The organism is Pedococcus bigeumensis (assembly GCF_039531795.1).
In the GTDB taxonomy this organism is placed as follows: Bacteria; Actinomycetota; Actinomycetes; order Actinomycetales; family Dermatophilaceae; genus Pedococcus; species Pedococcus bigeumensis.
Genome location: NZ_BAAAQS010000001.1, coordinates 1,302,417 through 1,414,315, shown reverse-complemented (window position 1 = coordinate 1,414,315; position 111,899 = coordinate 1,302,417). Strand labels below are relative to the sequence as shown.

The 111,899-nt window shown below is 71.4% G+C and carries 113 protein-coding genes, 1 tRNA gene, 1 pseudogene and 1 riboswitch (1 of these 116 only partly in view); of the genes and pseudogenes, 42 read left to right on the top strand and 73 right to left on the bottom strand.

Annotated features, from left to right (window positions below):
* From pta to ABD262_RS06780, 9 genes are all read left to right on the top strand, one after another.
* Nucleotides 1-27, top strand: partial view of a phosphate acetyltransferase gene (pta, locus tag ABD262_RS06820; RefSeq protein ID WP_344133065.1) — the end only. It extends 2,031 nt beyond the left edge of the window; the window shows 27 of its 2,058 coding nt (coding positions 2,032-2,058); its start codon lies beyond the left edge, outside the window; it ends in the stop codon at nt 25-27.
* Nucleotides 27-1,232 (top strand): acetate/propionate family kinase, encoded by a 1,206-nt coding sequence (locus ABD262_RS06815; RefSeq protein ID WP_344133062.1) that lies wholly within the window; start codon nt 27-29, stop codon nt 1,230-1,232. Before pta ends, ABD262_RS06815 begins: the two co-directional genes overlap by 1 nt.
* A gap of 10 nt (nt 1,233-1,242) precedes the next feature.
* A complete protein-coding gene (locus ABD262_RS06810; protein ID WP_344133058.1) occupies nt 1,243-2,886 on the top strand; it encodes an amidohydrolase in 1,644 nt (547 codons plus the stop codon).
* Nucleotides 2,887-2,963: 77 nt separating this feature from the next.
* Nucleotides 2,964-4,553 carry a lysine 5,6-aminomutase subunit alpha gene (gene kamD, locus ABD262_RS06805; RefSeq protein ID WP_344133055.1) on the top strand — a complete coding sequence of 530 codons (1,590 nt, stop codon included), beginning with the start codon at nt 2,964-2,966 and terminating at the stop codon, nt 4,551-4,553.
* Entirely contained in the window at nt 4,550-5,308 is a 759-nt protein-coding gene (gene kamE, locus ABD262_RS06800) for a lysine 5,6-aminomutase subunit beta (protein WP_344133052.1), read from the top strand. The genes kamD and kamE overlap by 4 nt, the downstream gene beginning before the upstream one ends.
* Entirely contained in the window at nt 5,305-5,715 is a 411-nt protein-coding gene (gene kal, locus ABD262_RS06795) for a 3-aminobutyryl-CoA ammonia lyase (protein WP_344133049.1), read from the top strand. The genes kamE and kal overlap by 4 nt, the downstream gene beginning before the upstream one ends.
* A gap of 414 nt (nt 5,716-6,129) precedes the next feature.
* Nucleotides 6,130-7,785 (top strand): apolipoprotein N-acyltransferase, encoded by a 1,656-nt coding sequence (gene lnt, locus ABD262_RS06790; RefSeq protein ID WP_344133046.1) that lies wholly within the window; start codon nt 6,130-6,132, stop codon nt 7,783-7,785.
* Complete coding sequence (locus ABD262_RS06785; protein ID WP_344133043.1) at nt 7,778-8,563, top strand: polyprenol monophosphomannose synthase; 786 nt, start codon at nt 7,778-7,780, stop codon at nt 8,561-8,563. Before lnt ends, ABD262_RS06785 begins: the two co-directional genes overlap by 8 nt.
* Complete coding sequence (locus tag ABD262_RS06780; protein WP_344133040.1) at nt 8,548-9,045, top strand: FxsA family protein; 498 nt, start codon at nt 8,548-8,550, stop codon at nt 9,043-9,045. The genes ABD262_RS06785 and ABD262_RS06780 overlap by 16 nt, the downstream gene beginning before the upstream one ends.
* 91 nt (nt 9,046-9,136) lie before the next feature.
* Here ABD262_RS06780 and ABD262_RS06775 read toward each other — a convergent pair whose 3' ends face one another.
* The 4 genes from ABD262_RS06775 to ABD262_RS06760 all read right to left on the bottom strand — a co-directional run bounded on the left by ABD262_RS06775 (nt 9,137) and on the right by ABD262_RS06760 (nt 13,257).
* Complete coding sequence (locus tag ABD262_RS06775) at nt 9,137-9,496, bottom strand: RNA polymerase-binding protein RbpA (RefSeq protein WP_056885115.1); 360 nt, start codon at nt 9,494-9,496, stop codon at nt 9,137-9,139.
* Nucleotides 9,497-9,665: 169 nt separating this feature from the next.
* A complete protein-coding gene (locus ABD262_RS06770; RefSeq protein WP_344133033.1) occupies nt 9,666-11,228 on the bottom strand; it encodes an MFS transporter in 1,563 nt (520 codons plus the stop codon).
* A gap of 81 nt (nt 11,229-11,309) precedes the next feature.
* Nucleotides 11,310-12,497, bottom strand: a complete 1,188-nt coding sequence (locus tag ABD262_RS06765) for a M15 family metallopeptidase (RefSeq protein WP_344133030.1) — start codon at nt 12,495-12,497, stop codon at nt 11,310-11,312.
* A gap of 247 nt (nt 12,498-12,744) precedes the next feature.
* Entirely contained in the window at nt 12,745-13,257 is a 513-nt protein-coding gene (locus ABD262_RS06760) for a GNAT family N-acetyltransferase (RefSeq protein WP_344133027.1), read from the bottom strand.
* Between the two features lie 153 nt (nt 13,258-13,410).
* Between ABD262_RS06760 and ABD262_RS06755 the strand changes: the two genes are divergently transcribed.
* The 3 genes from ABD262_RS06755 to ABD262_RS06745 all read left to right on the top strand — a co-directional run bounded on the left by ABD262_RS06755 (nt 13,411) and on the right by ABD262_RS06745 (nt 16,817).
* On the top strand, nt 13,411-15,063 hold the full coding sequence (locus tag ABD262_RS06755) for an HAD family acid phosphatase (protein WP_344133024.1): 1,653 nt from the start codon (nt 13,411-13,413) through the stop codon (nt 15,061-15,063).
* A 168-nt stretch (nt 15,064-15,231) separates the two neighbouring features.
* Nucleotides 15,232-16,332, top strand: a complete 1,101-nt coding sequence (gene cax, locus ABD262_RS06750; protein WP_344133022.1) for a calcium/proton exchanger — start codon at nt 15,232-15,234, stop codon at nt 16,330-16,332.
* 125 nt (nt 16,333-16,457) lie between these two features.
* On the top strand, nt 16,458-16,817 hold the full coding sequence (locus ABD262_RS06745) for a single-stranded DNA-binding protein (protein ID WP_344133019.1): 360 nt from the start codon (nt 16,458-16,460) through the stop codon (nt 16,815-16,817).
* On the opposite strand, the gene ABD262_RS06740 is transcribed toward ABD262_RS06745, so the two are convergent.
* Nucleotides 16,735-17,244 (bottom strand): hypothetical protein, encoded by a 510-nt coding sequence (locus tag ABD262_RS06740; protein WP_344133016.1) that lies wholly within the window; start codon nt 17,242-17,244, stop codon nt 16,735-16,737. The two genes, ABD262_RS06745 and ABD262_RS06740, sit on opposite strands and share 83 nt — an antisense overlap.
* Nucleotides 17,245-17,369: 125 nt before the next feature.
* On the opposite strand from ABD262_RS06740, the gene ABD262_RS06735 reads away from it, so the two are divergent.
* Nucleotides 17,370-17,831, top strand: a complete 462-nt coding sequence (locus ABD262_RS06735; protein WP_344133013.1) for a helix-turn-helix transcriptional regulator — start codon at nt 17,370-17,372, stop codon at nt 17,829-17,831.
* Between the two features lie 5 nt (nt 17,832-17,836).
* Entirely contained in the window at nt 17,837-18,247 is a 411-nt protein-coding gene (locus tag ABD262_RS06730; RefSeq protein WP_344133011.1) for a VOC family protein, read from the top strand.
* A gap of 178 nt (nt 18,248-18,425) precedes the next feature.
* Here ABD262_RS06730 and ABD262_RS06725 read toward each other — a convergent pair whose 3' ends face one another.
* Nucleotides 18,426-19,835, bottom strand: a complete 1,410-nt coding sequence (locus ABD262_RS06725) for an MFS transporter (RefSeq protein ID WP_344133008.1) — start codon at nt 19,833-19,835, stop codon at nt 18,426-18,428.
* Between the two features lie 204 nt (nt 19,836-20,039).
* Here ABD262_RS06725 and ABD262_RS06720 point away from each other — a divergent pair, with 204 nt between their 5' ends.
* Nucleotides 20,040-20,639, top strand: coding sequence for a TetR/AcrR family transcriptional regulator (locus ABD262_RS06720; RefSeq protein WP_344133005.1), 600 nt, complete (start codon nt 20,040-20,042; stop codon nt 20,637-20,639).
* A gap of 72 nt (nt 20,640-20,711) precedes the next feature.
* Here the strand turns inward: ABD262_RS06720 and ABD262_RS06715 are convergent, their stop codons facing one another.
* Nucleotides 20,712-21,119, bottom strand: coding sequence for a DUF3224 domain-containing protein (locus tag ABD262_RS06715; protein WP_344133002.1), 408 nt, complete (start codon nt 21,117-21,119; stop codon nt 20,712-20,714).
* Nucleotides 21,120-21,183: 64 nt separating this feature from the next.
* On the opposite strand from ABD262_RS06715, the gene ABD262_RS06710 reads away from it, so the two are divergent.
* On the top strand, nt 21,184-22,083 hold the full coding sequence (locus tag ABD262_RS06710; RefSeq protein ID WP_344132999.1) for an aldo/keto reductase: 900 nt from the start codon (nt 21,184-21,186) through the stop codon (nt 22,081-22,083).
* A gap of 3 nt (nt 22,084-22,086) precedes the next feature.
* Here ABD262_RS06710 and ABD262_RS06705 read toward each other — a convergent pair whose 3' ends face one another.
* Nucleotides 22,087-22,707: an L-threonylcarbamoyladenylate synthase gene (locus ABD262_RS06705; protein ID WP_344132996.1), complete on the bottom strand. Its 621-nt coding sequence runs from the start codon at nt 22,705-22,707 to the stop codon at nt 22,087-22,089.
* Between the two features lie 131 nt (nt 22,708-22,838).
* Here ABD262_RS06705 and tdh point away from each other — a divergent pair, with 131 nt between their 5' ends.
* The 3 genes from tdh to ABD262_RS06690 are packed head-to-tail and all read left to right on the top strand — an operon-like array spanning nt 22,839 to nt 25,661.
* Entirely contained in the window at nt 22,839-23,876 is a 1,038-nt protein-coding gene (gene tdh, locus ABD262_RS06700; RefSeq protein WP_344132993.1) for an L-threonine 3-dehydrogenase, read from the top strand.
* A gap of 3 nt (nt 23,877-23,879) precedes the next feature.
* Nucleotides 23,880-25,088 carry a glycine C-acetyltransferase gene (locus ABD262_RS06695; protein ID WP_344132990.1) on the top strand — a complete coding sequence of 403 codons (1,209 nt, stop codon included), beginning with the start codon at nt 23,880-23,882 and terminating at the stop codon, nt 25,086-25,088.
* A gap of 9 nt (nt 25,089-25,097) precedes the next feature.
* A complete protein-coding gene (locus tag ABD262_RS06690) occupies nt 25,098-25,661 on the top strand; it encodes a dihydrofolate reductase family protein (RefSeq protein ID WP_344132987.1) in 564 nt (187 codons plus the stop codon).
* Here ABD262_RS06690 and ABD262_RS06685 read toward each other — a convergent pair.
* Genes ABD262_RS06685 through ABD262_RS06675 form a run of 3 tightly spaced genes read right to left on the bottom strand, consistent with a single transcriptional unit; the run spans nt 25,658 to nt 27,491 of the window.
* Complete coding sequence (locus tag ABD262_RS06685; protein ID WP_344132984.1) at nt 25,658-26,107, bottom strand: OsmC family protein; 450 nt, start codon at nt 26,105-26,107, stop codon at nt 25,658-25,660. The two genes, ABD262_RS06690 and ABD262_RS06685, sit on opposite strands and share 4 nt — an antisense overlap.
* A complete protein-coding gene (locus tag ABD262_RS06680; RefSeq protein ID WP_344132982.1) occupies nt 26,107-26,646 on the bottom strand; it encodes a DUF1697 domain-containing protein in 540 nt (179 codons plus the stop codon). Before ABD262_RS06680 ends, ABD262_RS06685 begins: the two co-directional genes overlap by 1 nt.
* A complete protein-coding gene (locus ABD262_RS06675; protein ID WP_344132979.1) occupies nt 26,646-27,491 on the bottom strand; it encodes a PhzF family phenazine biosynthesis protein in 846 nt (281 codons plus the stop codon). The genes ABD262_RS06680 and ABD262_RS06675 overlap by 1 nt, the downstream gene beginning before the upstream one ends.
* 25 nt (nt 27,492-27,516) lie before the next feature.
* On the opposite strand from ABD262_RS06675, the gene ABD262_RS06670 reads away from it, so the two are divergent.
* Entirely contained in the window at nt 27,517-28,137 is a 621-nt protein-coding gene (locus tag ABD262_RS06670; protein WP_344132977.1) for a histidine phosphatase family protein, read from the top strand.
* A 27-nt stretch (nt 28,138-28,164) separates the two neighbouring features.
* On the opposite strand, the gene ABD262_RS06665 is transcribed toward ABD262_RS06670, so the two are convergent.
* The 3 genes from ABD262_RS06665 to ABD262_RS06655 all read right to left on the bottom strand — a co-directional run bounded on the left by ABD262_RS06665 (nt 28,165) and on the right by ABD262_RS06655 (nt 30,937).
* Nucleotides 28,165-28,800: an RES family NAD+ phosphorylase gene (locus tag ABD262_RS06665; protein WP_344132974.1), complete on the bottom strand. Its 636-nt coding sequence runs from the start codon at nt 28,798-28,800 to the stop codon at nt 28,165-28,167.
* The gene (locus tag ABD262_RS06660) at nt 28,797-29,342 is read right to left on the bottom strand and encodes a hypothetical protein (protein ID WP_344132971.1); all 546 of its coding nucleotides are present in this window, start codon (nt 29,340-29,342) and stop codon (nt 28,797-28,799) included. Before ABD262_RS06660 ends, ABD262_RS06665 begins: the two co-directional genes overlap by 4 nt.
* 113 nt (nt 29,343-29,455) lie before the next feature.
* Nucleotides 29,456-30,937 (bottom strand): glutamate-cysteine ligase family protein, encoded by a 1,482-nt coding sequence (locus ABD262_RS06655; RefSeq protein WP_344132969.1) that lies wholly within the window; start codon nt 30,935-30,937, stop codon nt 29,456-29,458.
* 135 nt (nt 30,938-31,072) lie between these two features.
* Between ABD262_RS06655 and ABD262_RS06650 the strand changes: the two genes are divergently transcribed.
* Nucleotides 31,073-32,257 carry an exonuclease SbcCD subunit D gene (locus ABD262_RS06650; RefSeq protein WP_344132966.1) on the top strand — a complete coding sequence of 395 codons (1,185 nt, stop codon included), beginning with the start codon at nt 31,073-31,075 and terminating at the stop codon, nt 32,255-32,257.
* The gene (locus ABD262_RS06645; RefSeq protein WP_344132963.1) at nt 32,254-35,370 is read left to right on the top strand and encodes an AAA family ATPase; all 3,117 of its coding nucleotides are present in this window, start codon (nt 32,254-32,256) and stop codon (nt 35,368-35,370) included. The genes ABD262_RS06650 and ABD262_RS06645 overlap by 4 nt, the downstream gene beginning before the upstream one ends.
* Nucleotides 35,371-35,372: 2 nt before the next feature.
* Here the strand turns inward: ABD262_RS06645 and gcvP are convergent, their stop codons facing one another.
* From gcvP to clsA, 10 genes are all read right to left on the bottom strand, one after another.
* Entirely contained in the window at nt 35,373-38,255 is a 2,883-nt protein-coding gene (gene gcvP, locus ABD262_RS06640) for an aminomethyl-transferring glycine dehydrogenase (RefSeq protein ID WP_344132961.1), read from the bottom strand.
* 72 nt (nt 38,256-38,327) lie between these two features.
* Nucleotides 38,328-38,435: riboswitch (glycine riboswitch) on the bottom strand.
* Nucleotides 38,436-38,513: 78 nt separating this feature from the next.
* Nucleotides 38,514-39,104 carry a MerR family transcriptional regulator gene (locus ABD262_RS06635; protein ID WP_344132959.1) on the bottom strand — a complete coding sequence of 197 codons (591 nt, stop codon included), beginning with the start codon at nt 39,102-39,104 and terminating at the stop codon, nt 38,514-38,516.
* Nucleotides 39,105-39,320: 216 nt separating this feature from the next.
* The gene (locus tag ABD262_RS06630; RefSeq protein WP_344132956.1) at nt 39,321-39,818 is read right to left on the bottom strand and encodes a bifunctional nuclease family protein; all 498 of its coding nucleotides are present in this window, start codon (nt 39,816-39,818) and stop codon (nt 39,321-39,323) included.
* 19 nt (nt 39,819-39,837) lie between these two features.
* The gene (gene ftsR, locus ABD262_RS06625; RefSeq protein ID WP_344132953.1) at nt 39,838-40,539 is read right to left on the bottom strand and encodes a transcriptional regulator FtsR; all 702 of its coding nucleotides are present in this window, start codon (nt 40,537-40,539) and stop codon (nt 39,838-39,840) included.
* Nucleotides 40,540-40,591: 52 nt separating this feature from the next.
* Nucleotides 40,592-41,047 (bottom strand): FHA domain-containing protein, encoded by a 456-nt coding sequence (locus tag ABD262_RS06620; protein ID WP_344132950.1) that lies wholly within the window; start codon nt 41,045-41,047, stop codon nt 40,592-40,594.
* 107 nt (nt 41,048-41,154) lie between these two features.
* Complete coding sequence (gene gcvH, locus ABD262_RS06615) at nt 41,155-41,544, bottom strand: glycine cleavage system protein GcvH (protein ID WP_344132947.1); 390 nt, start codon at nt 41,542-41,544, stop codon at nt 41,155-41,157.
* Between the two features lie 73 nt (nt 41,545-41,617).
* A complete protein-coding gene (locus ABD262_RS06610) occupies nt 41,618-42,313 on the bottom strand; it encodes a DUF881 domain-containing protein (RefSeq protein WP_344132944.1) in 696 nt (231 codons plus the stop codon).
* An 88-nt stretch (nt 42,314-42,401) separates the two neighbouring features.
* A complete protein-coding gene (locus ABD262_RS06605) occupies nt 42,402-42,734 on the bottom strand; it encodes a small basic family protein (RefSeq protein WP_056920954.1) in 333 nt (110 codons plus the stop codon).
* Nucleotides 42,731-43,723: a DUF881 domain-containing protein gene (locus ABD262_RS06600; protein WP_344132936.1), complete on the bottom strand. Its 993-nt coding sequence runs from the start codon at nt 43,721-43,723 to the stop codon at nt 42,731-42,733. The genes ABD262_RS06605 and ABD262_RS06600 overlap by 4 nt, the downstream gene beginning before the upstream one ends.
* The gene (gene clsA / locus ABD262_RS06595; RefSeq protein WP_344132933.1) at nt 43,720-44,334 is read right to left on the bottom strand and encodes a cardiolipin synthase ClsA; all 615 of its coding nucleotides are present in this window, start codon (nt 44,332-44,334) and stop codon (nt 43,720-43,722) included. The genes ABD262_RS06600 and clsA overlap by 4 nt, the downstream gene beginning before the upstream one ends.
* 41 nt (nt 44,335-44,375) lie before the next feature.
* On the opposite strand from clsA, the gene ABD262_RS06590 reads away from it, so the two are divergent.
* Nucleotides 44,376-45,518 (top strand): MalY/PatB family protein, encoded by a 1,143-nt coding sequence (locus ABD262_RS06590; RefSeq protein WP_344132930.1) that lies wholly within the window; start codon nt 44,376-44,378, stop codon nt 45,516-45,518.
* A gap of 54 nt (nt 45,519-45,572) precedes the next feature.
* Here ABD262_RS06590 and ABD262_RS06585 read toward each other — a convergent pair whose 3' ends face one another.
* A complete protein-coding gene (locus tag ABD262_RS06585) occupies nt 45,573-46,022 on the bottom strand; it encodes a YdeI/OmpD-associated family protein (RefSeq protein WP_344132927.1) in 450 nt (149 codons plus the stop codon).
* Between the two features lie 33 nt (nt 46,023-46,055).
* Here ABD262_RS06585 and ABD262_RS06580 point away from each other — a divergent pair, with 33 nt between their 5' ends.
* The 3 genes from ABD262_RS06580 (at nt 46,056) to ABD262_RS06570 (ending at nt 48,577) form a co-directional block, all read left to right on the top strand.
* Entirely contained in the window at nt 46,056-46,700 is a 645-nt protein-coding gene (locus ABD262_RS06580; protein ID WP_344132924.1) for a DUF2461 domain-containing protein, read from the top strand.
* 9 nt (nt 46,701-46,709) lie between these two features.
* The gene (locus ABD262_RS06575; protein ID WP_344132921.1) at nt 46,710-47,471 is read left to right on the top strand and encodes a class I SAM-dependent methyltransferase; all 762 of its coding nucleotides are present in this window, start codon (nt 46,710-46,712) and stop codon (nt 47,469-47,471) included.
* A 209-nt stretch (nt 47,472-47,680) separates the two neighbouring features.
* Nucleotides 47,681-48,577 carry a slipin family protein gene (locus ABD262_RS06570; protein WP_344132918.1) on the top strand — a complete coding sequence of 299 codons (897 nt, stop codon included), beginning with the start codon at nt 47,681-47,683 and terminating at the stop codon, nt 48,575-48,577.
* 57 nt (nt 48,578-48,634) lie between these two features.
* Here ABD262_RS06570 and ABD262_RS06565 read toward each other — a convergent pair.
* From ABD262_RS06565 to xerD, 10 genes are all read right to left on the bottom strand, one after another.
* Nucleotides 48,635-48,708, bottom strand: a tRNA-Pro gene (locus ABD262_RS06565).
* A 102-nt stretch (nt 48,709-48,810) separates the two neighbouring features.
* A complete protein-coding gene (gene der, locus ABD262_RS06560) occupies nt 48,811-50,268 on the bottom strand; it encodes a ribosome biogenesis GTPase Der (RefSeq protein ID WP_344132915.1) in 1,458 nt (485 codons plus the stop codon).
* 101 nt (nt 50,269-50,369) lie between these two features.
* The gene (locus ABD262_RS06555) at nt 50,370-51,080 is read right to left on the bottom strand and encodes a lysophospholipid acyltransferase family protein (RefSeq protein ID WP_344132912.1); all 711 of its coding nucleotides are present in this window, start codon (nt 51,078-51,080) and stop codon (nt 50,370-50,372) included.
* The gene (gene cmk, locus ABD262_RS06550) at nt 51,077-51,781 is read right to left on the bottom strand and encodes a (d)CMP kinase (RefSeq protein ID WP_344132909.1); all 705 of its coding nucleotides are present in this window, start codon (nt 51,779-51,781) and stop codon (nt 51,077-51,079) included. The genes ABD262_RS06555 and cmk overlap by 4 nt, the downstream gene beginning before the upstream one ends.
* A 28-nt stretch (nt 51,782-51,809) precedes the next feature.
* On the bottom strand, nt 51,810-52,892 hold the full coding sequence (locus ABD262_RS06545; protein WP_344132906.1) for a prephenate dehydrogenase: 1,083 nt from the start codon (nt 52,890-52,892) through the stop codon (nt 51,810-51,812).
* Nucleotides 52,893-52,929: 37 nt separating this feature from the next.
* Nucleotides 52,930-53,934: a pseudouridine synthase gene (locus tag ABD262_RS06540; RefSeq protein ID WP_344132903.1), complete on the bottom strand. Its 1,005-nt coding sequence runs from the start codon at nt 53,932-53,934 to the stop codon at nt 52,930-52,932.
* Nucleotides 53,931-54,587, bottom strand: coding sequence for an SMC-Scp complex subunit ScpB (scpB, locus tag ABD262_RS06535; RefSeq protein ID WP_344132901.1), 657 nt, complete (start codon nt 54,585-54,587; stop codon nt 53,931-53,933). Before scpB ends, ABD262_RS06540 begins: the two co-directional genes overlap by 4 nt.
* Entirely contained in the window at nt 54,580-55,593 is a 1,014-nt protein-coding gene (locus ABD262_RS06530; protein WP_425564832.1) for a segregation and condensation protein A, read from the bottom strand. Before ABD262_RS06530 ends, scpB begins: the two co-directional genes overlap by 8 nt.
* A 19-nt stretch (nt 55,594-55,612) precedes the next feature.
* Nucleotides 55,613-56,428, bottom strand: coding sequence for a ParA family protein (locus ABD262_RS06525; RefSeq protein WP_425564831.1), 816 nt, complete (start codon nt 56,426-56,428; stop codon nt 55,613-55,615).
* A 217-nt stretch (nt 56,429-56,645) separates the two neighbouring features.
* Complete coding sequence (gene xerD / locus ABD262_RS06520; RefSeq protein WP_344132898.1) at nt 56,646-57,596, bottom strand: site-specific tyrosine recombinase XerD; 951 nt, start codon at nt 57,594-57,596, stop codon at nt 56,646-56,648.
* Here xerD and ABD262_RS06515 point away from each other — a divergent pair.
* Entirely contained in the window at nt 57,595-58,221 is a 627-nt protein-coding gene (locus tag ABD262_RS06515; RefSeq protein WP_344132895.1) for a hypothetical protein, read from the top strand. The genes xerD and ABD262_RS06515 overlap by 2 nt on opposite strands.
* Before the next feature lie 3 nt (nt 58,222-58,224).
* Here the strand turns inward: ABD262_RS06515 and ABD262_RS06510 are convergent, their stop codons facing one another.
* From ABD262_RS06510 to ABD262_RS06500, 3 genes are read right to left on the bottom strand one after another with little or no spacing between them, the layout of a single operon-like run.
* Complete coding sequence (locus ABD262_RS06510) at nt 58,225-59,469, bottom strand: 4-alpha-glucanotransferase (RefSeq protein WP_344132892.1); 1,245 nt, start codon at nt 59,467-59,469, stop codon at nt 58,225-58,227.
* A 6-nt stretch (nt 59,470-59,475) separates the two neighbouring features.
* Nucleotides 59,476-60,891, bottom strand: a complete 1,416-nt coding sequence (hisS, locus tag ABD262_RS06505; protein ID WP_344132889.1) for a histidine--tRNA ligase — start codon at nt 60,889-60,891, stop codon at nt 59,476-59,478.
* A complete protein-coding gene (locus tag ABD262_RS06500; RefSeq protein ID WP_344132887.1) occupies nt 60,888-61,589 on the bottom strand; it encodes an MBL fold metallo-hydrolase in 702 nt (233 codons plus the stop codon). Before ABD262_RS06500 ends, hisS begins: the two co-directional genes overlap by 4 nt.
* A 63-nt stretch (nt 61,590-61,652) precedes the next feature.
* Between ABD262_RS06500 and ABD262_RS06495 the strand changes: the two genes are divergently transcribed.
* Genes ABD262_RS06495 through ABD262_RS06485 form a run of 3 tightly spaced genes read left to right on the top strand, consistent with a single transcriptional unit; the run spans nt 61,653 to nt 66,189 of the window.
* Complete coding sequence (locus tag ABD262_RS06495; protein ID WP_344132884.1) at nt 61,653-63,764, top strand: penicillin acylase family protein; 2,112 nt, start codon at nt 61,653-61,655, stop codon at nt 63,762-63,764.
* Entirely contained in the window at nt 63,761-64,573 is an 813-nt protein-coding gene (locus ABD262_RS06490) for a peptidylprolyl isomerase (protein WP_344132881.1), read from the top strand. The genes ABD262_RS06495 and ABD262_RS06490 overlap by 4 nt, the downstream gene beginning before the upstream one ends.
* Nucleotides 64,574-64,575: 2 nt before the next feature.
* A complete protein-coding gene (locus tag ABD262_RS06485) occupies nt 64,576-66,189 on the top strand; it encodes a DUF349 domain-containing protein (RefSeq protein WP_344132879.1) in 1,614 nt (537 codons plus the stop codon).
* Between the two features lie 76 nt (nt 66,190-66,265).
* On the opposite strand, the gene ABD262_RS06480 is transcribed toward ABD262_RS06485, so the two are convergent.
* The 10 genes from ABD262_RS06480 to pdxT all read right to left on the bottom strand — a co-directional run bounded on the left by ABD262_RS06480 (nt 66,266) and on the right by pdxT (nt 76,414).
* Nucleotides 66,266-68,575, bottom strand: a complete 2,310-nt coding sequence (locus ABD262_RS06480) for a RelA/SpoT family protein (protein WP_344132875.1) — start codon at nt 68,573-68,575, stop codon at nt 66,266-66,268.
* A gap of 44 nt (nt 68,576-68,619) precedes the next feature.
* Nucleotides 68,620-69,165 carry an adenine phosphoribosyltransferase gene (locus tag ABD262_RS06475; RefSeq protein ID WP_344134563.1) on the bottom strand — a complete coding sequence of 182 codons (546 nt, stop codon included), beginning with the start codon at nt 69,163-69,165 and terminating at the stop codon, nt 68,620-68,622.
* A 47-nt stretch (nt 69,166-69,212) separates the two neighbouring features.
* The gene (gene secF / locus ABD262_RS06470; RefSeq protein WP_344132872.1) at nt 69,213-70,379 is read right to left on the bottom strand and encodes a protein translocase subunit SecF; all 1,167 of its coding nucleotides are present in this window, start codon (nt 70,377-70,379) and stop codon (nt 69,213-69,215) included.
* Nucleotides 70,376-72,169 (bottom strand): protein translocase subunit SecD, encoded by a 1,794-nt coding sequence (gene secD / locus ABD262_RS06465; protein WP_344132869.1) that lies wholly within the window; start codon nt 72,167-72,169, stop codon nt 70,376-70,378. The genes secF and secD overlap by 4 nt, the downstream gene beginning before the upstream one ends.
* A gap of 12 nt (nt 72,170-72,181) precedes the next feature.
* The gene (gene yajC, locus ABD262_RS06460) at nt 72,182-72,520 is read right to left on the bottom strand and encodes a preprotein translocase subunit YajC (protein WP_344132866.1); all 339 of its coding nucleotides are present in this window, start codon (nt 72,518-72,520) and stop codon (nt 72,182-72,184) included.
* A gap of 165 nt (nt 72,521-72,685) precedes the next feature.
* Nucleotides 72,686-73,789 carry a Holliday junction branch migration DNA helicase RuvB gene (gene ruvB / locus ABD262_RS06455; RefSeq protein ID WP_344132863.1) on the bottom strand — a complete coding sequence of 368 codons (1,104 nt, stop codon included), beginning with the start codon at nt 73,787-73,789 and terminating at the stop codon, nt 72,686-72,688.
* A gap of 3 nt (nt 73,790-73,792) precedes the next feature.
* The gene (ruvA, locus tag ABD262_RS06450; RefSeq protein ID WP_344132860.1) at nt 73,793-74,395 is read right to left on the bottom strand and encodes a Holliday junction branch migration protein RuvA; all 603 of its coding nucleotides are present in this window, start codon (nt 74,393-74,395) and stop codon (nt 73,793-73,795) included.
* Nucleotides 74,392-74,931, bottom strand: a complete 540-nt coding sequence (gene ruvC, locus ABD262_RS06445; RefSeq protein ID WP_344132857.1) for a crossover junction endodeoxyribonuclease RuvC — start codon at nt 74,929-74,931, stop codon at nt 74,392-74,394. The genes ruvA and ruvC overlap by 4 nt, the downstream gene beginning before the upstream one ends.
* Nucleotides 74,932-75,047: 116 nt before the next feature.
* Nucleotides 75,048-75,809 (bottom strand): YebC/PmpR family DNA-binding transcriptional regulator, encoded by a 762-nt coding sequence (locus ABD262_RS06440; RefSeq protein WP_344132854.1) that lies wholly within the window; start codon nt 75,807-75,809, stop codon nt 75,048-75,050.
* Nucleotides 75,806-76,414, bottom strand: coding sequence for a pyridoxal 5'-phosphate synthase glutaminase subunit PdxT (pdxT, locus tag ABD262_RS06435; RefSeq protein WP_344132851.1), 609 nt, complete (start codon nt 76,412-76,414; stop codon nt 75,806-75,808). The genes ABD262_RS06440 and pdxT overlap by 4 nt, the downstream gene beginning before the upstream one ends.
* Nucleotides 76,415-76,481: 67 nt before the next feature.
* On the opposite strand from pdxT, the gene ABD262_RS06430 reads away from it, so the two are divergent.
* A complete protein-coding gene (locus ABD262_RS06430) occupies nt 76,482-77,027 on the top strand; it encodes a GNAT family N-acetyltransferase (protein WP_344132848.1) in 546 nt (181 codons plus the stop codon).
* Here ABD262_RS06430 and ABD262_RS06425 read toward each other — a convergent pair.
* Both ABD262_RS06425 and ABD262_RS06420 read right to left on the bottom strand, forming a co-directional pair.
* Complete coding sequence (locus tag ABD262_RS06425; RefSeq protein ID WP_344132845.1) at nt 77,014-78,120, bottom strand: class I SAM-dependent methyltransferase; 1,107 nt, start codon at nt 78,118-78,120, stop codon at nt 77,014-77,016. The genes ABD262_RS06430 and ABD262_RS06425 overlap by 14 nt on opposite strands.
* Nucleotides 78,121-78,272: 152 nt before the next feature.
* Entirely contained in the window at nt 78,273-79,811 is a 1,539-nt protein-coding gene (locus ABD262_RS06420) for a LuxR C-terminal-related transcriptional regulator (RefSeq protein ID WP_344132842.1), read from the bottom strand.
* Between the two features lie 96 nt (nt 79,812-79,907).
* On the opposite strand from ABD262_RS06420, the gene kynU reads away from it, so the two are divergent.
* On the top strand, nt 79,908-81,143 hold the full coding sequence (gene kynU / locus ABD262_RS06415; RefSeq protein ID WP_344132839.1) for a kynureninase: 1,236 nt from the start codon (nt 79,908-79,910) through the stop codon (nt 81,141-81,143).
* Nucleotides 81,144-81,214: 71 nt separating this feature from the next.
* Here kynU and pdxS read toward each other — a convergent pair whose 3' ends face one another.
* The 6 genes from pdxS to ABD262_RS06385 form a co-directional block, all read right to left on the bottom strand.
* Nucleotides 81,215-82,126, bottom strand: coding sequence for a pyridoxal 5'-phosphate synthase lyase subunit PdxS (pdxS, locus tag ABD262_RS06410; RefSeq protein WP_344132837.1), 912 nt, complete (start codon nt 82,124-82,126; stop codon nt 81,215-81,217).
* Between the two features lie 279 nt (nt 82,127-82,405).
* Nucleotides 82,406-82,993 carry a hypothetical protein gene (locus ABD262_RS06405; protein ID WP_344132834.1) on the bottom strand — a complete coding sequence of 196 codons (588 nt, stop codon included), beginning with the start codon at nt 82,991-82,993 and terminating at the stop codon, nt 82,406-82,408.
* The gene (locus ABD262_RS06400) at nt 82,993-84,180 is read right to left on the bottom strand and encodes a glycosyltransferase family 4 protein (protein ID WP_344132831.1); all 1,188 of its coding nucleotides are present in this window, start codon (nt 84,178-84,180) and stop codon (nt 82,993-82,995) included. Before ABD262_RS06400 ends, ABD262_RS06405 begins: the two co-directional genes overlap by 1 nt.
* A complete protein-coding gene (locus ABD262_RS06395; protein ID WP_344132828.1) occupies nt 84,177-85,139 on the bottom strand; it encodes a phosphatidylinositol mannoside acyltransferase in 963 nt (320 codons plus the stop codon). The genes ABD262_RS06400 and ABD262_RS06395 overlap by 4 nt, the downstream gene beginning before the upstream one ends.
* 14 nt (nt 85,140-85,153) lie before the next feature.
* Nucleotides 85,154-85,768 (bottom strand): phosphatidylinositol phosphate synthase, encoded by a 615-nt coding sequence (pgsA, locus tag ABD262_RS06390; RefSeq protein ID WP_344132825.1) that lies wholly within the window; start codon nt 85,766-85,768, stop codon nt 85,154-85,156.
* Nucleotides 85,769-85,775: 7 nt separating this feature from the next.
* Nucleotides 85,776-86,204 (bottom strand): thiol-disulfide oxidoreductase DCC family protein, encoded by a 429-nt coding sequence (locus ABD262_RS06385; RefSeq protein WP_344132821.1) that lies wholly within the window; start codon nt 86,202-86,204, stop codon nt 85,776-85,778.
* A 36-nt stretch (nt 86,205-86,240) separates the two neighbouring features.
* On the opposite strand from ABD262_RS06385, the gene ABD262_RS06380 reads away from it, so the two are divergent.
* Both ABD262_RS06380 and ABD262_RS06375 read left to right on the top strand, forming a co-directional pair.
* Entirely contained in the window at nt 86,241-86,729 is a 489-nt protein-coding gene (locus tag ABD262_RS06380) for a hypothetical protein (protein ID WP_344132818.1), read from the top strand.
* Complete coding sequence (locus ABD262_RS06375; protein WP_344132815.1) at nt 86,726-87,613, top strand: hypothetical protein; 888 nt, start codon at nt 86,726-86,728, stop codon at nt 87,611-87,613. Before ABD262_RS06380 ends, ABD262_RS06375 begins: the two co-directional genes overlap by 4 nt.
* Here ABD262_RS06375 and ABD262_RS06370 read toward each other — a convergent pair.
* The gene (locus ABD262_RS06370; protein WP_344132812.1) at nt 87,510-88,079 is read right to left on the bottom strand and encodes an HIT family protein; all 570 of its coding nucleotides are present in this window, start codon (nt 88,077-88,079) and stop codon (nt 87,510-87,512) included. The genes ABD262_RS06375 and ABD262_RS06370 overlap by 104 nt on opposite strands.
* 18 nt (nt 88,080-88,097) lie before the next feature.
* On the opposite strand from ABD262_RS06370, the gene ABD262_RS06365 reads away from it, so the two are divergent.
* Together ABD262_RS06365 and ABD262_RS06360 are read left to right on the top strand one after the other, a co-directional pair.
* The gene (locus tag ABD262_RS06365; RefSeq protein ID WP_344132810.1) at nt 88,098-90,488 is read left to right on the top strand and encodes a GNAT family N-acetyltransferase; all 2,391 of its coding nucleotides are present in this window, start codon (nt 88,098-88,100) and stop codon (nt 90,486-90,488) included.
* Complete coding sequence (locus ABD262_RS06360; protein WP_344132807.1) at nt 90,485-90,775, top strand: hypothetical protein; 291 nt, start codon at nt 90,485-90,487, stop codon at nt 90,773-90,775. Before ABD262_RS06365 ends, ABD262_RS06360 begins: the two co-directional genes overlap by 4 nt.
* Here ABD262_RS06360 and thrS read toward each other — a convergent pair.
* Nucleotides 90,766-92,751 (bottom strand): threonine--tRNA ligase, encoded by a 1,986-nt coding sequence (gene thrS / locus ABD262_RS06355; protein ID WP_344132804.1) that lies wholly within the window; start codon nt 92,749-92,751, stop codon nt 90,766-90,768. The two genes, ABD262_RS06360 and thrS, sit on opposite strands and share 10 nt — an antisense overlap.
* Nucleotides 92,752-92,959: 208 nt before the next feature.
* Between thrS and ABD262_RS06350 the strand changes: the two genes are divergently transcribed.
* Both ABD262_RS06350 and ABD262_RS06345 read left to right on the top strand, forming a co-directional pair.
* Nucleotides 92,960-93,616, top strand: a complete 657-nt coding sequence (locus ABD262_RS06350; protein WP_344132801.1) for an NAD(P)H-binding protein — start codon at nt 92,960-92,962, stop codon at nt 93,614-93,616.
* Nucleotides 93,613-94,125 (top strand): GNAT family N-acetyltransferase, encoded by a 513-nt coding sequence (locus tag ABD262_RS06345; protein ID WP_344132798.1) that lies wholly within the window; start codon nt 93,613-93,615, stop codon nt 94,123-94,125. The genes ABD262_RS06350 and ABD262_RS06345 overlap by 4 nt, the downstream gene beginning before the upstream one ends.
* Before the next feature lie 13 nt (nt 94,126-94,138).
* Here ABD262_RS06345 and ABD262_RS06340 read toward each other — a convergent pair whose 3' ends face one another.
* The 4 genes from ABD262_RS06340 to ABD262_RS06325 form a co-directional block, all read right to left on the bottom strand.
* On the bottom strand, nt 94,139-95,359 hold the full coding sequence (locus tag ABD262_RS06340; protein ID WP_344132795.1) for an FUSC family protein: 1,221 nt from the start codon (nt 95,357-95,359) through the stop codon (nt 94,139-94,141).
* Between the two features lie 89 nt (nt 95,360-95,448).
* Nucleotides 95,449-96,312 (bottom strand): MaoC/PaaZ C-terminal domain-containing protein, encoded by an 864-nt coding sequence (locus tag ABD262_RS06335; protein WP_344132792.1) that lies wholly within the window; start codon nt 96,310-96,312, stop codon nt 95,449-95,451.
* 1 nt (nt 96,313) lies between these two features.
* On the bottom strand, nt 96,314-97,657 hold the full coding sequence (locus ABD262_RS06330) for a 3-oxoacyl-ACP reductase (RefSeq protein WP_344132788.1): 1,344 nt from the start codon (nt 97,655-97,657) through the stop codon (nt 96,314-96,316).
* Complete coding sequence (locus tag ABD262_RS06325; protein ID WP_344132785.1) at nt 97,657-98,985, bottom strand: acetyl-CoA C-acetyltransferase; 1,329 nt, start codon at nt 98,983-98,985, stop codon at nt 97,657-97,659. Before ABD262_RS06325 ends, ABD262_RS06330 begins: the two co-directional genes overlap by 1 nt.
* 85 nt (nt 98,986-99,070) lie before the next feature.
* Between ABD262_RS06325 and ABD262_RS06320 the strand changes: the two genes are divergently transcribed.
* Together ABD262_RS06320 and ABD262_RS06315 are read left to right on the top strand one after the other, a co-directional pair.
* Nucleotides 99,071-99,745 (top strand): TetR family transcriptional regulator, encoded by a 675-nt coding sequence (locus ABD262_RS06320; RefSeq protein WP_344132782.1) that lies wholly within the window; start codon nt 99,071-99,073, stop codon nt 99,743-99,745.
* 14 nt (nt 99,746-99,759) lie between these two features.
* Nucleotides 99,760-101,676 (top strand): acyl-CoA dehydrogenase family protein, encoded by a 1,917-nt coding sequence (locus ABD262_RS06315; RefSeq protein WP_344132779.1) that lies wholly within the window; start codon nt 99,760-99,762, stop codon nt 101,674-101,676.
* A gap of 21 nt (nt 101,677-101,697) precedes the next feature.
* Here ABD262_RS06315 and ABD262_RS06310 read toward each other — a convergent pair whose 3' ends face one another.
* From ABD262_RS06310 to ABD262_RS06270, 9 genes are all read right to left on the bottom strand, one after another.
* Nucleotides 101,698-103,038 carry an HNH endonuclease signature motif containing protein gene (locus tag ABD262_RS06310; protein WP_344132776.1) on the bottom strand — a complete coding sequence of 447 codons (1,341 nt, stop codon included), beginning with the start codon at nt 103,036-103,038 and terminating at the stop codon, nt 101,698-101,700.
* Between the two features lie 205 nt (nt 103,039-103,243).
* A complete protein-coding gene (locus ABD262_RS06305; protein ID WP_344132773.1) occupies nt 103,244-104,563 on the bottom strand; it encodes a class I SAM-dependent methyltransferase in 1,320 nt (439 codons plus the stop codon).
* On the bottom strand, nt 104,560-105,942 hold the full coding sequence (locus tag ABD262_RS06300) for an FAD-binding oxidoreductase (protein ID WP_344132770.1): 1,383 nt from the start codon (nt 105,940-105,942) through the stop codon (nt 104,560-104,562). The genes ABD262_RS06305 and ABD262_RS06300 overlap by 4 nt, the downstream gene beginning before the upstream one ends.
* Nucleotides 105,943-106,045: 103 nt before the next feature.
* Nucleotides 106,046-106,408: a hypothetical protein gene (locus ABD262_RS06295; RefSeq protein ID WP_344132767.1), complete on the bottom strand. Its 363-nt coding sequence runs from the start codon at nt 106,406-106,408 to the stop codon at nt 106,046-106,048.
* Nucleotides 106,409-106,410: 2 nt separating this feature from the next.
* The gene (locus ABD262_RS06290; RefSeq protein ID WP_344132764.1) at nt 106,411-106,671 is read right to left on the bottom strand and encodes a DUF6295 family protein; all 261 of its coding nucleotides are present in this window, start codon (nt 106,669-106,671) and stop codon (nt 106,411-106,413) included.
* A 1-nt stretch (nt 106,672) separates the two neighbouring features.
* The gene (locus ABD262_RS06285) at nt 106,673-107,425 is read right to left on the bottom strand and encodes a dienelactone hydrolase family protein (protein WP_344132761.1); all 753 of its coding nucleotides are present in this window, start codon (nt 107,423-107,425) and stop codon (nt 106,673-106,675) included.
* A gap of 103 nt (nt 107,426-107,528) precedes the next feature.
* The gene (locus ABD262_RS06280; RefSeq protein WP_344132757.1) at nt 107,529-108,299 is read right to left on the bottom strand and encodes a class I SAM-dependent methyltransferase; all 771 of its coding nucleotides are present in this window, start codon (nt 108,297-108,299) and stop codon (nt 107,529-107,531) included.
* Nucleotides 108,300-108,333: 34 nt separating this feature from the next.
* Nucleotides 108,334-108,828, bottom strand: coding sequence for a hypothetical protein (locus ABD262_RS06275; RefSeq protein WP_344132754.1), 495 nt, complete (start codon nt 108,826-108,828; stop codon nt 108,334-108,336).
* 290 nt (nt 108,829-109,118) lie between these two features.
* Nucleotides 109,119-109,880 (bottom strand): beta/alpha barrel domain-containing protein, encoded by a 762-nt coding sequence (locus ABD262_RS06270; RefSeq protein WP_344132751.1) that lies wholly within the window; start codon nt 109,878-109,880, stop codon nt 109,119-109,121.
* A gap of 206 nt (nt 109,881-110,086) precedes the next feature.
* Between ABD262_RS06270 and ABD262_RS19610 the strand changes: the two are divergent.
* A pseudogene (locus tag ABD262_RS19610) lies at nt 110,087-110,287 on the top strand (GNAT family N-acetyltransferase); the annotation flags it as partial.
* A 228-nt stretch (nt 110,288-110,515) separates the two neighbouring features.
* Here ABD262_RS19610 and ABD262_RS06265 read toward each other — a convergent pair.
* Complete coding sequence (locus ABD262_RS06265; protein ID WP_344132749.1) at nt 110,516-110,914, bottom strand: hypothetical protein; 399 nt, start codon at nt 110,912-110,914, stop codon at nt 110,516-110,518.
* Nucleotides 110,915-111,056: 142 nt separating this feature from the next.
* Between ABD262_RS06265 and ABD262_RS06260 the strand changes: the two genes are divergently transcribed.
* The gene (locus ABD262_RS06260; RefSeq protein ID WP_344132746.1) at nt 111,057-111,521 is read left to right on the top strand and encodes a cupin domain-containing protein; all 465 of its coding nucleotides are present in this window, start codon (nt 111,057-111,059) and stop codon (nt 111,519-111,521) included.
* Between the two features lie 46 nt (nt 111,522-111,567).
* Here the strand turns inward: ABD262_RS06260 and ABD262_RS06255 are convergent, their stop codons facing one another.
* The gene (locus ABD262_RS06255) at nt 111,568-111,693 is read right to left on the bottom strand and encodes a hypothetical protein (RefSeq protein ID WP_344132744.1); all 126 of its coding nucleotides are present in this window, start codon (nt 111,691-111,693) and stop codon (nt 111,568-111,570) included.
* Between the last annotated feature and the right edge of the window lie 206 nt (nt 111,694-111,899).

Sequence of the window (111,899 nt, the reverse complement as noted above, 5' to 3'; positions counted from 1 at the left end):
ATCACCGCCGTGCAGGCCGGCACCTGATGGCGCAGGTCCGCACCGTCCTGGTCGTGAACTCGGGCTCGTCGTCCCTGAAGTACCAGGTCCTCGACGCGGCGACCGGGGAGACCCTGGCGTCCGGGCTGGTCGACCGGATCGGTGGCCCGGGGCACCTGCGGCACACCAGCAGGGGTCGCACCCACGAGGCGGACGTGACGTGTGCCGACCACCGCGCGGCTCTCGAGGCGGCCCGCCAAGCCCTGCGCGAGCACGGCCCCGACCTGGTGTCGGCCCCACCGATCGCGGTCGGCCACCGCGTGGTGCACGGAGGTCCCCGGTTCACCGAGCCGGTGGTCGTCGACGACGGCGTGGTCGCCGCGATCCGGGAGCTGGTCCCGTTGGCGCCCCTGCACAACCCCGCCAACCTCGAGGGCATCCTCAGCGCCCGCGAGTCGTTCCCGGACGTGCCGCAGGTGGCGGTCTTCGACACGGCCTTCCACCAGAGCCTGCCCGCCCACGCCCACACCTACGCCGTGCCGGCCGAATGGCGGGAGCGCCACCAGGTCCGGCGCTACGGCTTCCACGGCACGTCGCACCGCTTCGTCTCCCGGCGCACCGCCGAGCTCCTCGGCCGCAGCCCCGACGACTGCAACGTCATCGTGCTGCACCTCGGGAACGGCGCCAGCGCCTGTGCCGTGGAGCGCGGCCGCAGCATCGACACCTCGATGGGGCTGTCACCCCTCGAGGGACTGGTGATGGGCACCCGGTCCGGCGACGTCGACCCGGCGCTGGGCGCCTACCTGGCCCGGGTCGCAGACGTCGACACCACGTCCTACGACGAGGCGCTGAACAAGGCCAGCGGACTCCTGGGGCTCGCCGGCGTCTCCGACCTGCGCGAGCTGGAGAGCCGTCGCTCCGACCGTGACCCGCGTGCGACCCTCGCGTTCGACGTGATGGTCTACCGGCTGCGCAAGTACATCGGTGCGTATGCCGTCGCGCTGGGACGGGTCGACGCCATCGCCTTCACCGGCGGCATCGGCGAGAACAGCGCAGCCGTCCGCGGTGCGGTGCTGTCCGGCCTTGCCGTCCTGGGCGTCGTCGCGGACCAGGACGCCAACGCGCAGGGCCCCCCGGAACGGCTGGTCACCGCGCCCGACAGCCGGGTACCCGCCTTCGTCGTGCCGACGAACGAGGAGCTGGAGATCGCCCGGGCCTGCCTCGCCGTCCTCGGGGAGGACGGCCCCGTCTAGGGTGCTGGGCGTGAGCACCCTCTACCGCGGCGGCTTCGTCTACACCCCGATCGACCCGTTCGCCAACGCCATGGTGGTCGACGAGGCGACCGGCACGATCGCCTGGATCGGAGGCGATGACGCAGCGGCGGTGCACGTCGACGCCGTCGACGAGGTGGTCGAGCTCGACGGCGCCCTGGTCGCCCCGGCCTTCGTCGACGCGCACGCGCACGTGTCGCAGACCGGTGCCGGGCTGCGTGGGGTCGACCTCGGCGCCACCCGCTCCGTCGTCGAGGCGCTGAGCCGCATCGAGGACGCGGCGCGGCGCAGCCAGGGCCGACCGGTCTACGCCCCGAACTGGGACCAGGACCACTGGGCCGAACACCGGCCCCACACCGGCGCCGAGCTGGACCGGGCCACCTACGGAGGGGTCGTCTACTCGCCCCGCGTCGACGGCCACTCCGCCGTCATCTCCTCGGCCCTCGCCGCCGCTTCCGGGGCGCGTGGGCTGCCGGGCTGGGAGGGCGACGGCCTGGTGACCCGCGACGCGCACCACGCCGCGAGGGAGGCCTTCAACGGCGCGGTCACCCCGGCCCAGCGACAGGCCGACATCGACCTCGCCCTCCGAGCTGCTGCTGCCGCGGGCATCGGGCTGGTGCAGGAGAACGGCGGCCGCACCCTCTCGGGCACCGACGACTTCGCGGAGGTGCTGGCCGCGGGGGAGCGGGGCGACGGTCCGCAGACGCTCGGCTACTGGGCCCAGCTGGTCTCCGACGAGGCCGAGGCGCGTGACGTCGCCACGCTGCGTGGTGCACGGGGCCTCGCGGGAGACCTCAACATCGACGGCTCCGTGGGCTCACGCACGGCGCACCTGCGCGAGCCGTACACCGACGCCGCGGGCCACACCGGCAACGCCTACCTGACCGTCGAGCAGGTCCGTGACCACGTCGCCGCCTGCTCCCTGGCCGGGCTGCAGGCCGGGTTCCACGTCATCGGGGACGCCGGCGTCGACACCGCGGTGGCCGGCTTCGAGGCCGCTGCCGAGCTGGTGGGCGCCCCCGTCGTCACCCGGGCCCGCCACCGGCTGGAGCACCTCGAGATGGTCTCGCGCGACGGGATCGAGAGGCTCGTCCGCCTCGGGGTCGGCGCGAGCGTGCAGCCGGCCTTCGACGCGTTCTGGGGCGGCGACCGGGGCATGTATGCCGCGCGGCTGGGTGCCGACCGCGTGCACGGACGCACGGGCGGGGACACCGCGCCGATGAACGCCTTCGCGTCGATGATGGCGGCGGGGATGACCGTCGCCTTCGGGTCCGACTCGCCGGTGACCCCGTTCGCCCCCTGGGAGGCGGTCCGCGCCGCCGCGTTCCACCACGACGAGAGCCAGCGGGTGTCCGCCCGGTCGGCCTTCCTGGCCCACACCCGGGGTGGCTGGCGCGCGGCTGGCTTCGAAGACCGTGGCTACCTCGACCTCGGGCTGCCCGCCACGTTCGCCGTCTGGGAGGTGGGCGACCTCGTCGTCCAGGCGCCGGACGACCGAATCCAGACCTGGTCGACGGACCCCCGCTCGGGGACACCCGGACTGCCCGACCTCTCGCCCGGGATGCCCGCCCCGACCTGCCAGCGCACGGTCGTCCGCGGCCGCACCGTCTTCGACTCCGGCACCCTCGGGGCCTAGACGACCGCCGGGTGGATGATTTGCGGCCTTGGCGCAGCATGACCGGAAATCCTCTCTCTCACTGCTAGATTTGCCGCGTGTCTTCGCGTGTGAAACCTCTCCTCGACCTCGACCCGGCCGATGTCCGCCGGGCCCGCACCCTGGCCCGCAAGGCCGGCCGACCGGTGGTGAAGCTGGCCCAGAGCCACACCACCGTGAGTGTCGAGCGGGCCACCCTGCGCCTGGCCGGCCTCGGCGGCGCCGACCACGAGCGGGTGCCGTGGGTGAACCACCTCGTCGACGCCGTCCGCGCGGAGGTCGGGCTCGAGCACGGCATCACCAGCCCGGTGTTCGACGCCCTGCGCAGGGGAGAGGCCCCCGACCTGCTGACCCTGGCCCAGAAGGCGGCCAGCGGCTCCGTGCAGTTCCGGCTCCCCGAGGGCAGCGACGCCACGGCCGCGGCCAAGGACGCTCGCCGCGAGGTGAGCCGCGGCATCCGCACCATCGACAAGCAGCGCGCCACCCGCGACCGCCTCATCAGGCGCCACGGCGACCCCGAGCAGCGCCCGTGGATCTACCTGATCGTCGCCACCGGCGACATCTACGAGGACATCCCGCAGGCCCAGAACGCCGCGCGCGAGGGCGCCGACATCATCGCCGTGATCCGCTCCACCGGGCAGTCGCTGCTCGACTACGTGCCGGAGGGCGCCACCCGCGAGGGGTATGCCGGCACCTATGCCACCCAGGAGAACTTCCGCCTCATGCGGGCGGCCCTGGACGAGACGTCGAAGGAGCTCGGCCGCTACATCCGGCTGACCAACTACGCGTCGGGCCTGTGCATGCCGGAGATCGCGACGCTGGCCGGGCTCGAGCGGCTCGACATGATGCTCAACGACTCGATGTACGGGATCCTCTTCCGCGACATCAACCCGATCCGGACCTTCGTCGACCAGCGGTTCAGCCGCCAGATCCACGCCCGCGCCGGCATCATCATCAACACCGGCGAGGACAACTACCTCACCACCGCCGACGCCGTCGAAGCCGCCCACACGGTCACGGTGAGCCAGCTCCTCAACGAGTACTTCGCGAAGGAGGCCGGCCTCGAGGACTGGCAGCTGGGCCTGGGCCACGCCTTCGAGATCAACCCCGAGATCCCCGACTCGTTCCGGATGGAGCTGGCCCACGCCCTGTTGGCCCGCCAGCTGTTCCCCGACGCGCCGTTGAAGTGGATGCCGCCGACCAAGCACATGACCGGCGACGTCTTCCGCGGCTACCTCCTCGACGGGTTCTTCAACCTGGTCGGGGCGATGACCGGCCAGGGCATCCTCCTCGTCGGCATGATGACCGAGGCCGTGGTGACCCCCTTCCTGTCGGACCGCGACCTGGCCCTGCAGAACGTGCGCTACGTCCTGAACGCCGCGGGCGGGCTCACCGAGGACTTCCACCCGCCTCGCGAAGGGTTCATCCAGGCACGGGCGAGGGGAGTCCTGTCGGAGGCGATCGACCTGCTCACCACCATCACCGAGGAGCCCGGCAGGGCCCCGCTGCTCGAGGCCATCGCCGATGGCACCTTCGGCCTGATGAAGCGTCCGGCCGACGCAGGCAAGGGCCTCGACGGTGTCGTGGTGCGGGCCGAGGGATACGACAACCCGGCGACGACCCTCCTCGAGACGGGGGCGACCCGATGAGCCGCGACATCGTCCGCCCCTACGGCGACACCACGGGCGACGGCATGGTGCAGGTGTCGTTCACCCTGCCCGTCCCGCACGACAAGCGGGCCGAGGGGGCCGCCCTGCAGCTCGCCGCCAAGATGGGCTTGGAGCCGGCGCTGCTCGTGCACGCCAAGCCGATGGGTCCCGACTTCACCTTCTTCGTGGTCTACGGCAGCGCCACCCACCTGGTCGACCTGCGTGAGGTCACCGTCGTGGAGCGCGAGTTCCCGCTGCTCAGCCCCACCGAGGTCAACAAGGCGATCAAGGCGCGGCTGCGTCGCAAGCTCGTCGTGGTGGGCGCCTGCATCGGCACCGACGCCCACACGGTGGGGATCGACGCGATCCTCAACATCAAGGGGTTCGCGGGTGAGAAGGGCCTGGAGTACTACCGCGAGATCAAGGTCGTCAACCTCGGCGCCCAGGTGCTGGTGCCCGAGCTGGTCGCTCGGGCCCGGGCCGAGCGGGCCGACGCCGTGATGGTCAGCCAGGTCGTCACCCAGCGCGACGCGCACATCCACAACACGACCACGATGAGTGCCGCCTTCCGCGAGGCCTACCCTGCGGGCCAGGTGCCGCTGCTCGTCGTGGGCGGACCGCGGTTCGAGGAGGGCTCGGCCCCCAAGCTGGGCGTCGACCGGATCTTCGGCCGCGGCACCACTCCCGGCGAGGTGGCCAGCTACCTCGTGCACGCCCTCGCCCCCACGGCGCCCCGCTCGAAGGAGAAGGAATGACCGTCCCCACCGGTGCAGCTGTCGGACGCACCGTCACGCACCGCCGCTACGTGCCCTACAGCCACGCCCACTACGCCGGCAACCTCGTCGACGGCGCCTACTCGCTTGCCGCGTTCGGCGACGTGGCGACCGAGATGTGCATCCGGACCGACGGCGACGAAGGCCTGTTCGCGTCCTACTCCGACGTCCAGTTCAGGGCGCCGGTGCGCGCGGGCGACGTCATCGAGGTCGAGGCGCGGCTGGTCAGGGTGGGGACCCGCAGCCGTGAGATGGAGTTCGAGGTCCGGGTGGTGGGACGGGGCGCTCCGGATCGTGGCGAGTCCGCGGCCGACATCCTGGACCCGCCGGTCGTGGCCACGACAGCCCGCGGCGTTGTCGTGGTTCCGCCACCCGCAGCGACTTCCTGAGGCGCCGTCACGGCGTGTCGCACGCGACACGCCGACCGTTCGTCGATTGCTCGCAGATTCCTTGCAGCACAAGGGTTTTGGCTGGCCCACCTGACCTGCGCATATTCGCGTGCCCTGAGGTGAACACCGGGTTGACACCCGCCGTCGCCGGGGTAAGTTGGCCCACGGTTGTTCACCGATGGACCGTCGACCAGGGGGAGCCAGACCGGAGGACCACGCATTGCCCGGTGGCTAGCGCGCGCAGCCACCGCCTGCCAGCAGTGCTGTGTGACCCGAACTGGTGCCCCGCTCGTGGCGGTGGTGGACGCGGTACGGCCCGCGCGCTTAGTAGACAACAGCAGGATGTCGGCACCCAGTCGGCCCCTTGCTGGTCCCAACGGCAGCGCGGGCCGTTCCGTGTCCTACCGTGGTCCCGTGCCCCCGTCGACCCAACCCCCGTCGACCCTGGCCCTGCGCGCGGGGACCCGCCTGGTCGTCGCCACGGCGTCCGGCTTCCTGACCGCGCAGGCCTTCCCCGAGCACGACGTCTGGTGGCTCGCCCCCGTCGGCGTGGGCCTGTTGTCCGCCGCGGTGCTCGGCACCCGGTGGCGGTTGGCGCTCCTCCTCGGTCTGGCCCACGGGCTCGGCTTCTTCCTGCCGACGTTGTCGTGGTCCGGGGTCTATGTCGGCAACCTTCCGTGGATCGCCCTCTCCACGCTCGAAGCGCTCTACCTCGCGGTCATGTGCGCGGTCACGGCCGCCGTCCAGCGTCCCCTCCTCGCGACGCGGCTGCGCCCCCTGGCCCATGCCGCGGTGCCGCTCGCATGGGTGCTGCAGGAGTGGGCTCGGAGCACGACCCCCTTCGGGGGCTTCCCGTGGGCACGGCTCGCGTTCAGCCAGGCGGACAGCCCCCTCGCCCCGCTGGCCCGGTTCGCCGGCGCCCCCGGGCTCACCTTCGCGGTGGCCGCCCTCGGGGTGCTCCTGCACCTCGCCGGCCGGGAGCTGACGCACCGGGTGGGCCGCCCACGCCGAGCCGACCCGGCCGCATACCGACCACTGGGTGCTGCGCTGGTCGTCCTGGCCCTGGCCCCGCTCGGGCTCGCCGTGGCGACGACGCCGCCCACCGACGGACGGGCGGTGTCGGTGCTGTTCGTGCAGGGCAACGTGCCCAAGCCCGGGCTCGACTTCAACGCCGAACGCCGCAAGGTGCTCGACAACCACGTGCAGGGGACCCTCGGGGCAGTGTCCACAGGACACCCCGCGCCCACGCTGGTCGTCTGGCCGGAGAACTCGTCCGACATCGACCCCCTGCTCAACGCGGACGCTGCCGCCGACATCCAGCTGGCGCTGGAGACGGTCAAGGCGCCCATCCTGCTCGGTGCCGTGCTCAACGGCCCGGCTCCCTACATCTCCAACGCCAGCCTGTTCTACGTCCCGGGGGGCGCAGAGCCGCAGCGCTACGTCAAGCAGCACCCGGTGCCGTTCGCGGAGTACATCCCCTACCGCAGCTTCTTCCGGAACTTCAGCGACAAGGTCGACCTCGTCACCAGGGACTTCACCCACGGTGACCAGCCGGGCGGGTTCGAGGTGCCGGTGGCGGGGGAGCGGCCCTACTGGATCATCCCCACCATCTGCTTCGAGGTCGCCTACGACGGGCTGATGCGCGACTCGACCCTCCAGCACGGTCGGGGTGACAGCATCCTCGCGGTGCAGACCAACAACGCGACGTTCGGCTACACCGCCGAGTCGGAGCAGCAGTTCGCGATCAGCCGGCTGCGCGCGATCGAGCACGGCCGGTCGGTCGTGCACGTCTCCACGGTCGGCGTCAGCGGCTTCATCAACCCCGACGGAACGTACGTCGCCAAGACGTCGTTGTTCACCCCGGCAGCCCGGTACGGGTCGCCGGTGGTCCGCACCGAGGTCACCCCGTCAGACCGGCTGGGCCCCCTGCCGGAGTATGCCGCGGGCGTCGCCTTCGTGGGACTCCTGGCACTCGGTCTGTGGCTGCGGCGCAGGACCGCTAGGGTCGAGCGCGCCGCTGACGGACGGACCGCACCGGCTCACGAACGAAGGGATCGCGTCGTTGTCTGACCAGATCGTGCTGTCTGACCAGATCGACCGGGTGCTGGTGTGCATCCCGACCTACAACGAGCGCGAGAACCTGCCCCGCATCGTCGAGCGGGTGCGCGCTGCGGTGCCCTCCGCAGACGTCCTCGTCCTCGACGACAACTCGCCCGACGGCACCGGCGCGGTGGCCGACGGGCTGGTCGCGGCGGACCCGCAGGTCCACGTCCTGCACCGCCCGGGCAAGCAGGGCCTGGGCAACGCCTACCTCGCGGGCTTCGCGTGGGGCCTGGACCAGGGCTATGGCGCCATCGTGGAGATGGACGCCGACGGCTCCCACCAGCCCGAGCAGCTCCCCAGCCTCCTCGCCGCCCTGCCCGACGCCGACCTGGTCATCGGCGCCCGCTGGGTGCGGGGTGGCAGCGTCGTCAACTGGCCGCTGCACCGCAAGGCGCTCAGCGTGGGCGCCAACATCTACACCCGGGCCCTCCTGGGCATGCCGGTCCACGACGCGACGGCCGGCTACCGCGTCTACCGCGCGAGTGCCCTCGAGACCATCGGGCTCGACCACGTGGCGTCGCAGGGCTACTGCTTCCAGGTCGACCTCACCCAACGCGCCGTGCGCCTGGGGCTGCGGGTCGTCGAGGTGCCGATCACCTTCGTCGAGCGCGAGGTCGGTGACTCCAAGATGAGCGGCGACATCATGCGCGAGTCACTCCAGCGGATCACCGCGTGGGGCCTATCGCACCGCGCCGACCAGGTGCGCCGGCTGGGCCGTCGGGAGCCCACGTGGCACCGACTGTAGGCCGCACGCCCTTCGCCAGCCGGCGCCGACCGCGCTGGCTGGCCGTCATGTTCCTCCTGTTGCTCGTCATCCCGGTCCTGGAGATCGCGGCCATCATCGCGGTCGGCAAGGTGATCGGTGGCTGGCAGACGCTGGTGCTGCTGCTCGTCGAGTCCGCGCTCGGTGCGTGGCTGGTGCGGCGCGAGGGAGCCCGGGCCTGGAAGGCGCTGACGACCGCGCTCAACACGGGCCAGATGCCCAGCCGCCAGCTCGCCGACGCGGCCCTGGTGCTCGTGGGCGGCACGCTCCTGCTCACCCCCGGGTTCCTGACCGACATCGTCGGCTTCTTCTTCATCCTCCCGCTCACGCGCCCGATCGCCCGCGCCGCCCTCGAGGCCGTCGTCGCCAAACGGCTCCTCGGGGGGATCTTCGGCGGCGGGCGCGGCGGCCCGCCGCGCGGTGGGCCCAGCGGTCCCGACGTCATCGAGGGCGAGATCCTCTAGGGGGTGACCGCCCCTCCAGGCATCCCGATCACGGTCCAGGCATGACGAAGGCCGCGCCCCGGATCGGGACGCGGCCTTCGTGGTGGCTGGTTCAGGCGGTGCGCTTGCGGCGCGGCTTCTCGCCCCGCGACTCGCGCAGGAGGGTCAGCCGCTCCTCGAGCAGCTCCTCCAGCTCGGGGATGGAGCGACGCTCGAGCAGCATGTCCCAGTGGGTGCGGACGTGCTTGACCTGCTTGGCCTCGGGCTCGGGGCCGTCGACGAGCCGGGCCTCTTCGCCGCAGCGGCATTCCCACGTGGGCGGGATCTCGGCCTCGATCGAGAAGGGCAGCTCGGTGCGGTGGCCCAACGGGCACACGTACGCGGTGATCTGGCGCTCGCTCGGAACGACGTGGTCGTCGGTCTCCAGGCTGTGCGAAACCATTCGGCTGCCCCGGAGGGTGCGTTCTGCCATGACGGGGTTCTCCCAACGTGCTTGGTACCCTGCCCGCTCGGGTGGGGGCGAAAGGGATTCGTTACTGCCAACGCCGCGGATGGGTTCAATGTTCCGAATCCACGAGGTCTGTACCCCTGATGACGAAGCAGCACGCCCCAGCGTTGTCCGATGTGATGCAAGTCACACCTCAGACGACGGCGGGCACCTCGTTGCCGGCGTCCACGATGCCCTGGCGCACGTCGACCTTCCGGAGCAGGACGAAGCCCAGCACGAAGAAGATGATGAGCGCCACGATGGCTGGCCGGTAGGAGTCGGTCAGCTGGTGGACCAGGCCGAACAGGAGGGTGCCGAACCACGACGTCCCCCGCTCCATGGCCTGGTAGAACGCGAAGAACTCGGCCTCGCGGCTCTTGGGGACCAGCTGGCTGAACAGCGACCGGCTCAGGGCCTGGCTGCCACCCAGGACGATGCCGATGAGCACGCCGAGGGCCACGAAGGGGATGAAGGCCTTCTCGGGGACGAAGAACGCGGCGATGACGATGCCCGACCAGGCCACCAGGGAGCCGAGGATCGTGCGCCACGCGCCGAAGCGCCGGGCGAACCGACCGAACAGCAGCGCCCCGCCGAACGCGACGAACTGCACCAGCAGGATCAGCGCGATGAGCTGCTCCTGGGCGAACTTGAGCTCCTCCGCGCCGTAGAGGCTGCTGGAGGAGATGACCGTCTGGATGCCGTCGTTGAAGAAGAGGTAGGCCAGCAGGAACATCAGCGTGTGCGGGTAGGTCCGCAGGTCACGGAAGGTGTGGCCGAGCTGGGCGTAGCTGCCGCGCACGACCCCGGCCGACGGCTCCTCGACCCGGGCGATCTCGCCGCCTCGCAGGTTCCACAGCCCGCGGACCGGGATGACCGTGAACAGGCCCCACCAGAGTCCGGCCGACAGCATGCTGATCCGCACGGCCATGCCCTTGTCGACCCCGACCAGGTCCGGCTTGGAGACGATGACGAGGTTGATCGCGAGGAGCAGGCCGCCCCCCAGGTAGCCGAGCGCCCAGCCCCGCGACGAGACGTCGTCGCGCTCGTCGGGGGAGGCGATCCGGCAGAGGATGGCGTCGTAGACGACCAGCGAGGAGCCGAGCGCGATCGTGGCCAGGATCATCATCACCGAGCCGAAGCGCCAGTTCTCACCCCGGAGGAAGAACAGGAGCGAGGCGGCCACGGCCCCGGCCCAGGCGAAGCCGCCGAGCAGCCGTGCGGGGCGCGGGGTGCGGTCGGCGATGGCCCCCACGAACACCAGCAGGACCGCACTGATGATCGTGGACAGCGTGACGGTGTAGGAGGCCACCGAGCCCGGGTCGAGCGGGGCGGTGAGGACGAGCAGCAGGCCACCGGCGCCGGCGACCGCCAGCGGGACGGCGGTCGGCAGCACCGTCGGCCGGTTGCGGATCATCTGGACGACGGTGAGGACCAGGGCGGCCAGACCCAGCAGCGTCAGCGCCAGCCCGACCTGCCAGACCGCACTGGGCAGGTCGGCCGCCGCAGGGATGACATGCAGGTCGACGTGGCAGGCGGCGTCGCTGTCCTGTCCCGGGCAGGCGGCTTCCTTGGCCACCGTGGTCAGGTAGGGCGCGAAGAGGACGGTGCCCACCGTCGTGACGAAGGCAGAGTTGGCCCAGTCGTACCAGTACCAGGACCTGCGGTGCTGCTCGTGCTCCGACCTCGTCGACCGTGACGCTGCCGTCTCTGTTCTCATGCGTGAAGGGTGGCACAGGCACCGGTCGGGCAGATGGGTATTCGTACCCAGTCGCGACGGCGAGTCGAAGCGCTGCGGCGACTAGCCGGCATACTCCCAGTGCCACGGCTCGGGCAGCGACCCGGAGGGCTCGGCCCAGTCGGGGTGGAACCACCCGTAGAGCGGCGCATTCTGCTTCATCCAGAGGTGGGCGGGGGTGCCGAAGCTGTTGATGCCGCCGCACAGGTCGACGGCGCGACCCATGCCGTGCTCGCTGCGGCCAGGGGTCGCGGCCCACTTGCCCTTGACGGCCTTGACCGACACCTGCTCGGCGTAGGAGCGGTAGGAGTCGGTGACGCAGATGGGGGAGCCGGTGTCCTTCTGGTAGGCGATGCTCATGGCGTTGAACGCCGCCGCAGCGCCCGGGCGAAGGCTCTGTCCGGGGGCTCCGAAGAGCGGGCAGAGCGCGGCGACAGGGATCTTGCCGTTCGGGTACTCGCCGTCGTTGGTGCTGCACGCCTTGACCGAGCCGTCGGCGAGGACGCCGGGGACGACCAGGGCGGCGCGCAGTCGCTTCGTTGCCTCGATCGCAGCCGGATCGCCGCTGCCCAGCAGCAGCCCGGCGACCGGTCCGGCCCTGGCCACCTGCTGGGCGTGCAGCTGTCGGGTGGCGTCGAGCTGGGCCTTCTGCTCCTTGACCACCACGTCGAGCTTCTGCTTTGCGTCAGCAGCCTGGGCCGCGGCCTCCGTGGCGCGGGTGCTGGCCTCGACCGCCTTGAGCGCGACGGTGCGCTGCAGCTGGGTCTGGTTCTGGACGCGCTCGAGCTGCCAGCTGCGCTGGTCGCTGAGGTAGGACATCTGCGCGGCCGTGTCGCTCGCCTCGGCGGCGGGCTTGGCCAGGGTGTCGAGCAGGGTGCCCATGTCGCTGATGCTGCCGCCGGTGCCGGCGTAGGCGAGGTAGGCCCACTGGCCCAGGGCGCGGCGGTCCTGGCCCAGCCGGGTGCTCAGCTGCTGGTAGAGCAGGACGTTGCGGTTGGCCTCCTCGCGGGCGGCGCGCTCGGCGTCCCGCGCGGCTGCGTACTTCTGCAGGAGGGTGTTGGCCTCGAGGGCGAGTCGGTCGAGCTTCGTGGCGGCGGCGGCGATGCCGGCGTTGGAGGCCGTCAGGTCCTCGGTCAGGGCGTCCGCGGCGGCGATCTGGGCCGCCAGCTCCGCGGGGCCGAGGGTGCTCTCGCCGCCGGCGCCGGGGGTGGCCGTCGCACCGGAGGTGGTCGTGCCGCTGCCCGTGGTCACGACGGCTGTCGTGCTCGTCGCGACCGTCGACTGCGGGGTCGGGGTGGATGTGGTCGTTGAGGACGATGTGACGGGTGGGGTCGCGCCCGAGGCATGTGCCGGGGAGAAACCTGCCAGCGTCACAACCGCCACAGCGCCTGCGACCACGCTGGCTCGCATACCGAGCCCGACCACGATCTGCCACTCCCTCGATCCGCCACCCCCCTCGGGCGGCTCTGCTACGTCAACGCAGGGTAACCCGGTGAGGTCACGCTCCGTCTCCTGCTTTCGGCGGAGAACTCCTGGCCATCAGGCTGACCCGGTGGCCCGCCGGACCGAGCTGGCCGACCTCCTCGAACCCCCTGCGACGGTGGAACGCGAGCGACGGCTCGTTCGGCGGGTCGAGGTTCACCTCGAGCACCAGCCGACCCCTGGCGGCGGCCGCCGCCTCGACCGCGTCGTAGACCGCCGAGGCAAGCCCCCGACGCCGGAACCGGGCGTCGATGACGATCCGGTCGAGGTAGTCGAACCGGTCACCGAACCGCTCGGTGAACCAGAGGTAGTTCTCGGAGTCGTAGTCCGTCCCGGGGCCGAACACCAGGACGAAGCCAGCCGTCTCGCCGTCGCACTGGATGACGTCGGCCCGGGCGGCCCACCCGCGCAGCCTGGCCAGGTGCCCGTCGTCCATGGGGGAGAGGAGCTGCACGTGGTCGGCGTTGAGCTGCAGCACCCTGGGCACGTCGGCATCGGTCATCGGGCGCAGGACGTCGTGAGCCTCCATGAGGCGAGTCTGCCACCCATGACGTTTGTCACTTCCGCGCAGGTCAGGCCCTGCATAGCCTCCGGGCGTCACCGCGGCGACTGTCCGGTCATCCCCGGCCCCGCGGTGCTTCTCCACCCCCACGCCACCCACAAAGTTCAGGAGCGTCCGCACATGGCCATTTCCTCCCACAGCAGGCGGACGGGGGTGCTGGCCGGCTCCGCCGCCATCGCGCTCGCGGCCGCCGCCGTCGCCGGCGCCGGCGCCGCGAGTGCGCACGGACCCCAGGGCCCTGACCACCGGCTGGCTCCCCGCACCCACTTCACCATGGCAGCCGACGGTTCGAGCGGCGCGCGCGTCGGGGGAGAAGGCATCCCCAACATCGACTCCGTCAAGAAGACGATCTACACCTACTACGGCGACCCCACCGGCAAGGGCCTGGCCAACCCGACCGACTCGCCCTACATCCGGGAGATGAGCGCGATCCTGGCTCGCGAGCGCCGCGAGCTGCCCCGGCTCCTCGCCGACGCGCGCCGCCACCACGAGCAGCCCGCGATCGTGTTCGACGCCGACGACACCACCCTCTGGACCTACCAGATGGAGGTGGGCGACATGAAGTTCGTCTTCACCCCGGCCGCACAGGCGCCCTGGGTCGATGGCGAGCGTTTCCCCGCCACGCCGGGCATGGTCGACTTCGTCAACGACGCCCAGGCGATGGGCTTCACCATCTTCGGGCTGACCGGGCGCAGCAACAGCCAGAAGACGCACACGGTCAACAACCTCGCCAAGGTCGGCTACACCGCCTTCACCCCCGACCACTACTTCACGAAGTACGACTCCGGCACGACTCCGCCTGCCTACCTCAGCTGCGTCGCCGCGCCCACCTGCACGACCGTGGAGTACAAGGCCGGCACCCGCAGGCACATCGAGCAGGACCTCGGGTACGACGTCGTCCTCAACGTGGGCGACCAGTTCTCCGACCTCCAGGGCGGGTATGCCGACCACAGCCTGAAGCTGCCCAACCCCACCTACTACCTGCCGTCGCCGAACCTGCCCGGGGTCAACGAGCCCTGGCTCGCCCCGCGGACCCACTTCACGATGGCGCCCGACGGGTCCAGTGGACTGACCGCCGGGGGAGAGGGCATCCCCAACATCGACTCGGTCAAGAAGACGATCTACACCTACTACGGCGACCCCACCGGCAAGGGCGTGGCCAACACCACGTCGTCGCCCTACATCTCCGAGATGACCAAGATCACCGGACAGCAGCGCACGCGGTTGCTGCAGACCTGTGCCACCGAGGCGCGTCGCGGCCAGCACCCGGCGGTCGTGCTCGACGCCGACGACACGACGTTGTGGGGCTACGAGATGGAGGTCGGGGCGATGAAGTTCGTCTTCGACCCGGTGGTCCAGGACACCCAGTGGGTGCAGCCGCAGAAGTTCCTCGCCACGCCGGGGATGGTCTCGCTCGCCAACGACGCGTCGGCCGCCGGCTGCACCCTCGTCGGGCTGACCGGCCGCAACGACAACCAGAAGGCGGCGACCCTGGGCAACCTCGCCAAGGTCGGCTACACCGGCTTCACCTCGGCCAACTACTTCACCAAGTGGGTCACCGGCACGACGCCCCCGGCCTACGTGACCGCGGCCGACTGCGTGAAGTACCCGTCGTGCACCACCATCGAGTACAAGTCCACGGTGCGTCACCACGTGGAGCGCGACCTCGGGTACGACGTCGTGGCCAACTTCGGTGACCAGTACAGCGACCTGGTCGGGGGCAGCGCCGACCGCGTGGTCAAGCTGCCCAACCCGATGTACTACCTGCCCTGAGCCGTACCGCCTGAGTCGCACCCCCTGAGCGCCCTGCTCGGGCCGTACTCCCAGGGCCGTACTTCCCCTGAGTGACGTGGGGGCGGCGTGGAGACTGCTCCGCGCCGCCCCCGCGTGCTCTGATGAACCACCGGCAGCCCGCACGCTCGCCCGACGGAGGAGAACCGCATGCCCGCGACGACCACTCGAACCGCCGCCGAACAGCCCACCTTCATCCGCTCCGACTACGTCGTCCTCGGTGCGGGCACGCTGGCCGTCCTCGCCGCCGCGGTGACGCGCTTCGCCGGTGGGGGAGCGGTGCTCCCCTTCGTGTGCTCGGCCGTCGCGGTGACCCTCCTGGCCTCGCTCGTGGGACGATCGGTGGAGCAGCTCGGTGACCGGTTCGGCCCCGGGGCGACCGGGGTCCTGCAGTCGGCCCTGGGCAACCTGCCCGAGCTGTTCATCGCGTTGTTCGCGCTCAAGGCCGGCCTGGTCGGGGTGGTGCAGGCGGCCCTGATCGGCTCGATCCTGGCCAACCTGCTCCTCGTGCTCGGACTGGCCTTCGTGGTCGGCGGGCTCAAGCACGGGACCCAGCAGCTCGACTCCGAGCGCGCACGCAGCATCATCGTCCTGATGGTGCTCTCCGTGGCAGCGATGGTGGTGCCGTCGCTGGCCCACTACGTCCACACCCCGGCCGCGGCGCACGAGAAGACGCTCTCGCTGATCGTGTCGGTCGTGCTGCTGGTCCTCTTCGCGCTCACGCTCCCGTCCTCGCTGCGCAAGCAGCCGAGTGGGGCCGAGCAGGACCCCGACCACACCGAGGCGCCGCGCTGGCCGATCTGGCTGGCCGTCGGGCTGCTCGCTGCCGCCGCAGCCGCCGCAGCCTTCGTCTCCGACTGGTTCGTCGTGGCGCTCGAGCCCGCCATGGGCGCGCTCAACATCTCCGACGCCTTCGCCGGACTGGTCATCGTCGCCATCGCCGGCAACGCGATCGAGAACGTCGTCGGGGTGCAGCTGGCCGCGCAGAACCGGTCCGAGTACGCGTTCGCCATCGTCATCAACTCGCCGATCCAGATCGCCCTCGTCCTCGCGCCGCTGCTGGTCGTGCTCTCGGCCGTCTTCGGGTTCGCGTCGCTGACCCTGGTGTTCGCGCCGATGCTGGTGGTGTCGGTCGTGATCGCCGTGATCCTCACGGCGTTCATCACCTTCGACGGCGAGTCCACCTGGATCGAGGGTGCCGCCCTGATCGCGGTGTATGCCGTGATCGCCACCTCGTTCTGGTGGGGCTGAGCTCGCGGCGGCCCCAGCCCGCGGAACGGCACGTCTCGTCCACAGGTTGCGTCGCGACGGCCGCTCCGTGCACAGGCGATGGCTCCGCACTGGAGGAGACCGGGGGAGTGGCCCACGGTTGACCCATGGACGAGACCGGGGAGTGGACGAACGAGGTGCGGCTGGTCGGTCGGATCAGCGTGGACGCGCAGGAGCGGGAGCTGCCCAGCGGTGACCGCGTGGCTCAGCTGCGGGTGGTGGTCCCGCGGTCGAGCGACGGAGGCGCTGCCCGCGTAGACACGATCGACGTGGCCTGCTGGTCGGCTCGCACCCGTCGCAGCGCACGCGGCCTGAAGGCGCAGGAGACCGTCGAGGTGGTCGGGGCCCTGCGACGCCGGTTCTTCCGCACCGGCACGGTCACGGTCAGTCGTTACGAGGTGGAGGCGTTGTCGCTGAAGCGGATTCGCCCTGGGTCAGGAACTCCCAGGTCAGCCCGTGCGCGATGACGATCAGGCAGATCAGGGCGATCGCCGCGACCTGGATCGGCTCCAGACCCAGCCCGCCTGCGACCGACGGGGCCAGCCCGAGCACGAGGATGGCCGCGTAGAGGACGACGACGACCCAGCGGAAGCGGCGGAACGGCCCGGGATGGGGGACCTGGCCGTCGAGCTGGATCATCCGCCAGGTCGAGACGATCCCGACGACCGCCACCAGGCCGAAGGTCGTGCGCCACATGAAGGGTCGGTCAGGGGCCACCTGCGCGAACAGCCCCATCAGCGCCGGCAGGAGGAAGGACAGGTAGATGCCCCCGGCGAGCTTGCGCACCTCAGGTGTCGACAACAGCTGCGGCCGTCGCTCGAGCACGTTCCACCACAACCCCACCAGCGTGAAGCAGGTGGCGGACAGGAAGGCGTAGAAGCTGGACAGGTCCATGACGTCCTCCTCGCCAGACGGTCTGCCCATGGTCGCACCGCGCGCGGAGGGTTGCGATCAGGAGGCGACCTGCAAGCCGGCCGAGAGAGGTGCGTCGGGTCGCTGCCTCGTGGCACGATCGCGGGGTGACCAGCAGCTCGCCAGCACCCACCGCGCGCACCCAGCAGCTGCGCGACCTGGCCGTCCTGCGGCGGGTCCGCGACCGGATCGACCGCGAGTACGCGCAGCCCCTCGACGTCGAGGCCTTAGCCAGGGGTGCGCACATGTCGGCCGGACACCTGAGTCGTGAGTTCCGCAAGGCGTACGGCGAGTCTCCCTACGGATACGTCATGACCCGACGGATCGAGCGCGCGATGGCCTTGCTGCGCCGCGGCGACCTGAGCGTCACCGAGGTCTGTTACGCCGTGGGCTGCCAGTCGCTCGGCACCTTCAGCACCCGTTTCACCGAGCTCGTCGGGATGCCGCCGAGCACCTACCGGCGCGAGGCCGCGGAGTCGGTCGCCGGGATCCCGTCCTGTGTGGCCAAGCAGGTCACCAGACCGGTCAGGAATCGAGAAGCGGCGACCGTCGAGCCGCAGCTAGCGTGACCGCCATGGACATCACGATTCACTCGAGCTTCCTCCCGCACGACGACCCGGAGGCCGCGCTCGGTTTCTACCGCGACGTCCTCGGCTTCGAGGTCCGGGGCGATGTCGGCTACCAGGGCATGCGGTGGATCACGGTCGGGCCCACCGGTCAGCCCGGGACCTCGATCGTGCTGCACCCACCGGCCGTCGACCCGGGCATCACCGAGGAGGAACGGCGGACCATCGTCGAGATGATGGCCAAGGGCACCTACGGCGGGATCCTGCTGGCGACGGCCGACCTCGACGACACGTTCGAGCGCGTCCAGGCCAGCGGCACCGAGGTCGTCCAGGAACCCACCGAGCAGCCCTACGGTGTGCGCGACTGCGCGATCCGGGACCCCGCAGGCAACCTGATCCGCATCCAGGAGCGGCGCTGACCCGGACGCGGGTCGCGGTCGTCTTGTGCTCACCCTAGAACGCCGATAATCGACATTATGTCAACTCGCCGTTTGGAGACCCCTCCCCACGTGCACCACCCGACGATGCCCCGGCCCTCGTCGTGAGGACACCGGGCCATCGTCGGGTGGTGCACGTGGCGGACTGGGTCGCAGCGGGCTAGGTCGCAGCGGGCTCGAGAGCCAGCGTCTCGACCGCCGCCGGCGCCGGTGTCGGCCTGGGACGCGCGACGGCCAGCACCAGGACGACGGCGACGACGATCAGCGCCGCGGCCACCCCGAACCCACGATCTGCGCCCAGGACGAACAGCCCCCTGGCGTGGGTGCTCGCCGACGGACCCGAAGCGGCTCCGGGACCGGCGGTGGCGAACACCGTGACCAGGATCGCCAGCCCCACGGCTCCCCCGACCTGCTGGGTCACGTTGACCAGGCCAGAGGCGACTCCAGCCTCCTGCGGAGCCACCCGAGCCATGCCCGCAGCGGTCAGTGGCACGAAGGCCGTGCCGTTGCCGAAGGCGAAGACCACCATCGAGCCGATCAGGTGGGAGTACGTGGTGTCGACCTCCAACCTGGTGAGCATCAGCAGGCCGACAGCAGACAGGACCATGCCGACGAGCATCACGACTCGCCCCCCGAACCTCGGCACGAACAGCCGGGTGGCGAGCTGGGAGCTCACGAACACCGTGACCGGGAAGGGCACGAACGCCAGCCCGGTGCGCACCGGCGACCACCCGAGCACGAGCTGGAAGTACTGGCTCAGGAAGAAGAACGCGCCCATGCTTCCTGCCACGAGCAACATCCGGGCCACGTAGGCGCTCGCTCGCTCGCGGTCGGCGAACAGGTGCAGTGGCGTGATGGGGTGCTCCACGGCGCGCTCGACGGCGACGAAGGCGGTGAGCAGCGCGAGGGCCACGGCGAACGAGCCCACGGCAGTGGCACTCCCCCAGCCGTCGGCCGCCGCTCGGATGAAGCCGTAGACCAGCGCGGTCATGCCAGCGGTGGAGAGGAGGCTGCCGGCGTAGTCGATCCGACCGTGCTGCGCGCGGGTGCTGGGCAGTGCGATCCGCGACAGGGCCAGCACCACGAGGCCGATCGGGACGTTGACGAACATGACCCACCGCCACGAGGCGTAGTTGGTCAGCAGTCCCCCGGCGATCAGACCGATGGCCGCGCCACTGGCCGACACGATCGTGTAGTAGCCGATGGCCCGGGTGCGGTCCTCGGCCCGCGGGTACAGGCCCATCAGGATGGCCAGGGCGGAGGGCGCCACGAGCGCCGCACCCACACCCTGCGCGGCGCGGGCCAGGAACAGGTGGGCGCCCGCGTCGGCGAAACCGCCGAGCAGCGAGGCCGTGGTGAACAGGAGCATGCCGACCGCGAACACCGCCCGACGCCCGAAGAGGTCGCCGGCCCGGGCGCCGAGCAGCAGCAGTCCCCCGAACGCGAGGGTGTAGGCGTTCACGACCCAGGAGAGGTTGGCCGGTGCGATCTGCAGCGCCTGCTGCATGTCCGGCAGGGCGATGTTCACGATGGCCGCGTCGAGCACGATCATCAGCTGCGTCGTAAGCACGACGGCGAGGGTGAGCCAGGTCCGGGTGGACGGGGCTGGGGCAACACTGGAGCTCATGGATGGAGGTCCTTCCCGGCAGCGCGAGCTATGATGGCGATGAAGCGGAGGATCCCTCCGCGTCGTTGCGAAGGATGGAAACGGAGATTTCCTCCGCTTCTGGAACTATACGGAGGATGCCTCCGGTTATGCAAGGTGGTGGCCAGGATGTCCCCTGACGAGGGCAAGACGCTGCGGGCGGACGCCGCCCGCAACCGCTCGCGACTGCTCGACGCCGCCACGCTCGCCTTCGCCGAGCGCGGTGCGGACGTCTCGCTCGACGACATCGCCAAGGCCGCCGGGCTCGGCATCGGCACCCTCTACCGCCACTTCCCCACCCGCGAGGACCTCGTGCTCGCCGTCTACGGGGCGCAGATCGACGCCCTGGACCAGCGCTCTCGCGAGCTGGCCGCCAGCGACGACCCCGGCGAGGCGCTCCGGGAGTGGATGCGCGGCTTCGTGGACTTCTATGCCGTCAAGCAGGGCATGGTCACGCTGCTGCGCACCATGATGAACGGCAGCCGTGCGGGTCAGTTCGAGCAGACCCGCGCCACGATGCGTGCGGCGGCCGAGCGCGTGCTGGCTCCCGCCGCCGGGGCCGGTGTCATCCGCCAGGACGTCGCGGCTCCGGAGCTGATCCGCGCGCTGGGCGGCATCTGCCTGACCAGTGACCCGAAGAGCACCCCGCCGTCGTCGACGCTGGCCCTGGTCGACCTCGTCTACGACGGGCTGCGCTTCGGCGCTCCGGTCACTGCCAGCTCAGGCTGAGGCGCGCGAGCCGCAACCGACCTCGTCGGGCGCAGTGCCAGCGGGCCGCCGACCTCCGGTCGCTGGAGCAGGTCAGAGCGCGTAGTCGAACCAGATGCGGTGGGTCCCGTCCTCCTCGACGGCCAGGCCCCCTGCACCGGCGATGCCGGTCAGGTCACCGGTGCCGCTCCCCGGCACGACGACGAAGTGCTCGGCCACCCGGTCGGCGCCCGTCGTGGTGGCCCCGTGGGTGAAGTTGAACGCTCCCTCGGCTCCGGCGAGCGAACCCTGGAACGACTCCATGGCGACGTAGGTGCCGACCCCGGAGGCCTGGTCGAAGGCGGCCGTGAAGATGGTCGACGAGCGCCCCTCGACTCCCCCGCTGAACTGCTTCACCAGCACCGCGACCCCGACGGGCAGAGACGTCGACACCTCGGCCGGCGCTGGGTCGAGCGTGGCCGGGACGAACGACTCGACGGTGAACGTGCCTTCAGCTCGCATGCCCAGGAACCTAGCGACCACCACTGACACCCCCACTCCGGTGGGCCGCGGTTACGGTGGGGACATGGCCAGCCACGACAGCAGGGGCATCACGGACCGCACGGACACCGCCGACCCCGCGGGGTCCCCCGACACGACGGCATACCGGCTGAACGACGGCACCACGCTGCCGGCGATCGGCTTCGGCACCTACCCGCTCACCGGCGAGGAAGGCATCGCGGCCATGGTCTCCGCCCTGGAGGCCGGCTACCGGCTGCTCGACTCGGCCGTCAACTACGACAACGAGACCGAGGTCGGCGAAGCCCTGCGCCGCTCGGGCCTGGCCCGGGAGGAGGTCGCCGTCACCACCAAGATCCCTGGGCGGTTCCATGCCAGAGACCTTGCGCTGCGGTCACTTCGAGACTCGGCGAGCCGTCTGGGGGTGGACCAGGTCGACGTGGCCCTCATTCACTGGCCCAACCCCAGCCAGGACCTCTACCCGCAGGCCTGGCAGGCCCTGGTCGAGGCTCAGCGCGACGGTCTGGTGCGCACCATCGGAGTCAGCAACTTCACCGAGCAGCACCTGCAGCGGATCATCGACGAGTCGGGCGTGACTCCGGCCGTCAACCAGATCGAGCTGCACCCCTACTTCCCCCAGGCTGGGATGCGGGCCGTGCACGAGTCGCTGGGGGTCCGCACCGAGGCCTGGAGTCCGATGGGGAAGCGACAGGCGCCTTTCGACGCGCCGGCAGTGGCGGACGCTGCCGCGGCCCACGGGGTCACCCCCGGACAGGTCATCCTCCGCTGGCACGTGCAGCTCGGCTCCCTGGCGCTGCCCAAGTCGGCCACGCCCGAGCGGCAGCGGCAGAACCTCGACGTCTTCGGGTTCGCGTTGACCCGGGCGGAGATGGACGCGATCACCGCGCTCGGACGACCTGACGGACGGCTCTTCGGGGGCGACCCCGACACCCACGAGGAGATGTAGCCCTCACTCGAACGGCGTCGGGTCTCCCGCGCCCACCCGCATGACCTGCGGTGTGCCGTCGGAGTAGTCCACCACCGTCGTGGGGTCGGTGCCGCACTCCCCCGCGTCGATGACCGCGTCGACCTGGTGGTCGAGCTCCTCCTTGACCAGCCAGCCCTCGGTCATCGGCGCGGTCTCGTCGGGCAGGATCAGCGTGCTCGACAACATCGGCTCGCCGAGCTCGGCCAGCAGCGCCTGGACCACCCGGTTGTCGGGGATCCGGACGCCCACGGTCTTCTTCTTCGGGTGCAGCAGTCGGCGAGGCACTTCCTTGGTCGCCGGCAGGATGAACGTGTACGGCCCCGGGGTGGCCGCCTTGATCGCGCGGAACACCCGGTTGTCGATGTGCACGAGCTGCCCGAGCTGGGCGAAGTCGGCGCAGACGAGGGTGAAGTGGTGCCTGTCGTCGAGGTGCCGGATCCGCGCGATCCGTTCCTTGCCCTCCTGGTTGCCCAGGGCGCAGCCCAGCGCGTAGCCGGAGTCGGTCGGGTAGGCGACCAGCCCCCCGTCACGGATCAGCTGGACCGCCTGGCTGATCGCCCGCGGCTGCGGGTCCACGGGGTGCACGTCGAGGTAGCGGGCCATGCACCGACTGTATGCCGCGACGTCGCGGCGCGGGCGCACGCCCGCGCCGCGGTGGGAACCGCGCGGCACACGTCGCGGTGGGAACCACGCGGCATACCCCGGGTCCGAAGGGGGCGGCTATGTTGTTCGGCGTGCGAGCACTCGTGAAGACCCACGCCGGCCCCGGACTCGAGATGGTGGACGTCCCCGAACCACAACCCGGCCCCAACGACGTCAAGATCCGCGTGCTGCGCGCCGGGCTCTGCGGGACCGACCTCCACCTCGAGCAGTGGGACGAGTGGGCGGCCTCGACCGTCAAGGCCCCCATGACCATCGGCCACGAGTTCTACGGCGAGGTCGTCGAGGTGGGTGCGGACGTCGACTCGGTGAAGGTCGGCCAGCGCGCCTCCGGGGAGGGGCACATCGTCTGTGGCACGTGTCGCAACTGCCGCGCCGGGCGGCGTCACATGTGCATACACACCAAGGGAATCGGCGTGAACCGGGACGGTGCCTTCGCTGACTTCGTCGTGATCCCCGCGTCGAACGTGTGGGTGCAGCCCGACGACCTCGATCCCGACCTCGGCGCCGTCTTCGACCCGTTGGGCAACGCGACCCACACGGCGTTGTCCTTCCCCATGGCGGGTGAGGACGTGGTCATCACCGGCGCGGGGCCGATCGGGGTGATGGCCGCGGCGCTGGCCCGGCACGTGGGGGCGCGGCACGTCGTCGTCACCGACCTGAGCGACTACCGCCTGGCACTGGCCAAGGAGGCGGGGGCCGACCTGGTCGTCAACGCCCGCACGTCCGACCTCGGGGAGGCGATGCAGACCCTCGGGATGAAGGAGGGCTTCGACGTGGGGCTGGAGATGTCAGGGGTGCCCAGCGCGGTGGAGGACATGCTCGCCCACATGAACCACGGCGGCCGGGTCGCCATGCTCGGCCTGCCGAAGGACCCCTTCCCCATCGACTGGGGGCGCGTCATCACGCACATGATCACCATCAAGGGCATCTACGGCCGGGAGATGTACGACACCTGGTACGCGATGAGCTCGATGCTGGGCAACTCCCCCGTCCTGCGCGACCGGATCGCGTCGGTCATCACCCACCGCCTGCCTGCCGAGCAGTGGCAGGATGCCTTCGCCGCCGCCCGGTCCGGGCAGTGCGGCAAGGTCATCATGGATTGGAGCTGAGCGATGTACGGCACCGTCAAGGACGAGCTGGCCGCGACCCTGCGGGAGATCGAGGAGGCCGGTCTCTACAAGCGGGAGCGGGAGCTGTCCTCACCCCAGTCGGCCCACATCCGGACCGCGCGCGCTGACGGCGCCACCGCGGAGGCACTGAACTTCTGCGCCAACAACTACCTGGGTCTGGCCGACCACCCCGAGGTCGAGGCCGCCGCCGCCAAGGCGTTGCAGGACTGGGGGTTCGGCATGGCCAGCGTGCGGTTCATCTGTGGCACGCAGGTGCTCCACAAGCAGCTGGAGGGGGCGTTGTCCGAGTTCCTCCAGATGGAGGACACGATCCTCTACTCGTCCTGCTTCGACGCCAACGGCGGCGTGTTCGAGGTGCTCTTCGGGGCAGAGGACGCGATCATCTCCGACGAGCTCAACCACGCCTCGATCATCGACGGCATCCGGCTCTCGAAGGCCAAGCGGTTCCGGTACAAGAACGCCGACATGGCGGACCTGCGCACCCAGCTCGAGGCCGCTGTGGCGGCCGGCGCCCACCGCACGGTGGTCGTCACCGACGGGGTCTTCTCGATGGACGGGTTCCTCGCGCCGCTCGACCGGATCTGTGACCTCGCCGACGAGTTCGGCGCGATGGTGCTCGTCGACGACAGCCACGCCGTGGGGTTCGTCGGCGAGGGAGGTCGCGGCACCCCGGAGCGGTTCGGGGTCATGGACCGCGTCGACATCATCACCGGCACGCTGGGCAAGGCCCTCGGCGGCGCCTCCGGAGGCTACGTCAGCTCGCACCGCGAGATCGTCGACCTGCTGCGGCAGCGGTCCCGGCCGTACCTGTTCTCCAACGCCGTGGCGCCCAGCGTCGCCGCCGGCTCACTCAAGGCCCTGGAGATCGCCGCCGGCTCCCAAGACGCGCGGGCCCGGCTGCAGGCCAACACGGCGCTGTTCCGGCAGCTGATGACCGACGCCGGCTTCACCCTGCTGCCCGGCGAGCACCCCATCACCCCCGTCATGTTCCCCGGCGACGACGGCGCGCGGCTCGCCGCCCAAGTGGCCGACGCGATGCTCGAGCAGGGCGTCTACGTCATCGCCTTCTCCTACCCCGTTGTCCCCCAAGGCAAGGCGCGCATCCGCGTGCAGCTGTCCGCCGGCCACTCCGAGGACGACGTGCGGGCCTGCGTCGCCGCGTTCGTGGCCGCGCGCGACCGGGTCGCCTGAGGGGTCATCGTGGCGAGACTGCTCTACTCCGCGATCGCCTCGCTCGACGGCTACACCGTGGATGCGTCCGGGAGCTTCGCCTGGGCGGCCCCGAGCGAGGAGGTGCACGCGTTCGTCAACGACCGTGAGCGCACCGTGGGCACCTACGTCTACGGCCGGCGCATGTGGGAGGTGATGCGCTACTGGGCGAGCGACGACCCTGCGTCGGACCGCTCCTCGGTGTCCGCCGAGTACCGGCGGATCTGGCAGTCTGCCGACAAGGTCGTGGTGTCCGGCTCGCTGGCCGCGGTCGACACCCCACGCACCCAGCTCGTGCGCGACCTCGACGCCGCAGACCTGCTGCAGCGCAAGGCGAAAGCGTCGGCCGACCTGGGGATCGGTGGCCCGACCCTGGCAGCGCAGGCCTTCCGCGCCGGCCTGGTCGACGAGGTCTCGCTGTACCTCCACCCCGTCTCGGTGGGCGGCGGGACGCCGGCGCTCCCCCGCGACACGACCGTCGACCTGCGGCTCGCAGAGCAGCACACCTTCGGCGACGGGGTCGTGTTCCTGCGCTACGAGGTCGCGCCGACCTAGTCCTCGGCCAGCCCGCTGTCGATCGGGGTCCCGATCACCACGGTCCGGCTCACGGTGCAGAGTCGGTCGTGGGACATCGCGATCGCCTTGGGGAGCATCTCGCGGGCCGCGTCACCCGCCTCGCCCGCCGGGAACTCCACCGCGAAGCGCACCGTGATGTTGTCCAGGTGGTTGCCGTTGTCGTCCCTGACCTTGTCGCCCTCGGCCGTCACCGTGTACGTCTCCGGCTCAGCGCGCTTGGCGGTGATGAAGTCGACGTCGGTGGCGCTGCAGCCGGCGATCGCCGCCAGCAACAGCTCGACCGGGGTGAAGTGGGTGGAGTCCCCTCCTCCGCCCAGCAGCATCGTGCCGCCCCGCGCGTTGGTCACCTCGTACAACCCCTTCTCGACCCGCGTCATGCTGATCGAACGGTGACCGAGTCCCGTGCCGCCGGTCTCTTCTGCCATCAGACACTCCACTTCTGCGCCAGCGCGCGGACGACCTTGATGTTCCGGGCGGTGCCCGGGACACCCAGGATCTTCTCGATGCGTGCGCCGGTGAGCTTGGCCTCGTGGAACGGCACCGCGAACTCCATGAGCACATCCTTGCCGATCACCGTGGCGCGTTCGCGCGCGACCTCCTGCGCGTGCAGCTCCGCGGTCGCTGCCGCGGACGGCGCGGTGGTGCAGAAGCTGACGTAGCGACTCGTCTCCCCCTTCACCTGCTCCGGTATGCCGTCCAGCTCCGCCAGGAGGGCCGGCAGCTCGGCGGGCTTGCGGGCGATGGCCACGATGTCGAAGCCGGCGTGCGCGCCGAGGACCCGACCGACCTCGGCCTCGACCTTGGCGACGCTGCGCAGCGCAGACGTGACGAAGAAGTTGCCGGTCTGGATGTGCGACTCCACGTCACCGAAGCCCTCGTCGGACAGCACGGCTCGGGCATCTGCCATCTTGAGCTGGCGCTTCCCGACGTTGACCGCCCGCAGGAACACGATGTAGCCGGCCATCAGAGCACCACCTCTCCCGACCCCACGACCCGGACGAGGCCGCCGACCGTGACTGTCCCCTCCGCGGACACCTCCAGCTCGAGTGACGAGGGTCGCGACACCTGCTCGCCCTGGCTCACCGTCCAGCGGCCGGACCGGCCCCGGGCCACGAGCCAGGCGCCGAGGTTGGAGCAGGCCGAGCCGGTGGCCGCGTCCTCCGACACCGCCTGGCCGTCGCTGATCAGGGCCCGGGCCTCGATCCGCCCCTCACCCGCCGGTGACCACACGTAGATGAGCGTCTCTCCGCCGCGGGCGCCCATGCCGGCATACCCACCCACGAGGTCGGGCTTCGCGCGGGCGCGGCGCACCGCGTCGACGGAAGCCGCCTGGGCGATGACCTGGGAGGTGCCCACACTGACCTGCTGCACCGGCTCGACGAGGTCGTCGGCGTCGAGCCCGAGGGCGACTGCGACGTCGACGACGGCCAGGTCCGCTTCCACGCGACCGGCGTTGGCCGTGAGGGTCCAGCGGTCGCCCTGCGCCGCCACGGGGATGACCCCGGCCGGCATCGACAGGCCGAGCCGGTCGCCGAGCCCGTGCAGCTCGCGGGCGACGTGGGCGGTGCCCAGCGTCGGGTGACCTGCGAACGGCATCTCGAAGGACGTCGTGAAGATCCGCACCCCCGCGTCGGCCCCGTCGGCCGGTGGCACCAGGAAGGTCGTCTCGGACAGGTTGAACTGCCGCGCCAGCCCGAGCATCTGGTCGTCGGAGAGCGCGGAGCCGTCCTCGAAGACACACAACGGGTTGCCCGAGAACGGGTCGTCCTCGTGCGCGAAGACGTTGAGCAGGCGGTACCTCAAGCGCATGTTGCCACTCTGTCAGACTGGCGCCGTGACCTCAGCGCCAGCGGTACCAGATGGCCGACTCGTGTTGCTGCGCCATGGCGAGACGGAGTGGTCGAGGTCGGGGAAGCACACCGGTCGCACCGACGTGCCGCTGACCGAGCACGGCGAGGAGCTCGCGCGCCAGGCCGGGCGGCTCGTCGCCGACTACCACTTCGTCCTCACCCTGAGCTCCTCGTTGCAGCGCGCCCGACGGACCGCAGAGCTCGCGGGGCTGACGCCCGAGGTCGACGACGACCTCCTCGAGTGGGACTACGGCGGCTACGAAGGCCTCACGACCCCGCAGATCCGGGAGCGGCTCGGCTCCGACTGGACCGTCTTCCGCGACGGGGTGCCACCCGGCGACACCCCCGGTGAGACGGTCGAGGAGGTCGCCGCCCGCGCCTCGCGCGTGGTCCAGCGCGCCGTCGCGGCGATGGCCGGAGGCGACGTCGCCCTGGTCGGTCACGGCCACTGCCTCCGGGTCCTCACCAGTGTCTTCCTGCGCCAGGAGCCGCGGCTCGGGGCCCAGCTGCTGCTCGACGCGGGGTCGGTCAGCGTGCTCCAGTTCGAGCGCGAGCAGCCGGCCGTCCGGGTCTGGAACCACGGGCCGGCGATCGGCGGACACTGAACGGGTCCGGCTGCGGACGGCAGCCGGTCAGTCGCGAGTCGCCCTCGTGCGCGGTGGGCGCACGACGGTCAGGTCGCTGCGTCGCGGGTTGGGCAGCGCCACCGGGGCGCCCGGAACCTGTTGTGCCGGAACCGGATCGGGGTCGACGGGCCAGTCACGGACGCCCTCGTCGTCGAACAGGGCCAGCGCACTCGAGTCCCCCGGGGTGAACCGCGGTCCGTACCTGACTCCCCCGAACCCCGCCTGGTCGAAAGCACGGGCCCACGCCTGCGGCACGGCATACGGCACGGTCGACTCGAGCTCTCGGGTTACCCCGAACTCGGCTGCGCGGCGGTCCTGGGTGTCGGCGACGTCGCGGGCGACCGGCACGCGGAGCCGGGAGACCACCGACTCCTCGAGCAGGCTCTCCGGGACCGACTGAGAGCCACCGAGGACCGGCCCCAGCCGCTCGCGCAGCGCGCTCAGCGGGTCGAGGGCGAGGTAGCAGGTGCCGCGCGGCGCGCGGAGGTCGAACCGGCCGCCGCCGTCGTTACCGAACCACCACGGACCGAGGTCACGACCGTGGGCGCGGAACAGGTCGGCCTCCTCGACGACGGGGTAGGCCGGGAAGTCGGCCACGGAGTCGGGAGGCGGACCGAGGGCGGTCCGCTCGCGAGCCGTCATGCGGCCCACTGGCTGGCGTCGGCGACGGCCGCCGCCGTCACCCGCGCCACCGAGCTCGGGGAGGACCGGTGCACGACGAGGTAGTCGACCGCACTGTGGCCGTCGAACACGGCCGACGGGGTCGTGAGCCACGCCCCGATCGACCAGCCGTCGGCACCTTTGCGGACGAAGGCGCCCACGGCGTCCTGGACTCCCGGGCGGACGGCCCCGTTGCGGCCGAACTGCAGCGACGGGTAGACGAGGTGCCCGTCGGTGGTGCGGCAGGCGAGGACCGTGCCTCTGCGCACCCGGTCGAAGAGCGCCTGGCGGGAGATGCCCAGCCAGGCCACCAGGCCCGCGGTGTCGTAGAACGGTCCCAGCGGCTGGTCGAGCGGGTGCACGGACGGCAGGGCGGCGAGCATCCGGTCGGCGAGGGCCTCGACGTCACCGAGCTCCAGCCGGCGTCCCTGCGCCTCGAGCTCGGCAGCGCGCTGCTCCACCCGGGACCGCACCGCCTCGGCGAGGGCGTCGGCGTCTGTCGTGGTCCGGGTCCTCGAGGTCATCAGTGCCTCCGTTGCGTCAAGGGCGTCAAGGTCTGAAGACACCATAGCGTCCCGAACCGACACCGCCGAGCTCGGCGGCACGCCTCACCGCCGTGCTGGGCTCGCTGCCGTGGTCAGGGCAGTGGCCAGGTGTGCACCGGCTCGTTGCTGTGCATGTGCGTCGCGTAGAGCCGCAGCATCTCGGCCAGCGCCTTCTGCCGGTCCAGCCCCGCGGCCTCGAGCCGTTCGACCGTGTCGGTCTGCCAGGTCGCCCCGTTGGTGCTGGTCTTGCAGCGGCCCTCGATGACGGACAGGTAGCGGTCGCGGACGGCCTGGGAGACACCCCAGTCCGACAGCCCTTCGTGGGCCATCGGCAGGAGGTGCCGGAGCACCAGCTCCTCGGCCCGCACCTCGCCGAAACCCGGCCAGTAGAGCCGCGACTCGATGCCGTCACGGGCGGCGTTGTGGAAGTTCTGCTCCGCGGCGGCGAAGCTCATCTTGGTCCAGAGGGGGCGGTCGTCCGAGGCCAGCTTGCGGATGACCCCGTAGTAGAAGGCCGCGTTGGCCAGCACGTCGACCAGGGTCGGGCCGGCCGGCAGGACACGGTTCTCGACGCGCAGGTGGGGCGTGCCGTCGACGATGTCGTAGATCGGCCGGTTCCAGCGGTAGACGGTGCCGTTGTGCAGCCGCAGCTCGGGCAGCGAAGGTGCCTCGCCGGCCGCGAGCATGGCCACCGGGTCCTCGTCGCTGACCTCGGCCAGCAAGGCCGGGAAGTAGCGGACGTTCTCCTCGAACAGGTCGAAGATCGAGGTGATCCAGCGCTCGCCGAAGAACACCCGCGGCCGGACGCCCTGGTTCTTCAGCTCGATGCTGCGGGTGTCGGTGGCCTGGCTGAACAGCTCGATCCGGGTCTCGGCGTGCAGACGCTTGCCGAAGAAGTAGGGCGAGTTGGCGGCCAGCGCGATCTGGGGTGCGACCAGGGCCTGCGCGGAGTTCCAGTGCGCGGCGAAGTCCTGCGGCGCGACCTGGAGGTGGAGCTGGACGCTGGTGCACGCGGACTCGGGGGCGATCGAGTCGCAGTAGGTCGCCACCCGCTCCCCCGTCGGGCCCTCGATATCGAGGTAGATGTCCTCGCCGCGCGCGTAGAAGATCGAGTCGTTGAGCGCCGTGTAGCGGTTGTTCGCGCTGATCCAGTCACCCTCGAAGTGCTCGGGCATGATCGTGGGGAGGATGCCGACGGCGACGATGTGGGCGCCGCGCTTCTCCGCGGCCGTGCTGGCGGCGTTGAGCGAGGCACGCATCTCGTCCTCGAGCTCGATCGCCGAGTCGCCCGGGAGCGGGCGGGGCGGCACGTTGAGCTCGATGTTGTACTGGGCGAGCTCGGTCTGGTAGCCGGGGTCGGCGATCTCCTCGAGCACCTCGGCGTTGGCGAACTTGGGCTGGTAGGCGTCGTCGACGAGGTTGAGCTCGATCTCCATCCCGGTCATCGGGCGGTCGAACTCGAACTGGCTCTGGGCCAGCATCCGCTCGAAGACATCGAGGTTCTGGCGGACCTTCTCGCGGTACCGCTGGCGCTGCTCGCGCGTGTAGCTCTGCGCGTTGACCTCTTCGCCCACGGAACCTCCTCCGGTGTAGCCCTGGTCGTGACACCGGGGTGGCGCCTTGCCTCAGGATGTGACGTGTGTGATGACCTAACCATGCGCAGGGCGCGCCTGCCAACGGCTGTCGGTCCGCTCTCCTAGCCTTCAAGCGTGCGGTTCCTCCACACCTCCGACTGGCACCTGGGACGTTCGTTCCACCAGGTGGGGCTGCTCGGCGCCCAGGCCAGGTTCGTCGACCACCTCGTCGACACGGTGCGGGCGGAGTCGGTGGACGTCGTCCTGGTCTCCGGTGACGTCTACGACCGCGCGCTGCCCTCCCCCGACACGGTCGACCTGCTCTCCACGGCGGTCACGCGACTGATCGACGCCGGGGCCGCGGTGGTGCTGTCCAGCGGCAACCACGACTCGGCAATCCGGCTCGGTTTCGCCAGCGAGCTGCTCTCCCGGGCCGGCCTGCACATCCGCACCTCGACCGAGTCCATCGGGGTGCCCGTCGTGGTCGACGGCGTGGCCGTCTACCCGCTCCCCTACCTGGAGCCGGCCGTCGCCGCCGACCCGCTGGGCGCCTCCGAGCGCTCCCACGCGGGCGTCCTGCGGGCCGCCATGGCCAAAGTCGACGCAGACCGGGCCGTGCGCGGGGGGCCGTCGGTCGTCATGGCACACGCGTTCGTCACGGGGGGTGCGACCAGCGACTCCGAGCGCGACATCTCCGTGGGTGGCGTCTCGGCGGTCCACCCGAAGGTCTTTGCCGGCACCGACTACGTCGCGCTCGGCCACCTGCACGGACGCCAGCGGGTCGCGGACGACGTGCGCTACAGCGGGTCGCCGGTGCCACTGTCGTTCAGCGAGGCCGGACACACCAAGGGTTCCTGGCTCGTCGACATCGACGACTCCGGCGTCAGCGTCGAGGCGGTGGACGCGCCGGTCGAGCGCCCGTTGGCGGTCCTGCGCGGCGACATCGACCTGCTCCTCACCGACCCTGCCCTGACTCCCGCCGAACGCTCCTGGTGCCAGGTGACCCTGACCGACCCCGTGCGTCCGCTGGGGGCGATGGAGCAGCTGCGGCGGCGCTTCCCCCACACCCTGGTGCTGCAGTTCGACCCCCAGGGCGCACCCGTGCCCGTGCGCAGCTACACCCAGCGCACCACGGCCGAGTCCGACCTCGACGTGTGCTGCTCGTTCCTCGGCCACGTCCGTCGCGGTCACGGCCCGTCCGAGGAGGAGCACGCCGTGCTCGCCGCGGCCGTGGAGGCCGTCCGGGTGCAGCGCGCCGGCCACGCTGACGAGGGCCAGCTCCCGCTGAGCCTGCCGTCGGCACGACGAGGTGTGGCGTGAGGCTGCACCGACTCCGGGTGACCGCCTTCGGCCCGTTCGCCGGCACCGTGGAGGTCGACCTCGACGCGGCCTCGGCCGGTGGCCTCTTCCTGATCCGCGGTGCGACCGGAGCCGGCAAGACCAGCCTGCTCGACGCCGTCGCATTCGCCCTGTATGCCGACGTCCCCGGCGCCCGCTCGAAGAAGCAGCTGCACAGCGACCACGCCGAGCGCGGAGCCGTGCCGTCGGTGACGCTCGAGCTCACCGCCAGCGGGCGCCGGCTGAAGATCGAGCGGTCCCCGGAGTTCCTGCGGCCCAAGGCCAGGGGCAAGGGCGAGACCAAGGTGCAGGCCAGAGCGGTGCTCTGGGAGCGGCGCGGCGCCGAGTGGCTGGCCCTGAGCACCCGTCACGACGAGATCGCCGACGTCGTCAAGGACGTCCTGGGCATGGGTCTCGAGCAGTTCAGCAAGGTGGTCCTCCTCCCCCAGGGCGACTTCGCCGCGTTCCTCCGGGCCACCCCCGAGGAGCGCCGGTCGCTGCTGGAGCGGCTCTTCGACGTGTCGTCGTTTGCCGGCCTCGAGGAGTGGTTTGCCCTGCAGCGCAAGGAGTCCGGCACTGTCGTGGCCGAGGAGCGGGCTGCCCTCAACGCCGAGCTGGCGGTCCTCGCCGACGTGCTGGCCGATGCGCCCGACCTCGGGGAGGGCTCGCGCGACTGGAACGACCTGGCGCTCGACGAGCTGCCCCCGGCGCTCGAGGCTGCTCGGCAGGCGCTCGACGAAGGGTCGACCGCGAGGCTCGCAGCGGTCGACGCGACGCGGCTGGCCGACGAAGCAGCCTCCACGGCGCATGCCCTGGCCCAGGAGACGGTCGCCAGGCGGACCCGCGGGCTCGCCGCCCGCGCGGCGCTCACCGCGCTCGAGACCGACGCCGACAGCCGCGACGCCGCCGCTGCCCGGATCGCGCTGGCCGAGCGAGCCAGCTCGGTCGCCGGCGACCTCAAGGCCCTCGACCGGGTGTCGGCGGCCCTGGCGGCCGCCGAAGGTCGCGTTGCCTCGACGCAGCCCGATGTGGCGCGCTGGGCCCTGGCCGGACGGGGCTCGGCAGCGATCGACGCCGTGATCGAGCTGCTCGAGGTGGGCGCCCAGGCGCTGTCCACCGCGCAGCGCATCCACATGGTGGTGCACGAGCGGGAGCGCGCGTCCGCGCTCCTCAAGGGCGAGCTCGACACCCGCACCGTCGACGTTGAACGGTCCACCGAGCGGCTGACCGCGACCCGCGCCGAGCTGGTCGAGGCGACCGCGACCCTCACGACCGCAGAGCAGGGCGCCGTGCAGGTCGAGTCCGCCACGGCGCGGCTCGACCGCGCCCGCGGCGTGCTCGCACTGCGACGCAGCCTCGACCAGAGCCTCGAGCGGCAGACGGCTTGTCAGGCCCAGGTCGCCACCCGGCGCAGCGCCGCCCAGGACCTGCGTGACGTCTACCAGGACCGGCGCCAGGCTCGCCTCGATGCCATGGCCGGCGAGCTGGCGAGCCGTCTCGAGGAGGGCGAGCCCTGCCCGGTCTGCGGAGCGCCGGACCACCCCCGGCTCGCCTCCTCCACCGACCTCGTGACGGCCGACGAGGTCTCCCAGGCAGAGGCCAGCTGGCAGCAGGCAGCCGACGAGCTCGCGGAGACCGAACGCACGGCGGCGGCCCTCGCGGCCACCGTGGCCCAGATCCGCGAGCAGCTCGGTGCCGAGCCCGGCGACCAGGGCGTGCTCGACGAGGCCGTCACGCACGCCCGGCAGCACCTCGACGAGGTCACCGCCCTCGCCCGGGCTGTCGGTCCGGCGCGAGGCCGGGTGGCGAGCCTCACCGCCTCGGTCGAGTCGCTGACGGCCGCGCTGGTGGAGGAGCAGCAGACCTGCGCGACCCTCGCCTCGAGGATCGACGACGTCGACACCCAGCTGGCGGCCGACCGCGTAGCCCTGGCCGAGGCGCTGGGTGAGCACGCCGAACGCTGCCCCTGTGCCGAGACCGGGGTGCCGTCGGCCGCGGCCCCAGCCTCGTCGGGCTCCTCGGGACGTGCTGACCTGCGCGATCCCGACCGGCTCTCCGCCATCAGCGCCGGTCACGCCAAGGCCGTCACCGCCGCGGGCACCCATGCGGCTGCGGTCGCGGAGCTCGAGCGTGCGCAGCGTGACGCGGCGTCGGTCGCCGCCGCGACTCACGACTCCTTCGTCGCCGCCGGCTTCCCCGGCCCCGACGAGGCCAGGGCCGGGCAGCTGCCGGCACCCGAGGTGACGCGGCTCCGTGAGGCCGTGGCGGCCCACGACGAGGCAGTCCTGGTGGCTCGCACCACCCTGGCCGAGCCCGAGGTGCAGAAGGCGCTCGGGTCCGCCGACCTCGATGTCGACGCCCTCGCCGCCGTACGGGAGGCTGCCCACGCCGCCCACACGTCAGCCGTCGCCGCCGACACGTTGGTCCGTCGCACGATCGGCGGCCTCGACCGGGTGCGGGGCAGCATCACCGCTCGGTGCGGGCGCATCACCGAGGCGGAGGCCCGCCACCAGGTCATCCGCGAGCTGGCCGACACGGTCGCCGGCACGAGTGCCAGCAACGCGTTGCGGATGCGGCTGTCCGCGTTCGTGCTGGCGGCGCGGTTGGAGAAGGTCGCCGTCCTGGCCAACGAGCGGCTCTCGCACATGGGTGAGGGCCGGTACCAGCTCCGCCACACCGACGGGCTCGCCGCCCGCGGCGCCCGCAGCGGTCTCGGGCTCGAGGTCCTCGACCTGTGGACCGGTCAGGCGAGGTCGACGACGTCCCTGTCCGGTGGTGAGTCGTTCATGGCCTCACTCGCCCTGGCCCTGGGCCTGGCCGACGCCGTGCGCGAGGAGTCCGGCGGCTTCGACCTGCAGACCCTCTTCGTCGACGAGGGTTTCGGCACCCTCGACGACGAGAGCCTCGAGCAGGTGATGGCCGTGCTCGACGACCTTCGCGAAGGAGGTCGAGCAGTGGGAGTGGTCAGCCACGTCGCCGAGCTGCGCACCCGGATCCCGAGCCAGGTGGTGGTCCGCAAGACCGAGCGGGGCTCGTCGGTGCTGGTCACGAACGCGCAGACGACCAACACCGACGAGGCCACGCCGGCGGCCTGACCTCAGCTCTCGAACGCCTCCGGCGGCGGGCAGCTGCAGACCAGGTTGCGGTCTCCGTACGCGCCGTCGATCCGACCCACCGGGGGCCAGTACTTGTCCGCAGCCGAGACACCGACGGGGAACGCCGCCGCGGACCGCTCGTACGGGTACTCCCACTTGCCGGCCAGGGCCTTGGCCGTGTGCGGCGCGTTGCGCAGCATGCTGTCGGCCACCGCGACCTCACCGGCCTCGACCTCGGCGATCTCGTGCCGGATGGCGATCATCGCGTCGCAGAACCGGTCGATCTCGTAGCGGTCCTCGCTCTCGGTGGGCTCGACCATCAGGGTGCCGGCCACCGGGAAGGACATGGTGGGTGCGTGGAAGCCGTAGTCGATGAGCCGCTTGGCCACGTCGTCGACGGTGACACCGCTGCGGCGGGTGAGGTCGCGCAGGTCGAGGATGCACTCGTGGGCCACGACGCCGTCGTGGCCCGAGTAGAGCACCGGGTAGTGCTCGCGCAGCCGCGCCGCGATGTAGTTGGCGTTGAGGACTGCGACCTGGGTGGCCCGGGTCAGCCCGGCCCCGCCCATCAGCCGCACGTAGGCCCACGAGATCGGCAGGATGCTGGCCGAGCCGTAGGGAGCCGCGGAGATGGGGCCGACCCCGCCCTCGGGGCCCGCCTCGGGGGCGAGCGGGTGGTTGGGCAGGTGCGGGGCCAGGTGCGACCGCACCGCGACCGGGCCCACCCCGGGACCGCCACCGCCGTGCGGGATGCAGAACGTCTTGTGCAGGTTCAGGTGGGACACGTCCGCACCGAACTTGCCCGGCCGCGCCAACCCCACGAGGGCGTTGAGGTTCGCCCCGTCGACGTAGACCTGACCGCCGGCGTCGTGCACCAGGGCGCACAGGTCGGTGATCGTGTCCTCGAAGACGCCGTGCGTGGAGGGGTAGGTGACCATGATCGCGGCGAGGACGTCGCGGTGCTGGTCGATCTTGGCCCGCAGGTCGTCCATGTCGACGTCGCCACCGGCCGCCGTCTTGACGACGACCACCTTCATGCCGGCCATCACCGCCGAGGCGGCGTTGGTGCCGTGGGCGCTGGCGGGGATCAGGCAGATGTTGCGCTGTGACTGGCCGTTCGCCTCGTGGAAGGCGTGGATCGCGAGCAGGCCCGCGAACTCGCCCTGCGAGCCGGCGTTCGGCTGCAGCGAGACGGCGTCGTAGCCGGTGATCTCGCAGAGCCAGTCGGAGAGCTCCCCGATGAGGTCACGGATGCCCTCGGTCTGGTGAGCGGGTGCGAACGGGTGCAGCTCGGCGAACTCGGGCCAGGTCACCGCGACCATCTCGGTGGTGGCGTTGAGCTTCATCGTGCACGAACCCAACGGGATCATGCCGCGGTCCAGGGCGAAGTCGCGGTCGGAGAGACGGCGCAGGTAGCGCAGCATCGACGTCTCGCTGTGGTGGCTGCTGAACACCGGGTGGGTCAGGTAGTCGCTGGTGCGGACCAGCTCCGACGGCCACTGCAGGTCAGCGATGGTGACCTGGCTCGGTCCGGTCGCCCCGAAGGCACTCCAGACGGCTTCGAGGTCACGCAGGTCGGTGGTCTCGTCCACGCTGATCGAGACCCGGTCGGCGTCGACCCGCCAGAGGTTGACCCCCCGCTGGGCAGCCTGGCTGAGGACCTCGTCGGCCCGACCCGGGACCGAGACGGTGACCGTGTCGAAGTACACCGAGGTCTCCACCTCGGCACCCGCAGCCGTGAGGCCCTCGACGAGGGTGACGGCGTGGCCGTGCACCCGGCGCGCGATCGCGGCCAGGCCGGCGGGCCCGTGGTAGACGGCATACATCGAGGCCATCACGGCGAGGAGCACCTGGGCGGTGCAGATGTTCGACGTCGCCTTCTCGCGGCGGATGTGCTGCTCGCGGGTCTGGAGGGCCAACCGGTACGCCGGTGCTCCTTCGGTGTCGACGCTGACGCCCACGAGGCGGCCCGGCAGGGAGCGCTCGAGCCCCTGGCGGACGCTCATGTAGCCGGCGTGCGGGCCGCCGAAGCCCATCGGCACCCCGAAGCGCTGGGTGGTGCCGACCGCCACGTCCGCGCCCCACTCCCCCGGCGCCGTGGCCAGGGTGAGCGCGAGCAGGTCGGCAGCCGCGGTGACCAGTGCCCCCGCCTCGTGCGCCGCGGCAGCCAGGCCGCGCCAGTCGCGCAGCTGGCCGTCAGCGCCCGGGTACTGCACGAGCACCCCGAAGACCGGTCGGTCACCGGCAGCGGCGCGCAGGGCGTCGGTGGAGTCGACCCCGTCGAGGTCAGCCACGACCACTGGCAGCGCGAGCGGCTTGGCCCTGGTCTGCATGACCGCCAGGGTCTGGGGGAAGACGTGCCGGTCGACGAGCAGCACCGCGTCAGCCGCGGCCTTGCTCGAGCGACGCATGAGGGTCATCGCCTCGGCGGCGGCGGTCCCCTCGTCGAGCAGCGAGGCCCCGGAGGTGGTCAGCCCGGTCAGGTCGCTGACGACGGTCTGGAAGTTGAGCAGGGCCTCGAGCCGGCCCTGCGAGATCTCCGGCTGGTACGGCGTGTACGCGGTGTACCAGGCGGGGTTCTCGAGCACGTTGCGCTGGATCACGGCGGGCGTGATGGTGCCGTAGTAGCCCAGCCCGATCATCGATGTCATCACCTGGTTGCGCCGGGCGATGCCTCGCAGCTCCTCGACGACTGCTGCCTCGGACTCCGCGGCGTCGACCCGCAGCGGGCCATCGGTGCGGATCGCACCGGGCAGGGCGTGGTCGACCAACTCCTCGAGCGACGAGTGCCGTACTGCGGAGAGCATCGCGTCGACGTCGGAGTCGGACGGGCCGATGTGGCGCCCGGCGAACTCGGGCAGGTCGGTGGAGAACTGGGCGGACATGAGGCTCCTGAACGTCGGATTGCTCGGATCGCCTCCCCTTCTGTCACGCCACAGAGGCCGCTCCAGAGGTGCCTGTCCCACGCAGTCCTGGCGCCTGAGAGGTTCCGGGGAGTTTGCCCCTTCGGCGCCCCGCCGTGCGACCCGTCCGGGTGCACGCGGGGACTCTCCCGCGCGGGATGTTCAGCGGTGCCAATCTACAACACGACCCGTCGTCCTCGAGAGGACGACGGGTCGCAGGGTTGAATCGGGCGCGTGGAGTCAGGCCAGCCTGGCCGCGCGGCGCTCACGGAGCTCGTCACCGGGGTGCTCTGCGGGCACCTCGTCCTCGGTGCGCTCGCTGGGCAGCTGGGCCAGCTCACCCTCGACCTCGCGCCAGACCCGGCCGACGGCGATGCCGAAGACTCCCTGGCCACCCTGGACGAGGTCGATGACCTCGTCGGCCGAGGTGCACTCGTAGACCGAGGCGCCGTCGCTCATCAGCGTGATCTGGGCGAGGTCCTCGACCCCACGCTCACGCAGGTGGGTGATCGCGACCCGGATCTGCTGGAGCGAGACGCCGGTGTCGAGCAGGCGCTTGACGACCTTCAGCACGAGGATGTCGCGGAAGCCGTAGAGCCGCTGGGTGCCTGAGCCCGTCGCACCGCGCACCGACGGCTCGACCAGGCCCGTGCGGGCCCAGTAGTCGAGCTGGCGGTAGGTGATGCCGGCCGCCTTGCACGCCGTGGGTCCGCGGTAGCCGATGTCGTCGCTCAGCTCCGGAAGGTCGTCCGTGAACAACAGCCCCTGTGCCGCGGTCGGCACGCTCGTGCGGCCGTGCGGAGCCTCGTTGCTCGGGTTCACAGCGCTCACCTCCTGAAGACTTCTGCGTGGTCGTGCTTCGGACATCGGGTCCTGGCGCAACGTCGGACGGTGTAACTACACCGGTCGCATTACGGGTCTGTGCCGAAGGTACGGTGACGCAGAACCGCAGGTCAACTACCACTCGACCTTTGCGCTTCGGCGTGTCGCGCCATGCGGACCAACCATCGATGTTCAGTTGAGGTTCATGCTTGTGAGCACGAAGCGTCAGCCGGATGTCCCGGTTTCGTCTGGTTTGGTCTCGAAGTCCTCGGCCGAGACGTGGTCCAGGAACTCGCGGAACTTCTCCACCTCGTCGTCCTTGTCCTCCTCGCCCGACATGGCCACCCCGGCCTCCTCGAGCAGCGACTCCCCCGCGACGATCGGCGTGCCGGTGCGCAGCGCGAGGGCGATCGCGTCGGACGACCGCGACGAGATCTCGGTGGTGCCGTCGAGGATCAGGGCGGCGTGGAAGACGCCGTCGCGCAGCTCGACGATCCGCACCTCGGTGAGTCGGTGGCCCAGGCCCTCGATGACGTTCTTCATCAGGTCGTGGGTCAGCGGTCGGGGCGGCTCGATGCCCTGCTGCGCGTAGGCGATGGCCGTGGCCTCCGCGGCTCCGATCCAGATCGGCAGGTAGCGGTCTCCGTCCCGCTCGCGGAGCAGGACGATGGGGTGGTTGGTGGGCATCTCGACGCGGACACCGAGTACCTCGAGGACCTTCACGTTCCCACCATAACCCGGTTCAGCTGCGCGAGAGCCCGTCCCTCACGAGGGCAGTGTGCAGCGCGATGCACAGGCGCAGCACGTCGCCGGTCGAATCCTTCTGGTCGCCGGCCCGCGAGGCCTTCCCGGAGGCCGACCGGTGCGGCGTGACGACCTGCTGCACGAGGCCGATCTCGCGGTCGGCCGCGGTGCGGAAGGGCCGCAGGTGGCGTGGCTCCAGTCCGTATGCCGCGAGCTCGCCGGCCGCGTGCGCGACGGTGAGCGCCGCGTCGCCGAAGTGTCCGGTGGCGTCGGCGTGCAGGAGGCCGAAGGTCTCCAGGGCGTCCACCGTGGCGGCGTCGAGGCCGGCCGAGGCCGCCAGCTCGGCCTTGGTGAGCCGCAGCGTCCCGCTCGCGGTGACCTCCGCCGCGGTGGGCACCTCCGGGTCGGCGACGGGCGCAGGCACGGACGGCCGCGGCATACCGGTCTCGTGGCGCTCGGGGGTGAGGCCGCGGTCCATGGCGTCGAGGGCCGAGGCGATCACCTTGAGCGGCCAGAAGTGGTCGCGCTGGGCGGTCAGGATGTAGCGGAGCCGGTCGAGGTCGGCGCGGGAGTAGGTGCGGTAGCCGGACCCGGTGCGGGCCGGCGTCACCAACCCCTCCGCCTCGAGGAAGCGGATCTTGGAGATCGTGACGTCCGGGAAGTCCGGCACCAGGGCAGCGAGCACCGCACCGATCGTCATGGGCTGGGTCGTGCGAGGGCTCACCGAGCGGCCTGGGTCGTCGACAGCGTGGTCAGGCCCTGCCTGCGTAGAACACCAGGCGGAACTTGCCGATCTGGACCTCGTCGCCGGTCTGCAGCGTGACCTCGTCGATCCGCTCACGGTTGACGTAGGTGCCGTTGAGGGAGCCCACGTCGCGCACCACGAAGGTGTCACCCACGCGGCGGAAGGTCGCGTGCTTGCGGGAGACCGTGACGTCGTCGAGGAAGATGTCGCTGTCGGGGTGACGACCCGAGTTGACCTCGTCGTCGTCGAGGAGGAACCGCGCACCGGTGTTGGGGCCCCGCAGGACCACCAGCAGAGCCGTGCCCGGACGCAGCGCGTCGACCGTGGCCTGGTCTGCCTTGCTGAGGGCCACCTCGGACTCGGCGCTGGTGTCGACCTGTTCGAGGTCGTTGATCCCGGGCAGCCGCATCGTCGTCGGCTCGTGTGGCCGGGACGTGTGGTCGTCGTTCTCGCTGCCGTTCATGGGTCCGCACTCCCTCGTGGTGGTTCTGTCCGCCCCCCTAGCAAAGCACAACCTAAAGGGACGCCGGTCCGGTCCGCAGCGAATTCTGCGAACGCGCGACGTGCAGGTCAGCCGAGCTGCGCCTGGTATGCCGCCTGGTCGAGCAGGGCGTCGACGGCCGAGGCGTCGGAGGGACGCAGCTCGTACATCCAGCCCTGGCCGTAGGGGTCGGTGTTGACCAGCTCGGGGGTGGCGTCGAGTGCCTCGTTGACCGCCGTCACCTCGCCGGCGAGGGGGGCGTAGAGGTCGCTCACGGACTTGGTCGACTCGACCTCACCACAGGCGTCGCCCGCGGACACCGTGTCGCCCACCGCAGGGAGGCTGACGTAGACGACGTCACCCAGGGAGTCCTGGGCGAACGAGGTGATCCCGATCCGCACCGTGCCGTCGTCACCGGTCCGCACCCACTCGTGCTCGGCCGTGTAACGCAGGTCCTGGGGGTAGTCCAGCTCGCTCATGCTGCTCCTCGGTGGGTGGGGTGGGGCTGCCTTCGGCCGGCTGCGTGCAGCTGCTGTTCGGGGCGATGGCGGGTCAGGGCGATGGTGCCGGGACGGGGCGAGCGTAACGAGGCTCGCTCAGACTGTGCAACGCGGTGATGGCGAGGTCGTCCGACTGCCGCACCGACGGCTGGGCGCCGTCGCCACGGACCGACTCACTGACCCCACCGGGGATCTCCATCGCGGACGCCATCGTGGCGCTGTCGCCGATCGCGGTGATGACGTACGGCGGCTCGACGCGTTCGCCGGCGATCTCGATGGCGCCGTCGACGTCGGAGAACCACGTGTCGGCCACCACGCGCACGTCACCGATCTGCACGGCCTCCGCCCCCGCGTCCCGCAGCTCCTGGAGGGCGTCGAGCAGGCGGGCCGCCGTGACCTTGTGGTCGGGGTCGTTGATGTTGATGACGATGCCGGGCCCGGTGGCCGGGGAGGTGCCGGTGAGGATGCCGAGGGTGTCGAGCCGTTCCTGGGCGGACTTCAGCGCCTCGGCGCTCGAGTCGACGCCGGAGGCGAGCCGGTCGCGGCTGCTCTCCAGCTCGCGCGAGTCGGAGGCCAGGCGGTCCTGCTCCTGGCTGACGTCGTCGAGGATGCGGACCAGCTCGTCCTCGCGCAGCTGCTCCAGCCCGCTCTGGTTGGTCTGCTGCACCTGGGTCGCGATCGCGAAGCCGAGCACGATCGCCAGCAGGGCGGCGAAGGCGTTGGCGCGCGTGGCCCGCGGTCGCGCCATGCGCAGCAGCCTCGCCCACGAGCCCGAGGTGTCCTCGGGTCCCTGAGGTCCCTCGGTGCTCACGTGTCCTCGCCCATCGCTGCGCCGCTCATGCCTTGAACAGGTGCCTGCGGATCGAGGCCACGTTGGAGAAGATCCGCACGCCGAGGACGACGACGACACCGGTGCTGAGCTGGGATCCGACGCCGAGCTGGTCGCCGAGGAAGACGATGAAGGCGGCCACCACGACGTTGGCGAGGAACGACACGACGAAGACCTTGTCGTTGAAGATCCCGTCGAGGACGGCACGCACCGCACCGAACACGGCGTCGAGGGCCGCGATGACGGCGATCGGGAGGTAGGGCTGTAGGGCGACGGGCACGTCGGGACCCCAGAGGAGTCCCACCAGCACGCCGCCGATGAGGCCGAGCAGGGGTATCACGGTGAACGCTCCGACGTGGACGGGGTGGTGGACGGGGTGGTCGTGGTGGACGGGCGGGTCGTCGCACCGCCGGTGGTGGGCGCGCTGGACTTCGGCTTCGGCACCATGGCCGCACGGACCGTGAGGGACGTCGCCGCGGGCAGCGACAGGCTCTTGCCCGCGTCAATGGAAACACGGATGCCGTAGTTGTCCTGGAGGGCGCGCGCGTAGGCACCGCCGTCGTTGGCGGCGAACTCCACCTGCAACGCCTCGGGGTCGCCGATGACGCTGATCCGGTAGGGCCGGGCCAGTGGTCGGTAGTTGACGAGGATGGCCTCACCCGCGAACCGGATGGCCGACCTCGAGGTCAGCCGCTGGCCGTTGACGGCGATCGCCTCGGCGCCGGCCTCCCAGAGCCCGTTGACGACGACCTGCAGGTCCTTGGAGAGGACCTTGCCCTCGTCCTTGCCCGCGTCGGTCCGCGGGTTGCCGTCGGCGCTGGTGTCGTCGCTGCCGGGGGCGTTGTCGAGCTCGACCACCAGACCGGGCCCCGACACCTTCTCGGCCCCGGAGGCGAGGGTCAGCGCCGCGAGCCGGGTCTGCAGCGAGGTCTCGTCCTGCCCCAGCGCCTGCGCCTGCAACCGGTCGACCTCCGCCTGCGTCGCCCGCAGCTGGGCCTCCTGCCGCTCCACCTGCGCCCGACGGCTCTCGATCTGGCTGACCAGGTTGGCCTTGGCCTGGATCGCCGACGTCGACGGGGTGCGCAGGGCCAGGGCACCGAGGGTGAGGAGCAGACCGGCCACCAGGGCCGACACCGCGACGGTCACGGTGCGGGTGCCCGTGCTGGGCGGCAGTCCGGCGGCCTCGCGCTCGGCCGCGGCTGCGGCATACCCCGGGTCGAGGGGGCGCTCCATCATCGAGATGAGCAGCGTCATCGACTCGTCGGGCCGGCGCCCCGGCGGGGTGGGCGGCGGGCCGGCCGCCCGGTGCGAGGTGTGGGGGGTCGTCATGTCGCCGGCACCGTGCGTGCGGCCACCACCTGCCGGGCCTGCACGATGTACATGACCCCGGCGACCCAGTAGAGGGCGGTCCCCCACCACGCGAAGGCCCACCCGATCGGCAGGGCCCACGCGGCGAAGGTGCTGGTGCCCTCACCGAGCAGCAGCAGGGGGAAGGCGTAGAGGAGGTTGAAGGTGGCCGCCTTGCCGACGAAGTGCACCGGCAGCCCGGTCTGGCCGTAGCGCTTGATCCACCACAGCACCCCGGCGAGCAGCACCTCCCTCCCCACGAGGGCGACCACGAGCCACCAGGGGATGATGTCGCGCCACGCCAGGCCGAACAGCGTCGTCGCGATGTAGAGGCGGTCGGCGAACGGGTCGAGCAGCTGGCCGAGCCGGGACTCCATGCCGAACCGGCGGGCGATCTTGCCGTCGAGGTAGTCGCTGATCCCGGAGAGCATCAGGGTGACGAGCGCGAGGACGTCGTGCTCGGACAGGATCGCCCACAGGAAGATCGGGACACCGACCAGCCGCAGCACCGAGAGCACGTTGGGCAGCGTCAGCACCCGGTCGGTCACGACGGGCTCGCCGACGACCTTCCCCCGCTCTCCTGGTGCTGGCACGCTGGCAGCCTAACCGCCCACCCGACGTAGAGTTCGCAGGCATGGACAACCCGCTGGTCGGCCCCGGTCTCGAGCGGCTGCGCGAGCGCCGCAGCGTCAAGTGGCGGCTCTACGACCCCGACATCCTTCCCCTGTGGGTCGCCGAGATGGACGTCGTGCCGGCGGAGCCGATCCAGCGAGCCGTGGCCGATGCCATGACGAGCGGCGACACCGGCTACCCGTGGGCGGCGGACTACGCCGAGGCGCTGTCCGCCTTCGCAGCAGAGCGTTGGGGCTGGGAGCCCGACCCCGCGACGATGGAGCTCGTCCCCGACGTGATGCTCGGTCTGGTCGAGGTCCTGAAGCTCGTCACCGACCCCGGTGCTGCGGTGGTCGTCAGCTCACCGGTGTACCCGCCCTTCTTCCAGTTCGTCACCCACCTCGGTCACCGCGTGGTCGAGGCGCCGCTGGGCGAGGACGGCCGCCTCGACCTCGCCGCGCTGGAGCGGGCGTTCGCCGAGGCGACCCGTGACGGCCGCCGCGCGGCATACCTGCTGTGCAACCCGCAGAACCCGACCGGCGCCGTGCACACCCGCGCGGAGCTCACCGCGGCCCTGGACCTGGCGCACTCGGCAGGGCTGCGGGTGGTGGCCGACGAGATCCACGCACCGGTCGTCCACGCGCCCGCGGCCTTCACCTCGGTGGCCGCGTTGCCCGCGGGGTCGCGTGCCATCGCGCTGATGTCGGCGTCGAAGGCGTTCAACCTCGCCGGCCTGAAGGCGGCCGTGGCGGTGCCGGGCCCGGACGCTGCTGCCGACCTGGCCCGCATGCCGGAGGAGGTGTCCCACGGGGCGAGCCACCTCGGGGTGATCGCCCACCGGGCGGCCTACCTCGAGGCAGGACCCTGGCTCGACGCCCTCCTCGCCGGGCTGGACGCGAACCGGCGGCTGCTCGCGACCCTGCTGGCCGAGCAGCTCCCCGAGGTGCGCTACCGCTTGCCCGACGGGACCTTCCTCGCGTGGCTCGACTTCACCGCCCTCGACCTCGGCGACGACCCGGCGGCGGTGCTCCGTGAGCGGGCTCGGGTCGCGCTCCACCCGGGACCGGGGTTCGGCCACGGAGGCGCCGGTCACGCGCGGCTGAACTTCGGCACCTCCCCCGACATCCTGCGCGAGGCCGTGCAGCGGATCGCCGCCGCCCTGTAGGACTGCTGCCGCTGCCCTGGAGGACTGGTGCCGCTGCGCTCAGGCGTTCGGGGCTCAGCCCCCGGCCTGGGCCTTCAGCATCTCGACGGCCTTGTCGATCCGCCGCTGACGGGTCTGCGGCGCCTTCGCGCCGTTGATCGCGTCGACGTGGGCTCGCTGGTGGCTGTAGGACTGCCGCGCGAAGACGGCCTTCGCCTCGGGCACGACCTCGAGGGCCGCCGCGAAGTCCGCGGGCACCTCCACCTCACGCGGCGCGGTGTCGAGCTCGAGGGTGACCTCGACGACATCCCCACCGCGGACCCCGGTCAGGGCGCGGTGCTCGGCGCTGACGCCGACCAGGTAGCGACCGCCCATCGACGCCACGCTGCTGCGGTACGTCTTGCCGTTGATGGTCACGGTGACCTTCGGGCGCTTGCCGCCGCCGAGCTCGTCGACGACCTCGTCCGGCACGACCAGACCCGTGGTCGTCTTCCCCGTCTGCAGCACCTCGGCGGTGAACTCCATGCGCCCGAGTATGCCGCGTGGAACAGTGTGGGCATGCCTGACAGTGCTGCCTTCGCCGGCTTCCCGCAGTGGGCCGTGTCGTTCTACCAGCAGCTGGAGGAGACCAACACCAAGGACTTCTGGGCCCAGCACAAGGCACGGTGGGAGCGCGACGTCCGGGAGCCGATGCTCGCCCTGGCCGACGCGCTGGAGGACGAGTTCGGCCCGGCCCGGCTGTTCCGGCCGAACCGCGACATCCGGTTCAGCCACGACAAGTCCCCGTACAAGACGCACCAGGGCGCGTTCGTCGGCGTCGCCACCGGGATCGGCTACTACGTCCAGGTGAGCGGCGAGGGGCTTGCCGTCGGCGGCGGCTTCCGGGCCCACTCCCCTGCCGAGACGAGCCGCTACCGCGCCGCGGTCGAGGCGCCTGCGTCCGGTGCGCGGCTCGAGCAGGTCGCGGCCGACCTCGTCACGGCCGGCTTCACTCTCGAAGGTGAGTCGCTCAAGACCCGCCCCAAGGGTTTCGCGGCCGACCACCCCCGGCTGGAGCTGCTGCGTCGCAAGGAGATGATGGCGATCCAGCGGGTCGGCACGCCGCCGTGGCTCGGCACCCCCGAGGCGGTCGACCACGTGCGGGCCCACTGGCGACAGGTCAGGCCGCTCGTGGAGTGGATGACCGAGCACGTGCACGAGTAGCGTCGGACGATGGGCTTCGAGGTGACGGCCGCGGCATACGGCAGCTTCATGGGGCGGTTCTCCGAGCCGCTGGCCCCGGCCTTCGTCGAGGCGGCCGGGGTGTCTGTCGGTCAGCGGGTGCTCGACGTCGGAGCGGGTCCGGGAGCCCTCACCGCCGTCCTGGTCGACCTCGTCGGTGCGGAGCGGGTGGCCGCCATCGACCCGTCGCAGTCGTTCGTGGCCGCGCTCCGCGACCGCCTCCCCGGCGTCGACGCCCGCGCGGGCAGCGCCGAGGACCTGCCGTGGGAGGACGCGTCGTTCGACGTCGCGCTGGCCCAGCTCGTGGTGCACTTCATGCGGGACCCCGTCGCGGGCCTGCGCGAGATGGGTCGGGTCACCCGTCCCGGCGGCACCGTCTCGGCCTGCGTCTGGGACCACGCGGGAGGAGGTGGCCCGCTCTCCGTCTTCTGGGACGCCGTGCACGAGCTCGACCCCCTCGCAGGAGGAGAGCGTGGCCTCGCGGGTGCCCACGAGGGTCACCTCGCCGAGCTGTTCACCGAGGCCGGGCTGGTCGACGTCGGCTCGGGGGTGCTGTCCGTCGACGTGGCGTTCGCCGACCTGGACGAGTGGTGGCAGCCGTTCACCTACGGAGTGGGACCGGCCGGTGCCTACGTCGCCGACCTCGACGAGGTGGGCCGGGAGGCGTTGAAGTCGGAGTGTGCCCGCCGACTGCCCGCAGGAGCGTTCACCCTGACCGCCTCCGCCTGGCTCGCCACCGGGCAGCCGACGTGACTGACCCGCGGTCCGCCCGCACGCGGAACCGGGCCTGACGACGGCGCAGGGAGTGCGCGGGCACGGTGCCGGCGAGACCGTGCCGACCCGGTAAGGGGACCTTTGACACTGTCTCGCCGAGCGGGGTCAGGGTGCGGTGGAGGCAGTGAAGGAGCACGGCGGCGCGTCTGGGCGGCGCCCCTCCCGCACGACCTGATCGGAGCATTCGCATGAGCACCATCGGCATCTCCTCGACGGTCGTCGCGGCCGTCCTCCTTCTCGGTCTCGTGATGGCGATCAAGGTCGTCAAGCAGTACGAGCAGGGCGTGGTGTTCCGGCTGGGTCGTGTGATCGGAGTGCGGACGCCCGGGCTCACGGCGATCATCCCGTTCGTGGACGTGATGCACCGGGTCTCCAAGCGGATCGTGACCATGCCCATCCAGTCGCAGGGGATCATCACCCGCGACAACGTCAGCGTGGACGTGTCGGCGGTCGCCTACTTCCGGGTGGTGGACACGGTCAAGTCCGTGGTGGCCATCGAGAACGTCTACGCCGCGATCGACCAGATCGCCCAGACCACGCTGCGCAAGGTGGTCGGCCAGCACACCCTCGACGAGACGCTGTCGGAGACCGACCGGATCAACCTGGACATCCGCCGGATCCTCGACGTCACCACGGTCGAGTGGGGTGTCGAGGTCACCCTGGTCGAGCTCAAGGACATCCAGCTCCCCGACACGATGAAGCGCGCGATGGCCCGGCAGGCCGAGGCCGAGCGCGAGAAGCGAGCCAAGATCATCAACGCCGAGGGCGAGTCGCTGGCCGCCGCAGCACTCGGAGACGCCTCCGACACCATGATGCAGCACCCGCTGGCCCTGCAGCTGCGCAACCTGCAGAGCCTGGTGGAGATCGCTGTGGACAAGAACTCGACCGTGGTCTTCCCGGCGCCGTTGATGAGCACCATCGGCGAGCTCGGGGCGTTCCTGGCCCGCGAGTCCGCGGCCGCCTCCCGGTCCGAGCGGGGCACCCCCGCCGACCCGGGCCCGCGAGCCGCCGACGAGCCGGTCGTGCGGCCGGTCGCGGCGCCGCCGGCCCCTCCCGCCGCGCGGGTCGGCACGAGCGGCCCATGACTCGGGCGGAGCATGAAAACGGGGCCCGAAGTGTGTGGACAAGTCGGACCCCGTTAGTCGGGCTGACAGGATTTGAACCTGCGACCCCTTGACCCCCAGTCAAGTGCGCTACCAAGCTGCGCCACAGCCCGTGGCTTGCCCACACGAAACCCAGCCGGAGCAGGACCGCGGGAGCGAACGAAACCTTAGCGCACGGCATACCTCCGCTTGAAATCGGTATGCCGTGCCGCCGGCTACCGGCGCTTGCGCTTCTCGCGCACCCGGACGGACACCTCGATCGGCGTCCCCTCGAAGCCGAACTCCTCGCGCAGCCGGCGCTCGAGGAAGCGGCGGTAGCCGGCCTCGATGAACCCGGAGGCGAAGATCACGAACCGCGGCGGACGGGTCGAGGCCTGCGTCGCGAAGAGGATGCGCGGCTGCTTGCCACCACGGACCGGGTGGGGGTGGGCGGCGACGATCTCACCGAAGAACGCGTTGAGGCGACCCGTGGGCACGCGGAAGTCCCACGACTCGAGGGCTCGCTCGAGGGCCGGCACGAGCTTCTCGACCGAGCGCCCGGTCTTGGCGGAGATGTTGACCCGCGGCGCCCACGGCACCTGCACGAGCTCACGCTCGATCTCGCGCTCGAGGTAGTGGCGGCGCTCCTCGTCGAGGAGGTCCCACTTGTTGTAGGCGATGACGAGCGCGCGGCCAGCGTCGATGACGTGCTGCACGACGCGCACGTCCTGCTCGGCGATGGACTGCTCGGCGTCGATGAGGACGACGGCGACCTCGGCCTTCTCCAGCGCGGTCTGGGTGCGCAGCGACGCGTAGAAGTCGGCACCGCGGGCCTGGTGGACGCGGCGGCGGATGCCGGCCGTGTCGACGAAGCGCCAGGTCTTGCCACCGAGCTCGATGAACTCGTCGACCGGGTCGCGGGTGGTGCCGGCGACGTTGTCGACGACGACCCGGTCCTCGCCGGCCAGCTTGTTGAGCAGGGAGGACTTGCCGACGTTGGGGCGACCGACCAGGGCGACCCGTCGCGGGCCCCCGCGCTGGTAGGCGTCGGCGTTGGCCGAGATGGAAGGCAGCACGTCGAGGACGGCGTCGAGGACGTCACCGCTGCCCCGGCCGTGCAGCGCGGAGACGGGCCAGGGCTGACCGAGGCCGAGGTTCCAGAGGGCGGCGGCGTCCGCCTCGCTGCGCTGGTCGTCCACCTTGTTGGCGACCAGGATGACCGGCTTGCCCGACCGGCGCAGCAGCTTGACGACGGCCTCGTCGTCGTCGGTGGCGCCGACCGTGGCGTCCACCACGAACATCACGACGTCGGCGAGGTCGACGGCCACCTCGGCCTGCTCGGCCACCCGCAGGTGGATGCCCGTCGCGTCGATCTCCCAGCCACCGGTGTCGACGAGGGTGAACCGGCGACCGGTCCACTCGCCGTCGTAGGCGACCCGGTCACGGGTGACGCCGGGCACGTCCTCGACGACGGCCTCGCGGCGGCCCAGGATGCGGTTCACCAGGGTCGACTTGCCGACGTTGGGGCGACCGACGACCGCGACGACGGGCAACGGCCCGTCGGTGACCGCGTAGCCGTCCTCGTCGTACTCACCCTCGATGAGGGAGCGGTCCTCCTCGCTGAGGTCGAACTCCTCCAGCCCGACGCGCAGGGCGCGCTCGACAGTCGAGTCGTCGGTCAGGTTCTCGCTCACGGGGATTCCTTGCGTCGTTCGTGGGGGTGGTCGCGGACAGGGGTGCCGCGGGGCCGCCCACCATTGTCTCGCACATTTGGGGGCGGCACGGACACGGCGGCTCAGGCCCCGCGGGCGTGAGCCTGCCGGCCGTCGTCCTCGGGGAGGAACACGCGGTGTCGCTCCTGGGATTCCCGGACGTGCGTGGCCAGTGCGTCGCGCACGTGGTCGGTCGCGGCGGCCAGGCGCTGCCGCCCCGACAGCGCGGGGTCGGGCGCGAGCTCCAGGGGGTCGCCGAACTCGACCACCATCCGCGTCCACAACCGCGGCAGGGAGCCCTTCGACTTGCCGGTCGCGCGCGTCCCGAGGAAGGCCACCGGCACGACGCGGGCCCCGCCCTGCTGGGCCAGCCAGGCCGCCCCCTGCTGCACCGCAGCGACGTCACCGCGGCCGCGGGTGCCCTCGGGGAAGATGCCCACCGCTCCTCCCGCGTGCAGGATCGCCACGGCCGCGGTGAGCGCACGCCGGTCGCCGGAGCCGCGCGTCACCGGGATGTGGCCGATCCACAGGAGGAACCAGCCGAGCGGGCCGGTGAACATCTCCCGCTTCACCAGCACCGAGGTCGGACGCGGCGACAGGGCCGGCAGCATGGGCCCGTCGAGGAAGCCCGCGTGGTTGGCGACGAACACCACCGGGCCGGTCCGCGGCACACGGCCGCGACCGACCACCTCGACCCGGTAGAGCGCGCCGAACAGGATCCGGCCGACGACCATGTTGACCCGGACCCGCCAGGTCGGGGTCAGCGCGGGCGCCTGCGCGTCGGGTCCCGTCACGCAGGGACCTTGTGGGGCACCTCACGTCGGACGACGTCGAGGAAGGCCCCGACGCTCTGCTCGAAGTCGAGGTCGGAGGTGTCGACCAGGTGCACGCCCTCAGCGGCCTCGGTGAACTCCGAGACGGTCGAGTCGTCGGCGTCGCGGCGCACGATCTGGTCGCGGGTCGCCTCGACCGCGTGGTCGGCGTCGTGGCCGTGCAGCTCCTTCGACCTGCGGCGCAGTCGCGCCTCGACACTGGCGGTCAGCAGGATCCGCACGTCGGCATCGGGCGCCACGACGGTGGTGATGTCGCGGCCCTCGGCCACCACTCCCCCGGTCTCGGTGGCGATCCGGTCGATGAGGTCGCGCTGCAGCTGCTGGAGGATCGGGCGGACCAGCGTGTTGGTCGCGACCTTCGAGACGACCGCGCTGACCCGCGTGGTGCGGATGTCGTCCTCGATCTCCCGGCCGCTGACCCGCACGCTCGGGGTCGCGGGGTCGGTGCCCATCTCGAGCGGGATGTCGCGGGTCGCCCGGGCGACCGACTCCTGGTCGTCGAGGTCCACGCCCTCCTCGAGGCACCACCACGTCACGGCGCGGTACATGGCGCCGGTGTCGAGGTAGCCGATGCCCAGCGCCGAGGCGGCAGCGCGCGAGACGCTGGACTTGCCCGAGCCGGAAGGTCCGTCGACAGCCACGACGAGGTGCTTGCTCTCCATGGCAGGCAAGACTAACGGCGGGTGGTGCTCAGCCGTGAAGTCGCCAACCCCGGGCGGTCAGCTCCTCGCCCAGCCGCTCCGCGACGGCGGGGAGCACGGAGACCTCGGCGAGGCCGAACGGCTGCCCGAGACCGTGCTCCAGGTGCAGGTCCTCGAGGTTGACGCCGGCGTCGCCGACGTCGTGCAGCAGCCGGGCCAGCTCGCCGGGCCGGTCGGGCACGAGCACCACCACGACGCTGTATGCCGTGGGGGCGGCACCGTGCTTGCCCGGGATCCGGGCGTGGCCGGCGTTGCCCTGGGCCACGATCCGCGCCAGCACCTCACGCGCACCCACCCCGTCGCCGTCGGTGAGGACGTCGAGCGCGCCGATCACCTCGGTGAGCTCGGCGTGCAGGTGGACGAGCACCGCTCGGACCGCAGCGGCGTTGCCGGCCAGGATCTGGGTCCACAGCTGGGGGTCGCTCGCCGCCACGCGGGTGACGTCGCGGATGCCTTGGCCCGACAACGCCACAGCGGGATCGGTGAGCTCGCGGAGCCGTCCGGCCACCAGCGACGAGGCCAGCTGGGGGACGTGCGAGACGACGGCCACGGCGGCGTCGTGCTCCGCCGGGTCCATCGTCGAGACCGTGCCACCGGCGGCGACGGCCAGCGAGGTCACTGCCTCCACGGCAGCCTGCGACGACTGGTCGTGGGGCACCACCACCCAGGCTCGGCCGTCGAAGAGGTCACCACGGGCGGCGACCGCGCCGGACCGCTCGCGGCCCGCCATCGGGTGCGACCCGGCATACCGTGTGAGGTCTCCCCCGCGACGACGCACGTCCTCGAGCACCGCGACCTTCACCGAGGCCACGTCGGTGACGACGGCGTCGGGCCATGCGGCCAGCTCGTCGGCCACCACGGAGCCGGCGACGTCCGGGGGCGCGGCGACGACGACGATGTCGGGCGCCGCGTCGTCGGCGGAGGCGACCGCGCCCGCACCGAGGTCGCGCGCCAGCGACACCGCGGTCGGCGACGGGTCGGCCAGCACCACGGCATACCCGGCCCGCGACAGGGCGATGCCCAGGCTGGTGCCGATGAGGCCGGTGCCGACGATGCGGACGCTGGTGGTCACGACGCGAAGGCTACCCACGGGGGGACGGGGCGTGCGCTCACATTCCGGCGGCGGTGTAGAGGCGGCCGACCTCTTCCTTGGTGAGCTTGCGCATCTTGCCCGGCTTGGTGTCGCCCAGGCTGATCGGACCGACCTGCACGCGCACCAGGCTGAGCACGGGGTGGCCCACCGCGTCGAGGAGGCGGCGCACGATGTGCTTGCGCCCCTCGTGGAGGATCACCTCGACCAGTGCCTTGCCCGGCTGGGAGTCGACGACGCGGAACGAGTCGACCGAGGCCGGACCGTCCTCCAGCTGCACTCCCTCGCGCAGCTGCTTGCCGATGTCACGCGGCACGGGTCCACGGATCTGGGCGAGGTAGGTCTTGAGGACGCCGTACTGCGGGTGCTGGAGCCGGTGCGCCAGCTCGCCGTCGTTGGTGAGGATCAGCAGGCCCTCGGTGTCGGCGTCGAGGCGGCCGACGTGGAACAGCCGCTCGTGGCGGTCGCCGACGTAGTCGCCGATGCTGACCCGGCCCAGCTCGTCGTTCATCGTCGTCACGACGTTGAGCGGCTTGTTGAACGCGAAGTACACCCGCGTCTCGTCGAGCTGCACCTTGACCCCGTCGACGTGGACCGTCTGGTCGGGGCGGATGCGGACACCCAGCTCGGTGACGACGTGACCATCGACCTCGACGCGGCCGTCGGAGATGAGGTTCTCGCACACCCGGCGGGACCCCACGCCGGCGGCGGCCAGGAGCTTCTGCAGCCGGATGCCGTCGGGGTCGTGCACGTCGACCTCGGGGGTGGCCCGTTCCCTGGGCACCCGGGTCGGCTGGCTTTTCTTGGTGGTGCCGGAGCTCCCTCGCTGTGGCCGCTCCGGACGACCGCCCTCGGACGCCGTGGGTCCGCCCCCTCGGGGTCCGCCGGTGCGGCCGGCCGAGCGACCGCCGTGGCCCTGGCTGCCGCCGGGGCGACCGGAGCCCTGGCCGCCTGGGCGGCCTCGACCACCGCCGGCCCGGTCCGAGCCGGATCCTGCGGGGCCTCTGCTGCGTGGGGGTGTCATCCGCGTCCTTGTTCTGCGATTTCGTCGAGCACGTCGATCTCAGGGAGGTAGGGCGCCAGGGCCGGCAGCTCGTCGAGGCTGCCGAGGCCGAGGCGCTGGAGGAAGTAGTCGGTGGTGCCGTAGAGGAACGCGCCGCCGTCACCGTCGGAGCCGAGCTCCTCGATGAGGCCGCGGTTCAGGAGGGTGCGGACGACGCCGTCGACGTTGACGCCGCGGACCGCGCTGACCCGCGAGCGGGAGATGGGCTGTCGGTAGGCGATCACCGCCAGGGTCTCGAGGGAGGCCTGGGTGAGCTTGGCCTGCTGTCCGTCGAGGAGGAACTTCTCGACGACCGGGGCGTAGTCGGAGCGGCTGTAGACCCGCCAGCCACCGGCCACGGAGCGCAGCGTGAAGCCACGCTGCTGCGCGGCATACTCCTCCTCCAGCGCGGTGAGGTGCTCGCGCACGTCGGCCACGGGCAGCTCGAGCGCGGAGGCGAGCGAGATCTCGGTGATCGGCTGGTCGACGACCATCAGCACGGCCTCGATCGCGCTGCGGGCACCGCCCGGGAAGTCGCTGACGTCGAACGCGAACTGCTCGTCCGCGCCGGTCTCGGGGGGCACCTCCACCCCCTCGTCGGGCCCGTGGTCGGGCACGACCTCAAGGTCACTCATCGTCGCTCTCTCCGTCGTCGGTGGGGTCGGCCGGTGCTGCCGCGCCGAGCCGTGCCGGCTCGGCATGCTGGTCCGGCCCATCGGTGTCGTCGGTCTCGGCGGCCGCGCCGGTCTCGTCGGTGTCGGCGGCCGCGTCGGTCTCGTCGAACTCGTCACTGACCTCGATCTCGCCGTCGTCGGCGCCGGTCCAGCGCACGGTGAGCTCACCGAGCGCCTCGGCCTGCTCGAACGCGATGGCGGCCTCGCGGAACAGCTCCAGCAGGGCCAGGAACCGCGCCACGATGACCAGCGTGGAGTCGGCGTCGGCCACCAGCGCCCGGAACGAGCAGACCCGTTCGGACCGCAGCCGGGCGCCGAGGATGCCCGCCTGCTCGCGCACGCTCACCTGCGGCGCGTGGAGGTGGTCCAGCCCCACGCTCGGGGCGACCTTCGGCACCATCGCCCGGGCCGCGATCATCGCGAGCTGCTCGGGCGTGATGCCCATGACGAGCTCGGGCAGCAGCTTGGCGAACTGCGGTTCCAGCCCGGCCTGGCGCGGGGTCATCCGGCCGGCCGTGGCCATCCGCTCGCCGAAGGTGAAGGCGATGTCCTTGAAGGCGCGGTACTGGAGCAGGCGGGCGAAGAGCAGGTCGCGAGCCTCGATCAGGGCGAGGTCCTCCTCGTCCTGCGGGCCGGTCTGCGGGAGCAGCCGCGCCGACTTCAGGTCGAGGAGGGTTGCGGCGATGAGCAGGAACTCCGACGCCTGGCCGAGGTCCCACTCGGTGTCGGAGGACTGAGCGGCCTTGATGTGCGCGATGAACTCGTCGGTGACCTGGGCCAGCGCGATCTCGGTGATGTCGAGCTTGTGCTTGCTGATCAGGCCCAGGAGCAGGTCGAACGGCCCCGAGAAGTTGGCCAGGTGCACCTCGAACGGGGTGGACCCTCCGCGACGGGTGATGACACCACCGGGGGTCAGGCCCGCCTGGGCGTCACTGGGCGGTGCCGCGCCTCCCGGCGCAGCGGCGATGACCTCCTGACTCACCTCGTCAGGCCGCCCCACCACGGGCGATCAGCTCTCGGGCGAGTTGTCGGTAGGACGCTGCGGACGCATGCATCGAGGCGTAGGTCGTGATCGGCTCGGCCGCCAGGGTCGCGTCCGGGAACTTCACCGTGCGGCTGATCACCGTGTGGAACACCTGGTCGCCGAAGTGGTCGACGACGCTGCGCACGACCTCCTTGCTGTGCAGGGTCCGTGAGTCGTACATGGTGGCGAGGATCCCGTCGACCTGGAGCCGCGGGTTGAGCCGGTCGGTGATCTTGTCGATGGTCTCGACCAGCAGGGCGACACCACGCATGGCGAAGAACTCGCACTCCAGCGGGATCACGACGCCGTGGGCGGCGGTCAGCGCGTTGACGGTCAGCAGCCCCAGGGACGGCTGGCAGTCGATCATGATCACGTCGTAGTCGTCCATGACGGGGCGCAGCACGCGAGCCAGGATCTGTTCGCGGGCGACCTCGCCGACGAGCTGGACCTCCGCGGCCGACAGGTCGATGTTGGCCGGGATGACGTCGAGGTTCTCCGTGGCGGTCTGCTGGATGACCTCGCGGACGTCGTGACCGCGCTCGACGAGCAGGTTGTAGATGGTGACGTCGAGCTCGTTGGCCCGCACCCCGAGCCCGACGGACAACGCGCCCTGCGGGTCGAAGTCGACGAGCAGCACCCGGCGGCCGACCTCGGCCAGCGCGGCACCGAGGTTGATGGTCGTCGTCGTCTTGCCGACGCCACCCTTCTGGTTGCACATGGCGATGATCCGCGCGGGACCGTGGGCGGCCAGCGGCCCGGGGTCGGGAAAGACCGGCATCGGTCGCCCCGTCGGACCCAGCTGCCCCGCTCCGGCGGCCTCGGTCCCGGGCAGGTGCACGTGGTCACCACCATCGCCGTTGGGGGCCGACTCGGAGGGTGCGCCCGAAAGGGTGGGCGGCGACTGCTCCTGGGTGGTCACCTCAGATTCCACAGGCGTTTCACTCCCGGTGAGTTGGCGTTCGTCGGTCAGCCTCGCGCTGATCGGCACGACCCTATCAGCGGGCACGGGGGTGGCTCTGGGCATAGACCTCACGCAGTCGCTGGACCGTGACGAGCGTGTAGATCTGGGTGGTGGTCACCGAGGCGTGCCCGAGCAGCTCCTGCACGACCCGCACGTCCGCGCCGCCGTCGAGCAGGTGCGTGGCGAACGAGTGCCGCAGCGTGTGCGGCGACAGGTGCCCCCCGAGGTCGGCGCGGTCCGCGGCAGCCCGGAGCACAGCCCAGGCCGACTGACGTGACAGCCGGCCGCCGCGCTGGTTGAGGAACACCGCAGGGGTCCCCTTCCCCTTCACGGCCAGGGCCGGCCTCCCCCGCACCAGGTACGCGCCGAGGGCGTCCGCGGCATACGAGCCGAGCGGGACGATGCGCTCCTTGCTGCCCTTGCCGAAGAGCCGGACCACCCCTTCGCCGGTGTCGATGTCGTCGATGTCGAGCCCGACCGCCTCGGAGATGCGCGCGCCCGCGCCGTAGAGCACCTCCAGCAGCGCCCGGTCGCGCAGCGAGGCCGGCGTGTCGCCGACGCTGGCCGCCTGGAGCAACCGCTCGACGTCCTCGACGCTGATCGCCTTGGGCAGCCTGGCCGGTGGCCGCGGCGGGCTCACCGCACCGGCCGGGTCGGTGTCGACATCGCCCTCAAGGGCCAGGAACCGGTGGAACCCCCGCACCGCGACGAGGGTCCGGGCCGCCGACGAGGCCGCGAGTGGCGGGTGGTCGGCGCTGCCCTCGCGCAGCGAGGCGAGGAAGTCGCTGACGTGCGCCTCGGTGACGCCCGCCGGGTCGTCGACCCCCTTTGCCGCCAGGTATGCCGCGTAGCGGGCGAGGTCGCGCCGGTAGGACCTCAGGGTGTTCGCGGCGACGCCTCGCTCGACGTCCAGATGGTTCAGCCAGCCGCGGGCCGCGCGTTCGACCGCGCTCGAGGGTGGCACGGATGGGAGTGTAGGCGGCATGAAGCTCTATGCAGACCTGCCGGGCCGCCGCACCCTCCAGATCCTCGCCGACGTCGGGATCGTCGCCTGGGTGTGCCTGTGGGCGTGGGTCGGCCGACTCGTCCACGACACGACGATGGAGCTCGCCGCCCCCGGGCGACAGCTGCAGAGTGCCGGGTCCGGGTTCCGCGAGCAGATGACCAGCGCGGGTGACTCCGTGCGTGACCTGCCGCTCGTCGGCGACCGCATCGCGGCGCCGTTCCGCCAGGTCAGCGGGGCCGGGACGACCATCGAGCAGGCCGGCACCGACCTCGTCGACGCCGTCACCCGGCTCGCCAACATCCTCGGCTGGGTGACCGCCCTGGTGCCGATCCTCATCGTGGGCCTGGTCTGGCTGGTGCTGCGTGGCCGGTTCGTGCGCCGGGCCAGCGCGGCCCAGCGCTTCATCGACAACGCCGCCGACCTCGACCTCTTCGCGCTGCGCGCGATGGCGGGTCAGCCCATGCGCAAGCTGGCCGCGATCTCCGACGACCCGACCGGGGCGTGGCGTCGGGGCGACGAGGCGACCATCAGGTCGCTGGCGCTGCTCGAGCTGCGCGACACCGGGTTGCGCCCGCCCGCGGCAGCCGTCGAACGCGCCGCCTGAGGCTCAGGGCAGGCGGCCGGTGGCCTCGGTGAGCGAGTGAAGCCGGGCCGCGTGCTCGGTCGTGAGCGCTCCGGGAGCCATCTGCCACGACCAGCCGCCCTCGATCCCGGGCGCGTTCATCCGGGCCTGCGACCCCAGCGCCAGCACGTCCTGGGCCTGCATCATGGACAGCCCGCACGGCCCTCGCTGGGCGAGCTCGATGAACCCCCAGGACGGCTCCGCATCGACGTCGGTCCCGACCCCGGCCCGACGACAGGCTTCGCGGGCCAGCTGGCGCCGGTGGTCCGGGAGGTCCCACCACCACCCGCACACCGTGTCGTTGTCGTGGGTGCCGGTGTAGACGACCTGGTTGACCTCGTGGTTCTCCGGGTCGTGGGCGTTGTACTGGTAGGCCGGCTCGAAGGCGAACTGCAGGACCGCCATCCCCGGGAAGCCGAGGGCCTTGCGCAGGTCGATGACGGGCTGGTCGATGTCGCCGAGGTCCTCGGCGAGGACCGGCAGCGGGCCCAGGGCGGCGAGCGCCGCGTCGAAGACCGCACGCCCGGGGCCCTGCTCCCACCGGCCGTTGAGGGCGGTCTCGTCCCCTGCCGGGATCGCCCAGTAGGCCGCGAAGCCACGGAAGTGGTCGACGCGGACGAGGTCGAACAACGCGAACGTGCGACGCAGGCGCTCGATCCACCAGCGGTAGCCGTCGTCGCGCAGGACGTCCCAGCGGTAGAGCGGGTTGCCCCAGAGCTGGCCGGTCGCGGCATAGGCGTCGGGTGGGCAGCCGGCCACGGCGTCGGAGCGGAAGAACTGCGGCCAGGCACGTTCGTCGGCGCCGTCGGGGGCGACGTAGATCGGGACGTCGCCGAGGATGCGGATGCCGCGCTCGTGCGCGTAGTCCCGCAGGGCGGACCACTCCCGGTCGAAGCGCACCTGGTCGGCCAGGTCACCACCGAACGCGGTCCACGAGTCGACCCAGTAGGCCTCCCGCTCGGCGAAGTCGGCGACCTCCTGGTCGCTGACGGGGGCGTCCGGGTGCTCCAGCAGGGCGGGTGACGCGGCGAAGGCCGACGGCGACTTGTAGGGCGAGCGGTGCTGGTCGGGGATCGACACGGGCAGCACCTGCCACACCGACTGGCCCGCCTCGACGAGCCAGTCGACGAAGTCGCGGGCCGGCTGGCCGAGCCGCCCGCCCGGGAGGGACGTGACGTGCAGCTGCACCCCGCTCAGGCGGGTCTCGGTCAGGGGCCGGGTGGCGTCCATGGCGGCTCAGCTCTGGTCGGTGGTGTGCTCGGCACGAAGGACCTGCGGGTGCAGGTCCTGCACCGGAGGCTCCCACGTGGTGGCGTCGGCGTCGACCTGGTCACCGGAGCGGATGTCCTTGACCTGGTCGCCCCCGGATCCGCCGGAGCCGCCGGAGCCGCTGTCGCCGCTGTCTCCAGCGCCGGCCGCCGCAGGGAACCAGACGTACGGGATGCCGCGCCGCTCGGCATACCTGATCTGCTTGCCGAACTTCGCGGGCTTCGGCGCCACCTCGCAGGCGATGCCGCGGGCCCGCAGTTCGGTCGCGACGCGCGTCGACACGGCGCGGCTCTCCTCGTCGTTGACCGCCACGAGCACGCACGCGGGGGTCGAGCGGCTGGCGACCAGCAGTCCCTTGCCGATGAGCAGGCCGAGCAGCCGCGAGACGCCGATCGAGATGCCCACACCGGGGTAGGTCGTCTTCCCGTCCGAGGCGAGCGAGTCGTAGCGACCACCGGAGCAGAACGAGCCCCACGACTCGTGGCCGACGAGCTGGGTCTCGTAGACGGTGCCGGTGTAGTAGTCGAGACCGCGGGCGATCTTCAGGTCGGCCACCATCGCCCCCGGGGCGTGGTCCAGCCCGGCCCGGATCACTGCGGCGAGCGCGTCGAGCCCTTCGTCGAGGGTCGGGTGCTCGACCCCGAGGGCACGCACCTGCTCGACGAACGACAGGTCCTCGGACCGGATCGCCGCGAGGGCGAGGCACTGGTCGGCCTGCTCGGCCGTGCGCCCCGCCTCGACCAGCTGGTCCTTCACCTTGGCCGGGCCGATCTTGTCCAGCTTGTCGACGATCCGGAGGGTGCCCCCGACGTCGTCGATGCCGATCCCGAGGTAGAAGCCCTCGGGGATCTTGCGGTTGTTGACCTGGATGACCATCCGGCCGACCGGGAGCTTGCGGAAGACCTCGGCGATGACCAGCGGCATCTCGGCCTCGAAGTGGGGAGCCAGCTCACCGACGTCGACCACGTCGATGTCGGCCTGGGTGAACTCGCGGTAGCGACCCTCCTGGGGTCGTTCGCCGCGCCACACCTTCTGGATCTGGTGCCGGCGGAACGGGAACGACAGGTGGCCGGCGTTCTCCAGCACGTAACGGGCGAACGGCACCGTCAGGTCGAAGTGCAGGCCCAACGCGTCGTCGAACGCCCCGAGGTCGAGGCGGAAGTCGCCAGCGTCGTCGCGGTCGAGGCGCGAGACGCCGTAGATCTCCTTGTCGGCGTCGCCACCCTTGCCCATCAGGCGGGGCAACGGCTCGACCGCGCGGGTCTCGATCGAGGGGAACCCGTGCAGCTCGAACGTCTCGCGGATGACGTCGAGGAAGTGCTGCTCGACGATCCGCTGGGCCGGGAGGAACTCGGGGAAACCGCTGATCGGGGTGATCTTCACGGGGCCAATCCTTGCAAATAGGGGTTGGTGGCCCGCTCGCGGTCCATGGTGGTCGCCTGGTAGTGCCCGGGCAGCACCAGCGTGGAGTCCGGGAGGGGCAGGACCACCTCGCGCAGCGACCGGTCCATCGCGGCCGGGTCGCCGCCCGGCAGGTCGGTGCGGCCGATCGAGCCGGCGAACAGCACGTCACCGCTGAGCAGGGTGCGGTCGACGTCGACCTGGTCGGCGATGCCGTCGGGCACCGCGTCGACGCCGAACATCACCGAGCCCTCGGTGTGCCCGGGGGCGTGCAGGACCTCGAACGACAGGCCGGCGAGGTCGAGCGTGGCCCGGTCGGTCACCTCGACGACGTTGCTGGGCTCGGTCCAGGTCGCCCGCCGGCCGAACTGCTGCTCGAGCATGGCGAGCAGCCCGGGGGCGACGTTGGAGAGCAGGTCGGTGAGCCGGTAGCGGTCGTCGTGGTGGATGTATGCCGCCGTGTCGGCGCCGCAGACCGGCGTCACCGAGTAGACGTGGTCGACGTGCCCGTGCGTGAGCAGCACCGCGGCTGGGCGGAGGCGGTGCTGGGCCAGCACCTCCCTCAGGGTCTCCTCCACCCCGATGCCGGGGTCGACGATGACGCACTCCTCCCCCGCGCCCGGGGCGAGGACGTAGCAGTTCGTGTCGAAGGCTGCGGCAGGGAAGGCGACGGTGAGCACGGCCGCACTGTATCCACGATCCCCCACCACGCAGGTCGGCCCGGTCGGTTAGCGTCGGCTGGCATGAGCGAAGGCACTGTCAGGCGTGACCCGTGGGGCGTCCCCCAGCTGTGGGCCCCCGACGTCATCGCCCTGTCACGCCTCCAGGGCCGGGTGTGTGCCACCGACCGTGCGTGGCAGCTCGAGGTGCAGCGCTGGCGATCGGAGGGCCGGCTGGCCGAGCACCTGGGCCCGGCCTGGGTCGAGTGGGACGTGTTCGCCCGACGGGCGCGGATCGCCGACACGGCACGGCGGTGCTTCGACCGCCTCGACCCCGAGACCGCGCAGTGGGTCGCCGCCTACGCCGACGGCGTCAACGCGGGGCTGGCCGAGGGGCCCGGGGCCCCGGAGTTCGAGGTGGCCGCCCTCGCGGCGGGCACCTGGGACCCGTGGACCCCCATCGGCGTGCTGCTGACCCAGCACCTCCTCTTCGGCACCCTCGGCGACAAGCTGTGGCGCGACCGGGTGCGGCGCGAGGCCCCGCGCGCCTGGGACCTGCTCTGCGGCCCGCGGCACCCGACCGTGGCCGAGTGGGACGGGGTGGCCGCCAGCGGCAGCAACGCCTGGGCGGTCGCGCCCACGCGTTCGGCGACCGGGCACCCGTTCGTGGCCGGTGACCCCCACCGATCGCTGGAGCTCCCCGGCGTCTACCTGCAGGTCCGCCTCGCGTGTCCGGAGTTCGACGTGGTCGGCATCGCCTTCGCCGGAGTGCCCGGCACGCCGCACTTCGCGCATGCCGGTGCCGTCGCGTGGGGCATCACCAACGCCATGTCCGACTGCCACGACGTCTTCGAGGAGGAGCTGCGTCGGACCCCCGGTGGCGTCGAGTCACGCGAGCCGCACGGGTGGTCTCCGGCCCGCTCGCACCACGAGGTGGTGCTCGTGCGGGGGGCTGCGGCCGTGGACGTGGAGGTCGTCGAGACCGACCGCGGTCCGGTCGTGGTGGGCGACGTGGGTGGCGTGGGCGACGTGGGTGGCGTGGGTGGCGTGGGCGCAGCCCGGCCCCTGTCGGTGCGGATGGTCCCCCGCGTGGAGGGTGACGCCGGGCTGGCCACCTCGCTCGCGCTGCTGCGGGCCCGCTCGGCGCACGAGGTCCGCGAGGCCTGGCGGGGCTGGGTGGAACCGGTCAACGCGGTCCTCACCGCCGACCGCGCGGGCACGGTGCTCGAGTTCACGGCGGGTCTGGTCCCCGAGCGCGACGACGCCAACCGGGAGGGCCCGGTGCCCGGATGGGACCCGCAGCACTCGTGGACGGGCTACCACGACCACGAGGTGTCCGAGGTGGACGACGTGGCGGTCCACGCGAACCACGCCACGCGGCACACCGCCCCGTTGGGCCGCGACTTCGCGAGCCCGGACCGCGCCCACCGGATCGCCGAGCTCCTGGCCGCTGCCCCACGGCTCGACGCGGACGCCCTCCAACGCATCCACACCGATACCCTCCACGCCCCCGCCCGACGCATCCTGCCGAGGCTCGAGGGGCTGACGGGGCTGAGCGTCCCGGCGGCTGCGCTCCGGGACCAGCTGCTCGCCTGGGACTGCCGGATGGACTCCGACAGCGCGCTCGCCCATCGGTATGCCGTGCTGCGGGCTGCCCTCGTCGCGGCACTCTGTCGCGTGGACGCCTTTGCCGGCCTGGCCGCCGGATCGGGTCTGCCGAGGCTGTTCGACCCGTGGATGTCGCTGGCGCTGCGGGTGTGGGTGCGCCTGGAGTCGTTCCTCGCCCAGCCGCCCGAGGGCTTCGACGTCACGGCCGAGCTGGCCTCGGCCCTGGAGACCGCGGCCGCGGCGCCCGGGGCAGTGTGGGGCGACCGGCACCGCCTGGCGCCGCTGCGCACCGGTCCGCCCGGTGAGCTCGCGCCCCAGCGGGTCGGCGCGTCGGGCGACCGTGACTGTGTCCTCGCGACCTCGAGCCTGCCCGACTCCGGCGACCTGTTCGTCCAGGCGCCCGCCGCGCGCTACGTCTGGGACCTCGCCGACCGGTCCGCCAGCCGGTGGGTGGTCCCGCACGGCACCACGGGATCAGCCGGCACGGAACACGCCGTGGACCAGCAGCCGCTGTGGCTGCAGGGCGACCTCGCCCCCGTGCCCGACGACGACCTGAGCGAAGGTCCCTGCCTAGACTGGCGCGCGTGACCAGGGAACAGGAGCGCGCCAGGGCGCGCCGCCGTGCGCAGAAGCTCGAAGCCAAGCAGGCCCTCAAGGAGCGCGAGGCGGCCCGCAACCGCCAGGTGGCGGTCGTCGTGGCGGCCGTGCTCGTGGTGGTGGCCGCGTTCGTCTTCCTGACCTCGCAGCTCGGCGACGACACCAAGACCCCCGCCGCGGCACCCACGACTCCCGCGGCGACCAGCGTCACGCCCGCGGCGGTCGAGGGCTGCACCGCGGCCCCTGCTCCGCCCACCAAGGTCGCCAAGGCGGCCAAGCCCGACAAGGCGACCGCCGCCGGCAAGACCTTCACGGCCGTCGTCACGACCAACTGCGGCGACATCACCCTCCAGCTCGACGGGGCCAAGGCACCGCAGACGGTCGCGTCGTTCGTCGCCCTCGCCCAGTCCAACTACTTCGCCGACTCGCCCTGCCACCGCGTGACCACGGAGGGCATCTTCGTCCTCCAGTGCGGTGACCCGCTCGGGGGCAGCGGCCCCGGTCCCGGGTACTCCTACGGCATCGAGAACGCGCCCAAGGACGGCACCTATCCCAAGGGCACGCTGGCCATGGCCCGCACGAGCGACCCCAACAGCAACTCCGACCAGTTCTTCCTGGTCTACAAGGACACCAAGCTCCCGACCGAGGGTGGCGGCTACTCCATCTTCGGCACCGTGACCAGCGGTATGGATATTGTCGAGAAGATCGCCGCAGCAGGTGTGAGTGGAGGTGCCACCGATGGCGCCCCTGCCGCGCCCATCAGCATCCTCAAGGTTGCTGTGACCGAGAAGAAGGCCTGACCGTGACCGAGCAGACTCCCCCGGCCGACACCACCGAGCCCGACGACAGCCAGGCCCCCGACACCGCAGCCCCGCAGCCGGAGGCGACGGTGGCACCAGAGCCCGAGCCCGCGGCTGCCCAGGAGGCCGAGGCCGCACCCGAACCCGAGGCTGTACCTGAGGTCGAGGTCGAGGTCGCCCCAGAGCCCGTGGGCGTCGAGCCGGCGGCCGAAGCCGCACCCGAACCTGCCGTGGCCGCGGCGCCGGAGAGCAAGCCGGTGCCTCGCCCGATTCCCAGGCCGGGCCCGGTGCCGACCCCCGCTGCGGTCCGCAAGGTCGCCCACGCGCAGCCTGCCGCGCTGACCGTGGCAGCTCCCCCCGGTCCGCCGTCCGAGACGTTCGGTCGGGTCGCCGAGGACGGCACCGTCTTCGTTCGGACCGGAGACGGTGAGCGCGAGGTCGGCGCCTATCCCGGCGCGACCGCCGAGGAGGCCCTGCACTACTTCGCCCGCAAGTACGACGAGCTGTATGCCTCCGCCGAGCTGCTCCACCAGCGGCTGACGAACACCGAGCTCTCGTCCAAGGACGCGACCGAGGGCCTGGCCAAGCTCCGCGAGCACTGCGCCGAAGCGAACGTCGTGGGCGACCTGGCCGTGCTCGACGGCAAGATCGCCGAGATCGAGTCCCTGGTCAAGGCCCGCAAGGAGACCGAGGCCGCCGAGCGCAGTGCCGCGCGGGCCGCAGCCGCCGTCGAGCGCGAGGCGATCGTGGCCGAGGCCGAGCAGATCGCCGGTCAGCCGGAGAGCAAGATCCAGTGGAAGAGCAGCGGCGCCCGGATGCGTGAGCTCCTCGACGAGTGGAAGAAGCACCAGCGCGGCGGCGCCCGCCTCGACCGCGAGACCGAGGGAGCCCTCTGGCAGCGGTTCAGCCAGGCGCGCAACTCCTTCGACAAGGCCCGCCGGGTGCACTTCGCCCAGCTCGAGGGCACCCAGGCCGAGGCCAAGGCTGCCAAGCAGGAGCTGGTCAAGGAGGCCGAGGCCCTGTCGACCAGCACGGACTGGGGCCAGACCGCAGGTGCCTTCAAGCGGCTGATGGACCGCTGGCGCCAGGCCGGCCGCGCCTCGCGGGCCGACGACGACGCGCTGTGGGAGCGGTTCAAGGCTGCCCAGGACGCCTTCTTCACGGCCAAGGACGAGATCTCGGCCAAGGAGGACGAGGAGTTCCGTGGCAACCTCGCGGTCAAGGAGCAGCTCCTGAAGGAGGGCCAGGCCATCCTGCCCGTCACCGACCTCGAGGCCGCCAAGGCGTCGCTGCGCACCCTGCAGGACAAGTGGGACGCAGCCGGCAAGGTGCCCCGCGGTGACGTCGAGCGCATGGAGAAGGGGATGCGCCGGATCGAGCAGGCCGTCCGCGACGCCGACGACCAGCGCTGGAAGCAGTCGAACCCCGAGGTCGCGGCGCGCGCCCAGAGCATGGTCGACCAGCTCGAGGCGTCGGTCTCGTCGCTGCGTGACGACCTCGCCAAGGCACAGTCGTCGGGCAACGACCGGAAGGTCAAGGACGCCCAGGCCAAGCTCGCCGCCCAGGAGCAGTGGCTGGAGCAGGCGCGCGGCAACCTCGACGAGTTCGGCGGCTGACCCAGGCCTCAGGGCAGCCCCGCTCACTGCAGCCAGGGCGCAGCGCGCCACATCGCCACGGCTGCGATGCGGCGGGCTACGCCTTGGCGGCGGTCGCCTTGGTGCCGGTGATGCGGTAGACGTCGAAGACGCCGTCGATCTTGCGCACCGCCTTCATCACGTGCTCGAGGTGGCTCGGGTCACCCATCTCGAAGGTGAACTTGCTGATGGCGACGCGGTCGCGAGAGGTCTGCACCGACGCCGACAGGATGTTGACGTGCTGGTCGGACAGCACGCGCGTGACGTCGGAGAGCAGCCGGTTGCGGTCGAGGGCCTCGACCTGGAGCTGCACGAGGAAGACCGACGCCGACGACGGAGCCCACTCGACCTCGATCATCCGATCTGGTTGCGAGAGAAGGGATTCGGCATTGGTGCAGTCGGTCCGGTGGACCGAGACACCGTTGCCGCGGGTGATGAAGCCCATGATCGGGTCGCCCGGGACAGGGGTGCAGCAGCGCGCCAGCTTGACCCAGACGTCGGCCGTGCCGACCACGACGACACCCGGGTCGCCGGAGCGTCGGCGCATCGACCGGGTCGGGGTCGTCGCCTCGGCGAGGTCCTCGGAGGCGCCCTCCTCCCCACCCAGGGAGGCGACCAGCCGGCCCACCACGTGCTGGGCGGACACGTGGCCCTCGCCCACCGCGGCATACAGGGCGTCGATGTCCTGGTAACGCAGCTCGGAGGCGAGGCCGGTGAGCGTCTCCACGGTGAGCAGCCGCTGGAACGGCAGGCCCTCCTTGCGCATGGCGCGAGCGATCGCGTCCTTGCCGGTCTCGATCGCCTCCTCGCGGCGCTCCTTGGAGAACCACTGCTTGATCTTGTTGCGGGCCCGCGGCGACTTGACGAAGGTCAGCCAGTCGCGCGAGGGGCCTGCGCCGTCGGCCTTGGAGGTGAGGACCTCGACGACGTCGCCGTTCTCGAGCGTGGACTCCAGCGGGACGAGCCGGCCGTTGACCCGGCCACCGATGCAGTGGTGGCCGACCTCGGTGTGGACGGCGTAGGCGAAGTCGACGGGCGTCGCCCCGGCGGGCAGCGCCACGACCTCCCCCTTCGGGGTGAAGACGTAGACCTCACGCGCGTTGATCTCGAACCGCAGCGAGTCGAGGAACTCCCCCGGGTCGGCGGTCTCCTTCTGCCAGTCGAGGAGCTGACGCAGCCACGCCATGTCGTTGATCGGGCCGGTCTCGCCCTCTTTGGTGCTGGCGCTCGGCGCGGTGCCGTCCTCCTTGTACTTCCAGTGCGCGGCGACGCCGTACTCCGCCCGGCGGTGCATCGTGTGCGTGCGGATCTGGATCTCGACGGCCTTGCCCTCGGGCCCGATCACCGTCGTGTGCAGCGACTGGTACATGTTGAACTTCGGCATCGCGATGTAGTCCTTGAACCGCCCGGGCAGGGGGTTCCACCGCGCGTGCAGGGCACCGAGCGCGGCGTAGCAGTCGCGCACCGAGTCGACGAGGACGCGGACGGCGACGAGGTCGTAGATGTCCTCGAAGTCGCGGCCGCGCACGATCATCTTCTGGTAGACGGAGTAGTAGTGCTTGGGGCGCCCGGTGACCGTCGCCTTGATCTTGGCGGCCTTGAGGTCCTCGCTGACCTGCTCCCGCACCCCCGACAGGAACTCCTCCCGCGCCGGCGCGCGCTCGGCGACGAGACGGACGATCTCGTCGTAGACCTTGGGGTAGAGCGTCGCGAACGACAGGTCCTCGAGCTCCCACTTGATGGTGTTCATGCCGAGCCGGTGGGCCAGCGGCGCGTAGATCTCGAGGGTCTCGCGGGCCTTGCGCTGGGCGGACTCGACGGAGACGTAGCGCCAGGTCCGGGCGTTGTGGAGGCGGTCGGCGAGCTTGATGACCAGCACCCGGATGTCGCGCGCCATCGCCACGACCATCTTGCGGACCGTCTCGGCCTGGGCGGCGTCGCCGTAGGTCACCTTGTCGAGCTTGGTGACGCCGTCGACCAGCATCGCGACCTCGCGCCCGAAGTCCTTCTCGAGCTGCGTCAGGCTGTATGCCGTGTCCTCCACGGTGTCGTGCAGCAGCGCGGCCGCCAGCGTGGCCGGCGTCATGCCGAGCTCGGCGAGGATCGTGGTGACGGCCAGCGGGTGGGTGATGTAGGCGTCGCCGGACTTGCGCTTCTGGCCGCGGTGGGCCTCCTCGGCGACGACGTAGGCCCGCTCGATGACGGTCAGGTCGGCCTTGGGGTGGGTGGCCCGCACGGTCTGGAGCAACGGCTCCAGGACCGGGTTGGTCGGGCCTCCGCGACTGCCGAACCTGGCCAGTCGGGCGCGGACGCGGTTCGCCGAGGACGCACCGGTGGGCACCGGCCCGGTGACGACGTCCTCAGTCATGGCAAGAGCCTACGTGATCGCGCGCTGCCGCCGACGGGGATGTCTCAGTCCCCGCTGACCACCACGGAGGTGTGGACATCGCGTCCCACCAACCGCTCCCGGCCGTGCAGGAAGTCGAGCTCCACCAACGCCTCGAAGCCCACGACCCGGGCGCCCGCTGCCTCCAGCAGGTCCCACGCGGCTGCCGCGGTGCCGCCCGTGGCGAGCACGTCGTCGACCAGCAGCACCCGCTCCCCGCCGACGAACGAGTCCTCGTGGATCTCGATCGAGGCGTTGCCGTACTCGAGGTCGTAGGACACCGAGTGGGTGCGGCCGGGCAGCTTGCCCGCCTTGCGCACCGGGACGAACCCGATGCCGAGCTCGTGGGCCACCGCAGCGCCGAAGATGAAGCCCCGCGCCTCGATGCCGACGACCAGGTCGATGGTGCCGCGACGCCGGTCGGCGATGTCGCGCACGACTGCCCCGAAGGCGACCCCGTCGGCGAGCAGCGGCGTGATGTCCTTGAAGACGACCCCGGGCTTGGGGAAGTCGGGGATGTCACGCAGCCGGCTCGTGATCAGGTCCGTGAGCTCGGACCCGGTCCGGGCCATCGACCCGTCCCCCGCCGCGCTGCTGTTCACCGACGAGGCGCTGCTGTTCACCGACGAGACCGCGGGGGACGCTTGGGCTGGTTTCGGGGGCCGCTGGTCGCGTACTTGTGGGTCTCCCGGACCGCACTGGTGCGCGCTGCGGAGGGGACGGTCTCGCGATCGGCGTCGGCCAGCTCGTCGGCGTCGGGCTCGTGCTGCACCGGTGCGGCGTCCGAGGCGGAGACCACGCCTCCGTGCCGGGCCTGGTAGCGCGTCGCCTTCTTGTCGAGGTCGATGACCGCCGGCTCCTTCATGCGCAGGTGCACCAGGAGCGGCGTGGCGATGAAGATCGAGGAGTAGGCACCGACGGCGATACCGACGAACAGGGCCAGCGCGAGGTCGAGCAGCGTGCCGGGGCCCAGGAAGATGAACCCGATGGCCAGGATGGACGCGATCGGCAGGAGCGCGACGATGGTGGTGTTGATCGAGCGCACCAGGGTCTGGTTGACAGCGAGGTTCGCGGCCTGCTGGTAGGTCAGCCTGCCGTTGCCCAGCGCCTCGGTGGTGTTCTCGCGGACCTTGTCGAACACGACGACCGTGTCGTAGAGGGAGTAGCCGAGGATCGTCAGGAAGCCGATCATCGTGGCCGGCGACACCTCGAAGCCGGCCAACGCGTAGATGCCCACGGTGATGAACAGGTCGTGGAGCAGGGCGACGAGCCCGGCGACGGCCATCTTCCAGGTGCGGAAGTAGAGCGCCATGACGATGGCCACCAGGCCGAGGAAGACCAGGAGGGCCTTCAGCGCCTTCTGGCTGACCGAGGCGCCCCACGAGGGACCGACGAAGGACGCCGAGACGTTGCCCGTGTCGGTCTTGAACTCGCTGGCCAGCGCCGACTGCACCGAGCGGATCTCGTTCTCGCCCAGCTTCTCGGTCTGCACGCGGATGGTGCCGGTCCCGACCTTGGTCACCTCGGCGGCACCGGCGTTCGGCACCGTCGCGACGGCGTCCTTGGCCCTGGCCTCGTAGTCCTGGCCCGAAGCGACCTTCGAGACCCGGAACTCCGAACCGCCACGGAACTCCAGGCTCAGGTTGAGCCCGTGCCAGACGAGGCCGAGCGCGGCGATCAGCACGAACACCCCGGAGAGTGCGTACCAGCGCTTGTAGCGGCCGACGAAGTCGACGGACCGCTTGCCGGTGTACAGGTCGTTGCCCAGTGCAGCGAAGTTGATCACAGCGCGCTCCCGTCGCTCGCGGTCCGTGCGTTGGTGGGCATCGCGACCCGTCCGCGCCCGGCATACCGGGGCTTCTGGGCCTTGGCGCCGAGGCGCTCGGGGTCCAGACCCGACCACTTGTGTCCGCCGCCGAAGAACTTCGTGCCGGACAGCAGCGCCACCAGCGGGTGGGTGAAGAGCACGACGATGAGCAGGTCGATCAGGGTCGTGAGGCCGAGCGTGAAGGCGAACCCACGCACGTTGGACGACGCCAGCAGGTAGAGCACGAAGGCGGCGAGGAAGTTCACGCCGTCAGCGGCCAGGATCGTGCGCCGGGCCCGCCGCCACCCCGTGTCGACGGCGGCGCGCAGCGGTCGTCCCTCGCGCACTTCGTCACGGATGCGTTCGAAGTAGACGATGAACGAGTCGGCTGTCACACCGATGGCCACGATCAAGCCGGTCACGCCGGCCATGTCGAGTCGGAAGTTGTGGGACCACCCCAGCAACGCGATCGCGACGTAGGTCAGCAGTGCGGCGATCACGATCGACAGGACGGTCACCAGGCCCAGGGCGCGGTACTGCGCGAGGGAGTAGAGGAAGACCAGTGCGAAGCCGATCACGCCGGCGATCAGACCCATGCGGAGCTGCTCGCTGCCGAGCGTCGGGCTGATCTGGTCGCGGGTCTGGAGGGTGAAGGACAACGGCAGGGCGCCGAACTTCAGCTGGCTGGCCAGCTGGCGGGCCGAGTCGATGGTGAACGAGCCCGAGATGCTGGCCCGGCCGTCGAGGATGGCAGCCTCGAAGTACGGCGCGACGATGACCCGCGAGTCGAGGGTGGCCGCCATCTGGTTGCGCGGCGACTCGAGCGCGACCATCCGCTTGCTCGCCTCGCCGTAGGCCTTGGTGCCCTCGGACTTGAAGGTCAGGCTGATCTCCACCGTGCTCGACGGCTGCCCGTTGGACAACGGCCGGTAGCCGGCCGCGGCGTCCTTGATCTGGTCACCGTTGACGACGACCGGGCCGAGGACGTACTTCTCGGCACCGTCGTCGCTGCAGGTCACGAGGGGCTTCGCGGGGTCGTCGACGATCTTGTCGGTGACGCCGGGCACCGAGCAGTCCAGCGCCTGGAAGGCCTTGGTCACGTCGTCGGTGATCCAGGCGAGGTCACTGGCGTTGGCCGGCTTGGACGACGAGCCGGTCGGGGCGGTGGTCGCGGTGCCGCTCGGGGCCGTGGTGGCGCTGCCGGTGGGCGGGGTGGTGCTCTTGACGAACGCGCCCGGCAGACCTGACTTCGCCGTGGTGGCCGTGCCGGTCGCCTTGGGCACCGTCCCGGTCGCGGTGCCGGTGGCAGTGCCCGTCGCAGTGCCCGTCGCAGTGCCGGTCGCAGTGCCGGTGGGGGTCGGCTGGTTCGTGCCGGGCGCGGTGGCCAGGACCGGTCGGAAGCGCATCTGCGACGACTTGCGGATGGCGTCCTCGGTGGTCTTGTCGAGGCTCTTGCCCGGCACGCTGACGACGATGTCCTCGCTGTTGCGCGTGGTCACCTCGGCTCCGGCGACACCGTTGGCGTCGACACGCTGCACGATGATGTCGCGGGCCTGGCTCAGCTGCTCGTTGGTGACCCTGTTCGTCCCGACGAGCACGGGCTTGAGCACCAGCTGGGTGCCGCCGTCGAGGTCGAGTCCCAGCTTCGGGGACCAGTGCGCGTCACCCCACGTGGTGGCCGCGAAGAGGAGGCCGTAGAGGCCGAGGGTGACGGCCGCCAGCGCTGACAGGATCTTCAGCGGCTTGCGGTTGTACGGGTTGATTGCCACGTGCAGGGACCTCTACTCGGTGGTGCCGGGTTCGACCGGGCCGGTCGGCGCCGTCTTGGTGCCGATGGCTCGCCGGTCGAAACGGACGGTGACCCCGGGGCTGATCTCCAGGGTGGCGGTTTTGTCATCGAGGGACTTGATGGTGCCGAACAGGCCGGAGGTCGTGCAGACCTCGTCGCCGACGGAGAGCGTCGCCTGCAGCGACTGCACCTCACGCTGGCGACGACGCTGGCTGAACACCATGAAGACGATCAGCAGGACGGGCAGCGCGAAGATCAGCAGGCTCGCGACCGGCGAGCCGCCGCCGGAAGCCGTGACCGCCGCCAGCGTGGCCGGCATGCCTAACGTCATGGAGCAGTCCCTTCGGGTTGGGGCAGGCGGTGTGCGGCGCCACGCAGTCGGGCACACGCAAGTCCCCGACTCCAGCCGGGGGACCGCCCGAGTGTAGGTGACGCACGGCATACCGACCAACGTGCCTCACCGTGGCTGCGTTCCAATTGTGACCTTTGGGGGTGGTCAGCTCCCGAAGCGGCCCTCGCCGGTGTCGAGCGGCAGGCTCGGCTGGGCGACGTGCCCCGCCGGCGGGGTGAGGCCGAGGTGCTCCCAGGCCAGGGCGGTGGCAGCGCGGCCACGCGGGGTGCGGGTGATGAAGCCCTCGCGGACGAGGAACGGCTCGGCGACCGTCTCGACGGTGTCGGCCTCCTCCCCCACTGCGACGGCCAGGGTCGACAGCCCGACCGGACCGCCGGCGAACCGCCGGCAGAGCGAGTCGAGCACGGCCCGGTCGAGCCGGTCGAGGCCGCGGTCGTCCACGTCGAAGAGCGCGAGGGCGGCATGGGCCGCTTCCTCGTCGACGACGTGGCGTCCGTGCACCTGCGCCCAGTCACGCACCCGGCGCAGGAGCCGGTTGGCGATCCGCGGTGTGCCACGGGAGCGGCGGGCGATCTCGGTGATCCCGTCGGTGTCGGCAGACACCTCGAGCAACCGGGCCGAGCGCTCGAGGATCGTGACGAGGTCGTCGGCGGCGTAGAAGTCGAGGTGTCCGGTGAAGCCGAAGCGGTCGCGCAGCGGGGCGGGCAGCAACCCGGCGCGGGTGGTCGCGCCCACGACCGTGAAGGCCGGCAGCTCGAGCGGGATCGCGGTGGCGCCGGGCCCCTTGCCGACGATGACGTCGACCCGGAAGTCCTCCATCGCGAGGTAGAGCATCTCCTCGGCCGAGCGCGACATCCGGTGGATCTCGTCGAGGAAGAGCACCTCGCCCTCCATCAGCGAGGAGAGCACGGCGGCGAGGTCGCCCGCGTGCTGGATCGCCGGGCCGCTGGTGATGCGGATGGGGCGCTCCAGCTCGGTGCCGATCAGCATCGCCAGGGTGGTCTTGCCGAGACCGGGCGGGCCGGACAGGAGCACGTGGTCGGGTGGGGTGCCGCGTCGGCGAGCGGCCTCGAGGACGAGCGAGAGCTGGTCGCGGACCCGCGCCTGACCGGTGAACTCGCTCAGCCGTCGGGGGCGCAGGGCCGCCTCGACGGTGCGCTCGTCGCCCTCGCTGTCGGCGTCGACCACGCGCGCCGTGGCGTCGACCGACGAGTCCTCGAACATCTCGGAGGAGAAGCCGTCAGCCATGACCTAGCGCCCCAGCTCGCGCAGGGCTGCGCGGAGCATCGCCGACACGTCCGCCCCGGCGGGCGCGGCTTCGGCGGCACGCGACACGGCGTCCTCGGCCTGCTTGGCGGAGTAGCCGAGCCCGACGAGGGCCTCGGCCACCTGGTCGCGCCAGGCGGCGCTGGGGCTCGCCGGGGCCGCGGTCGCCCCGGGTGCCGCGCCGGACGGCATGGCGAGCTTGTCGCGCAGCTCGAGCACGATGCGCTCGGCGCCCTTCCTGCCGATGCCCGGCACCTTGGTGAGTGTCGCGAGGTCGGAGCTGGTGACGGCCGCGCGCAGCCGGTCGGGAGCGAGCACCGAGAGCATGGCGAGGGCGATGCGGGGCCCGACTCCGGACACGGTCTGCACCTGCTCGAAGATGTCGCGCTCGTCGGCGGAGCCGAAGGCGTAGAGGGTGAGCGAGTCCTCGCGCACGACCAGTGTCGTGGCGAGCAGCGCCTCCTGACCGAGGTGCAGGGCCGATGCGGTGGCGGGAGTGGTGTGCAGGAGCATGCCGACTCCCCCGACCTCCACGACGACCCGGTCGAGGCCCACGTGGCGCACCGCGCCGCGGACGCTGGCGATCACCGGGCCACCGCGGCCCGGAGCCGGGCCTGCTCGGCGCGGGCCGCGTCCTGCAGGCGGCTCGTCGCCGCGCCCTGCCAGAGGTGGCAGATGGCGATGGCGAGGGCGTCGGCCGCGTCGGCCGGCTTGGGCGCGGACTCCAGTCGCAGCAGGCGGGTGACCATGGCCGTGACCTGCGCCTTGTCCGCCCGCCCGGACCCGGTCACCGCTGCCTTGACCGCGGTGGGCGTGTGCAGCTCCACCGGCAGCCCGCGTCGAGCGGCGGCCAGGAGCGGGATGGCGGAGGCCTGCATGGTGTGCATGACGCTGGCGACGTTGACGTCGGCGAAGACCTGCTCGACCGCGATCGCATCGGGCCGGAACCGGTCGAGCCAGGTGTCGAGCTCGGTCTGCAGGTAGAGCAGCCGCTCCGCGGTGGGCTCGGTCGCGGGCGAGCGCACGACCCCGACGGCCACCAGCCGGACCTGTCGGCCACGACCTCCCTCGACCACCCCGATGCCACACCGGGTCAGGCCGGGGTCGACCCCGAGTACGCGCACGACAGCTGCTCCCTCATCTCCCGACCACGGTGCCATCTGCAGCGCCGCGGGTCCGAACAAGTGTTCGGGTCGAACGCTACACACCGGTCCGCACCTGCAGGCGCAGCAACACGCCTCTACTCGTCGTCGTCCTCGATCTCGGCGAGCACCTCGTCGCTGATGTCACCGTTGGCGAAGACGTCCTGTACGTCGTCGGAGTCCTCGAGGGCCTCGATGACGCGGATCATCTTGCGCGCCCCGTCGGCGTCGAGCGGCACCTTGAGGTTGGGGACCCAGGACGCCTCGGCCGAGTCGTAGTCGATGCCGGCGTCCTGGACGGCCTTGCGGACGGCGACGAAGTCGGTCGCCTCGGAGATGATCTCGTAGGAGTCGCCGAGGTCGTTGACCTCGTCGGCGCCGGCCTCCAGCACCACCTCGAGGATGTCGTCCTCGGTCTTGTCGCCCTTGGGGACGATGACGACGCCCTTGCGGTCGAAGACATAGGACACCGAACCGGGGTCGGCCAGCTGGCCGCCGTTGCGCGTCAGTGCGGTCCGCACCTCGGCGGCCGCGCGGTTGCGGTTGTCGGTCAGGCACTCGATGAGCACGGCGACGCCGCCGGGGGCGTAGCCCTCGTAGGTGATGGTCTCCCAGTCTGAGCCGCCCGCCGTCGCACCGGACCCGCGCTTGACCGCGTTGTCGATGTTGGTGTTGGGCACCGAGGTCTTCTTGGCCTTCTGGATGGCGTCGTAGAGCGTCGGGTTGCCGGTGGGGTCACCACCGCCCGTGCGGGCCGCGACCTCGATGTTCTTGATGAGCTTGGCGAAGAGCTTGCCCCGCTTCGCGTCGATGGCAGCCTTCTTGTGCTTCGTGGTTGCCCATTTGCTGTGGCCGCTCATGCCTTGCCTCTCACGATCTCGACGAACAACTGGTGGAACCGGTGGTCACCGGTCACTTCCGGGTGGAAGGAGGTGGCCATCAGCGACCCCTGACGAACGGCGACGATCCTACCTGCGGCGGGTCCGTCCTCGACGCGGGCCAGCACGTCGACGCCCTCCCCCACCTCCTCGACCCACGGGGCCCGGATGAAGACGGCCCGCATGGGGGCGCCGCCGATGGCGCGGATGTGCAGGTCCTCCTCGAAGGAGTCGACCTGCCGACCGAACGCGTTGCGCCGCACCGTGATGTCGAGCCCCCCGAGGGTCTGCTGGTCCGGACGCGCGTCGGCGATGCGGTCGGCGAGCATGATCATGCCCGCGCAGGACCCGTATGCCGGCATGCCGGCTCCCAGCCTCTCGCGCAAGGGGTCGCGCAGCCCGAAGGCCCGGACCAGCTTGTCCATGGTCGTCGACTCGCCCCCCGGGATGATGAGCGCGTCGACCGTGTCGAGCTCGGTCGTGCGGCGCACGGTGGTGGCGCGCGCACCCGCTTGCTCCACGGCATACAGGTGCTCGCGCACGTCCCCCTGGACGGCGAGCACTCCGATGGTGGGCTGGTCGGTCACGCCCGGAATGCTACGGGCGCACGGACCGCCGCCTCGCCCCGGCCCGCCCCCGACCTACAGTGGCGCCATGACTGGCGCCGTGAGCGAGGTGGTGGTGCGGGAGCGCACCGGCGACGACATCCCAGCCCTGGCCGGCGTGCTGGCCGCGCAGCAGCCGCACTCGGGGTATCCCCAGAACTGGCCGCTGCCCTTCCCGGTCGAGTCGTTCATCGCGCGGGCCGACGAGGACGCGGCCTGGGTCGCCGAGCTCGGCGACCAGGTGGTCGGCCACGTCGCGGTGTCGCGCGTCGAGCCCGGCCTGGAGGCCGACCTGTGGACCGCGGGGGCGGGCCGTCCGCGCGAGGAGCTCGCCGCGGTCTCCGTGCTGTTCGTCGACCACACGGTCGTCGGCCGCGGCATCGGCACGGCGTTGCTCGCGCGGGCCGTCGGGGCGATCCGCGCGTCCGGCCGCACGCCCGTGCTCGACGTCGTGCAGGAGACCACCTCCGCCGTCGAGCTCTACCGGCGCACCGGGTGGCAGGTGGTCGGCGAGGGTCGTCCCTGGTGGCTCCCCGACGACCACCTGCCGGTGCTGTTCATGGTGCTGCCGGAGGGACCGCCTACCTCTGAGTGACGCTGCCTCGACGGGAGACGAAGTACGCGTTGAAGGGATCCTGCTCCAGCTCGTACTGCCGCACCTCGTCGAACCCGGCCTCCCGCAGCATCTGTGTCGCCAGCTCGGTGCCCCACACGGTTCCCAGCCCGTCGCCGTCCTGACCGAGCGACACCGACATGCAGTGCACGGTGGACACGGCGTAGAGGAAGCTGGCCCACGGCAGCTCAAGGTTGTTCTCCAGGTGGCTGGACGCCTTGATGTCGACCATGAGGAAGGTCCCTCCGGGGCGCAGCGACCGGCGGATGTTGGACAGCACCACGGCGGGGTGCGCCTGGTCGTGGATGGCGTCGAAGGCCGTGACGAGGTCGTAGGCCTCCTCGTCGACCTCGCCCGCGACGTCGCACTCGACGAAGGTCGCGTTGGTCAGCCCCCACTCAGCAGCCTCGGCGCGAGCCGGCCCGAGCGCGTCCGGGCTGAAGTCGAAGCCCGAGAACCGGCTGTTCGGGAACTCGCGGGCCAGCAGGTTCACGGCATGCCCCTCGCCGCAGCCGATGTCGGCCACGTCGATGCCCGCGCGCAGCCGGTCGACGATGCCCGTCAGGGGCACGATCGTGTCGAGGAGGGAGGCGTCGTTGACCGCGGCGCTGTCCGCGGCCTGCGCGTCGTGGAAGCCCGGGTAGTCGGCATAGGTCAGGCCGCCGCCCTGGCGGAAGGTGTCGAGCACCTTCGGCGTCACCTCACCCATGAGCGTGATCAGGCCCATCGTGCGAGCGATGTTGTCGACCCCGGTACCGGTGAGGAAGGGCGCGTGGTCCGGGGAGATCCGGTAGAGCCGGCCGTCGGGGTCGTACTCCACCCAGCCCGCGGTGACGACCCCGCCGAGCCACTCGCGGACGTACCGCTCGGTCAGCCCAGCCGCATCGGCCACCTGCTCGCTCGTCGCCCACGGCAGGGTGGTGAGGACATCGAAGATTCCGAGCTGGTGCCCGATGCTGCCGAGGACGTTGATCGCGCCGTCGTTGAGGATCTGGACCATGCGCTCGGCCACGGCACCTTGCGCGTCCTGGGTCTCGTCGGCCGTCGAGACGGCCGGCTCGTCGAGTGTGGTCATGGTGTGCTCCCTCCGGGTCCGGGTCCACCTCGGGCGGTGTGACCTCGTGCCCTCGACGCTAGGAGCAGCGGACCGGGTGACGCGTCGGGCGGATCGTGCAGATCGCGCCGGCCCCTGTGGTGCGGATGCTGCAGGCCCACGGCTCCTGCGGCTCAGACCCGTTCGCGCGCGGCGATGCCCTGCGAGCGGGCCCAGGCCGCAGCAGCGGTGCGGGTGGTGACGCCGGCCTTGAGGTAGATGTTGGCGAGGTGTCGACCCACCGTCTTGTCGCTGATGAAGAGCCGACTGGCCACCTCCCGGTTGCTGGCACCGGAGGCGATGCAGGCCAGGACCTCCACCTCGCGCGGGGTCAAGCCGGCCGGGAGGACCGGCCGGCTGAGCCGCGCGAGGTCGGTCACCGCTCCGAGCTGGCGGTAGATCTCCCTCGCGCAGGCGATCTCGGCCCGCGCGGCCGGCTCGCGTCCCAGGAGGCCGTGGGCTTCAGCGAGGCCTTCGTGCACCTGGGCGCTGGCATACCGGTAGCGCTGGTCGCGGTAGACCCGGGCGGCCCGCTCGAGGTGGGGGATGGCCTCGTCCGGACGCCCCTGGTCGAGCAGCACCAGCGCACGCGCCCGAGCCGCACCGGCCACCAGACCGGGGGTTCCATACCGCTCGGCGGTGGCCTCCGCCTCGTCGGCCAGCGCCTGGGCGTATGCCGGGTCGCCGCCCTCCAACGCGAGCCCCACCGCCGCACTGAGCAGGCGGGCGCGTTCGAGCCGCCCCCGCTGGCCCAGGCTGGCTCGGAGCGAGCTGAGGCCCGCTTCGGGACCGGACCGGTCTCGGGTCAGGAGCGCGAGGCCCGGCTGGGGGTCGACCCCGAGCGCCAGCGCGGCGTCGAACGCCTCCGCTGCAGCCTCCACCTCGCCGCGCAAACGTCGCACCTCCCCCAGCTCGTGGTACCCGGCGCCGGCGAGCCAGCCGTGCGACCCCACGAGTCCCTCGCTGCGGCGCCCGAGCTCGGCCTCGACGAGGTCCCAGTCGCCCTCAGCGGCGATGACCTGGAGCTGGTGGATGCGGGTCACCCCGGCATACATGAAGGTTGCGGACTGGGGTCTCGCCCAACGGTCCAGGGCGTCGGTCCAGGCCCGGACCCTGGCCAGGTCGCCCAGGCCCTCGCAGAGGTGGATCACCGAGCAGTAGATGTCACCGGACCAGAGCGGGGGCACCTGACCGGCCAGCACCGGGAGCATCGCCTCGTCGAGGTCACCGAACCCGTCCCTCGTGCGTCCTTCCCGCACCGCGGCGACGCCGGACAGCACGAGCGCGAAGCAGGCCAGCGCCGGGTCGGCGAAGGTGGTGGCCATGGTGGACAGGTCCGCCGAGGCGGACCACGCGGGCGCAGGGTCACCCTCGGTCTCCATCGCGATCGTCGCTTCGAGGTAGGCGAGGTAGCCGTGGTCCGCGGACGGCGGGCTGGCGGCCAGGAGCTTGCGGGCCCGGTTGAGCCACCCCGAGGCGACCTCGATGTCGCCGCGCGTCGCCCACTCGAGGGTGAGGGTGAGGGCCTGGTGCGCCGCCCCCGCGTTGTCCCCCGCCTCGAGCCGGCGCCGGTAGACCTGCTCGGACGCGGACATCGACGCCGCACCGTCTCCGCGCCACCACGCCGCGTCGGCCTCGCGTTCCAGCTCCTCGATCGTGGGTGTGCCCGCCATGTCCACCTCCCAGCGTCAGGGTACGCCGCACCGGCACCGGAACTCGTGGCCTCAGGTCCCTGACATCAGCCCCGGGGCCCCCTATAGGTTGCGGACATGACCGACCTTGCCGCCCGCGCCCGCGACCTCGACGCCCAGCACTCCGCGACCGACCGTCGCAGCGCCTTCCGCATCCCCGAAGGCGTCATCTACCTCGACGGCAACTCGCTCGGGGCCCTGTCGCTCGAGGCCGAGCGGACCGCCGCCGACGTGGTCACCCGGCAGTGGGGCGAGCAGCTCATCAGGGCGTGGAACGAGTCCGACTGGTGGGGCGCGCCCGAGCGCGTCGGCGACCGCATCGGCGCGCTGGTGGGGGCCGCTCCCGGCCAGGTGGTCGTCACCGACTCGACGTCGGTCAACCTGTTCAAGACCATCGTCGCGGCGTCGCGGATGCGCCCGGGTCGCAGCACCGTGCTGACCGACCCCGACTCCTTCCCGACCGACGTCTACATCACCCGGTCGGCCTGTGACCTGCTGGGCCTGACGCTCGAGCTCGTGCCCACCCCTGAGGCGCCGGCCCGCATCGCCGAGCTGGGTGACTCCCTGGCGCTGGCCGCCTACTCGCAGGTGGACTACCGCACCGGGGAGCAGTGGGACCTGCCCGCCCTCACCCGGGCGGCCCACGCGGTCGGCGCCCTGGTCTGCTGGGACCTCTGCCACTCCGCCGGTGCGATGCCGGTAGGGCTCGACGAGGGTGGAGCCGACCTCGCGGTCGGCTGCGGCTACAAGTACCTGAGCGGAGGCCCGGGCGCCCCCGCCTTCATCTACGTCCGGCGCGAGCACCTGGCCGACTTCGACAACCCGCTGGCCGGCTGGCAGGGTCACGCCAACCCGTTCGGGATGTCCACCGACTACGACCCGGCCGCCAGCATCACGCGGGCCCGGGTGGGCACCGCTCCTCTACTGAGCCTGCTCACGCTGGAAGGTGCGCTCACGGCATACGACGGGCTCTCGATCGAGGACGTGCGCGCCCGGTCGCTGTCGCTGACCGGGCTCTTCATCGAGGCGCTGGACGCCCTCGGCGTCGACCTCCCGCTCGCGACGCCCCGCGACGAGGCGCGGCGCGGCTCCCAGGTGAGCCTGCGGCACCCCGAGGCGTATGCCGTGGTGCAGGCGCTCATCGCCCGCGGGGTGATCGGTGACTTCCGGGAGGTCGACATCGTGCGACTCGGCTTCAGCCCGCTCTACCTCTCGCACGCCGACGTCGTCGCCGCGGCCGAGCACGTCGCCGCCGTGCTCGAGGGGCGCGAGTACGAGCGCGACGAGTTCCGCGCCCGCAGCACGGTCACCTGACGGTTCCAAGACACAGGACGGCGCCGGGTGGTCGAGCCACCCGGCGCCGTGCTGTGTCAGGTCGGTGGTGACTACCAGCCGCGCTCGGCCAGGCGGTGCGGCTCGGGGATCTCGTCGACGTTGAGGCCCACCATCGCCTCGCCCAGGCCGCGCGAGACCTTGGCGATCACGTCGGGGTCGTCGAAGAAGGTCGTCGCCTTGACGATCGCCTCGGCGCGCTGGGCCGGGTTGCCGGACTTGAAGATGCCGGAGCCGACGAAGACACCCTCGGCGCCGAGCTGCATCATCATCGCCGCGTCGGCCGGGGTCGCGATGCCACCGGCGGTGAACAGGACCACGGGGAGCTTGCCGAGCTCGGCGACCTCCTTGACCAGGTCGTAGGGCGCCTGCAGCTCCTTGGCCGCGACGAAGAGCTCGTCCTCGGGGAGGTTCTGGAGCTTGCGGATCTGCTGGCGGATCTGGCGCATGTGGGTGGTGGCGTTGGAGACGTCGCCGGTGCCCGCCTCACCCTTGGAGCGGATCATCGCCGCGCCCTCGGTGATGCGGCGAAGGGCCTCGCCGAGGTTGGTCGCACCACAGACGAACGGCACCGTGAAGTTCCACTTGTCGATGTGGTTGGCGTAGTCGGCCGGGGTCAGCACCTCGGACTCGTCGATGTAGTCGACACCGAGGGACTGCAGCACCTGGGCCTCGACGAAGTGACCGATGCGGGCCTTGGCCATGACGGGGATCGAGACGGCCTCGATGATGCCGTCGATCATGTCGGGGTCGGACATGCGCGAGACGCCACCCTGGGCGCGGATGTCGGCCGGGACCCGCTCGAGGGCCATCACGGCGACCGCTCCGGCGTCCTCGGCGATCTTGGCCTGCTCGACGTTGACGACGTCCATGATGACGCCGCCCTTGAGCATCTCGGCCATGCCGCGCTTCACGCGCGACGTGCCGGTGGTGGGCTGGCTGGGGGTGGTGGTGTCCGCGGACATGGGTCACTCCAAGAATGTGCAGGGCGCAGCGCAGGGGACGCGCTTCACAGCCGAGTTTAGTGGGTCCGGCAGGCGCACCCGACCCCGGCTCAGCCCCGCACCCGCGGACGACGTGTTGCGTCCTGCTGGTCAGCCGACCACCGTTTCGGGGCTTCCGTGCCCACTTGATGGCAACAAGTCACGGCGCGAGGGGACTTGTTGCGTCCTGCTGGTCAGCCGACCACCGTTTCGGGGCTTCCGTGCCCACCTGGTGGCAACAAGTCGGGGCGCGGGAGGAGTTCAGTCGCGGACGGCTGGCGGCAGCTCGTCGTCGAACTCGACGGTGCGCGGCAGGTCGGCGTGCCCGGCGAGGCGGAACAGCCGCACCACGGGCTTGCGGCGGACCCGGCGCACGTCGGTCACCGCGTCATTGAGGAACCGTCGCGCCAGCTGGACGCGGACCCCGGCGGCCTCGACCCGCTGGAGCGCGCTCGCACCGAGGGCGTCCGTGCCCTCGGCGCGCAGGCCGGCCACGACATCGGCGGTCAGGGCCGCCTGCAACGCCTCGGTGAGGTCGCTCTCGAGCACCTCACGGGCACCGAAGCTCTGGCCGTCGAGGAAGTCGTGCTCGAGCGCCCGCTCGTTGTGCGCCTCGAGGGACTCCGAGGCCGCCCCCGCCAGCATCAGGGCGCTGGCCGGGTCGACGGCCCCCGAGTTGGCCAGCTCGAGGGTGGCCTCGGCCCGACGCACCAGCTGGGCGTCCAGGGCGGACAACGCACCCTCGGCCCGGGTGTGCAGGCGGTCGAGCCGGGCCGCGCTGTAGGAGAGGTACCAGGCGACGCCGAGCAGCACCGCCACCACGACGACACCCCAGGTGAGTGTGTCCATCAGTCCTCGCCTCTTCGACGACCGCGCAGCAGCCGGGTCCACCGGGTGTCGAACGCGGCGTCGGACCGCAGCTCGTGGGACCCGTGCGTGACGGTCTCGTAGACCGCCATGACGTCCTCGGCCACGACTGACCAGTCGAAGACCCAGGCCCGGCGGTGCCCGATCTCGGCCAGGCGTTCGCGTTCGGCGCGGTCGCCGAGCAGCCGCACGAGGTGGCGGCCGAGGTCGGCGCCGTCCTCGTTCTCGAACGTGCAACCGGCCCGGCCGCCGTCGAGGACGCGGACGAAGGCGGGCAGGTTGCTCGCGACGACCGGGGCACCCGCGCTCATCGCCTCGACGAGCACGATGCCGAAGCTCTCGCCGCCGGTGTGTGGCGCTACGTAGAGGTCGACCGACGACAGCAGGGCGGCCTTGTCCTCGTCGCTCACCATCCCCAGGAACTCGGTGGCCGCGGCGACCGCCGGGTCGAGGCGCTCGCGGGCCGCCTCGACGTCGCCGGGCCCGGCGACGAGCACCCTGGTGCCAGGGTGCGCGGCCAGCACCGCGGGCATGGCGGCTGCGAGCACGGGAAGTCCCTTGCGTGGCTCGTCGATACGGCCCAGGAAGGCGATGGTCGGTGCGGAGACGGTGCCGGCCCAGCGTGCGGCCGGCAGGGCGTCGGCGAAGCGGGCGACGTTGACCCCGTTGGGGATGACGACGGCGTCGCCTCCCAGGTGGGTCGTGACGGTGCGGCGCGCGTCCTCGGAGACGGCGATCCGGCCGTTGATCTTCTCCAGGCTGGGGCGCAGCAGCGGGTAGGCGGCCTGCATGGCCCTCGAGCGCAGGTTGGAGGTGTGGAAGGTCGCCACCACGGGACCCTCGGCGGACCAGAGCGCGAGCAGGGAGATGCTCGGGGTGACCGGCTCGTGGATGTGGAGGACGTCGAAGTCGCCCGCCTCCAGCCAGCGGCCGACCCTCGCGGCGGTCAGGGGCCCGAAGTTCAGCCTGGCCACCGACCCGTTGTAGCGCACCGGGACCGACCGGCCGACGGACTCGACGTAGTCGGGCAGCGGGGTGTCGTCGTCGGCCGGGGCGAGCACCGACGCGTGGTGCCCCTGGCCGAGGAAGTGCTCAGCCAGGTCACGGACGTGGAACTGGACCCCGCCCGGGACGTCGAAGGAGTAGGGGCAGACGATGCCGATCCTCATGGCCACGTCCCGGTGGCGCGGGCGGGTCGAGCGGGCTCGTCGGCACGGGGGGTGAGGTCGTCGAGGAAGACGCGTTGGAGCATGTGCCAGTCGGCCGTGTGCTCGACGATGGCGGCCCCGAGCGCGTCGGCGCACTGCTGCGTCATGGCCACCGCCTTGGCGCGGGTCGCGCCCGTGGCCGGCACCTCGACCCGGTCGTGGAAGGTGATGACGGTGCGGTGCTTCCAGCTCGGCCGCTCGAGGCGTTCGTAGTGGATCGACACCGGGTGCAGTGCCGCCCCCGTGGCCAGCGCCAGCGCGGCGGGACCCGCTGCCATCTTCGTGCGGTGGCCGCACAGGTCGACCTCGACGCCGCGGTCGGTGAGGTCGCGGTCGGCGAGCAGGGGCATCAGCACCGGCTTGGTGAGGTGACCCCGGAGCTGCGCGAAGACGTCGCCACCGCCGGTCAGCGGGAGGATCGTCATGCCGAGCGACTCGCGGAAGGCGAGGAACTCCGCATACACCTCCTCGGGCTCGAGGCGCTCGGCGACGGTCACCACCGGCGCGAGGGCGGTGGTGCCCCAGGCGCCGGCGAGGTCCCAGTTGCCGAGGTGGCCGAGGAAGCAGACGACGGGTCGCCCGGCCGCGAGCTCGGCGCGCACCGGCCCGTCGCCCGCGACCCGCACCGAGGCCGCCACGTCGTCGGCGCTGCGGTCGGGCAGGCGGAAGGCCTCGCAGTAGTAGCGCAGGTAGGACCGCATGCCCGCGCGCACCAGCGCGTCGAGAGCCGGCCCGTCGAGGTCGGGGCGGACCTTCGCGTAGTTGCTCCGCAGCCGTTGCACGCCCTTGCCGTCGCGGGCGGTGGTGAGGTCGGCGATCCGTTCGAACACCGTGTATGCCGCGCGCTCGGGGAGCCGCCGCACGGTGCCCCACCCGAGGCGGTAGCCGCTGACGGCGAGGAGTCCGCCGAGGTCGGTCATGGCACCAGGCCGCTTCAGGAGGTCTGCCCCAGCGCCTGCTGGCGCACGAGCACGATCCGCTGGAGCACGGTGACGAAGCTGGCGACCGCGAGCAGGGCGAGCACGACGGTGAGCACCACCTCGGGCAGGCCGAGCCCGACGAGCCCGGTCGTCACGAGGACGGCGACCAGCCGGTCGGCACGCTCGGCGATCCCGACGTTGGCGGTGAAGCCCAGCCCCTCGGCCCGCGCCTTCGCGTAGGAGACGACGCTGCCGAGGATGAGACAGGCGAGGGCGAGCCCGGCCATCAGGAAGTCGTCGCCCCGACCGGCATACCAGAGCACGAGCCCGCCGAAGATGGCCGAGTCGCCCACGCGGTCGAGCGTCGAGTCGAGGTAGGCGCCCCACTTGCCGGACCGGCCGGACATCCGCGCCATGACGCCGTCGACGGTGTCGGAGAAGACGAAGAGCGTGATGACGACCGTGCCCCAGAAGAACTCGTGGCGGGGGTAGAACGCCAGCGCGCCGACGGACACGCCGAGGGTGCCGACGATCGTCACCACGTCGGGACTGACACCCAGCTTGAGCAGCAGTCGGGCGACCGGGGTGAAGATCTTCGTGAAGAGGGCGCGTGCGTACTTGTTGAGCATGGTGGGGTCAGCCTACTGAGGCTGAGCCCGTCTTCCCGGCCACCGGCCCGTCGGAGAGGTGCGTCGGGGCACACGCCGGGGTGCCACCCGGGAGGGCGTAGCGGTGGTCCGCGACCCAGGTGTAGACCCGGCCGGCCAGCCAGCTCACCCCCGGCAGCGTGACCAGGTGGCCGAGTGGCCGCCAGAGCGGGGCACCGTGCTTGAGCCCTTCGGCGATGGCCAGGTGGGCCGCGGCGACCGAGCCGTCCCGGCGCACGAACTGGGCCGCTTCGATGCAGTCGGCCTCGGTCAGGCCGAAGCGCGCGAGGTCGACCTGCTGCCAGGGCTCGACGTCGTAGCGGTTGCGGCGGTCGACCCACCGCGTGGCGAACCGTGCACTGGTCGTGCAGAACCCGCAGTCGCCGTCGAAGATGAGCAGTCCCCGCTCCATGTCCATGGTTCCAGTCTGTCACCCGCATGGGAGCATGACCGCGTGAGGGGGACGACCAGGGCGTTGGGTCCGTATGCCGTGCTGTGGCGGCTCGCCGTGACAGCAGCGGTCGTGACGACCGTGTGCCTCGGCACGTGGGTGGGCGACGACGACTGGTGGCCGTTCGCGCCGATGTCGCAGTACGCGTTCTCGGTGCGCAACGACGGGGTCATCAACTCCCTGACCATGGACGCCCTCACGGTGGACGGCGAGGTCGTCCGGGTGCCGCTCTCCAAGGAGATGATCGGCATCGAGCGGGCCGAGATCGAGGGCCAGGCGCCGCGGATCATCGCCCACCCCGAGCTGCTGCAGGACATCGCGGTCCTGCACTCACGACGCCTGCCCCACCAGCCCGCCTACGCCGTGATCTACCTGCGCAACACGTCCACGCAGATCGGCACCGGTGCCACCACGATCTTCACGCTCGCCTGGTGGACCGTCCGGGATCCCTCGCGACCCAAGCCCTCCGGCCTGCCGGGAGGCGCCGGGTGAACCGGGTGGAGTGGTCCGTCACGGCCTTCCTCGCGCCCGGGATCTCGCTGGCGCGAGTGGCTTGGCTGCGGCTCTTCGTCTACGCCTTCGTGTGGCTCGACGTGCTGTGGATCGTCACCGACCCCATCCCGCACGGCGACGTGCCCCCGAGCCTCTACCGCGGGCTCGAGGTCCGGTCGCTGCTCCACCTGCCGGCTCCTTCGCACGCCTACGTCCGGGTCCTCCTGGTCGTGGTCCTGGTGAGCTCTGCCATCGCGGTCACGGGTCGGCTGCCGAGGCTGGCCGGCTGGGTGTGCGCCGTCGGCGTGCTCGACTGGGTGAGCAACGCGTTCGCCTACTCCAAGGTCGACCACGACCACTTCGCCCTCGTGGTGGCACTCTTCGTGCTGCCCACGGTCGGCCGGGCCCGTCTGGCCGACGTCGACGTGAGGTCGCAGGCCGCGGGGTGGGCGATCCGGATGGTGCAGATCGGCGCGGTCTCGATCTACTTCCTGTCGGCCAGCGCGAAGATGCGCTTCGGCGGAGGGGGCTGGGCCAACGGTGCGACGCTCATCTGGGCGCTCACCAGGCGTCCCAACGGGATCGGTCCCTGGGTCGGGTCACACCCGGCGCTCACCCACGCGCTGCAGTGGGTCGTGCTCGTGGCTGAGTTCTGCTCACCGATCCTGTTGTGGCTCAGGGGAAGAGCGTTGTATGCCGCGTTGCTCTTCTGGGCCGGCTTCCACCTGAGCACCTACGTGATGCTGAAGATCCACTTCTTGCCGCTCGTGGTCTGCCTGCTCAGCTTCCTGCCGCTGGAGCGGCTGCCGCACCCGGCCAGGCTGCGACGAGCCGTGACCGCACGTCTTCGAGGAGCATCGGCAGCGCCTTCGTCTGGGCGATGACCGGCAGGAAGTTCGCGTCGCCTCCCCAGCGCGGGACGATGTGCTGGTGCAGGTGGGCCTGCACGCCGGCACCCGCCACGGCCCCCTGGTTCATCCCGATGTTGTAGCCGTGCGGTCCCGAGGCCTCGTCGATCGCGGCGATGGCCTCCTTGGTCAGCTGCGTGAACTCGCTCGTCTCCTCGTCGGTCAGGTCGACGTAGCGCGAGGCGTGGCGGTAGGGGCAGACCAGCACGTGCCCGGGGTTGTAGGGGAAGAGGTTCATCACCACGTAGCACGTGGCGCCGCGGTGCACGATGAGACCGGCCTGGTCGTCCTTGGCCGGAGCCGCGCAGAACGGGCACCCGTCGCCGGCGTCGTCGCTGGGGCGCTCCCCCGTCACGTAGGCCATCCGGTGCGGGGTCCACAGGCGCTCGAAGCCGTCCCTGGCCCCGGCGAAGTCCGTGTCGGGCTGCATGGCATCCGTCATGGCGTGATCCTATGAGGCGTGCCCTCGACCGCATCCGAGCCCACCATCCGTCGTGCCCGACCCGACGACGCGGCCGAGCTGGCCGAGCTGTTCTGGCGCGTGCGGGAGCAGTCGGTGCCGGCGATCCCCATGATCGCCCACCCGCGCGAGACCGTGCTGCCGTTCGTGCGCGACGTCCTGCTGCCCGGTTTCGAGGTCCACGTCGCGGTCCTCGACGGGCGGCTGGTCGGCTTCCTGGCCCTGATGGCTCCCGACCAGCTCGGTCACCTCTACCTCGACCGGCCGCACACCGGGCACGGGCTCGGCAGCCGCTTCGTCGAGGTCGCCAAGGAGCGGTTCCCCGAGGGGCTGCGGCTGTGGGCCTTCCAGGACAACCACAACGCGCTGCGCTTCTACCGTCGCCACGGGTTCGTGGCGCTGCAGTGGACCGACGGCGACAACGAGGAGGGCGCTCCCGACGTGCTCATGACCTGGTCGCCCTCGACGCCCGAGGGCTCCTGGACCGTCGTGGGCCACGCAGCTGCGGCGGACGGGCGCCCGGTCACCGTGCTCGAGGACCTCACCTCGGTCGACGGGCCGATGGCCTTCGTCGACGCCGACCTGACGTGGACGGTGCTCGCACGAAGGGTGGAACCGACCACCGGTCCCCCGACGCACCACGCCGCGAGCGACCAGGGCGGGCCCGACGGGGACGGATGGTTCGGCGGGCACTGCGCCGACGAGGTGCTCAGCAGCCCGGTGGACCTGCTCGGCCGGGAGCTGCTCGCCGGGGAGGACGACCCCGACCCCGCTCGGGTGGCCACGATGCTGCCGCCGGTCGAGGGCATGCCGACCTGGAGCTTCGTGGGGAGCCCGCTCACCGCCGACACGCTGGCCGTCACCGCGGACGGCCGCACCCCCACGGTCGACCCCGCCCAGGTGCTACCCCAGATCGCGTCGGCCCGTGCCGCCGGGCGGGTGCTGGCCGGGCTCGTCGGCGGCTGGCTCCCGGGGCTGCGCTTCGCCTTTCCGGACGGACCCGACCGCCCCGACGCGTGGTGCGAGGTGCTCGTCTTCGCGCCGGTCCACCCGCAGCGGAGCCATCCGACGGTGCAGCCGGTCTGGCACCGCATCACGCGGGTCGAGTCGGGCGCCGTGGTCTCGATGACCTGCCTCGACTCCTACCCGGCCGTCCACCCGCGCGGTGCAGCCGACCCCGACGCGCTGCACACCGCCCTGCTGGCCTTCCACGACGACTGGCACGACCGCACGGCAACCGCGGTGCAGGTCGACCTCCCCGACCGTCGCCTGGCCGACCTCGCCCGTCACGGCCTGGCCAGGGCGATGCTGACCCGCACCCGGGGTCTGCCGCGCTACGGCGTCGTCGACCGCGACTACGGCGGACCGGAGCACGACGGCTTCCAGGACACCTTCACCGTCGAGCTTGCGGCGGCGACCGACTGGGGCCTGCGCGAGCACGCCCGGACGGTCCTCGACACCTACCTCGAGCACTTCGTCCGCGACGACGGCTCGCTGGAGTACCGCGGCCCGGCCACGGGTCAGTACGGCCGCATGCTCACCGCCATCGCGCACCTGCATGAGTGCACGGCCGACACGGCGGCGTTGCTGCGTCACCGCGGGCGGATCGACGCCATCGCTGACCTGCTGCTCGACCGACGCCGGGAGTCCCTCGAGCTGGCTCCGGGCGACCCGGGGCACGGGCTGCTCGCCGGGTGGTGCGAGGCCGACTCCGCGCTGGAGGCCGAGCCCGACCGCTATGTCGTCCCCTACCTGTCCTCGAGCGCCGAGGCGGTGCGTGGCCTCACCGACCTCTCCCGGGTGTGGGCAACCGTCGGCGCCGAGCTGGACGACCTCGCCCTGGCCGACCGCGCGGCATACCTGGGCCGGCAGGCCCGGTCACTGGCGACCGACCTCGAGCGCGCGGTCACCCGCGACCTGCGCGCCGACCTCGACCCACCGTGGCTGCCCGTGGTCGCGGGCGCGAGCACGCCCTGGCACGAGGCAGTGATGGTCGATGCCGACGACCCACAGTTCCGGGCCTACCGGGCCAACGCCGAGCTGCTCCACTCCGGGTGCCTCACCCCGGCCTCGTCGGCAACCGCGAGCTGGCCGGTTTCCTCGCCCACGGGCACTTCCATGGGCTCCTGCAGCACGACAGGGTGCGCGAGTTCCTGCTCGGGCTGTGGACCCTCAGCGCCCACCACCACACCCGGGGCTCGTGGACCGCGCCGGAGACGCGACGAGTCCGCCCCGGCAGACCGGCCGCGCCGTACTGCGTGCCCGCCCAGCTGGCCGTGCCCGCCCTGGTGCGCTGGATGCTGGTCTTCGAGCAGCCGGTCGCCGACGAGCTCTGGCTCGCCCGGGCGCTCCCCCGCACCTGGCTGGCGCACGGGCAGTGCGTGCGCGTGACCGCGGCCCCCACGCGGTGGGGCCCGGTCGGGTATGCCGTGCGGTCCCTCCTCGACGAGCACCGGGTCGAGGCCTCCCTCACCCTGCCGGAGGCGACGCCGGTGGACACCTGGCTGCGGCTGCGCCTCCCGCTCGGGCACCGCATCGCGTCTGCCATGCAGGACGGCCGCCCGGTCCAGGTGGACCGGGCGGCCGAGGCCGTGCGTGTGGCTGGGCCGGCCGGCGCCGGTGCCACCACCGAGGTCGTCGTGGTCACCGAGCCGGACGACGGCGCAGGTCAGACCTGACGGCGTGAGGCGACCGCCTCGACGACCTCGGCGATCGCGTCGTCGATCGGCACGCCGTTCTTCTGCTCGCCGTCGCGGTAGCGGAACGACACCGCGCCGGCGCTGCGGTCCTCCTCACCGGCAATGAGCACGAACGGCGCCTTCGACTTCGAGGCGTTGCGGATCTTCTTTGGGAACCGGTCGTCACTGTCGTCGATCTCGACGCGAATCCCCTTGCGCCGCAGCTGGTCTGCCACGTCGTGGAGGTAGGGCGAGAACTCGTCTGCGACCGGGATGGCGAGCACCTGCACCGGCGACAGCCAAGGCGGGAAGGCTCCCGCGTAGTGCTCGACGAGGACGCCGATGAAGCGCTCGATCGACCCGAACTTGGCCGAGTGGATCATCACCGGCTCCTGGCGGGACCCGTCGGCCGCCTGGTACTCGAGCTGGAACCCGTGCGGCTGGTTGAAGTCGTACTGGATGGTGCTCATCTGCCAGGTGCGACCGATGGCGTCCTTGGTCTGCACCGAGATCTTCGGGCCGTAGAACGCCGCACCGCCGGGGTCGGGCACGAGGTCGACGCCGAACTTGGCAGCCGCCTCCTCGAGCACGCGGGTCGCGGTCTCCCACTGCTCGTCGGAGCCGATGAACTTGTCCTGCTTGTCGGCGTCCGACCCCCGCGTCGAGATCTCGAAGTAGTAGTCGTCGAGCCCGAAGTCCTTGAGCAGCCCGGTGACGAAACGCAGCAGGTGCTCGATCTCGGCCGGGGCCTGCTCGGGGGTGACGTAGGAGTGGCTGTCGTCCTGGGTCATCGCCCGCACGCGGGTCAGCCCGTGCACGACACCCGACTTCTCGAACCGGTAGACCGAGCCGAACTCGAAGAACCGCAGCGGCAGCTCGCGGTACGAGCGGCCGCGCGAGCGGAAGATGAGGTTGTGCATCGGGCAGTTCATCGCCTTGAGGCGGTACTCGGCGTGCTCGAGCTCCATCGGCGGGAACATGGTGTCGGCGTAGTAGGGCAGGTGCCCGGAGGTGTGGAACAGCCCGTCCTTGCTGATGTGGGGGGTGCCGACGTAGGAGAAGCCCTCCTCGATGTGGCGACGGCGGACGTAGTCCTCCATCTCGCGCTTGATGACCCCACCCTTGGGGTGGAACACCGCCATGCCGGAACCCAGCTCGTCGGGGAAGGAGTAGAGGTCGAGCTCGGCCCCCAGCTTGCGATGGTCGCGACGCTCGGCCTCAGCCAGGCGGTCGAGGTAGGCCTTGAGCTCGTCCTTGGTGGCCCATGCGGTGCCGTAGACCCGCTGCAGCTGCGGGTTCTTCTCGCTTCCGCGCCAGTAGGCGCCGCCGCTGCGCATCAGCTTGAACGCGTTGCCGAGCACCTTGGTGGACGGCACGTGCGGGCCACGGCACAGGTCGCCCCAGGCCCGGGACCCGTCGCGCTTGAGGTTGTCGTAGATGGTGAGCTGGGCTCCCCCGACCTCGACGTCTGCTCCCTCGGCGGCATCGCCTGCGGCTCCGCCCTTGAGTCCGATCAGCTCGATCTTGTAGGGCTCGTCGGCCAGCTCGACGGCCGCGTCCTCGTCGCTGACCTCGCGACGGGCGAAGGTCTGGCCCTCGTTGATGATGCGCTGCATGACCTTCTCGAGCGCCTTGAGGTCCTCGGGGGTGAAGGGCTCCTCGACGTCGAAGTCGTAGTAGAAGCCGTCACGCACCGGAGGTCCGATCCCTAGCTTGGCGTCGGGGTTGACCTCCTGCACGGCCTGCGCCAGCACGTGGGCGGCGCTGTGTCGCAGGACGTCCAGGCCGTCCTGCTCCTGGGCGGTGACCGCTTCGACCACGTCTCCGTCGGACAGCACGTGGGCGAGGTCGCGGAGCTCGCCGTTGACGCGCGCGACCAGGACGGCGCGGTCACCCTCGAACAGGTCGGCGGCAGTCGTCTGCTCCGGCACCGATCGCTCGTCTCCAGCGACGTTGACGGTGATCTGGGCAGACATGGTGGTGGCTTCTCCTGCTGGTCGGTGGGACTGCGCGGTGGTGGAGCGGTGGTGAAGCGGTGATGGGGCTGTCGGCATGCCGCACGCGAAGGCCCGCAGGGCGGCATACCGATGCTATCGGCCGCCCCGCGACCCCCGCGCGCGAGTTACCCGCGTCGGCTGCCGGCAGGCTCCCCGGCGGCCCGGGCGGTGGTGGTAGACAGGCACCATGATCGTCGTCATCGCCGGAGGCCATGGACAGATCGCCCAGCACCTCGAGCAGCGCCTGTCCGAAGCCGGTCACGAGCCGGTCGGCCTGGTGCGCAACCCGGACCACCTCGCCGACCTCGCCAAGCAGGGCGCCCGCGGCGAGGTCGTCGACCTCGAGAAGGCGACCGTCGACCAGCTGGCCGCCGCCGTCGCCGGCGCGGACGCAGTCGTGTTCGCCGCCGGGGCAGGCCCGGGCAGTGGCGCGGACCGCAAGGAGACCGTGGACCGGGCGGCTGCCGCCCTCCTGGCCGACGCCGCCGAGCAGGCCGGGGTGACCCGCTACGTCATGGTGTCGGCGATGGGCACCGAAGGGGCCGACCCCGACAGCAACGACGTGTTCCAGGTCTACCTGCGGGCCAAGGGAGCCGCTGACGACGACCTCCGCGCCCGCACCGGCCTCGAGTGGACCGTCGTCCGCCCGGGTCGGCTGACGGACGACGAGCCCAGCGGTCGGGTCACCCTCGGTGAAGGCCTCGACCACGGCTCGGTCACGCGTCGCGACGTCGCGGCCGTCCTCGCCGAGCTGCTCGTCACCGGGGCAGGCCGGGGCCGCACGGTCGACCTCGTAGCCGGTGAGATGCCGGTCGAGCAAGCCGTCGCCGCACTCGGCTCGTGACGGCCGCGACCCCTGACCCGCTCCCCGCGTGGGTCGTGGAGCAGGTTGCCTTCACCGACCCGCGGGTCCAGAGCCTCGTGACCGAGGTGCAGGACTACTACGTCCAGATCTACGGTGGGCCCGACGACTCCCCGGTCGACCCGACCGAGTTCGACGAGCCGCGGGGCCGCTTCCTCCTCGGCCTGGTGCACGGCTCCCCCGTCGCGATGGGCGGCTGGCGGCTGCGGCCCGAGCTCGATGCCGCGATCGGCGGCCGGTGCGCCGAGGTGAAGCGGATGTTCGTCTCCCCCACCCAGCGCCGCCAGGGGCTGGCCCGGCGGCTGCTGGCCGCGCTCGAGGACTCGGCCCGGACGGCGGGTGTCGAGGTGCTCGCCCTGGAGACCGGCACCATGCAGCCCGAGGCGATCGCGCTCTACGAGGCGCAGGGGTACGCACCCACGATCCGGTTCGGCCACTACGCCGACTCCGAGCTGTCGCGCTACTTCGCCAGACGCCTCGACGGGGGCTGACCCCGAGCCGGGTTCAGCGGCCGACGATGCGCTTCGGGGGTTTGCGGATCGGGCCGCTGTCGGTGGGCATGACCGCCGTGTCGCTGTGCAGCTCGAGCTCACGGATCAGTCGGTGGGCGTCGAGCAGCATGGCGCCGTAGGCCGGCCAGGAGCGCTCGTCCTCGAGCTCGGTGGTGCGGACGACGTGCTCCAGCTCGGTGAGGATCTCCTCGGCCGACCGCAGGTAGTCGCGGACCACCGCCTGCTCGTCGTCACCGTCCAGCCCGAAGTGGCTCAGGGCCCCGGCGATCTCGTCGAGCGCCCCCGCATAGCTCTCGAGGAAGCGCTGGGTCGGCGTCGGCTGGCTCGCCTCGTCATCAGCGGCGTCGACCAGGGTCCGGGCGATCCCGCTCACCTGCCACTGGCCGCGCCGGATCGCCTCGACGGTCTCCGCGTAGCCGGCCCAGTCGACCGTGACGCGGCGCAGGTTCTCACGCGGGTTGAACCGGGTGCTCTCTACCCCGGTCTCGATCGCGGCGTGGATGTCGGGTGCGGCCCGCAGGAGGTCGGTGCTGGTGTCGTACCACCCGCGGGCCATCTCGCCGTCCCAGCCATCGCGCAGGCCCGCGGCGATGTCGTTGAGCAGCTGGCACACCTGTCGGGTGAGGGCGCGGATCTGGTCGCGCGGCTGCTGGATGTGCAGTGGGGCCACCACGACCGCGTTGGTGAGCACGCCGATCACCCCGCCCGCCAACGTCTGCACGATGGTGAGGTAGGTGAACTCCATGTCGGTCCCGCCCACGGTGATGAGGGAGAGCAGCACCATGGTCGGCACCTGGATGCCGTGGTCCCCCAACCGGCGCCATCGCCCGACGAGGAGGGCGAGGGCCATGACCGGCAGCATGCTCCACCAATGGACTCCGAGCGTGGCCCCGACGAGCCACGCCGCGCTCATGCCGACGATGACCGCCACCAACCGCTGGGCGCTCGCCCAGAGGGACCGCACCATCGTGCGGTCGACCACGAGGAGAGCGGCCATGGGTGCGTAGAAGGGCGCCGGGCTGTGCAGGACCCGCACCGCGAACTGCCAGGCCAGGACCGTCGCCAGGGCAGCCTTGCCCATCAGGAGCGCGGCGTCGCGCTCCGGCCCGGCACGGCGCACGGCCTCACCGATGGCGCGCACGGAGCTGCGGGCGGAGGCGCGCAGGGCCCCGAAGCGTGGTGACGGGAGCGGCCCGTCGGGTGAGGGCTCCATGCTGTCGACCCTAGGGGCACCCGACCCGGACTCCCAACCACGCGATCCACGACCCGAGCCGGTGGGCAGCCGCACTGCGCAGCGCAGGGTCAGCCTGCGGCACCGAGGCGTTCGAACGTCAGGGTCAGGTGCGTGGTCGCCGGGTCCTTGGCGGACCGGAGGCCGGCCACCGTGACCGGACCCGCGTCGTCCACGACCAGCTCGACCGTGCTCGGCAGCAGCACCGGCCTGGCGAACCAGACGTGCGACGTGCTCGGCTCGGCGGTGCCCGCACCGAGGGCGGCCAGCGTGCGCGCGGCCGTCCACATGCCGTGGGCGATGGCCCGCGGGAAACCCAGCGCCTTGGCCGTCAGGGCGTGCAGGTGGATCGGGTTCACGTCACCGGACACCGCGGCATACGCCCGGCCCTGGCGCTCCGGGACACGGACGATGCCGGCCGGCGGCCTGCCGGGCAGCGGCGGGGCCTGCGCACCACGCTCTGCAACGGGGTCGGGGCGGCCACGGCGCAGGTAGGTGCTCCGGCCCTCCCAGACCCGTTCACCGCCGGCCTCGACCGTCGTCACCAGGTCGACGAGCCGCCCCTTCGGATGTGGGCGCAGGTGCTCGGCGTGCACCGTGAGGTCGAGCCGGTCGTCAGCGGTGAGGCGCCGGTGCACGGTGATCTGGTTCTCCAGGTGGACCAGGCCCGGCAACGGGAGCGGGAACGACCGGTCGGCCATCAGGGCGACCTGGAGGGGGAACCCGAGGACGTGGGGGTAGGTGTGCGGGAGCACATCGCTGCCACCGAAGGCGCAGACGCGCTCGTAGGCCAACAGGTGGTCACGGTCGACGCTGACACCCTCGCGACGCAGTGCCGTCTCAGGGAGGTCGCCGTGACGGCCGCGTTGCGTGAGGGCCGCCTTGGCGAACAACGGCGCGAGGGAGGGTGACTCCCGGAGCGTGCGGACCGTCATGTCAGGCTCCCAGCAGGCTCTGGCCACACACCCGCACGACGTTGCCCGTCACGCCCGCGTTGGCGTCCTGGCTGAACCACGCGATCGTCTCCGCCACGTCCACGGGGAGGCCGCCCTGGTTGAGCGAGCTGAGCAGTCGCCCGACCTCACGGGTGGCGAAGGGGACCTTGGCGGTCATCTCGGTCTCGATGAACCCGGGCGCCACGGCGTTGACGGTAATGCCGCGGGCCCGCAGCGCCTCGTCCGCCGACAGCGCGTCGACGAGCCCGATCACGCCCGCCTTGGACGCGGCGTAGTTGGTCTGGCCGCGGTTGCCCGCGATGCCGGCGATCGACGACACGAGGACGACGTGACCCCCGTCGCGGACACCACCCTCGGAGAGCAGCACCTCGTTCATCCGCAGGATCGACCCGAGGTTGACGTCGAGCACGGAGGACCAGCGGTCCTCGTCCATGTTGGCGAGCAGCTTGTCGCGGGTGATGCCCGCGTTGTGCACGACGATGTCGAGACCACCGTGCCGGGCCATGGCGTGGTCGAGGACCTGACGTCCCGCATCGGGGGCGGTGACGTCGAGCTGCAACGCCGTGCCTGCGACCCGGTTGGCGGTGCGGGCCAGCGAGTCTCCGGCGGCCGGGATGTCGACGCACACGACCGTGGCGCCGTCGCGGGCCAGCACGTCGGAGATCGAGGCTCCGATCCCCCGGGCAGCACCGGTGACGACGGCCACCTTGCCGGCCAGCGGCTTCGCCCAGTCAGCAGGCTCGGTGGGGGTGCCGCGGCCCACGTGCACGACCTGCCCGTCGACGTATGCCGCGCGGCCCGACAGCAGGAAGCGCACCGCGGCGTCGGCGTTCGCCTCCGCCCCGTCAGCGACGAGGACGAGGTTGGCGGTGGCTCCCGCCCGGAGCTCCTTGCCGATGGACCGCGTGATGCCCTCGAGGGCCCGTCGCGTCGCGGCCTGCGCGAAACCGTTGGCACTGCTGGGTTCGCGGCCGACCACGACGACCCTCCCGCTGGGACGCAGACCCTTGAGGGCCGGCGCCACGAGGCGTCGCAGTGCTTCGAGGTCGGTGGGCTCGGCAGCCTCGGTGAGGTCGGCCACGACGGCCGCGACCCGGCCGCCCTCGGCCAGCTCGTCGACGTAGTCGACCCCCTCACGCTCCAGCAGGGCGCGCACGCGCACGGCCACCGGGGCGGCGCCGTGCCCGCCGACGAGGACGGCGCCGTCGACCAGTGGCTCGCCCACGGCATACCGGCGGAGCCTGGCGGGGCGGGGCAGCCCCAGCTGGGTCGCCAGCTTGCTGCCGACCGCGCTGTTGATGATGCCCGCGTAGGTGCCCGCCATCACGCGGCCTCGAGGATCGCCATGACGCCCTGGCCGCCGGCGGCGCAGATCGAGATCAGACCACGAGCGCCGGATCCCTTCTCGTGCAACATCTTCGCGAGCGAGGCGACGATGCGCCCACCCGTCGCCGCGAACGGGTGACCCGCCGCGAGCGACGACCCGTTGACGTTGAGCCGGTCGCGGTCGAGGGCCCCGATCGGGGCGTCGAGACCGAGCCGGTCGCGACAGAACTGCTCGCTCTCCCAGGCGGCGAGGGTGGTGAGCACGGTGGCCGCGAACGCCTCGTGGATCTCGACCAGGTCGAAGTCCTGCAGCCGCATCCCCTGGCGGGCGAGCAGGTGGGGCAAGGCGTAGGCCGGAGCCATGAGGAGGCCCTCGTTGCCGGTCACGTAGTCGACGGCCGCGGTCTGTGCGTCGACGAGATGAGCGAGCACCGGCAGCCCGCGTTCCTTGGCCCACTCGTCCGACCCGAGCAGCACGGCGGAGGCGCCGTCGGTGAGGGGCGTGGAGTTGCCCGCGGTCATGGTGGCGTCCGCGCCCTTGCCGAACACCGGCTTCAGCGTCGCGAGCTTCTCGACGGTGGAGTCGGCGCGCAGGTTCTGGTCGCGGGTCTGCCCGAGGAATGGTGTCATGAGGTCGTCGAAGAAGCCGCGGTCGTAGGCGGCGGCGAGGTGCTGGTGCGAGCTGGCCGCGATCTCGTCCTGGGCCTCGCGGCCGATGCCCCACTGCTTGGCCGTCTGGGCCATGTGCTCCCCCATCGACAGGCCGGTGCGAGGCTCGACGTTGCGCGGGATCTCGGGCACCAGCTGGCTGGGTCGCAGCCCGGTCAGCGCCTTGGCGCGCTGGCCGGGGGTCTTGGCCCGGTTGAGGGTGAGCAGCGTCTCGCGCAGCCCCTCGTTCACGGCGATCGGCGCGTCCGAGGCGGTGTCGGTGCCGCCGGCGATGCCGGACTCGATCTGGCCGAGCGCGATCTTGTTGCCCACGAGGATGGCCGCCTCGAGCCCCGTGCCACAGGCCTGCTGCACGTCGTAGGCAGGGGTGCGGGCCGACAGGCTCGACCCCAGCACCGACTCGCGGGTGAGGTTGAAGTCGCGGGCGTGCTTGAGCACCGCACCGGCGGCCACCTCCCCCACCTGCTCTCCCGCGAGGCCGTGCCGCGCCACGAGGCCCTCGATGGCAGCCGTCAGCATGTCCTGGTTCGAGGCCTTCGCGTAGGCGCCGTTCTGGCGCGCGAAGGGGATGCGGTTGCCGCCGATGACGGCGGCTCGGCGCGGCTGGGCCGAGCCGCGGGACGACGCGGCTCGTGAGGATGGCGCTGAGGTGGCCACGGGTGCTCCTGGGGTGGTCGGAAGGCGGGAAAGGTAACTGATACGGACAGTAGCAGGTACACCCGGTACCTGCTACTGTCCCCCTGTGACCACCACCCCCCATCCCGCGGACCCGGCGCCCGACGGCCGCAGCACCCGGTGGGACCAGCACCGGGCGGCCCGCCGCCGCGAGCTGGTCGACGCCACCCTGCGGGCGGTGCGCCAGCACGGCGCCGGCGTCGGGATGGACGACATCGCGGCCGTGGCCGGCACCTCCAAGACGGTCATCTACCGCCACTTCACCGACCGCCAGGGGCTGTATGCCGCGGTGTCGGAGAGCGTCGACGCGCTGATCCTGCGCAACCTGGTGCAGGCGACCGGGGCCGCGGGCGACGACCTCACCAGCGCGGACTCGAGTCCGAGGGCGCTGGTCGCCGGGGCGATCGACGCCTACCTCACGCTGGTGGAGAAGGACCCCGAGGTCTACCGGTTCGTCGTGACCGCTCCCCTGCTCGACCAGTCGTCCGGCGACCCCGCGGCACCGGTGACCGGCCACATCGCCGCGCAGATGTCGCTGGTCATCGCCGAGGCGTTGGCCCGTGCAGGCCGCGACACGGCTCCCGCGAAGGTGTGGGGCGCCGGCCTCGTGGGGATGGTCCGGGCCGCGGCCGACCAGTGGCTCGCGGGCTCGGACGCGATGACCCGGCTCGAGCTGACCGAGCACCTCACCGACCTGGCCTGGGGCGGGCTCTGCGCAGCCTGGCCCGGCGAGACCCGCTGACCCAGGAGATCCTCATGACCACCCTCGCCACTGCCATCCAGCAGAGCCTCGACGGTCGCTGGGCCGCGATCCGCGACGAGGCCAGGACCGACCTCGACCCCGAGCGGTTCGCCCCTCCCTCCGAGCCCCTCGACCTCGAGTCGTACCGAGCGCGGATCGCCGACCAGGTGCAGGCGCTGGCCGCCACCGGCCACGCCAAGCGGGGCTTCCCCCGGGCCCTCGGCGGCAACGGCGACCTCGGCGGCTCGGTGACGGCGTTCGAGCTGCTGGGCCACGCCGACCTGTCGCTGATGGTCAAGGCCGGGGTGCACTGGGGCCTGTTCGGCGGCGCGGTGGCGAACCTCGGCACCGAACGCCACCACACGGCATACCTCCCGTCGATCATCGACGCCACCCTCCCGGGGTGCTTCGCCATGACGGAGACCGGTCACGGCTCCGACGTGCAGTCGCTGGGCACCACCGCCACCTACGACCCGGCCACTGACGAGCTGGTCGTGCACACGCCCGACCTACGGGCCCGCAAGGACTACATCGGCGGCGCCGCGCGCGACGGCCGGATGGCCGCGGTCTTCGCCCAGCTGGTGACCGAGGGCGAGAGCCACGGCGTGCACTGCGTCCTGGTGCCGATCCGCGACGAGTCCGGCGCCACGATGCCCGGCGTGACGATCGGCGACTGCGGCGCCAAGGCCGGGCTCCCCGGGGTGGACAACGGGCGGCTGACCTTCGAGCAGGTGCGCGTGCCGCGCACCAACCTGCTCAACCGCTACGGCGACATCGACGAGGACGGCGCCTACACCTCCCCCATCGCCAACCCGACGCGACGGTTCTTCACGATGCTCGGCACGCTGGTGCGCGGGCGGATCAGCGTGGCCGGCGGGGCCGGCGCCGCCACCCGCACCGCCCTGACCCTCGCCGTCACGTATGCCGGTCACCGCCGGCAGTTCGCGCCGCCCGGCGGCACCGACGAGGTGATCCTGCTCGACTACCGGGCACACCAGCGCAAGCTGCTGCCCGCCCTGGCCAAGTCCTACGCGTTGCAGTACGCGCAGAACGAGCTGGTCGAGCTCATGCACGACGTGCAGTCGGCCGGCGACGCCGCCGACGAGCACCAGCAGCGTGAGCTCGAGGCCCGGGCCGCCGGCACCAAGGCGGTCGCGACGGCGCACGCCACGGCGACCATCCAGATGTGCCGTGAGGCCTGCGGTGGCGCCGGCTACCTCGCTGTCAACCGGCTGCCCGCCCTCAAGGCCGACACCGACGTCTTCACCACCTTCGAGGGCGACAACACGGTCCTTCTCCAGCTCGTCGCCAAGGGGCTGCTCACCGACTACCGCGACGCGTTCGGCGACCTCGACACGATGGGCATGGTGCGGTTCGGGGCCAGGCAGTTCGCGGGGGCGGTCATCGAGCGCAGCTCTGCTCGCGGACTCATCCAGCGCCTCATCGACTCCGCACCGGGCCGCGACAGCGAGAAGGGCCCGACCGACCGCGGCTGGCAGCTCGACCTCTTCGAGGACCGCGAGAAGCACCTGATCGAGACGCTGGCGCTGCGACTCCGCAAGGCCGGCAAGCCTGGCGCCGACCTGTTCGACGTCTTCAACGACGCCCAGGACCACGTCATCGAGGCAGCACGGGCCCACGTCGACCGCACCGTCCTCGAGTCGTTCGTCGCAGCCATCGACCGGTGCGAGGACGCTTCCGCCGCACAGACCCTCTCGCGGGTGTGCGACCTCTACGCGCTGAGCAGCATCGAGTCGGACAAGGGCTGGTTCCTCGAGCACGGCCGGATCACGCCCGCACGCAGCAAGCAGGTCACGGCTGCGGTCAACGACCTGTGCGCGGCGCTGCGACCGCACGCCCAGGAGCTGGTCGACGCCTTCGGGATCCCGAAGGCCTGGCTCGGCACGGAGCTGCTCGCCCCCCTCGACTGACCTCCGTGCCTACCTCCGCGCCTACCTCCGCCGGTGGATGGTGACGCGTTTGCGTCCGCCGGCCTCCCGGGTGATCCGGTGGTGGAACCCCGGATGGTGGATGCGCCGGTGGTGGAACCCGCACAACGGAACTGCCTGGTCGAGGTCGGTGCGGCCACCGCGGGCCCAAGGGTCTTCATGGTGGTGCTCGGTCCAGGCGTAGGGCCGGTCGCAGTCCTCGGCGGCACAGGAGTCGTAGGTCATCGAGAGCGCCACCCGTTGTGCCTCGGTGAAGAACCGCTGCGTCCGGCCCAGGTCGAGCAGCTGTGACTCGCCGTCGAGCACGGCCGGCACGATCCCCGCGCCGCACGCCAGCCGGCGTGCCTCGGAGGCCGAGAGGTCGTGGCCGGTGTCGAGGTGCGCCGCGCCGAGCGACGCCTTGAGCTTGTCGTGGTCGAGCGTGACCAGCACGGTCGCGTTGACCTTGCCCGAGAGGTGGTCGGTGGGCAGGTGCTCGAGCAGCTCGACGAAGGCCCGCCCGTACTTCTGCGACCAGTCGAGGTCCTCGGACCGGAACGCGTCCCAGGTCGCCTCGGCGACCTCGTCCGCGGTCAACGACCCGCCCTGCGCCGCGGCCCGTAGCCGCGCGTCTCGGGCCGCCTGCTGGGCGAACCGGCGCGGGGAGGCGATCTGCTGGATGACCTTCTTCAGGATCTGCCCGGCGAGCGTGGGCACGGTGAACCGGCCGGTGGTCGTGCCGTCGTGGTTGTCGTGCAGGGTCAGCCTGGTCGCGGCAAGGGCGCGCTCCTCCTCGCTGCGCAACACGGAGTCCTCGTGGGCGTCGACCTCGGCCTGCGAGCGGTGCACGGACTCCAGCGCCCGCCGGGCCTTCCTGCGCAGCGCCGCGGGATCGACGCGCTTGCCGACCGCCACGAGCGACTGCTCGATCGCGGCCCGCTCGGTCTCGTCGAGCCCGCTCGGCAGCTGTTGCGCAGTGGTGGCGATCACCAGCGCGTGCTCGGTGCTCAGGTCACCCACGCTCAACGCCTCCCGGGTCGCGCTGAACCCGCCGTCGAGGGCGGTCGCCAGGCGCACCTCGCGCGCAGCGGACGCACCGTCACGCCGAGACCGAGCGGCCAGCCACGCGGCGGTGCCGGTCATCCCCGCGTCGGAGGCGACGTCGGACCTGTCCACCACCGCCACCAGGGACAGCTTGAGGGCCTGCAACCTGGTCACCGCCCGGTCCAGCTCGACGATCAGGCTCGACGCGGCATACCCGGACAGGTCGCCGACGGACGCGCAGCGGTCGAGCACGGCATGCACCTGACGCACCCCATCGGCTGCCGCGAGCCGCGGTGACGGGTGCATCGGGGTGATGGCCATGCCCCATCGTATTCGAACACGTGTTCGAACGTCAAGCAATGCAAACAGTCAGTGAGACATCCACACGACGGCAAACGCGAGGTCACTCACCAGGCAGCGCCTCGCTCCAGCGACCGACTCGGCCCGGTCGACCGTCGCGTGCTGAGCCGACGGGCAGTGCTCAGATTGGAGACTCCGAGCCTCACCAGTGAAAGGCGCTGCTCGACTAGGCGTTCCACCAGGGTCGCAGCGGGAGGTCGGCCTGGCCGCGGTCGTCGAGCTTCACCGCCAGCACCTGGTGGAGCTGCACGACGTTGCGCTCGAAGCCCACCCGTGAGCCGGCCATGTAGAGACCCCACACCCGGGCCGTCGCCTCGCCGACCTCGTCGACGCACGCGTCCCAGTTGTCGCGAAGGTTGGCACACCAGCCGGCCAGGGTGCGGGCGTAGTGCTCGCGCAGGTTCTCCTCGTGACGGACCTCGAGACCGGCGTCCTGCGCCGCAGCGATGATCGTGCCCGAGCCGGTCAGCTCACCGTCGGGGAACACGTAGCGGTCGATGAAGGCGCCCGTGGAGGTGCGCCGGTTGTCGGGACGTGTGATGCAGTGGTTGAGCAGCATCCCCCCGGTGCGCAGGTGGTGCTTGATGAACGCGAAGTAGGCCGGGTAGTTGCGCACCCCGATGTGCTCGGTCAGCCCGATCGAGGAGATGGCGTCGAACCCCGTCTCGCGGATGTCGCGGTAGTCGCTGTGGCGCACCTCGGCGAGGTCCTGCAGACCCTCACGGCGGATCGCCTCCTGGGCCCAGCTCGCCTGCTCGGCCGAGAGGGTGGCTCCGATGACGTGCACGCCCCGCCGCGCGGCATACCGGACCATCCCGCCCCAGCCACAGCCGATGTCGAGCAGCCGGTCGCCCTCCTTGAGCCGGAGCTTGTCGAAGACGAGGCGGTACTTGTTCTCCTGCGCCTCCTCGAGGGTGGCGCCGTCGTGCGGGTAGCACGCGCAGGTGTAGGTCATCGACGGGCCGAGGACGTACTCGTAGAACGTGTTGGACACGTCGTAGTGGTGGTGGATCGCCTCGGCGTCGCGGGTCTTGCTGTGCCGCAGGCCCTCGGCGACCCGTCGCCAACGCGGCAGCGCCTCCTGCGGGGGCGGCGGCGGGGGCTTGAGCAGCTCGACGCCGAGCGAGCGGGCGATGGCCGCGGCGGTCTTGGGCGGCGGGAGCTTGAAGTGCAGGTTGCCCATCGCGTCGAGCAGCTCGTAGGGGTCGCCGGGGTGGACGCCGGTGACGTCGAGGTCGCCGGCCACGTAGGCGCGCGCCATGCCCAGGTCACCGGGGGCAGTGGCGAGGTAGCTCGCGCCGCGCGGAGACTTGAGGTCGAGGCCGTAGGGAGCGTCCTCGGGTCCGGTGGCGGAGCCGTCGAAGGCGGTGAACCGCAGCGGCACCTCGTCGGCGGTCACGGCGTCGAGGATCTCGGCCATCGACAGCTTGTCGGGGCCGGGAGAGCCGTGGTGGGGGCCGGTCCGGTTGGTCCTGAGAATCGTCACTTGCGTTGCACCGCCTTGGAGTAGAGGTCGAGCAGTCTGGACTTCGGGTCGTAGCGGCGCTTGAGGTCGGCGTAGGTGTCGCCGCCGTAGAGGCGCCAGAACTGAGTCTCGTCGTAGTAGGCGTCGGAGTAGAGGGACTTGTGTCCCTCCAGCGCGGTGACCTGCTCCTCGATGAGCCGGTTGGCCGCGCCCTCGGGCTGGTCAGGGTCTCGCGGCACGCTGGACCAGAAGCCGACGTTGACGTAGGTCTCGCCGGGCTTCAGCGGGTAGAGCGGCCACTCCCCCTTGCTGCGCACGGGGCACAGCCAGATCGGCTCGATGGGGATCTCGCGCAGGAACCAGTGGACGAACCCGGCGGTCCGTCCGAGTGGCACCTCGATGTCCTGCACCACGCGCTCGCGCGGGGGGCGCCCCTTGCGGGCCTCGAGCCGGTCGGCGACGTCGAACCGGTGGTCGAGCGCGATGAGCTTCCAGTAGAACGAGCTCCGGCGGTAGCGCCGCGGCCAGAGTCGGCGCACCCGGGGGTGCTGGGCCCCGAACGCCCTGCTGCACCAGAACCAGTCGGTGTCCCAGCGCCAGAGGTAGTCGTGGGTCGTGAGCCGGTCGACCTTGGGCAGCGGCGAGTCGTGCTGGATCGAGCGGTAGTAGACCTGCTGGCCCGTGTAGTCGCTGACCGGCCCCGGCTGGGCTGTCTGCCGGCCGAGGGTGAGGTAGGACTCGGTCGCGGAGAACACCACGCCGTCGAGGTAGTCGACCCGCTCGCCGTCATGCTCCCGGCTGTCGCAGATCCGGCCCATCGTCTCGACGAGCGACTCGAGGTCGTGGAACCGGACGTGGCGCAGGGCGACGAAGGGCTCGACGGGCTCGAGGGCGATCCGCAGGCGGGTGGCGTAGCCGAGCGTGCCGTAGGAGTTGGGGAACCCGTGGAAGAGGTCGGCGTGCTCGCCTTCCGGCCGGGCCGTGACGATCTCGCCGGCGCCGGTGAGGATGTCCATCTCCAGGACCGACTCGTGGGGCAGGCCGCTGCGGAACGACGTCGACTCGATGCCGAGCCCGGTGACCGCCCCACCCAGGGTGATCGTCTTCAGCTGGGGCACGACGAGCGGCGCCAGGCCGTGGGGCAGGGTCGCCTCGACGAGGTGCTCGTAGGTGCACATGCCCTGCACGTCGGCGGTGCGCGCCTCGGCGTCGACCTCGATCACCTGGTCGAGCAGCGAGACGTCGAGACCGGGCGCGTCGGTGCGGGCTCGCGCGCGGAAGAGGTTGGACGTCTTCTTGGCCAGCCGCACCGGAGCGTTCGCCGGGATGGCGGAGTAGCTGGCAGCCAGGCGACCCACGGCGAGGTCGTGGCGCGCACGAGCGTCCGTGGGAACCTTCACGATCCGCCCAGTCCCAGCGGAGACGAAGTCCGGCACATGACGACCTTATGCCGCCGCACCGACACGCGTCACGCGGGTTGCCGGCTCGTGGTCATCGGGTCGCTCAACCCTCATCGACGCCACTCGCCGGGGCGACTGCCGTGACCTCGTCGCCGACGCGCACGGTGCCGGGGCGACGCACCGCGGCATACACCCCGGGGCAGTCGCGCGCGGTGCCGGTGACGTCGAGCTCGACGCCGCCCACCACGAGCACGCCGCCGATGGCGGCCACGAGCTCGGCAGGACTCAACGAGACCACGAGGTTGGCCCGCGTGTCGGGCGCGACGTCGTGGGCAGCCACCACGTGGACCGCCGCCTTCTTGCGCCGGTCGCCGGCCAGGCCCGCGGCGTCGACGCCGACCTCCTCGAGGTCGCGACCGGGCTGGCCGCTCACCGGGTAGACGTGCAGCTCGGTCACCTGTGCCACGGTCAGACGCCTTCCGGTGCGGAGGCGAGCGCTTCCTCGATCGCCCGCACGAGGCGGGTGGCCGAGTCGCGGGTCAGCTCGACCGCCACCCGCGCCCCCGGTCCGAGCGAGGGGTCGGCGAGGTCGATGTTGAGGGTGTGCTCCGCCATCGCGTGGACGGGGTGGTCGTAGTAGACGGTCGCGTCGTTGACGTGGAACCACTGGCCCCCCGGTCCCTTCGCACTGCCGTCGACCTGTTCGGCGACCGTGGCGTAGGTGCACATGTCAGCTCTCCCGTCCGGTGAGGTGGGACCCGAAGAACGACGCGATCCGCTCCCAGCCATCGTTCGCCGCGGTCACCCGGTAGCTCGGGCGGTCGGTGGCGAAGAAGGCGTGACCGGCGTCGTCGTAGGTGTGGAACTCGTGGGGCTTGCCGAGCTCGGCGAGCCGCCGGTCGAGCTCGGCCACGTGGTCGGGGCTCGGCGTCTTGTCTTCTGCCCCGAACAACCCGAGCAGTGGCGCACCGAGCGACGGGAGCTGGTCGACGAGGTTGGTGACCTTGAGCGGGTAGCCCGCGGGCGGCTCCCCCGTGACGAACGCGCCGTAGCAGTCCACGACCGCGTCGAGGTCGAGCCGGCAGCCCGCCAGGACGGCCTGCCGGCCACCGGAGCAGTGGCCGACCACGCCCACCGAGCCGTTGCTGGTCGGCAGCGCCCGCAGGTATGCCGTGGCGGCACCGACGTCGCCGACCAGCCGGTCGTCCGGCACGCCACCCTGTGCGCGGGCCGTGGCCGCGGCATCGGACGGGTCCGCTCCCGGCGCCTCGCGGCTGTAGAGGTTGGGGCAGATCGCGTCGTAACCCAGCTCGGCGAACCGGCGCACCATCTCCTTGGTGGCTCGGTCGTAGCCCGGCATGTGGTGGATCACCACCACCCCGCCGCGGGTGTGTTCGCCGTCGGGACGGGCGAGGTAGGCCTCGACCTCCGCGCCGTCGGCGCCTGTCAGGAAGATGGTGGTTGCGCTGAGGGAGTCGCTCACGCCACGGATGCTATGCCTCGGCCCCGTCGGCAGCACTGACACCCGTCACGGGTGCGGCAGCCGTCCCGTGGCACCCCACCGGCAGGGGATGGGGTCGGCGGTGCTACTCCTTCGAGGCCACCACCACGTACCCCTCAGCCTCCGGGTCGTACGTGCTCTTGTCGACCCGGAGCCCTGCGCTGAGCAGCTCGGACTCGAGCTCGCCGTATCGATACGGCCAGCACGACAACAGTTCCGAGCGGACCAAGACCGATCCATCCTCCTCGACCTGCCCGACAGCGATCTCGATGCGGTGCTCCTGCTCCCACTGCGCTGCGATCTCCCAGCGATAGATGACGAGGCCATCGCGGCCATGACGGCGGACCATCCGGTCACCGATGTCCAGACGGGAGCCTCTGGACCTCACCAGCTCCCAGTTGCGGGAGGTGAGTACCAACCGCCCGCCACGGCGCAGGAGTCGGGACATCGACTCCAGTGCAGCACCCCTGCCTCGTGACCCCTTGGCATGGTGCAACGAGTTGCCGACGCAGAACACCATGTCGAAGGTGGCGTCCTCGAAGTGGTCGGCCAGCTCCCCCCATTCGGCTCGCACCGTGGAGACCGAGGCACCCGATTCCTCAGCCAGGACCTCAGTCCGACGAACCATCGCTGCACTGGCGTCGGTCGCGACGACCCGCATGCCGAGGCCGGCGAGCCCGACCGCCAGCTGCCCGGTACCGCATGAGCAATCGAGCACCTGAGCGTGTGGCGGAAGGTCACAGGTGACGTCAGCGAACGCCGCGACGAACTCGGCGGGCGTCAACTTCGCGTCCGAGATGAGCCACTCGTACACCTCGGCAAGGACGTCATAGCCCGTCACGACGGCTCCCTCCATCAGCTCGGCAGACCCCGGGTGGCGGACCAGTACATCAGTGGCGCAGGTCGGTCACCACAGGGTTTCCTCGTTGTCCCTGTTGCCGACCGGACAACAGGAACAAGATGCCCGAGGCCACGATGGGCGCAAGCAGCAGCCCCACCGACAACGGCTCGTAGAAGTGGGAGGTCGCGCCCACCGCGGCCAGCAGGAGGGGCACCACACTCACCGTGAGGATGAGGTAGCCAGCCGCACGTGGTCGGAACAGACCCGCCACACCAGCCGGTGCACAGATGGCCACGACGAGCACCAGCGACAGCGGGCCGTGACTGTCCTCCCAGTCGTGAGCCGCGCCGTAGTCCACCAGCGACCACACGCCAAAAGCCAAGGGAGCGCTCGCGGCCACAGCCAGCACCGCGAACGAAGCCCCGGCGTGATACCAGGCCAGGAGGCACAGTGCGCCCACGACCAGCACGAAGACCGCCGTGCCCCCGATCCCCGCCCAACCCCCGGGATCGGTCACGGCGTCTCCACCGACGAACAGGGTCACCAACGCACCGAAGCCGAGCGTGCCCGCCAGAGCGCTCCACCGGAGTGCATCCACACCCTGGACCCGAGCCAACAACCTCTGACCGACCTCGTTCATCGCCATCGCTCCCGTACCAAGGCTGGCAGGTCGCCCTCGCGAAGAGGAGAGGCCTTGGTCCTGCTCGACCTCGCCGCCCTAGCTCCTCACACACGGATGTCTTGCGCGTGCCCGAGACACCCTCGACCAGGTAGTTGCGAACACCCATCGCGACACTCTTCAGCGCAGGAGTGGTTGGGTCCGAAACAAGTGCGTCAGTAGTCGGTGTCGGGATCCGGAACCAACAGGGGACCGAAGGCAGCGCGTCGTTCGGCATCCTTCAAGATTGACTCCGCGTCGCCGTTGAACCGGTCCACGCCCTCGGCGATGCAGATCATCATCGAGTCGAGCGACCTGACGGGGAACGTCCACTTCAGTCTGATCCGCTCGGGCAGTGCAGCTCTCATGAGCTGGACGCGGGACAGCCCGGTGCGCGCCGTGCCACGCCACGAACCGCCTTGCACGAGCCAGGCACCGGTGGCCCCCAACAATGCACAGGCCGCCCTGGTCGCATCCGGAGTCAGACCGTCGGTGTCCAGCACGACTCGCACGCGCGCTCCGTATGCCTGCATGGCGTCGACGAGCGCAGTGACATCGTCAGCGAACCGATGGCCGGCGTCCGCCGCCAGCCCTTCGGCAGTGGCCAGCATCCCCAGATCGGTTGCGCCCTCGGCTGCCAGACGACGCGACTCTGCAAGCAATGCCTGGGTGCCGAGTGGTTCAACTTCCTCGTGTCGCCAGCCGGGAATGGTGACCACACCAACGGATGTACCGGCCAAGTGCAGCCCCGCCGTGGGCACGCTCTCGGGCCGGACGATGACGCCGGACAACCCGTGTCGAATGGCGAGCTCGCAGCCCTCCTGAGTCGCCTGACGGGTCGGCTCCGAGAGGTAGAGCCGGTGTTCGAGCCTGGTCGCGACCTGACCAACGCTCAGGGTCCGTCGCTGGCTCTTGAGGTGACCGACCACGCTCTTCATGCCTGTCCCAACGACGAGTGACCTACTTAGTGCACTAACTATAGCCTCCGTAGAGGGCCGGTCCGACCGGAGTCCTTTGGCGATGCACATCGTCCTGGGCATGCTTCGACCATGAGCGACTACCTCGAGAGCGAGCGGCTGGTGCTGCGCCAGTTCACGGCGCAGGACGCGGACCGCTGATCGAGCTGGACGGTGACCCCGCGGTGATGCGGTACCTCACCGGTGGCGAGCCGTCGCTGTCGGATGACGTCGTTCGTGACGAGGTCATCCCCGGCATCCTCGCCGCATACGAACGGTGGGACGGTCGGTTCGGACTGTTCGCGGCCCACGAGAAGGAGACCGGCACCTTCATCGGGTGGTTGTGCCTGCGCCCGCAGCGGACGGGTCCGCTGGACGAGGTCGAGCTCGGCTACCGACTCCGTCGGGACGCCTGGGGAAGGGGTACGCGACCGAGGGCTCTGAGCGTGGTGGCTTCCGGTTCGAGATCACGAGCGAGCAGTGGGCGCGACGATGATGCTGCCCGACGCCACCCCGCGCGGCCGACGGAGAGGTTGCCACTCTCCGCCGAGTCAGCTCGTGGGTGGCTCTCGAGCCGTTGGCGCAACCCAGGACAGTCTCAGTCCGACGTGGACGGGTCAGCCGGCCAGCATGATCCCGACGAACAACGTGGCAAGTGCAGTGAGTCCGGTGAGCGCCCCGAAGATCGACATCGCCTTGCGCGAGGCCGCCCGAGCGTGCAGGTAGGCGGTCACGCCGGAGCCGACCACCAGGGTGTACTTCACCATCAGGGTGTGCTGGTACGCCGGACCCTTGTCGCCTTCGGCGACCACGTTCCAGATACCGGTCAGCAGCAGGATCCCGAACGCGGGCCAGGCGATGCGGTTGAAGGCATTGGCGGCGGCCTTCGGCACGTCGGTGCCAGCCGCGCGAAGCGCCGGGACCAGAGCAGCGAGCGTGATCTGGCCACCAACCCACACTGTCGCGGCCAGAACGTGCAGGAACAGGCGCAACGTCTCAAAGGTGACAGGACTCATGCGGCGGAAGCCTGCCACGTCGGTCTGGAGCCGTTCGCGGCGGCTCCGACGCAGTTCGCGCCTCGGGCCTCGGGCCTCGGTGCGTCCTTGCTCGTTGACGTTGGGCATTCCGACGAGGTCCGGCCAGGGCTACGGTCAAGCCATGGGAATCAAGGACATCGGCCCACGTCCCCAGTCGTTCGACCTGGAGACCGAAACGCTCGAGAACCCGAACTACCGCACCGTGGCCTGGAGCGGCACCTACCTGCAGGTCACCCTCATGTCGATTCCGGTCAAGGGTGAGATCGGGCTCGAGAAGCACCCGGACACCGACCAGTTCATCCGACTCGACCGCGGCCGTGGTCGCGCCCAGATGGGGCCCGCCAAGGACGAGCTGACTTTCGACCAAGAGGTCACCGACGGCTGGTGCATCCTCGTTCCCGCCGGGAGCTGGCACAACGTCACCAACATCGGCGACGAGCCCATGCAGGTCTACACCGTCTACGCACCGCAACACCACAAGCCGGGCAAGGTGCACCAGACCAAAGAGGTCGCTGACACCGACACCGACGACGAGCCGGCCGAGTGGTCCGTTCAGCCACCCGCCGCAGCGGACGAGCACGCCTAGGCTGCGCTGTCGCGATCGGGGCTGTCAGCATCGCGGGTGGCGACACTCAGGCGGGCGGCAACGCCTTGGCGAGTCGCTCGACGCGGGGCCGGAGGATGCCACCCTCGATCTTGAGCTGCGGGCGACCCCGATACTTCTTCGCGTCGATGACGTGCACCCCGCCGGCGGTCACGGCCAGGTGGTCGATGTTTGCCCTCGACCCGGGGGATGAGTCGGTCGTGGAGCAGCCGCAGGTGGTCCGACGCGAGCCGGTCCAGACCTTTGCCCAGTCTTTCCTCCCCCAACGCGCCGGTGTCCCACGCCTTGGTGGACTGTCGCTCGACCCCCAGAGCCATGGCTGAGACAGCGGACCGACTTCGTCGGTCGTTCGTAGACCGC

Bases quoted from the DNA above. Each gene is read 5' to 3' on its own strand.
- ABD262_RS06340 (WP_344132795.1), bottom strand. From the start codon at position 95,359: ATGGAGCCCTCACCCGACGGGCCGCTCCCGTCACCACGCTTCGGGGCC.
- ABD262_RS06760 (WP_344133027.1), bottom strand. From the start codon at position 13,257: ATGGAGGCTCACGACGTCCTGCGCCCGATGACCGATGCCGACGTGCCC.
- ABD262_RS06610 (WP_344132944.1), bottom strand. From the start codon at position 42,313: ATGGCGCGACCGCGGGCCACGCGCGCCAACGCCTTCGCCGCCCTGCTG.
- ABD262_RS06585 (WP_344132927.1), bottom strand. From the start codon at position 46,022: ATGGAGTTCACCGCCGAGGTGCTGCAGACGGGGAAGACGACCACGGGT.
- ABD262_RS06660 (WP_344132971.1), bottom strand. From the start codon at position 29,342: ATGACCTCGAGGACCCGGACCACGACAGACGCCGACGCCCTCGCCGAG.
- ABD262_RS06575 (WP_344132921.1), top strand. From the start codon at position 46,710: ATGGGCTTCGAGGTGACGGCCGCGGCATACGGCAGCTTCATGGGGCGG.
- ABD262_RS06695 (WP_344132990.1), top strand. From the start codon at position 23,880: ATGTACGGCACCGTCAAGGACGAGCTGGCCGCGACCCTGCGGGAGATC.
- ABD262_RS06480 (WP_344132875.1), bottom strand. From the start codon at position 68,575: ATGACTGAGGACGTCGTCACCGGGCCGGTGCCCACCGGTGCGTCCTCG.
- ABD262_RS06740 (WP_344133016.1), bottom strand. From the start codon at position 17,244: ATGGACCTGTCCAGCTTCTACGCCTTCCTGTCCGCCACCTGCTTCACG.
- ABD262_RS06620 (WP_344132950.1), bottom strand. From the start codon at position 41,047: ATGAACGGCAGCGAGAACGACGACCACACGTCCCGGCCACACGAGCCG.
- ABD262_RS06680 (WP_344132982.1), bottom strand. From the start codon at position 26,646: ATGGCCGGCTACATCGTGTTCCTGCGGGCGGTCAACGTCGGGAAGCGC.
- ABD262_RS06330 (WP_344132788.1), bottom strand. From the start codon at position 97,657: ATGGCGGGCACCTACGCGGGCATCATCAACAGCGCGGTCGGCAGCAAG.
- ABD262_RS06270 (WP_344132751.1), bottom strand. From the start codon at position 109,880: ATGAAGAGCGTGGTCGGTCACCTCAAGAGCCAGCGACGGACCCTGAGC.
- ABD262_RS06525 (WP_425564831.1), bottom strand. From the start codon at position 56,428: ATGCCGGTCTTTCCCGACCCCGGGCCGCTGGCCGCCCACGGTCCCGCG.
- cax (WP_344133022.1), top strand. From the start codon at position 15,232: ATGCCCGCGACGACCACTCGAACCGCCGCCGAACAGCCCACCTTCATC.
- gcvH (WP_344132947.1), bottom strand. From the start codon at position 41,544: ATGAGCGAGCTGGACTACCCCCAGGACCTGCGTTACACGGCCGAGCAC.
- ABD262_RS06385 (WP_344132821.1), bottom strand. From the start codon at position 86,204: ATGGACATGGAGCGGGGACTGCTCATCTTCGACGGCGACTGCGGGTTC.
- ABD262_RS06265 (WP_344132749.1), bottom strand. From the start codon at position 110,914: ATGAGTCCTGTCACCTTTGAGACGTTGCGCCTGTTCCTGCACGTTCTG.
- xerD (WP_344132898.1), bottom strand. From the start codon at position 57,596: ATGCCGCCTACACTCCCATCCGTGCCACCCTCGAGCGCGGTCGAACGC.
- ABD262_RS06665 (WP_344132974.1), bottom strand. From the start codon at position 28,800: ATGACGGCTCGCGAGCGGACCGCCCTCGGTCCGCCTCCCGACTCCGTG.
- thrS (WP_344132804.1), bottom strand. From the start codon at position 92,751: ATGTCTGCCCAGATCACCGTCAACGTCGCTGGAGACGAGCGATCGGTG.
- ABD262_RS06715 (WP_344133002.1), bottom strand. From the start codon at position 21,119: ATGCGAGCTGAAGGCACGTTCACCGTCGAGTCGTTCGTCCCGGCCACG.
- ABD262_RS06420 (WP_344132842.1), bottom strand. From the start codon at position 79,811: ATGGCGGGCACACCCACGATCGAGGAGCTGGAACGCGAGGCCGACGCG.
- ABD262_RS06395 (WP_344132828.1), bottom strand. From the start codon at position 85,139: ATGACCGACCTCGGCGGACTCCTCGCCGTCAGCGGCTACCGCCTCGGG.
- ABD262_RS06710 (WP_344132999.1), top strand. From the start codon at position 21,184: ATGGCCAGCCACGACAGCAGGGGCATCACGGACCGCACGGACACCGCC.
- ABD262_RS06495 (WP_344132884.1), top strand. From the start codon at position 61,653: ATGAGCGAAGGCACTGTCAGGCGTGACCCGTGGGGCGTCCCCCAGCTG.
- ABD262_RS06705 (WP_344132996.1), bottom strand. From the start codon at position 22,707: ATGGCCCGCTACCTCGACGTGCACCCCGTGGACCCGCAGCCGCGGGCG.
- ftsR (WP_344132953.1), bottom strand. From the start codon at position 40,539: ATGACGATCGGTGCGGTGCTCGCTGCCCTGGTGCCGGACTTCCCGGAC.
- ABD262_RS06675 (WP_344132979.1), bottom strand. From the start codon at position 27,491: ATGCGCTTGAGGTACCGCCTGCTCAACGTCTTCGCGCACGAGGACGAC.
- ABD262_RS06515 (WP_344132895.1), top strand. From the start codon at position 57,595: ATGAAGCTCTATGCAGACCTGCCGGGCCGCCGCACCCTCCAGATCCTC.
- ABD262_RS06440 (WP_344132854.1), bottom strand. From the start codon at position 75,809: ATGAGCGGCCACAGCAAATGGGCAACCACGAAGCACAAGAAGGCTGCC.
- ABD262_RS06425 (WP_344132845.1), bottom strand. From the start codon at position 78,120: ATGACCACACTCGACGAGCCGGCCGTCTCGACGGCCGACGAGACCCAG.
- ABD262_RS06540 (WP_344132903.1), bottom strand. From the start codon at position 53,934: ATGACACCCCCACGCAGCAGAGGCCCCGCAGGATCCGGCTCGGACCGG.
- ABD262_RS06280 (WP_344132757.1), bottom strand. From the start codon at position 108,299: ATGGAGGGAGCCGTCGTGACGGGCTATGACGTCCTTGCCGAGGTGTAC.
- ABD262_RS06430 (WP_344132848.1), top strand. From the start codon at position 76,482: ATGACTGGCGCCGTGAGCGAGGTGGTGGTGCGGGAGCGCACCGGCGAC.
- ABD262_RS06745 (WP_344133019.1), top strand. From the start codon at position 16,458: ATGGACGAGACCGGGGAGTGGACGAACGAGGTGCGGCTGGTCGGTCGG.
- ABD262_RS06570 (WP_344132918.1), top strand. From the start codon at position 47,681: ATGAGCACCATCGGCATCTCCTCGACGGTCGTCGCGGCCGTCCTCCTT.
- ABD262_RS06370 (WP_344132812.1), bottom strand. From the start codon at position 88,079: ATGACGGATGCCATGCAGCCCGACACGGACTTCGCCGGGGCCAGGGAC.
- pgsA (WP_344132825.1), bottom strand. From the start codon at position 85,768: ATGCTCAACAAGTACGCACGCGCCCTCTTCACGAAGATCTTCACCCCG.
- ABD262_RS06755 (WP_344133024.1), top strand. From the start codon at position 13,411: ATGGCCATTTCCTCCCACAGCAGGCGGACGGGGGTGCTGGCCGGCTCC.
- ABD262_RS06815 (WP_344133062.1), top strand. From the start codon at position 27: ATGGCGCAGGTCCGCACCGTCCTGGTCGTGAACTCGGGCTCGTCGTCC.
- ABD262_RS06290 (WP_344132764.1), bottom strand. From the start codon at position 106,671: ATGTGCACCTACGCCACGGTCGCCGAACAGGTCGACGGCAGTGCGAAG.
- ABD262_RS06475 (WP_344134563.1), bottom strand. From the start codon at position 69,165: ATGGCCCGGACCGGGTCCGAGCTCACGGACCTGATCACGAGCCGGCTG.
- ABD262_RS06580 (WP_344132924.1), top strand. From the start codon at position 46,056: ATGCCTGACAGTGCTGCCTTCGCCGGCTTCCCGCAGTGGGCCGTGTCG.
- ABD262_RS06405 (WP_344132834.1), bottom strand. From the start codon at position 82,993: ATGGACACACTCACCTGGGGTGTCGTCGTGGTGGCGGTGCTGCTCGGC.
- kal (WP_344133049.1), top strand. From the start codon at position 5,305: ATGACCGTCCCCACCGGTGCAGCTGTCGGACGCACCGTCACGCACCGC.
- ABD262_RS06770 (WP_344133033.1), bottom strand. From the start codon at position 11,228: ATGAGAACAGAGACGGCAGCGTCACGGTCGACGAGGTCGGAGCACGAG.
- yajC (WP_344132866.1), bottom strand. From the start codon at position 72,520: ATGACGTTAGGCATGCCGGCCACGCTGGCGGCGGTCACGGCTTCCGGC.
- ABD262_RS06400 (WP_344132831.1), bottom strand. From the start codon at position 84,180: ATGAGGATCGGCATCGTCTGCCCCTACTCCTTCGACGTCCCGGGCGGG.
- ABD262_RS06350 (WP_344132801.1), top strand. From the start codon at position 92,960: ATGATCGTCGTCATCGCCGGAGGCCATGGACAGATCGCCCAGCACCTC.
- ABD262_RS06685 (WP_344132984.1), bottom strand. From the start codon at position 26,107: ATGGCAGAAGAGACCGGCGGCACGGGACTCGGTCACCGTTCGATCAGC.
- scpB (WP_344132901.1), bottom strand. From the start codon at position 54,587: ATGAGTGACCTTGAGGTCGTGCCCGACCACGGGCCCGACGAGGGGGTG.
- ABD262_RS06335 (WP_344132792.1), bottom strand. From the start codon at position 96,312: ATGACGGTCCGCACGCTCCGGGAGTCACCCTCCCTCGCGCCGTTGTTC.
- kamE (WP_344133052.1), top strand. From the start codon at position 4,550: ATGAGCCGCGACATCGTCCGCCCCTACGGCGACACCACGGGCGACGGC.
- ABD262_RS06720 (WP_344133005.1), top strand. From the start codon at position 20,040: ATGTCCCCTGACGAGGGCAAGACGCTGCGGGCGGACGCCGCCCGCAAC.
- ruvB (WP_344132863.1), bottom strand. From the start codon at position 73,789: ATGGCTGACGGCTTCTCCTCCGAGATGTTCGAGGACTCGTCGGTCGAC.
- pdxS (WP_344132837.1), bottom strand. From the start codon at position 82,126: ATGTCCGCGGACACCACCACCCCCAGCCAGCCCACCACCGGCACGTCG.
- ABD262_RS06310 (WP_344132776.1), bottom strand. From the start codon at position 103,038: ATGGCCATCACCCCGATGCACCCGTCACCGCGGCTCGCGGCAGCCGAT.
- gcvP (WP_344132961.1), bottom strand. From the start codon at position 38,255: ATGTCCGCCCAGTTCTCCACCGACCTGCCCGAGTTCGCCGGGCGCCAC.
- ABD262_RS06590 (WP_344132930.1), top strand. From the start codon at position 44,376: ATGGACAACCCGCTGGTCGGCCCCGGTCTCGAGCGGCTGCGCGAGCGC.
- ABD262_RS06730 (WP_344133011.1), top strand. From the start codon at position 17,837: ATGGACATCACGATTCACTCGAGCTTCCTCCCGCACGACGACCCGGAG.
- cmk (WP_344132909.1), bottom strand. From the start codon at position 51,781: ATGGAGAGCAAGCACCTCGTCGTGGCTGTCGACGGACCTTCCGGCTCG.
- ABD262_RS06775 (WP_056885115.1), bottom strand. From the start codon at position 9,496: ATGGCAGAACGCACCCTCCGGGGCAGCCGAATGGTTTCGCACAGCCTG.
- kynU (WP_344132839.1), top strand. From the start codon at position 79,908: ATGACCGACCTTGCCGCCCGCGCCCGCGACCTCGACGCCCAGCACTCC.
- ABD262_RS06510 (WP_344132892.1), bottom strand. From the start codon at position 59,469: ATGGACGCCACCCGGCCCCTGACCGAGACCCGCCTGAGCGGGGTGCAG.
- ABD262_RS06315 (WP_344132779.1), top strand. From the start codon at position 99,760: ATGACCACCCTCGCCACTGCCATCCAGCAGAGCCTCGACGGTCGCTGG.
- ABD262_RS06600 (WP_344132936.1), bottom strand. From the start codon at position 43,723: ATGACGACCCCCCACACCTCGCACCGGGCGGCCGGCCCGCCGCCCACC.
- ABD262_RS06260 (WP_344132746.1), top strand. From the start codon at position 111,057: ATGGGAATCAAGGACATCGGCCCACGTCCCCAGTCGTTCGACCTGGAG.